At 74.0% G+C, this 115,343-nt stretch carries 102 protein-coding genes and 2 pseudogenes (2 of these 104 cut by a window edge); 62 read left to right on the forward strand and 42 right to left on the reverse strand.

All coding sequences use genetic code 11. The features are described from left to right. Positions 1-226 carry the end of an FAD-binding protein gene (locus HC251_RS09570; protein WP_219945069.1) on the forward strand. 1,133 nt of this gene lie to the left of the window's left edge, so 226 of the gene's 1,359 nt are visible here — the last part of the coding sequence; its start codon lies beyond the left edge, outside the window; the stop codon is at positions 224-226. 16 nt (positions 227-242) lie between these two features. On the opposite strand, the gene HC251_RS09575 is transcribed toward HC251_RS09570, so the two are convergent. Together HC251_RS09575 and HC251_RS09580 are read right to left on the reverse strand one after the other, a co-directional pair. Then, positions 243-659 carry a PGPGW domain-containing protein gene (locus HC251_RS09575; protein WP_219945070.1) on the reverse strand — a complete coding sequence of 139 codons (417 nt, stop codon included), beginning with the start codon at positions 657-659 and terminating at the stop codon, positions 243-245. A gap of 7 nt (positions 660-666) precedes the next feature. After that, a complete protein-coding gene (locus HC251_RS09580; RefSeq protein WP_219945071.1) occupies positions 667-1,338 on the reverse strand; it encodes an alpha-ketoglutarate-dependent dioxygenase AlkB in 672 nt (223 codons plus the stop codon). A gap of 74 nt (positions 1,339-1,412) precedes the next feature. Between HC251_RS09580 and proS the strand changes: the two genes are divergently transcribed. Both proS and HC251_RS09590 read left to right on the forward strand, forming a co-directional pair. Further along, complete coding sequence (proS, locus tag HC251_RS09585; RefSeq protein ID WP_219945072.1) at positions 1,413-2,825, forward strand: proline--tRNA ligase; 1,413 nt, start codon at positions 1,413-1,415, stop codon at positions 2,823-2,825. 128 nt (positions 2,826-2,953) lie between these two features. Continuing rightward, positions 2,954-6,256: a DUF4214 domain-containing protein gene (locus tag HC251_RS09590; RefSeq protein WP_219945073.1), complete on the forward strand. Its 3,303-nt coding sequence runs from the start codon at positions 2,954-2,956 to the stop codon at positions 6,254-6,256. 105 nt (positions 6,257-6,361) lie between these two features. Here the strand turns inward: HC251_RS09590 and HC251_RS09595 are convergent, their stop codons facing one another. Continuing rightward, positions 6,362-7,321 carry an SDR family NAD(P)-dependent oxidoreductase gene (locus HC251_RS09595; protein WP_219945074.1) on the reverse strand — a complete coding sequence of 320 codons (960 nt, stop codon included), beginning with the start codon at positions 7,319-7,321 and terminating at the stop codon, positions 6,362-6,364. A gap of 185 nt (positions 7,322-7,506) precedes the next feature. Between HC251_RS09595 and rimP the strand changes: the two genes are divergently transcribed. The 5 genes and pseudogenes from rimP (at position 7,507) to infB (ending at position 12,670) form a co-directional block, all read left to right on the forward strand. Further along, positions 7,507-8,019 carry a ribosome maturation factor RimP gene (gene rimP / locus HC251_RS09600; protein WP_219945075.1) on the forward strand — a complete coding sequence of 171 codons (513 nt, stop codon included), beginning with the start codon at positions 7,507-7,509 and terminating at the stop codon, positions 8,017-8,019. Beyond that, entirely contained in the window at positions 8,016-9,410 is a 1,395-nt protein-coding gene (gene nusA / locus HC251_RS09605) for a transcription termination factor NusA (RefSeq protein ID WP_219945076.1), read from the forward strand. Before rimP ends, nusA begins: the two co-directional genes overlap by 4 nt. A gap of 23 nt (positions 9,411-9,433) precedes the next feature. Beyond that, on the forward strand, positions 9,434-9,655 hold the full coding sequence (locus HC251_RS09610) for a YlxR family protein (RefSeq protein WP_255566717.1): 222 nt from the start codon (positions 9,434-9,436) through the stop codon (positions 9,653-9,655). Positions 9,656-9,822: 167 nt separating this feature from the next. Beyond that, a pseudogene (locus HC251_RS25555) lies at positions 9,823-9,897 on the forward strand (translation initiation factor IF-2 N-terminal domain-containing protein); the annotation flags it as partial. Positions 9,898-10,837: 940 nt separating this feature from the next. Then, positions 10,838-12,670, forward strand: coding sequence for a translation initiation factor IF-2 (gene infB, locus HC251_RS09620; protein ID WP_255566657.1), 1,833 nt, complete (start codon positions 10,838-10,840; stop codon positions 12,668-12,670). A gap of 156 nt (positions 12,671-12,826) precedes the next feature. On the opposite strand, the gene HC251_RS09625 is transcribed toward infB, so the two are convergent. Next, positions 12,827-14,179 (reverse strand): HNH endonuclease signature motif containing protein, encoded by a 1,353-nt coding sequence (locus tag HC251_RS09625; RefSeq protein ID WP_219945078.1) that lies wholly within the window; start codon positions 14,177-14,179, stop codon positions 12,827-12,829. 111 nt (positions 14,180-14,290) lie between these two features. Between HC251_RS09625 and HC251_RS09630 the strand changes: the two genes are divergently transcribed. The 4 genes from HC251_RS09630 (at position 14,291) to HC251_RS09645 (ending at position 16,715) form a co-directional block, all read left to right on the forward strand. Beyond that, a complete protein-coding gene (locus tag HC251_RS09630; protein WP_219945079.1) occupies positions 14,291-14,584 on the forward strand; it encodes a DUF503 domain-containing protein in 294 nt (97 codons plus the stop codon). Next, positions 14,584-14,973, forward strand: coding sequence for a 30S ribosome-binding factor RbfA (gene rbfA / locus HC251_RS09635; RefSeq protein ID WP_219945080.1), 390 nt, complete (start codon positions 14,584-14,586; stop codon positions 14,971-14,973). The genes HC251_RS09630 and rbfA overlap by 1 nt, the downstream gene beginning before the upstream one ends. Positions 14,974-15,125: 152 nt before the next feature. Then, the gene (truB, locus tag HC251_RS09640) at positions 15,126-15,980 is read left to right on the forward strand and encodes a tRNA pseudouridine(55) synthase TruB (RefSeq protein WP_219945081.1); all 855 of its coding nucleotides are present in this window, start codon (positions 15,126-15,128) and stop codon (positions 15,978-15,980) included. Positions 15,981-16,037: 57 nt separating this feature from the next. Next, complete coding sequence (locus HC251_RS09645; RefSeq protein WP_219945082.1) at positions 16,038-16,715, forward strand: pyridoxamine 5'-phosphate oxidase family protein; 678 nt, start codon at positions 16,038-16,040, stop codon at positions 16,713-16,715. Between the two features lie 12 nt (positions 16,716-16,727). Here the strand turns inward: HC251_RS09645 and HC251_RS09650 are convergent, their stop codons facing one another. Continuing rightward, positions 16,728-17,600 (reverse strand): LysR family transcriptional regulator, encoded by an 873-nt coding sequence (locus tag HC251_RS09650; protein ID WP_219945083.1) that lies wholly within the window; start codon positions 17,598-17,600, stop codon positions 16,728-16,730. Positions 17,601-17,670: 70 nt separating this feature from the next. Between HC251_RS09650 and HC251_RS09655 the strand changes: the two genes are divergently transcribed. The 14 genes from HC251_RS09655 (at position 17,671) to HC251_RS09720 (ending at position 31,287) form a co-directional block, all read left to right on the forward strand. Continuing rightward, on the forward strand, positions 17,671-18,564 hold the full coding sequence (locus HC251_RS09655; protein WP_219945084.1) for a sulfite exporter TauE/SafE family protein: 894 nt from the start codon (positions 17,671-17,673) through the stop codon (positions 18,562-18,564). Between the two features lie 246 nt (positions 18,565-18,810). Next, a complete protein-coding gene (gene recA / locus HC251_RS09660; protein WP_219945085.1) occupies positions 18,811-19,884 on the forward strand; it encodes a recombinase RecA in 1,074 nt (357 codons plus the stop codon). A gap of 305 nt (positions 19,885-20,189) precedes the next feature. After that, on the forward strand, positions 20,190-20,510 hold the full coding sequence (locus HC251_RS09665) for a stage V sporulation protein S (RefSeq protein WP_219945659.1): 321 nt from the start codon (positions 20,190-20,192) through the stop codon (positions 20,508-20,510). A gap of 59 nt (positions 20,511-20,569) precedes the next feature. Then, a complete protein-coding gene (gene miaB, locus HC251_RS09670; RefSeq protein ID WP_219945086.1) occupies positions 20,570-22,003 on the forward strand; it encodes a tRNA (N6-isopentenyl adenosine(37)-C2)-methylthiotransferase MiaB in 1,434 nt (477 codons plus the stop codon). Further along, entirely contained in the window at positions 22,000-22,953 is a 954-nt protein-coding gene (miaA, locus tag HC251_RS09675) for a tRNA (adenosine(37)-N6)-dimethylallyltransferase MiaA (protein WP_255566658.1), read from the forward strand. Before miaB ends, miaA begins: the two co-directional genes overlap by 4 nt. 64 nt (positions 22,954-23,017) lie before the next feature. After that, complete coding sequence (locus HC251_RS09680; protein WP_219945087.1) at positions 23,018-23,584, forward strand: GNAT family N-acetyltransferase; 567 nt, start codon at positions 23,018-23,020, stop codon at positions 23,582-23,584. 65 nt (positions 23,585-23,649) lie between these two features. After that, a complete protein-coding gene (gene dapF, locus HC251_RS09685) occupies positions 23,650-24,498 on the forward strand; it encodes a diaminopimelate epimerase (RefSeq protein WP_219945088.1) in 849 nt (282 codons plus the stop codon). Beyond that, the gene (hflX, locus tag HC251_RS09690; RefSeq protein ID WP_219945089.1) at positions 24,495-25,880 is read left to right on the forward strand and encodes a GTPase HflX; all 1,386 of its coding nucleotides are present in this window, start codon (positions 24,495-24,497) and stop codon (positions 25,878-25,880) included. Before dapF ends, hflX begins: the two co-directional genes overlap by 4 nt. Positions 25,881-25,892: 12 nt before the next feature. Next, entirely contained in the window at positions 25,893-26,831 is a 939-nt protein-coding gene (locus tag HC251_RS09695) for a prephenate dehydratase domain-containing protein (protein ID WP_219945090.1), read from the forward strand. A gap of 8 nt (positions 26,832-26,839) precedes the next feature. Further along, complete coding sequence (pheA, locus tag HC251_RS09700; protein WP_219945091.1) at positions 26,840-27,685, forward strand: prephenate dehydratase; 846 nt, start codon at positions 26,840-26,842, stop codon at positions 27,683-27,685. After that, the gene (locus HC251_RS09705) at positions 27,670-28,707 is read left to right on the forward strand and encodes a prephenate dehydrogenase/arogenate dehydrogenase family protein (protein WP_219945092.1); all 1,038 of its coding nucleotides are present in this window, start codon (positions 27,670-27,672) and stop codon (positions 28,705-28,707) included. The genes pheA and HC251_RS09705 overlap by 16 nt, the downstream gene beginning before the upstream one ends. After that, positions 28,704-29,831 (forward strand): aminotransferase class I/II-fold pyridoxal phosphate-dependent enzyme, encoded by a 1,128-nt coding sequence (locus tag HC251_RS09710; protein WP_219945093.1) that lies wholly within the window; start codon positions 28,704-28,706, stop codon positions 29,829-29,831. The genes HC251_RS09705 and HC251_RS09710 overlap by 4 nt, the downstream gene beginning before the upstream one ends. Before the next feature lie 112 nt (positions 29,832-29,943). Then, positions 29,944-30,615 carry a PPC domain-containing protein gene (locus HC251_RS09715; protein WP_219945094.1) on the forward strand — a complete coding sequence of 224 codons (672 nt, stop codon included), beginning with the start codon at positions 29,944-29,946 and terminating at the stop codon, positions 30,613-30,615. Further along, positions 30,616-31,287, forward strand: coding sequence for a hypothetical protein (locus HC251_RS09720; protein ID WP_219945095.1), 672 nt, complete (start codon positions 30,616-30,618; stop codon positions 31,285-31,287). A gap of 7 nt (positions 31,288-31,294) precedes the next feature. Here HC251_RS09720 and HC251_RS09725 read toward each other — a convergent pair whose 3' ends face one another. Beyond that, the gene (locus tag HC251_RS09725; RefSeq protein ID WP_370651291.1) at positions 31,295-32,362 is read right to left on the reverse strand and encodes a DapH/DapD/GlmU-related protein; all 1,068 of its coding nucleotides are present in this window, start codon (positions 32,360-32,362) and stop codon (positions 31,295-31,297) included. Positions 32,363-32,405: 43 nt separating this feature from the next. Here HC251_RS09725 and dapE point away from each other — a divergent pair, with 43 nt between their 5' ends. Next, on the forward strand, positions 32,406-33,464 hold the full coding sequence (gene dapE / locus HC251_RS09730) for a succinyl-diaminopimelate desuccinylase (RefSeq protein WP_219945096.1): 1,059 nt from the start codon (positions 32,406-32,408) through the stop codon (positions 33,462-33,464). A 58-nt stretch (positions 33,465-33,522) separates the two neighbouring features. Here dapE and HC251_RS09735 read toward each other — a convergent pair whose 3' ends face one another. Both HC251_RS09735 and lexA read right to left on the reverse strand, forming a co-directional pair. Then, positions 33,523-34,572, reverse strand: a complete 1,050-nt coding sequence (locus HC251_RS09735) for a S8 family serine peptidase (protein ID WP_219945097.1) — start codon at positions 34,570-34,572, stop codon at positions 33,523-33,525. A 33-nt stretch (positions 34,573-34,605) separates the two neighbouring features. Continuing rightward, positions 34,606-35,241 carry a transcriptional repressor LexA gene (gene lexA / locus HC251_RS09740; protein WP_219945098.1) on the reverse strand — a complete coding sequence of 212 codons (636 nt, stop codon included), beginning with the start codon at positions 35,239-35,241 and terminating at the stop codon, positions 34,606-34,608. A 299-nt stretch (positions 35,242-35,540) separates the two neighbouring features. Here lexA and HC251_RS09745 point away from each other — a divergent pair, with 299 nt between their 5' ends. Next, positions 35,541-35,954, forward strand: a complete 414-nt coding sequence (locus tag HC251_RS09745) for a hypothetical protein (RefSeq protein WP_219945099.1) — start codon at positions 35,541-35,543, stop codon at positions 35,952-35,954. A 59-nt stretch (positions 35,955-36,013) separates the two neighbouring features. Continuing rightward, a complete protein-coding gene (gene nrdR, locus HC251_RS09750; protein WP_219945100.1) occupies positions 36,014-36,475 on the forward strand; it encodes a transcriptional regulator NrdR in 462 nt (153 codons plus the stop codon). Between the two features lie 6 nt (positions 36,476-36,481). Here the strand turns inward: nrdR and HC251_RS09755 are convergent, their stop codons facing one another. Then, complete coding sequence (locus HC251_RS09755; RefSeq protein WP_219945101.1) at positions 36,482-37,246, reverse strand: dihydrofolate reductase family protein; 765 nt, start codon at positions 37,244-37,246, stop codon at positions 36,482-36,484. Positions 37,247-37,321: 75 nt separating this feature from the next. On the opposite strand from HC251_RS09755, the gene HC251_RS09760 reads away from it, so the two are divergent. Beyond that, on the forward strand, positions 37,322-39,637 hold the full coding sequence (locus tag HC251_RS09760) for a molybdopterin-dependent oxidoreductase (RefSeq protein ID WP_219945102.1): 2,316 nt from the start codon (positions 37,322-37,324) through the stop codon (positions 39,635-39,637). Between the two features lie 234 nt (positions 39,638-39,871). On the opposite strand, the gene HC251_RS09765 is transcribed toward HC251_RS09760, so the two are convergent. Next, entirely contained in the window at positions 39,872-40,381 is a 510-nt protein-coding gene (locus HC251_RS09765) for a MarR family winged helix-turn-helix transcriptional regulator (RefSeq protein ID WP_219945103.1), read from the reverse strand. 150 nt (positions 40,382-40,531) lie between these two features. Between HC251_RS09765 and HC251_RS09770 the strand changes: the two genes are divergently transcribed. The 4 genes from HC251_RS09770 (at position 40,532) to HC251_RS09785 (ending at position 47,043) form a co-directional block, all read left to right on the forward strand. Then, positions 40,532-41,119: a YceI family protein gene (locus HC251_RS09770; protein WP_219945104.1), complete on the forward strand. Its 588-nt coding sequence runs from the start codon at positions 40,532-40,534 to the stop codon at positions 41,117-41,119. A 534-nt stretch (positions 41,120-41,653) separates the two neighbouring features. Beyond that, positions 41,654-44,551, forward strand: a complete 2,898-nt coding sequence (locus HC251_RS09775) for a vitamin B12-dependent ribonucleotide reductase (protein ID WP_219945105.1) — start codon at positions 41,654-41,656, stop codon at positions 44,549-44,551. Positions 44,552-44,841: 290 nt separating this feature from the next. After that, complete coding sequence (locus HC251_RS09780) at positions 44,842-45,753, forward strand: hypothetical protein (RefSeq protein WP_219945106.1); 912 nt, start codon at positions 44,842-44,844, stop codon at positions 45,751-45,753. A 315-nt stretch (positions 45,754-46,068) separates the two neighbouring features. After that, positions 46,069-47,043, forward strand: a complete 975-nt coding sequence (locus HC251_RS09785) for a hypothetical protein (protein ID WP_219945107.1) — start codon at positions 46,069-46,071, stop codon at positions 47,041-47,043. 159 nt (positions 47,044-47,202) lie between these two features. On the opposite strand, the gene HC251_RS09790 is transcribed toward HC251_RS09785, so the two are convergent. After that, a complete protein-coding gene (locus tag HC251_RS09790; protein WP_219945108.1) occupies positions 47,203-48,756 on the reverse strand; it encodes a carboxylesterase/lipase family protein in 1,554 nt (517 codons plus the stop codon). Between the two features lie 78 nt (positions 48,757-48,834). On the opposite strand from HC251_RS09790, the gene HC251_RS09795 reads away from it, so the two are divergent. Together HC251_RS09795 and HC251_RS09800 are read left to right on the forward strand one after the other, a co-directional pair. Next, positions 48,835-49,569, forward strand: coding sequence for an IclR family transcriptional regulator (locus HC251_RS09795; RefSeq protein WP_219945109.1), 735 nt, complete (start codon positions 48,835-48,837; stop codon positions 49,567-49,569). A 54-nt stretch (positions 49,570-49,623) separates the two neighbouring features. Further along, the gene (locus HC251_RS09800) at positions 49,624-51,171 is read left to right on the forward strand and encodes a carboxylesterase/lipase family protein (protein ID WP_219945110.1); all 1,548 of its coding nucleotides are present in this window, start codon (positions 49,624-49,626) and stop codon (positions 51,169-51,171) included. A 248-nt stretch (positions 51,172-51,419) separates the two neighbouring features. Here HC251_RS09800 and HC251_RS09805 read toward each other — a convergent pair whose 3' ends face one another. The 5 genes from HC251_RS09805 to HC251_RS09825 all read right to left on the reverse strand — a co-directional run bounded on the left by HC251_RS09805 (position 51,420) and on the right by HC251_RS09825 (position 56,812). Next, entirely contained in the window at positions 51,420-53,102 is a 1,683-nt protein-coding gene (locus HC251_RS09805; protein ID WP_219945111.1) for an ABC transporter substrate-binding protein, read from the reverse strand. 236 nt (positions 53,103-53,338) lie between these two features. After that, complete coding sequence (locus tag HC251_RS09810; RefSeq protein WP_219945112.1) at positions 53,339-53,620, reverse strand: hypothetical protein; 282 nt, start codon at positions 53,618-53,620, stop codon at positions 53,339-53,341. A gap of 487 nt (positions 53,621-54,107) precedes the next feature. Further along, positions 54,108-55,361 (reverse strand): MFS transporter, encoded by a 1,254-nt coding sequence (locus HC251_RS09815; RefSeq protein WP_219945113.1) that lies wholly within the window; start codon positions 55,359-55,361, stop codon positions 54,108-54,110. 140 nt (positions 55,362-55,501) lie between these two features. Next, complete coding sequence (locus tag HC251_RS09820) at positions 55,502-56,356, reverse strand: universal stress protein (protein ID WP_219945114.1); 855 nt, start codon at positions 56,354-56,356, stop codon at positions 55,502-55,504. Between the two features lie 114 nt (positions 56,357-56,470). Then, positions 56,471-56,812 carry a helix-turn-helix transcriptional regulator gene (locus tag HC251_RS09825; protein WP_219945115.1) on the reverse strand — a complete coding sequence of 114 codons (342 nt, stop codon included), beginning with the start codon at positions 56,810-56,812 and terminating at the stop codon, positions 56,471-56,473. An 89-nt stretch (positions 56,813-56,901) separates the two neighbouring features. Between HC251_RS09825 and HC251_RS09830 the strand changes: the two genes are divergently transcribed. The 3 genes and pseudogenes from HC251_RS09830 to HC251_RS09840 form a co-directional block, all read left to right on the forward strand. Beyond that, positions 56,902-57,366, forward strand: a complete 465-nt coding sequence (locus tag HC251_RS09830) for an ArsI/CadI family heavy metal resistance metalloenzyme (protein ID WP_255566661.1) — start codon at positions 56,902-56,904, stop codon at positions 57,364-57,366. Further along, positions 57,360-58,472 carry an ACR3 family arsenite efflux transporter gene (gene arsB, locus HC251_RS09835; RefSeq protein ID WP_370651292.1) on the forward strand — a complete coding sequence of 371 codons (1,113 nt, stop codon included), beginning with the start codon at positions 57,360-57,362 and terminating at the stop codon, positions 58,470-58,472. Before HC251_RS09830 ends, arsB begins: the two co-directional genes overlap by 7 nt. 38 nt (positions 58,473-58,510) lie before the next feature. Continuing rightward, positions 58,511-58,921, forward strand: a pseudogene (locus HC251_RS09840) (arsenate reductase ArsC); the annotation flags it as partial. A 30-nt stretch (positions 58,922-58,951) separates the two neighbouring features. Here HC251_RS09840 and HC251_RS09845 read toward each other — a convergent pair. The 4 genes from HC251_RS09845 to HC251_RS09860 form a co-directional block, all read right to left on the reverse strand. Beyond that, entirely contained in the window at positions 58,952-59,398 is a 447-nt protein-coding gene (locus HC251_RS09845; protein WP_219945119.1) for an SRPBCC domain-containing protein, read from the reverse strand. Between the two features lie 11 nt (positions 59,399-59,409). After that, on the reverse strand, positions 59,410-59,757 hold the full coding sequence (locus HC251_RS09850) for a metalloregulator ArsR/SmtB family transcription factor (RefSeq protein ID WP_219945120.1): 348 nt from the start codon (positions 59,755-59,757) through the stop codon (positions 59,410-59,412). Further along, positions 59,754-60,218: an SRPBCC domain-containing protein gene (locus HC251_RS09855; RefSeq protein WP_219945662.1), complete on the reverse strand. Its 465-nt coding sequence runs from the start codon at positions 60,216-60,218 to the stop codon at positions 59,754-59,756. The genes HC251_RS09850 and HC251_RS09855 overlap by 4 nt, the downstream gene beginning before the upstream one ends. Before the next feature lie 151 nt (positions 60,219-60,369). Further along, positions 60,370-62,661 carry an EAL domain-containing protein gene (locus tag HC251_RS09860; RefSeq protein ID WP_219945121.1) on the reverse strand — a complete coding sequence of 764 codons (2,292 nt, stop codon included), beginning with the start codon at positions 62,659-62,661 and terminating at the stop codon, positions 60,370-60,372. A gap of 107 nt (positions 62,662-62,768) precedes the next feature. Between HC251_RS09860 and HC251_RS09865 the strand changes: the two genes are divergently transcribed. Beyond that, complete coding sequence (locus HC251_RS09865; protein ID WP_219945122.1) at positions 62,769-63,050, forward strand: glutaredoxin domain-containing protein; 282 nt, start codon at positions 62,769-62,771, stop codon at positions 63,048-63,050. A gap of 22 nt (positions 63,051-63,072) precedes the next feature. On the opposite strand, the gene HC251_RS09870 is transcribed toward HC251_RS09865, so the two are convergent. Beyond that, positions 63,073-63,678, reverse strand: coding sequence for a TetR/AcrR family transcriptional regulator (locus tag HC251_RS09870; RefSeq protein WP_219945123.1), 606 nt, complete (start codon positions 63,676-63,678; stop codon positions 63,073-63,075). Between the two features lie 61 nt (positions 63,679-63,739). Here HC251_RS09870 and HC251_RS09875 point away from each other — a divergent pair, with 61 nt between their 5' ends. The 4 genes from HC251_RS09875 to HC251_RS09890 are packed head-to-tail and all read left to right on the forward strand — an operon-like array spanning position 63,740 to position 68,091. Next, positions 63,740-64,885, forward strand: coding sequence for an FtsX-like permease family protein (locus tag HC251_RS09875; RefSeq protein ID WP_370651293.1), 1,146 nt, complete (start codon positions 63,740-63,742; stop codon positions 64,883-64,885). Beyond that, positions 64,882-65,994 carry an ABC transporter permease gene (locus tag HC251_RS09880; RefSeq protein ID WP_219945125.1) on the forward strand — a complete coding sequence of 371 codons (1,113 nt, stop codon included), beginning with the start codon at positions 64,882-64,884 and terminating at the stop codon, positions 65,992-65,994. The genes HC251_RS09875 and HC251_RS09880 overlap by 4 nt, the downstream gene beginning before the upstream one ends. Then, entirely contained in the window at positions 65,991-66,680 is a 690-nt protein-coding gene (locus tag HC251_RS09885) for an ABC transporter ATP-binding protein (protein ID WP_255566664.1), read from the forward strand. The genes HC251_RS09880 and HC251_RS09885 overlap by 4 nt, the downstream gene beginning before the upstream one ends. Before the next feature lie 49 nt (positions 66,681-66,729). After that, positions 66,730-68,091, forward strand: a complete 1,362-nt coding sequence (locus HC251_RS09890; RefSeq protein ID WP_219945126.1) for a B12-binding domain-containing radical SAM protein — start codon at positions 66,730-66,732, stop codon at positions 68,089-68,091. 24 nt (positions 68,092-68,115) lie between these two features. Here the strand turns inward: HC251_RS09890 and HC251_RS09895 are convergent, their stop codons facing one another. Next, positions 68,116-68,883 carry an SDR family NAD(P)-dependent oxidoreductase gene (locus HC251_RS09895; RefSeq protein ID WP_219945127.1) on the reverse strand — a complete coding sequence of 256 codons (768 nt, stop codon included), beginning with the start codon at positions 68,881-68,883 and terminating at the stop codon, positions 68,116-68,118. A gap of 346 nt (positions 68,884-69,229) precedes the next feature. Between HC251_RS09895 and HC251_RS09900 the strand changes: the two genes are divergently transcribed. Beyond that, positions 69,230-70,408: an HNH endonuclease signature motif containing protein gene (locus tag HC251_RS09900; protein ID WP_219945128.1), complete on the forward strand. Its 1,179-nt coding sequence runs from the start codon at positions 69,230-69,232 to the stop codon at positions 70,406-70,408. 113 nt (positions 70,409-70,521) lie between these two features. Here HC251_RS09900 and HC251_RS09905 read toward each other — a convergent pair whose 3' ends face one another. Both HC251_RS09905 and HC251_RS09910 read right to left on the reverse strand, forming a co-directional pair. After that, positions 70,522-71,835 (reverse strand): glycosyltransferase, encoded by a 1,314-nt coding sequence (locus HC251_RS09905; protein WP_219945129.1) that lies wholly within the window; start codon positions 71,833-71,835, stop codon positions 70,522-70,524. After that, a complete protein-coding gene (locus HC251_RS09910; RefSeq protein ID WP_219945130.1) occupies positions 71,832-72,416 on the reverse strand; it encodes a TetR/AcrR family transcriptional regulator in 585 nt (194 codons plus the stop codon). Before HC251_RS09910 ends, HC251_RS09905 begins: the two co-directional genes overlap by 4 nt. 109 nt (positions 72,417-72,525) lie before the next feature. Here HC251_RS09910 and HC251_RS09915 point away from each other — a divergent pair, with 109 nt between their 5' ends. Further along, on the forward strand, positions 72,526-73,506 hold the full coding sequence (locus HC251_RS09915) for a phosphotriesterase (protein ID WP_219945131.1): 981 nt from the start codon (positions 72,526-72,528) through the stop codon (positions 73,504-73,506). Here HC251_RS09915 and HC251_RS09920 read toward each other — a convergent pair. Both HC251_RS09920 and HC251_RS09925 read right to left on the reverse strand, forming a co-directional pair. Next, entirely contained in the window at positions 73,503-74,054 is a 552-nt protein-coding gene (locus HC251_RS09920; RefSeq protein ID WP_219945132.1) for a hypothetical protein, read from the reverse strand. The genes HC251_RS09915 and HC251_RS09920 overlap by 4 nt on opposite strands. A 55-nt stretch (positions 74,055-74,109) precedes the next feature. Beyond that, complete coding sequence (locus HC251_RS09925; RefSeq protein ID WP_219945133.1) at positions 74,110-74,943, reverse strand: DUF1206 domain-containing protein; 834 nt, start codon at positions 74,941-74,943, stop codon at positions 74,110-74,112. Between the two features lie 274 nt (positions 74,944-75,217). Between HC251_RS09925 and HC251_RS09930 the strand changes: the two genes are divergently transcribed. The 5 genes from HC251_RS09930 to HC251_RS09950 all read left to right on the forward strand — a co-directional run bounded on the left by HC251_RS09930 (position 75,218) and on the right by HC251_RS09950 (position 82,569). Continuing rightward, positions 75,218-77,449 (forward strand): ATP-binding protein, encoded by a 2,232-nt coding sequence (locus HC251_RS09930; protein WP_219945134.1) that lies wholly within the window; start codon positions 75,218-75,220, stop codon positions 77,447-77,449. Positions 77,450-77,492: 43 nt separating this feature from the next. Further along, positions 77,493-77,885 carry a response regulator gene (locus HC251_RS09935; protein WP_219945135.1) on the forward strand — a complete coding sequence of 131 codons (393 nt, stop codon included), beginning with the start codon at positions 77,493-77,495 and terminating at the stop codon, positions 77,883-77,885. Between the two features lie 198 nt (positions 77,886-78,083). Continuing rightward, entirely contained in the window at positions 78,084-79,790 is a 1,707-nt protein-coding gene (ilvD, locus tag HC251_RS09940; protein ID WP_219945136.1) for a dihydroxy-acid dehydratase, read from the forward strand. A 72-nt stretch (positions 79,791-79,862) separates the two neighbouring features. Continuing rightward, positions 79,863-81,014, forward strand: a complete 1,152-nt coding sequence (locus HC251_RS09945; RefSeq protein WP_219945137.1) for an ATP-binding protein — start codon at positions 79,863-79,865, stop codon at positions 81,012-81,014. A 322-nt stretch (positions 81,015-81,336) separates the two neighbouring features. Further along, positions 81,337-82,569, forward strand: coding sequence for an IS256 family transposase (locus HC251_RS09950; RefSeq protein WP_219942972.1), 1,233 nt, complete (start codon positions 81,337-81,339; stop codon positions 82,567-82,569). A gap of 317 nt (positions 82,570-82,886) precedes the next feature. On the opposite strand, the gene HC251_RS09955 is transcribed toward HC251_RS09950, so the two are convergent. The 3 genes from HC251_RS09955 to mce all read right to left on the reverse strand — a co-directional run bounded on the left by HC251_RS09955 (position 82,887) and on the right by mce (position 86,186). Beyond that, positions 82,887-83,573 carry a nitroreductase family protein gene (locus HC251_RS09955; RefSeq protein ID WP_219945138.1) on the reverse strand — a complete coding sequence of 229 codons (687 nt, stop codon included), beginning with the start codon at positions 83,571-83,573 and terminating at the stop codon, positions 82,887-82,889. A gap of 14 nt (positions 83,574-83,587) precedes the next feature. Continuing rightward, positions 83,588-85,681, reverse strand: a complete 2,094-nt coding sequence (locus HC251_RS09960; RefSeq protein WP_219945139.1) for a bifunctional diguanylate cyclase/phosphodiesterase — start codon at positions 85,679-85,681, stop codon at positions 83,588-83,590. Between the two features lie 85 nt (positions 85,682-85,766). Continuing rightward, positions 85,767-86,186 carry a methylmalonyl-CoA epimerase gene (gene mce / locus HC251_RS09965; protein ID WP_219945140.1) on the reverse strand — a complete coding sequence of 140 codons (420 nt, stop codon included), beginning with the start codon at positions 86,184-86,186 and terminating at the stop codon, positions 85,767-85,769. 267 nt (positions 86,187-86,453) lie between these two features. On the opposite strand from mce, the gene HC251_RS09970 reads away from it, so the two are divergent. After that, positions 86,454-89,606 carry a DEAD/DEAH box helicase gene (locus HC251_RS09970; protein WP_219945141.1) on the forward strand — a complete coding sequence of 1,051 codons (3,153 nt, stop codon included), beginning with the start codon at positions 86,454-86,456 and terminating at the stop codon, positions 89,604-89,606. After that, positions 89,603-89,881, forward strand: a complete 279-nt coding sequence (locus tag HC251_RS09975; protein ID WP_219945142.1) for a hypothetical protein — start codon at positions 89,603-89,605, stop codon at positions 89,879-89,881. Before HC251_RS09970 ends, HC251_RS09975 begins: the two co-directional genes overlap by 4 nt. Positions 89,882-89,887: 6 nt before the next feature. On the opposite strand, the gene HC251_RS09980 is transcribed toward HC251_RS09975, so the two are convergent. Continuing rightward, the gene (locus HC251_RS09980) at positions 89,888-90,613 is read right to left on the reverse strand and encodes a sulfite exporter TauE/SafE family protein (protein WP_219945143.1); all 726 of its coding nucleotides are present in this window, start codon (positions 90,611-90,613) and stop codon (positions 89,888-89,890) included. 137 nt (positions 90,614-90,750) lie between these two features. On the opposite strand from HC251_RS09980, the gene HC251_RS09985 reads away from it, so the two are divergent. From HC251_RS09985 to HC251_RS09995, 3 genes are all read left to right on the forward strand, one after another. Beyond that, a complete protein-coding gene (locus tag HC251_RS09985; RefSeq protein ID WP_219945144.1) occupies positions 90,751-92,109 on the forward strand; it encodes an alpha/beta hydrolase in 1,359 nt (452 codons plus the stop codon). Positions 92,110-92,308: 199 nt separating this feature from the next. Continuing rightward, positions 92,309-93,115: an enoyl-CoA hydratase/isomerase family protein gene (locus tag HC251_RS09990; RefSeq protein ID WP_219945145.1), complete on the forward strand. Its 807-nt coding sequence runs from the start codon at positions 92,309-92,311 to the stop codon at positions 93,113-93,115. Between the two features lie 115 nt (positions 93,116-93,230). Further along, positions 93,231-95,546, forward strand: a complete 2,316-nt coding sequence (locus HC251_RS09995; RefSeq protein WP_219945146.1) for an arylsulfatase — start codon at positions 93,231-93,233, stop codon at positions 95,544-95,546. A gap of 112 nt (positions 95,547-95,658) precedes the next feature. Here HC251_RS09995 and HC251_RS10000 read toward each other — a convergent pair whose 3' ends face one another. The 4 genes from HC251_RS10000 to HC251_RS10015 all read right to left on the reverse strand — a co-directional run bounded on the left by HC251_RS10000 (position 95,659) and on the right by HC251_RS10015 (position 100,208). After that, complete coding sequence (locus HC251_RS10000; protein ID WP_219945147.1) at positions 95,659-96,978, reverse strand: acyl-CoA dehydrogenase family protein; 1,320 nt, start codon at positions 96,976-96,978, stop codon at positions 95,659-95,661. Positions 96,979-97,055: 77 nt separating this feature from the next. Next, positions 97,056-97,709: an rRNA adenine N(6)-methyltransferase family protein gene (locus tag HC251_RS10005; protein WP_255566665.1), complete on the reverse strand. Its 654-nt coding sequence runs from the start codon at positions 97,707-97,709 to the stop codon at positions 97,056-97,058. Between the two features lie 323 nt (positions 97,710-98,032). Then, complete coding sequence (locus HC251_RS10010; protein WP_219945664.1) at positions 98,033-98,449, reverse strand: nitroreductase family deazaflavin-dependent oxidoreductase; 417 nt, start codon at positions 98,447-98,449, stop codon at positions 98,033-98,035. Between the two features lie 85 nt (positions 98,450-98,534). Then, positions 98,535-100,208, reverse strand: coding sequence for an alkaline phosphatase (locus tag HC251_RS10015; protein WP_219945149.1), 1,674 nt, complete (start codon positions 100,206-100,208; stop codon positions 98,535-98,537). A gap of 146 nt (positions 100,209-100,354) precedes the next feature. Here HC251_RS10015 and HC251_RS10020 point away from each other — a divergent pair, with 146 nt between their 5' ends. Beyond that, complete coding sequence (locus HC251_RS10020; RefSeq protein ID WP_219945150.1) at positions 100,355-101,131, forward strand: DUF1295 domain-containing protein; 777 nt, start codon at positions 100,355-100,357, stop codon at positions 101,129-101,131. A gap of 49 nt (positions 101,132-101,180) precedes the next feature. Then, positions 101,181-101,975: an HAD hydrolase family protein gene (locus HC251_RS10025; protein ID WP_219945151.1), complete on the forward strand. Its 795-nt coding sequence runs from the start codon at positions 101,181-101,183 to the stop codon at positions 101,973-101,975. 50 nt (positions 101,976-102,025) lie between these two features. Here HC251_RS10025 and HC251_RS10030 read toward each other — a convergent pair whose 3' ends face one another. The 4 genes from HC251_RS10030 to HC251_RS10045 form a co-directional block, all read right to left on the reverse strand. Then, the gene (locus HC251_RS10030) at positions 102,026-103,444 is read right to left on the reverse strand and encodes a serine/threonine-protein kinase (RefSeq protein ID WP_219945152.1); all 1,419 of its coding nucleotides are present in this window, start codon (positions 103,442-103,444) and stop codon (positions 102,026-102,028) included. 80 nt (positions 103,445-103,524) lie between these two features. Next, positions 103,525-104,241 (reverse strand): DoxX family protein, encoded by a 717-nt coding sequence (locus tag HC251_RS10035; RefSeq protein ID WP_219945153.1) that lies wholly within the window; start codon positions 104,239-104,241, stop codon positions 103,525-103,527. Between the two features lie 63 nt (positions 104,242-104,304). Continuing rightward, entirely contained in the window at positions 104,305-104,781 is a 477-nt protein-coding gene (gene bfr, locus HC251_RS10040; RefSeq protein ID WP_219945154.1) for a bacterioferritin, read from the reverse strand. A gap of 140 nt (positions 104,782-104,921) precedes the next feature. Next, positions 104,922-105,116 (reverse strand): bacterioferritin-associated ferredoxin, encoded by a 195-nt coding sequence (locus tag HC251_RS10045; protein WP_219945155.1) that lies wholly within the window; start codon positions 105,114-105,116, stop codon positions 104,922-104,924. 164 nt (positions 105,117-105,280) lie between these two features. On the opposite strand from HC251_RS10045, the gene HC251_RS10050 reads away from it, so the two are divergent. Together HC251_RS10050 and HC251_RS10055 are read left to right on the forward strand one after the other, a co-directional pair. Further along, positions 105,281-106,375 (forward strand): S-(hydroxymethyl)mycothiol dehydrogenase, encoded by a 1,095-nt coding sequence (locus HC251_RS10050; RefSeq protein ID WP_219945156.1) that lies wholly within the window; start codon positions 105,281-105,283, stop codon positions 106,373-106,375. Beyond that, positions 106,375-107,022 (forward strand): MBL fold metallo-hydrolase, encoded by a 648-nt coding sequence (locus HC251_RS10055; RefSeq protein ID WP_219945157.1) that lies wholly within the window; start codon positions 106,375-106,377, stop codon positions 107,020-107,022. Before HC251_RS10050 ends, HC251_RS10055 begins: the two co-directional genes overlap by 1 nt. Before the next feature lie 48 nt (positions 107,023-107,070). Here HC251_RS10055 and HC251_RS10060 read toward each other — a convergent pair whose 3' ends face one another. The 4 genes from HC251_RS10060 to HC251_RS10075 all read right to left on the reverse strand — a co-directional run bounded on the left by HC251_RS10060 (position 107,071) and on the right by HC251_RS10075 (position 110,653). Further along, a complete protein-coding gene (locus HC251_RS10060; protein WP_219945158.1) occupies positions 107,071-108,261 on the reverse strand; it encodes a cytochrome P450 in 1,191 nt (396 codons plus the stop codon). Continuing rightward, the gene (locus HC251_RS10065; protein ID WP_219945159.1) at positions 108,258-108,956 is read right to left on the reverse strand and encodes a hypothetical protein; all 699 of its coding nucleotides are present in this window, start codon (positions 108,954-108,956) and stop codon (positions 108,258-108,260) included. The genes HC251_RS10060 and HC251_RS10065 overlap by 4 nt, the downstream gene beginning before the upstream one ends. Before the next feature lie 46 nt (positions 108,957-109,002). Next, positions 109,003-109,779 (reverse strand): glucose 1-dehydrogenase, encoded by a 777-nt coding sequence (locus HC251_RS10070; RefSeq protein ID WP_255566668.1) that lies wholly within the window; start codon positions 109,777-109,779, stop codon positions 109,003-109,005. A 178-nt stretch (positions 109,780-109,957) separates the two neighbouring features. Then, positions 109,958-110,653 (reverse strand): TetR/AcrR family transcriptional regulator, encoded by a 696-nt coding sequence (locus HC251_RS10075; RefSeq protein WP_219945161.1) that lies wholly within the window; start codon positions 110,651-110,653, stop codon positions 109,958-109,960. Between the two features lie 188 nt (positions 110,654-110,841). Here HC251_RS10075 and HC251_RS10080 point away from each other — a divergent pair, with 188 nt between their 5' ends. Both HC251_RS10080 and HC251_RS10085 read left to right on the forward strand, forming a co-directional pair. Beyond that, positions 110,842-113,043, forward strand: coding sequence for an ABC transporter permease (locus tag HC251_RS10080; RefSeq protein ID WP_219945162.1), 2,202 nt, complete (start codon positions 110,842-110,844; stop codon positions 113,041-113,043). Continuing rightward, positions 113,043-115,343: the 5' portion of an MFS transporter gene (locus HC251_RS10085; RefSeq protein WP_219945163.1), read on the forward strand. Its footprint extends 762 nt past the window's final position; only the first 2,301 of its 3,063 coding nucleotides appear in the window; its start codon is at positions 113,043-113,045; its stop codon lies off the right edge, out of view. Before HC251_RS10080 ends, HC251_RS10085 begins: the two co-directional genes overlap by 1 nt.

The raw sequence follows: 115,343 nt of genomic DNA on the forward strand, positions 1-115,343 counted from the left end.
GCTCGACATCCCCGCGGCGGCCCACGGGCTGGGCCCGCTCCTCGACCGGCTCGACGCCCAGGTCGTCGAGGCCGGCGGTCGGATCTACCTGGCCAAGGACTCCCGGGTGCGGCCCGAGCTCATGCCGGTCATGTACCCGCGGCTCGACGAGTGGCGGGCGGTGCGCCGCCGGGTCGACCCCGACGCCGTCCTCCAGAGCGACCTCGGCCGCCGTCTCGGCCTGTGAGCGGGGGTCGGGCCCGCTAGCGCCAGACGACGGCGTAGAGCACCGAGACGGCGACGCCGAGGACCATGAGCACGATCGACACCGGCTTGACCCACGGGTGCTGGTCGGTGATCGAGTCGACGTTGGCCTTCCTCTTGGCGTAGGCGAGGAGCCGCTCGGCCCACGACACCTCGGTGGCGAGGATGCCGAGCCCGGCGATGACCACCACGATGCCGGGCCCGGGCAGGACCAGCATGCCCAGCCCGGCCAGCGTCACCAGCGTGCCGAAGGCGATGATCGCCATGCGCACGATGATGTTGCGCTTGGCCTCCTCGACCGTGCGCTCCCGCCGGCCGGTGTCCCGCTCGGCGTCGACGGCGGCGGCGCGGTACCGCTCGCGCCGCTCCTCCCGCAGGCGGAGTCGTTCCTCGGCGGTCAGCTGATCGTCGGCCACCCCGGCATCATGCCCCGCCGGCGGGCACGACCTGCCCGCGGATGTCGGCCGGGTGGATGCGGCGCCGGAAGGTGGCGCTCATCCGCGGCCCGGCCCGGGCGACCTTGGGGACGCAGTGCTGCCAGGTGTGCTGGCAGGTGCCCCCCATGACGAGCAGGTCGCCGGAGAGGAGGTCGAAGGCGCGGGACGGCCCGCCGCCGGCGGGGCGGAGCAGGAACCGGCGGGGCGAGCCCAGCGACAGCACCACCACGATGGTGGCGGGGCGCTCCCGCTCGAAGCGATCGCCGTGCCAGGCCACCGAGTCCCGGCCGTCGCGGTAGAGGTTGCACCCGATGGCGTCGAAGCCGCGCTGGTAGCGGGCGTCGAGGACGGGGAGGAGGGCGACGAGCGCCGCCGGCGCCGCCTCGAGGCGACGCTCGGGCTGCTCCTCGTCGCCCCACCAGGCCGAGAGGCGGGGCTCGGTGACCAGGTTGCCGTACATCGCCACCTCCCGCTGGCCCCACCGGACGGTGTCGACCAGCTCGGTGAACAGGGCGTCGGCGCCGGCGAGCCAGCCCGGCGCGTGGTCGACCCACGCCCCGTCGCCCAGGTCGATGCGCTCGGCGGTGGCGAAGTCCGCGTCCGGCTCCGGGGCCCCGGTCGCCAGCAGGGAGGGCTGGAACGTCAGCTCCACGGGCATGACCGAGAGCGTACACGTGTTCGCCGTCGGGTCGGTGGGAGGGGGTCGGGCGCGCCTCACCTACCATCGCCGCCATGGCCAAGCCTCCCGTCCTCACGCCCCAGGCCGACGACTTCCCCCGCTGGTACCAGGACGTCGTGGCCAAGGCCGAGCTCGGCGACAACGGCCCCGCCCGGGGCACCCAGGTCATCCGGCCCTACGGCTTCGCCATCTGGGAGCGGATGGTCGCGGCCGTCGACGAGCGCATCAAGCTGACGGGGGCCGAGAACGTCTCGTTCCCGTCGCTGATCCCCCAGAGCTACCTGACCCGCGAGGCCGAGCACGTCGAGGGCTTCGCCCCCGAGCTGGCCGTCGTCACCATGGGTGGCGGCAAGGAGCTGGAGGAGCCGCTCGTGGTGCGGCCCACCTCCGAGACCATCTTCGGCGAGTACATGGCCAAGTGGGTCGACTCCTGGCGCGACCTGCCCCTGCTCCTCAACCAGTGGTGCAACATCGTGCGCTGGGAGCTCCGGCCCCGGTTGTTCCTGCGCTCGAGCGAGTTCCTCTGGCAGGAGGGCCACACCGCCCACGTCGACCAGCGGGATGCCGCGGCCTACGCCTACACGATCCTCCGCGACGTCTACGAGGACTTCATGGTGAAGGAGCTGGCCATCCCGGTCCTGGTCGGCCGCAAGACGCCCGACGAGCGCTTCCCGGGGGCCATCAACACCACGACGTGCGAGGCGATGATGGGCGACGGCAAGGCCCTGCAGATGGGCACCAGCCACGAGCTGGGCCAGAACTTCGCCAAGGTGTTCGACATCGCCTACCAGGACGCCGAGGGCACCCAGCAGCTGGCGTGGACCACGTCGTGGGGCGTCTCGACCCGGATGATGGGCGGGCTGATCATGGCCCACGGCGACGATGCCGGGCTGCGGGTCCCGCCCCGGGTCGCGCCCATCCAGGTCGTCGTGCTGGTCGTGCGCGACGGCGACGGCGTGGCCGAGCGGGCCCAGCTGCTGGCCGAGGCCCTCCGCACCGCAGGGGTCCGCGTCACCGTCGACGCCCGCACCGACGTCGGCTTCGGTCGGCGGGCCACCACCTGGGAGCTCAAGGGCGTCCCCGTCCGCCTCGAGCTGGGCCCTCGCGACCTCGCCGACGAGCAGGCGACCCTCGTCCGCCGCGACCAGCAGGGCAAGGGCACCGTGCCCCTGAGCGGCCTGCCCGAGCGCGTGGTCGCCCTGCTCGACGAGATCCAGGACGCCATGCTCGCCACCGCTCGCCAGGTGCGCGACGACCGCACCGTCGAGGTGGCCACCGTCGACGAGGCGCTGGAGGCGGCCCGCACCGGGTTCGCCCGGATCCCGTGGGGGGCGCTCGACGACGACGGCCTGGCCCGGCTCAAGGCCGACGCCGTCACCGTCCGCTGCCTGCAGAGCCCCGAGGGCGACGTCGCCACCAGCGACGACGACCCCGAGAGCATCGCCACGGTGGCCCGCTCCTACTGACCTGCGGCGTCCATCCGGGGTTCAGACCAGGTTGACGAACTGTTGACGCGGCGGTCGAGCAGCGCGCGGGAGCGTGTGGCAGCCTGACCGCCGTCACACCACCGGTTCCCCCGAAGGCGGCATCCCCCGTGCACCTCTCCCTCCGGCGGCGCGCCCTCGGCGCGCTGGCCCTCCTCCTGGCCGTGGTCGGCTCGTCCGTGGTGGCCCCGTCGCCCGGTGCCGCCGTCGCCACCGACCTGCTGATCTCCGAGTACGTCGAGGGCAGCAGCAACAACAAGGCGATCGAGATCGAGAACAAGACCGGGGCACCGGTCGACCTGGCCGCCGGCGGGTACACGCTGCGCATCTACGCCAACGGCGCCACGGCGCCCGGCACCAGCACGCCCCTCACGGGCACCATCGCGGCCGGCGCCGTCTTCGTCATCGCCCACACCAGTGCCAGCACCGACCTCACGGCGGTGGCCGACGTCACCAGCGGGTCAGCGGTGAACTTCAACGGCGACGACGCCGTGGTGCTCACCAAGGGCGGTGACCCGGGGACGGTGGTCGACTCCATCGGCCAGGTCGGGGTCGACCCCGGCGCGGCGTGGGGGGCCGGTGACACCGTCACTGCGAACGCCACCCTCCGTCGGGCCGCGGCCAACGAGACCGCCGACACCGACACCTCCGACGCCTACGACCCGTCAGTGCAGTTCGCCGGGTTCCCGAGCGACACCTTCGTCGGCGTCGGCCAGCCCGGCGACGAGACCGCCGAGCCGCCCCCGCCCGACATCCGCACCATCGGGGAGATCCAGGGCGACGCCACCGGCCCGACCAGCCGGTCGCCCTTCGCCCCGGCCAGCGGCAACGGCGCCGGCCAGGAGGTCGTCACCAGCGGCGTCGTCACCGAGCGGAGCCTGGCCCGGACCTCCTCGGGCGGCTCCAACCACGGCTTCTGGATCCAGACGCCGGACGCCGAGGTCGACGCCGACCCCGACACCTCCGAGGGGATCTTCGTCTTCACCGGGTCCAGCCCGACGGTCGACGGCTACACACCGACCGTCGGTGACGCCGTCACCATCACGGCCAAGGCCGGCGAGTTCTTCTTCGCCACCCAGCTCACGTCGGTCACCGACGTGGTGCTCGACAGCAGCGGCAACCCGATCCCGGCCGCGGTCGAGGCCGACCCGCCCGAGGACGCGACCGAGGCCGGCGTCTACTGGGAGCGGCTCGAGGGCATGCAGGTCACGGTCCCGGCCGGCGCCAGCGTCACCGGCGGCCGCTCGGTCTTCCCGGGCTCGGCCGACTCCGAGATCTGGATGATCCGCGGCGACGACCCCCTCGTCGCCCGCGAGGACCCCTTCGCCCGGCGGACCTTCCGCGACGCCCACCCCCTCGACGCCCAGCCCGGCCTGTTCGACGACGGCAACGGCCAGCGCCTGCTGATCGGCCCGCAGGGGGTCAAGGCCGCTGCCGCCGACAGCACCGTGCTGCTGCCCCCGGCCCGCACCTTCGCCACCCTGGACGGCGCCGTGACCGGCGCCCTGAGCTACTCGTTCGAGAAGTACCGCATCGAGGTGGCGACCCCGCCGACGTTCACCGACGGCGTCGACCCGTCCACCAACGCCGCCCCGCAGGCGCCCGACCGGGCCACCGAGTACTCCGTCGGCAACATCAACGTCGAGAACCTCTACGACCGGCGCGACGACCCCACCGACGGCTGCGACTTCACCGACAACGCCGGCTGCCCCGGTGTCAGCCCGCCATTCGACTACGTCCCGGCCACCGACCAGGTCTACCTGGACCGCCTGGTGGGCCTGGCGAAGCAGATCGCCTTCGACCTCCACCTGCCCGACGTCGTCACCGTGCAGGAGGCCGAGGACCAGGACATCTGCTCGGCCGAGCCCGGTGGCGCGCTCACGTGCGACGGCGGTGACGGCAAGCCCGACACCGTCCAGGAGCTGGCGTTCATGCTGAACGACCAGGAGAACGGCGGCGCCGTGTACGACGTGGCCTCGGACCGCGACGGGGCCGACGACCGCGGCATCCACAACGCCTTCCTCTTCCGGGTCGACCGGGTCGAGCTGGCCACCCCCGGCGCCGACGATCCCGTGCTCGGCTCGACCCCCGGCGTCGAGTACCGCGACGATCCGCTGCCGTCCAACGCCGAGGTCGAGAACCCGAAGGCCCTCAACGCCGACCTCCCCGAGGACGTCGACACCAGCACCGGCACCGACGGCCCGAACGTGTACACCCGGGCAGCCCAGACCGGTCGCTTCCTCGTCTACCCGGAGACGGCCGGCGAGGGGACGCCCGTCGACCTGTGGGTGATCAACAACCACTTCTCGTCCGGACCCGACCGGCGCGTCGGCCAGCGACGGGAGCAGGCGGCCTACGCCGCCGCCATCTCGGAGGCCATCGCCGCCGAGGTGCCCGAGGCCCGGGTGATGGTCGCCGGCGACCTCAACGTCTTCCCCCGCCCCGACGACCCGATCCTGCCGCCGGAGGGGCCCAGCGACCAGCTCGCGCCCCTCTACGACGCCGGGCTCAACAGCCTGTGGGACGTGCTGGTGCAGGAGGCCCCGGCCGCGGCCTACTCCTACGTCTTCGAGGGCCAGGCCCAGACCCTCGACCAGCAGCTCGTCGACGACGCCCTGCTGGCCGAGCTGGTCGAGCAGCGGGTCGCCCACGTCAACGCCGACTGGGCCGCCGAGCACCAGCCCGTCACCGGCCGGGGGGTCAGCGACCACGACCCGTCCGTCGCCCGCTTCGCCTTCCCGGCCCCGCCGGTGCCGCAGCTCGGCGACGAGGACTTCGTCACCCAGCAGTTCGTCGACTTCGTGGGCCGCCCGCCCACGCCCAGCGAGCTCGAGGTGTTCACCGAGTCCCTCCAGGACGGCTCGCTCACCCGGGCCCGCCTCGCCGACAACCTGCGTCGCATCGCCTACGACCCGCCCCGGGCGCCGGTGATCCGCCTCTACGCCGCCGTGCTCGGGCGGCCGGCGGACCTGGCGGGGGTCGAGTACTGGACGGCGCGGATGCGCGCCGGGCTGACCATCCGGCAGGTGGCCCGCTTCTTCGTCGCCTCGCAGGAGTTCCGCACCACCTACGGGTCGCTGGACGACGCCGAGTTCGTCGAGCTGGTGTACCAGAACGTGCTGGGGCGCGAGCCCGACGCCGAGGGCGAGGCCTACTGGATCGGCCGCCTCGAGCGCGGTCTGACCCGGGCCAACATGATGGTCTCGTTCTCCGAGAGCCAGGAGCACAGGGACCTGTCCCGGCCCATGGTCGACGCCCTCGAGATCGTCTTCGGCCTGCTGGACCGCGACCCCACCCCGGCGGAGCTCGACTCGGCCGAGGCCCGGGTCGGCACCCTCGCCGGCCGCCTCGAGGTCATCGACGAGATCCTCACCTCCGCCGAGTACGCCGAGAGGGTCGGGGCCACGCCGTAGCGGCGAGATCGTCGGCCGGGCCCGGCGCCTGGCAACCTGAGGGTCCGGGCGACCACCCGACCACCGCGGCTGGTGGAGAGGTGGTCGCCCGGACCGCGTCCGGGCTCAGACCCGGGCGGTCTGGCGGTCGACGAGGGCGAGGAGGCGGGCCCGGTCGTCCGGGGCGGTGGCGGTGCCCGGCCAGCGCACGGTGCCCCGGACCCGGCGGTCGTGGTAGAGCGCGCCCGGCACGAGATCGCCCGCCGGCGCCGCCGCCGTCCAGACCAGCGAGTCGGCCCCCTCGGAGGGGGAGCGGAGGATCGGGCCCATCACCCGGTCGAAGCCGGGCAGGGCGTCGGTCACGCCCGGTGTGGCCGCCCACCCGGGGTGGACCGCGACCTGGAGGGGCGCCTCGCCGCGCCGCGTGGCCTCCGCCACCAGGTCGACCTGGGCCCGCTTGGCCTGGGCGTAGGCCCGGACCCCGTCCCAGGGCCGCGCCTCCCAGCCGGTGTCGTCGAGGTCCACGGCCTGGAGGTACATCCCCCCCGAGGTGACCCAGACGGCCCGGCCCAGGCCGTCGGCGAGGTCGGTGGCGAGGCGCCGGGTCAGGAGCCGGGGACCGACCACCATCGACGCCCAGATCGCCTCGAGGCCCTGTGGCGTCTCCCGCCTCTCCGGCGTGATGGCCCCGGCGGCGTGGACGATGACGTCGATGCGCCCGTGGACCTCGACGAGCGACGCGGCCAGGGCGTCGACGGCGTCGGTGTCGCCGACGTCCGCGGCCCGGAACGTCGCCCGCCCACCCGTCGCCTCGATGGCGTCGACGACGTCAGCCCCGCGCCCGGCGTCGCGCCCGACGACGTCGATGGACGCGCCCAGCCCGGCGAGGGCCTCGGCCGTCGCCCGTCCGAGGCCGGAGGTCCCGCCGGTGACGACGGCGACCTGGCCGGCCAGGGCCTCGCCGGGCGGCGGCTGCCACCGCTCCAGCCGGGAGCGGACGGCGATCCCGATCCGGCTGAAGCTGGGGACGACGGTGGCCTCGAGGGCGAGGTCGACGGCGCGGGCGAGGGGAGCGGGTGTCGGCATCGGGTGCGGTTCGACGCCACCCGGCACGGGGATGGGTCCCGGCGCCGGCCCTGCTCCCGGGGGTCGCCGGGCCGTCGGCGGGGTTCCACCGCTATGCTGTCGGGCCTCACCCAGCAGGGTGGGACGCTTGACGAGGCGTGGGCTCCGGCCCACGCCTTTTCTCTGGACGACGAGGAGGTGGAACCGTGACCGTCATCGACACCGTGCAGGCACTCGTCGAGCCCGTCTGCACCGCCGCCGGCCTCGAGCTCTTCGACATCGAGCTCGAGAGCGGGGTCCTGCGGATCACCGTCGACCAGGAGGGCGGTCTGCCCGTCGGCGCCCTCACCACGGTCACCCGCCAGATCTCCCGCCTCCTCGACGAGGACGACCCCATCCCCGGCCGCTACACCCTCGAGGTGTCGAGCCCGGGGCTCGAGCGCAAGCTCCGCACCCCCCTGCACTTCCAGCGCGCCGTGGGCGAGCTGGTCAGCATCCGCAGCAGCAACCGGGCCGAGGGAGGTCCCCGCCGGTTCCAGGGGACCCTCGTGGCGGCCGACGACGACGGCATCACCGTCGAGCCCGACGACGGCGGCGAGCCGGTGGCCCTCCGCCACGACCAGGTCGACAAGGCCCGCACGGTCTTCGTCTGGGACGCGGCCCCGCCGAAGAAGAACGACAAGACACGACCCCCCAGGAAGAAGGCAAAGCAGCCATGAGTCGCGAGCTGGACATGATGGAGGCCCTCCAGGCCCTGGCCGCGGACCGCGGCATCACGCTCGACACCCTGATGGGGGCGTTGGCCGACGCCATGGAGATGGCCTACGCCAAGATGCCGGGGGCCAAGGACTACGCCTGGGTCACGATCGACCCCGACACCTTCGACATCCGGGTCTGGTCCCAGGACCTCGACGAGGACGGCGAGCCCTTCGGCGACGTCGTCGACGTGACCCCGCCCGACTTCGGCCGCATCGCGGCCCAGACGGCCCGCCAGGTGATGAACCAGCGCCTGCGCGAGGTCGACCGGGAGATGAAGTACGAGGAGTACTCCGGCCGCGAGGGCGACATCGTCACCGGCATCATCCAGCAGGGCGACTCCCGGTACACGCTCCTCGAGCTGAACCGCGGCGTCGAGGCCCTGCTGCCCCAGGCCGAGCAGGTCCCCCACGAGCGCCCCCAGGCGAACTCCCGCCTCAAGGCCTACATCGTCGAGGTCCGCAAGACCGCCAAGGGCCCGCAGATCGTCGTCAGCCGCACCCACCCGGGCCTCATCAAGCGCCTCTTCGAGATGGAGGTGCCCGAGATCGCCGAGGGCATCGTCGAGATCAAGGCCTGCGCCCGCGAGCCCGGGCACCGGACCAAGATCGCGGTCTGGTCGAACGACACCAACGTCGACCCCGTCGGTGCCTGCGTCGGCGCCCGTGGCGCCCGCGTCCGGATGGTCGTCAACGAGCTCAACGGCGAGAAGATCGACATCGTCCCCTTCACCGACGTCCCCGAGGACCTGGTGGCCAAGGCCCTGGCCCCGGCCAAGGTGAAGGAGGTCCGCCTCGACTACGACACCGGCACCGCCACCGTCATCGTCCCGGACTTCCAGCTCTCGCTGGCCATCGGCAAGGAGGGGCAGAACGCCCGCCTCGCCGCCCGCCTGTCGGGCTGGCGCGTCGACATCAAGAGCGAGACGCAGCTGGCCGAGGAGGAGGCCTACGCCAACCAGGACTGGGCCGAGGGCGAGTGGGTCACCGACGCCAAGACCGGCGAGCAGGTCTGGCAGCCGGCCGACGGCAGCGAGGCCCTGTCGGCCGAGGCCTGGGCCGAGGCCACCGAGGCGATCGAGGCCGAGGCCGCGGGGGAGGGCGCGACCGAGGAGGTCAGCGTCGACCCCGAGGTCAGCGGGGACGAGTCCGCGGTGAGCGGCGAGGAGGCGGCCGAGGCCGACGTCGAGGAGGCCGTCGAGGTCCCGGACCCGGCCGACGACGCCCCGACGACCCCCGAGGCGGCCATCGCCGAGGGCGTGGTCGAGGACCCGGCCGACGACGACCCCGACGAGGCCCCGGCGCCGGTGGCGGCCGAGGGGCCCGAGGTCGGCGACACGGGGCCCGTCACCTGACGAGCCCCCCGCAGCGCACCTGCATCGGCTGCCGCCGCACCACGGCGGCGGCCGAGCTGGTGCGCGTCGCGCGCACGGCCGACGGCGGGCTCCGCATCGGCCCCGGGCCCGGGCGCGGGGCGTGGTTGTGCCCCGACGCCGCGTGCGTGGCCGCGGCGGCCAAGCGCCGAGCGTTCCCCAAGGCCCTCCGGGGCGCCGTCGCCGACGAGGCGATCGCCGCCCTGCGCGTGGCGATCGCCGGCTGACCCGGCACACTGGAGGACCGTGCCCGACCGCCTGGCGGTCGAGCACCCCCACCACCCCACGTCCTGACGTCCCGCTGTCGATGGCTTCGCCGGCTGCCGGCCGGGTGCGCGAGGATGGAAGACCCGTGCGTCCACGGGACTGAACACCGAAGGGCTGGCAACCGACCTTGCCGAAGAAGATCCGCGTCCACGAGCTCGCCAAGGAGCTAGGCCTCACCAACAAGGAGGCGCTCGACCTCTGCGCGGGTCTGGGCATGGACGTCAAGACCCACTCCTCGGGTGTCGAGGAGGCTCAGGCCGACCGGGCCCGCCGCAAGGCACACCGCGAGGGCATGGTCCGCGAGGTGCAGCCCGACGAGCCCGCCAAGGCGCCGAAGAAGGCGTCGGGCAAGGCCAAGGCGGCCAACGCCGCCGCCGACGCCGCCCCGCCGGCCACCGCGCCCCCCGCCGCCGCCCCGGCTCCCGAGGCCCCCGCCCCGGAGGCGCCCGCCGCCCCTGCGGCCGAGGCTCCGGCGCCGGCCCCCGAGGCGCCCGCCGCCCCGGCCCGGCCCACGCCGCAGGCCCCGCCCCGGCCGCCCGCCGACGCGCCGGCGCCCCCGCCTCCGCCTCGGCCGGCGCCGCCCGACCCCAGCCGCCTGGTGACCTCCAGCGGCTCGGGCCGCCCGCCCCGCCCGGCCCCCGCCCCCGAGGCGCCGGCCGCCCGCCCGCCCCGAGCCGCCCCGCCCGGGTGCGCCCGGCCCCGGCAGCCCGCCGCCCCCCGGCGGCCCCGCCGCCCCCGGCGGTGCCGCCCCGCAGGGTCCCGCGGCGCGCAGCGCCCGCCCCGCGCCCCCGCCCCGCCCGACGCCCGACATGGCGCCGCGCAGCGGCTCGGGCAAGCCCATCCCGCCGCCCCCCGGCCCGCCCCGGGGCATGTCCGGCCGACCCATCCCGCCGCCGCCCGGTCTGGGTGGGCGCGGCCCGGCCCCGACGCGCCCCGGTGGTCCCGGCCGCCCCGGTGGCCCCAGCCGCCCCGGTGGGCCGAGCCGTCCCGGTGCCGGCCCGAGCCGTCCCGGTGGCGCCATGGGCGGTCCCCCGCCCGGTGGTGGCCCCGGCGGCGGTCCCGGCCGCCCCGGCGGTCCCGCCGGTCGTCGTCCCCCGCGTCGCAAGGGGCGCCGCCGTCGCAACCGCGAAGAGCTGCGGCCCATGGACATGCCGGAGTACACGCCGGCCGAGGCGCCCGTCCCCGAGGGCGAGATCGTCATCGAGCGCGGGTCGACCCCGCAGGAGATCGGTCCCAAGCTCAACCGGACGGCCGCCGACGTGGTGCGCTTCCTCATGGCCGAGGGCGAGATGGTCACCGCGACCCAGTCCCTCACCGACGAGATGATCGAGCTGTTCGCGGTCGACGTCGGGGCCGAGGTCCGTCTCGCCGATCCCGGCGAGGAGGAGGAGGTCGAGCTCCAGAAGCGCCTCGGCGTCGAGGACCTCGAGGACGACGACGATGACGAGGACGTCATCGAGCGCCCACCGGTCATCACCGTCATGGGCCACGTCGACCACGGCAAGACCAAGCTCCTCGACCAGATCCGCAACGCCAACGTGGTCGCCGGCGAGGCCGGTGGCATCACCCAGCACATCGGCGCCTACCAGGTCGAGAAGGACGGTCGGCTGATCACCTTCATCGACACTCCCGGTCACGAGGCCTTCTCGGCCATGCGGGCCCGGGGCGCCGATGCGACCGACATCGTCGTCCTGGTCGTGGCGGCCGACGACGGCGTCATGCCCCAGACCCTCGAGGCCCTCGACCACGCCAAGGCGGCCGGCGTCCCCATCGTCGTGGCGATCAACAAGATCGACCGCGAGAGCGCCGACCCCCAGCGGGTGATGAGCCAGCTGGCCGAGCGCGACCTCGTCCCCGAGGCGTGGGGCGGCGACACGATCATGGTCGAGGTCTCGGCCCTCCAGAACCTCGGCATCGACGACCTGCTCGAGCAGCTCGTCGTCGTGGCCGACATCGAGGAGCTGACCGCCAACCCCGGCGGCCGGGCCAAGGGCGTCGTGCTCGAGTCCCACCTCGACGTGGGCCGTGGCCCCGTCGCCTCGCTCCTGGTCGAGCGGGGCACGCTGAAGGTCGGTGACCCGCTGGTCGCCGGCGCGGCGTGGGGCCGGGTGCGGGCGATCATCGACGACAAGGGCAAGCAGCTCAAGGAGGCGGGCCCCTCCACGCCCGTCGAGGTGCTGGGCCTGTCCGACGTGGCCGTCGCCGGCGACGACTTCGTGGTCGCCCCCGACGACAAGACCGCCCGCCAGGTCGCCGACCAGCGCGAGCACTACCAGCGGGTCGCCTCCATCTCGGGTTCGGCCGCCGTCGCCTCCGGCGGCATGAAGCTGGAGGACATCTTCAGCCAGATCCAGGCCGGCGAGGCGGCGACGCTCAACGTCATCGTCAAGGCCGACGTGAACGGCTCGCTCGAGGCGGTCACCGAGAGCCTGAAGAAGCTCGAGCGCGACGAGGTGAAGCTGGCCTTCGCCCGCCGCGGCGTCGGGGGCGTCACCAAGGACGACATCCAGCTGGCCGTGGCCACCAACGCCACGATCATCGGGTTCAACGTCCGCCCCGACCGCCTCGCCCGCGAGCTCGCCGCCCAGGAGGGCGTCGAGATCCGGACCTACGAGATCATCTACAAGCTCATCGAGGACATCGAGAGCGCAATGGTCGGCATGCTGGCTCCGGAGTTCGAGGAGGTCGTCACCGGCGAGGCCGAGGTCCGGGAGATCTTCCGGGTCCCCCGCATCGGCGCCATCGCGGGCTGCTACGTCACCAACGGCACCATCACCCGTGGGTCCAAGGTCCGCTTCCTCCGCGAGGGCACCATCATCTGGAAGGGCGCCATCAACTCGCTCAAGCGGTTCAAGGACGACGTGCGTGAGGTCCAGGCCGGCTACGAGTGCGGCATCGGCCTCACCGACTTCCAGGACCTCAAGCAGGGCGACATCATCGAGACCTACGAGGATCGCGAGATCCCCAGGTCCTAGACGTGCCTCGCTGGCGCCCTCCCCGCTCCTCCGAGCCGGGTGGGCGCCAGCGGCGCGTCCGGGCTGGGGCGCGCCGGTGACCCGCCGGGTGGGGCGGGTCACCGGGGGTCGGGGGTGTGGTGCCGTGGTGGGCTGCCCGCGTCAGGCGGCGGGTTCTCAGGTCCCGGTGCGGGCGTGGCCTGACCCGCCGGGCGGGTGGCCGGGGGCCCGGGTGGGGACGAAGGAGACGCAGTCCTTGTGGAGCCGTTCGCCGGTGGGTCCGTCGTAGGGGGGCACCTGGGGCATGTCGGCCGACCGGGGCACGTTGGGTCTGCCCGCTCGGTCGAGGACGAGGCCGTGGCGGTTGGTGAACACCAACCCGTCGGGGTCATCGGCGTTGCCGACGATGCCGAGCTCGCCTTGGTGGTGCAGGCGGTGGTGGTGGGCGCACAGGCAGCACAGGTTCCAGGTCACGGTCTCGCCGTCGTCTTCCCAGTGGACGATGTGGTGGACCTGCAACCAGAGGGTCTGGTCGCAGCCCGGGACCCGGCACCGGTACCCGTCGCGCTTCTCGACCAGGCGCCGGATCCGCCGCGGTGGGGTGCGGTGGTGACGGCTCGTGGCCACCGGGACCGAGCCCTCGGTCCAGACGATCTCGATGTCGCAGTCGCACAACAGGTACCGGCGCAACCACGACGGCAAGGTCGGCCCGGCGTGCATCTCGGCCCGCCAGGTGTCCCCACAGCCCTCCGCGGGTCGCTCGAGGTGCAGATGCACCGCCGTGCGGGCGGCGGTCTCAGCACCGGTGGCGTCGGTGGCGTTCACCACGTTGGCCATCCCGACGAGCGCATCGGCCCACCCCACCCGCCCGACCCCCAGCTCGGCATCGGTCCCCGTGGTCGGGCGCCCCTCAGCCTCTGCCGTGTCTTGGGCGGCTTGGCGGGCGGCCCGGTGGAGACGGTCCCGGGTGGTGGCCAGGGCCTCCTCGACGACCTTGCCCTCCTCCGCTCCCAGGCGGATCCTCGCCCACCACTGACCATCCTCATCCGAGCCGAAGGCCACCTCCCGATGGGTGACCTTGGCCGGGCGGTCCATGGCATCGAGGTCGAAGCAGTACTCACGGGTCGCGGTCACGATCTGCGGGACCGTGGCGTTGACCGCCAGCTCGCACACCGAGGCCTCGAACTCCGCCGGGGTGTAGCGGGCCACCGTCGCCGCCTGATCGAGCGACAACCGGCCCTCGGCCAGGAGGCCCAAGGTGATCGGCAGCTCCGGGGACCGGATGGCCAGACGCAGGACCTGCCGGGCCGTGTGCCGCGACAGGCCCGCCTTCCACATCAACCACTGCACCGGAGAGTGGATCCCCCACCCCTGCCAGAACCCCTCCCGGAGCGCCTCCGCCGCCAGCGCCACCAGACCCCCGTCGCTGGCGTTGCGCACCCCCGCCGCCGAGGCCACCCGCGCCTCGAACCCCTCGACGACCGCCCTCGGCTTCTCCCTCTCCACCATCTCGATCGTCAACATCGCCATACCCCTCATCATGAACAGGGGGTGTGACAGTGAAGCCGGGTCGGGCCGGGCGGGCCCGGCCGGATCTCGATCGCGTGGGTGGTGGAGGGTCGGCGGGCGTAGGGTGCACGGATGGTGGTCGGGTCGTTGCGCGTCGAGCTGCACCTGCCGGCGAGCGGGTCGCTCAAGGCCAAGCGGTCCGAGCTGCGCCCGATCCTCGACGGGGCCCGGCACCGGTTCCGGATCAGCGCCGCCGAGGTCGATCACCAGGACACCTGGCAGCGCAGCGCCCTGGGGTTCGCCGCCGTGAGCGGCAGCGCCGCCCAGGTCGAGCAGCTCCTGGACGAGGTCGAACGGTTCGTGTGGTCCCGGCCGGGCGTCGACGTCGTCGACACCCACCGGGCTTGGATGCAGGAGGACGAGTAGTGGCGAAGAGGTCGAACCCCAAGCGGCAGTACCCCCGCATGGTCCGGGTCAACGAGCTCCTCCGGGAGGTGGTCGCCGAGGCGCTGCAGGACATCGACGACGACCGCCTGGTCGACGTGGCCATCACCAACGTGCGGTGCGACGCCGACCTGGCCAACGCCGTCGTGCACTACGACGTGCTGGCCGGGGCCGACGCCGACGACGAGGTGATCGAGGCCTTCGCCGAGCTCCGGCCCCGCCTGCAGGCGATCATCAACCGCGAGACCCGGATGAAGGGCACGCCCAAGCTGACCTTCGCACCGGACCCGGTGGTCCGCTCGGCGGCCCGGATCGACGACGTGCTGCGCGGCCTCCAGGGCAGCGAGCCCGCCACCGATCCCACCCCCTAGGTGGCCTCCCGACCCCACGGATCGGACGGCGGCAGACGGCGAGCCGGGCCGGACGGCATCGCCCGGCGAGCCGCGCCGGACAGACGGACGGACCGGTGACGCCCCCCGGATCGGACGGCGGCAGACGGCGAGCCGGGCCGGACGGCATCGCCGTGGTCGACAAGCCGGCGGGCTGGACGAGCCACGACGTGGTCGCCAAGAGCCGGGGCCTGCTCGGCACCCGCAAGGTCGGCCACTCGGGCACCCTGGACCCCGACGCCACGGGTGTCCTGGTGCTCGGGGTGGGCAAGGCCACCCGGCTCCTGCGCTACCTGACCGCGCTGGGCAAGACCTACGAGGCGGAGATCGTCCTCGGCGTCGAGACCACGACCCTCGACGCCGCCGGCGAGGTCACCGCGACCCACGACATGGCGGGGGTCGCGATCGAGGACGCCCGGCGGGTGGTGGCCGAGCAGCTGACGGGGCCGATCCTGCAGGTCCCGCCGATGGTGTCGGCCCTCAAGGTCGACGGCCGCCGGCTCCACGAGCTGGCGCGGGAGGGGATCGAGGTCGAGCGCGACGCCCGGCCGGTGACGATCCACCGCTTCGAGGTCGAGGCCACCGACGAGGCGGGGGTCCTGCGGGCGGTCGTCGACTGCTCGTCGGGGACCTACGTCCGGTCCCTGGCCGCCGACCTCGGGCGGGCCCTGGGCGGGGGCGCGCACCTGCGGGCCCTGCGGCGCACCGCCGTCGGGGGCTTCACCCTCGCCGACGCCGTGGCCCTGGAGGCGCTGGGACCCGACCACCTGCTCCCGGTCGCCCGGGCCGTCGGCCACCTGCCCACCCTGCGGGTGGGCGGGGACCTGGCGATCGCCGTGGGCCACGGCAAGGTGCTCGACCGCGCCGACCTGGGTGCCGAGGGCGAGGGGCCGTGGGCGGTGGTCGACGACGACGGCACCCTCCGAGCCGTCTACCAGGCGCACAAGGGGGAGACGGCCAAGCCCGAGATGGTCATCCCCACCGCGTAGCCCGGGGTGGCGCGGAACTCGGGCGCGCCCGGCGGACGGGCCTGCCACCATCACGCCGTGCCCTCGACCCTGCCGCCGCCGCCCGACCCTCCGGCCCCGCCGCCCTCCCCGGAGGCCACGGTGCGCCGCGCCCCCGGCCGGGCCCGGTACGACGCCCCGGCCGTCCACGCCGTGCTCGACGCCGGCTTCGTGGCCCACGTGGGCATCGCCGACGGCGACGACCCCACCGTCATCCCCATGGTCTACGCCCGCGACGGCGACCGGCTCCTGCTCCACGGATCGGTGGCGTCCCGCCTGATGCGCCACGGCGCCGTCGGGTTCCCGGTGTGCGTGGCCGTCACCCACGTCGACGGCCTCGTCCTGGCCCGCTCGGCGTTCCACCACTCGGTGAACTACCGGAGCGTGGTCGTCCGCGGCGTCGCCACCAAGGTGACCGATCCGGAGGCCGTCGCCGCCGGCTTCGCCCGGCTGGTCGACCACGTCGCCCCCGGCCGCTCGGAGGTCGTGCGGGCCCCGGACCGGGCCGAGGCGCGCCAGACGATGCTGCTCGAGGTCCCCCTCGACGACGCCTCGGTGAAGGTGCGCACCGGCCCACCGATCGACGACGAGCGCGACCTCGAGCTCCCCGTCTGGGCCGGCGTCGTGCCCCTCCCGGTGGTCCCGGCCGAGCCCGTCCCGGCCGAGGACCTCCACCCGGGGGCCGGCGCCCCGCCGGCGCACGTCACCCACCCGTAGGCCGGGCGACGATCACCCCGCCGTCGGGGCCAGGTCGAGGAAGGCGCGGGCGGCGGGGGAGAGGGCGCCGCGGCGGTGGACGAACCCGACCTCCCGCCGCAGGGGCGGGTCGAGGCGGGCGACGACGGCGCCGCCGGCCGCGGCCTGCCGGGCCTGCGGCTCGGCCAGGAGGGCGGAACCGGCGCCGGCCACGACCAGCGGGGCCAGCGCCTCGCGGTGGGCGGTCTCGACCACCACGTGCGGCTCGACGCCCGCCGCCTCGCAGGCGTCGTCGAGCAGGGCGCGGGTCGAGGTCCCGACCGGCGTGCTCACCAGGTCGAGGTCGCCCAGGCGGTGCCGGGCGACCCGCCGGGTCTGCGCCAGGCGGGTGCCGGGCGGGGCCACGAGCACCACCTCGTGGCTGGCGACGGGGTGGACGTCGAGACCGACGTCGACCCGCCCGACCTCGGCCAGGCCGAGCTCGGCGTCGCCCCGTCGGACCTGCTCGATCACCGCCACCCGCAGGTCCGGGGCGCTGATCCGCACGGTGATCGACGGGTGGGCGAGGCGGAAGCGCCCCACCAGGTCGGCCAGCGGGTCGACGGCGAGGGTCGGCAGGGCCACGAGGTCGAGCCGCCCGGCCTCGAGCCCGGCCACGTCGGCGGCGGCCTGGCGGGCGGCGGACGCGGCGCGGAGCACCTGGCGGGCGGGCCCGAGGAACGCCTCCCCGGCGGCGGTGAGGACGACCTGACGGCCCCGGACGAACAGGGTGAGGCCCAGCTCCCGCTCGAGGGCGGCGACCGACTGGGACAGCGCCGGCTGGGTGATGCCGACCGCGTCGGCGGCGGCGGTGAAGCCCCCCTCGTCGACGACGGCGGCCACGTGCTCGAGCTGGCGGATCTCCATAGGGAGATCCTATGTAGAGCATCAGCCGAAGCACTTTGATCGATGGTCGTGGTGGCGCCACGCTCGCCCCGTGACCGCATCGACCGTCCTCGCCGTGCTGGCCGTCGGCGCCGCCACCGGGTTCCTCGGCGGGCTGTTCGGCAAGGGTGGCTCGGCCCTCGCCACCCCGGTCCTGGCCGCCCTGGGCATCCCCGCCATCGTGGCCGTGGCCAGCCCGCTGCCGGCGACCATCCCGGGCACGCTCCTCGCCGCCCGCCAGTACGCGCGCGCCGGGCACGTCGACCGGCGGGTCCTGGCCTGGTCGGCCGCCGTCGGCCTCCCCGCCACCCTCGCCGGGGCGGCGATGACCCGATGGATCGCCGCCGAGTCCCTCGTCGTCGCCACCGACCTCCTGGTGGCGGGTCTGGGCATGAGCATCCTGGTCGGCGCCGGGCGCGGCGCGGCCCGCCGGGCCGGGTCCGGTCCGTCGGCGGCCGAGCTCGCCGGCCCGCCGTCCGCCCTCGGCTCGGAGACGACGACGGCGGCCGCGCCCGGGGCGGTCGATGGCCTGGCCGGGGCGGCGGGCGGCGTCGCCCTCCTCGCCCCCGTCGCCGACGATCCGCCCGCGGGCGGGGTGGGGGCGATCGTCGGCGTCGCCGTCGTGGTCGGCGTGGTGGCCGGCCTGCTCGCCAACAGCGGGGGCTTCCTGCTGGCCCCGCTCCTGCTCGTGGTCCTGCGCCTGCCGGTCCGCCCGGCGCTGGGCACGTCGCTGGCCGTCTCCGCGGCCCTGGCCCTCCCCGGCACCGTGGCCCACGCCGCCCTCGGCCACGTCGACTGGGGGCTGGTCGGGGTCTTCGGCGCCGCCTCGGTGCCCCTGGCGGCGGTGGGGGCCCGCACCGCGCTGCGGATCGACCCCCACCGCCTCGAGGTCGTCTTCGGCGCCGTCCTGGTGCTGGCGGCCACGGTCCTGCTGGCCTGGGCCTGAGCGGCGCGGAGGGGCCGGGGGGCGAGGGTCCTTGCCACGAACGGCTGTTCGAAACTACGCTCCTGTCGTTCCCGATCCACCTGCGCCCCTCGCATGCTCGCCGGCGACCGGCCCTACTGTCACACCCCCTCCGTAAGGTCCTCGGCATCGCTCGCTGCGGCGCTCCGCAGCCTCGTGACCGCCGGGCCTCGCACCCCCACCCACCCCCCGAGGGTGCGTGGCCACCCCTCGGAAAGGACCCCGAACATGCCTCCCTCCACCCCCGATCGCCACAAGGCCCTCGACCTCGCCCTCGGCAGCATCGAGAAGTCGTTCGGCAAGGGCTCCGTCATGAAGATGGGCGAGAAGGGCTCGATGGCCATCGAGTCCGTGCCCACCGGGGCCATGGCCCTCGACATCGCCCTCGGCATCGGCGGCCTCCCCCGGGGCCGGGTCATCGAGATCTACGGCCCGGAGTCGTCGGGCAAGTCGACCCTGGCCATGCACGTGGTGGCCGAGGCCCAGCGCAACGGCGGCATCTGCGCCTACATCGACGCCGAGCACGCCATGGACCCCATCTACGCCGCCGCCATCGGGGTCGACATCGACGAGATGCTCATCTCCCAGCCCGACACGGGGGAGCAGGCGCTGGAGATCTGCGACATGCTCGTCCGCTCGGGGGCGCTCGACGTGGTGGTGATCGACTCGGTGGCGGCGCTGACGCCCCGGGCCGAGATCGAGGGCGAGATGGGCGACAGCCACGTGGGCCTCCAGGCCCGCCTCATGTCGCAGGCCCTGCGCAAGCTCACCGGCAGCCTCAGCAAGACCCAGACGATCTGCATCTTCATCAACCAGCTGCGCGAGAAGATCGGCGTGATGTTCGGCTCGCCCGAGACCACCCCCGGCGGCCGGGCGCTGAAGTTCTACTCGTCGGTCCGCCTCGACATCCGCCGCATCGAGTCCATCAAGGACGGGGTCGAGGTGGTCGGCAACCGCACCCGGGTCAAGGTCGTGAAGAACAAGGTCTCGCCGCCGTTCAAGCAGGCCGAGTTCGACATCATGTACGGCAAGGGCATCAGCCGGGAGGGCTCGGTGCTCGACATCGGGGTGGACCTCGGCATCATCAAGAAGTCGGGCGCCTGGTACACCTACGAGGGCGAGCAGCTGGGCCAGGGGCGCGAGAACGCCAAGGGCTTCCTGATCGACAACGCCGAGATCATGGTCGAGGTGTCCGAGCGCATCCGGCGGGAGATGGGCATCGGCCTCGACGACGACGACATCGCCGGCGACGCCATGTCCGAGCTCGACGACGAGCCCATCAGCCTCGACGTCGACGACTGATCGGCTGACCCCACCACCCGACCCCCGGGTCGGCGCCCAGACCCCGTCCGCGCCGGTGCTCGTCGCACCCCGAGCGCTGGCGTCCCCTCGGTCGGGTGGGCGGCGCACCTGCCCCACATGTCCGCCGCCCACCCACCGACCCCCGTCGGGGCCCGCCCGGAGCACCCTCCCGGGCGGGCTCCGCCGCGCCACCGGCGCCGTGGCCGGGCTCGTCCATGCGGGTGATCCCTGGTCAGGTGGCGCTTGCGGGAAGAGGAACGGTGCCATGTGCGTCGAAATGCGCTCACGTGCCCGCCGCAGCCGAGGTGGAGGTCCTCAAGGTCTCCACCAAGTCGAACCCCAACTCCGTCGCCGGAGCCATCGCCGGCGCCATCCGCAGCTCCGGCGCGGTGGTGATGCAGGTGGTGGGCGCCGGTGCGCTCAACCAGGCCACCAAGGCCTCCGTGATCGCCCGGGGGATCCTGTCGGCCGGTGGGCTCGACATCGTCATGACCCCCTCCTTCGCCGACATCGAGATCGACGGCGAGCAGCGCACCGCCCTGCGCCTCCGCCTCGAGGACCGGGAGCGACGCTCGATCAGCGTCGACGACCCCGGCCGCCCCCGCCGCCCCGACGACCCCTGGTAGGGCCCGACCGCCGCACCGGCCTCGGGGCGCGACGAGCCGGCCCGTAGAGTTGCCGGGCCATGTCCGATCCGTCCGATCCGCCCCGCCGCTACCTGGTCCGCACCTTCGGGTGCCAGATGAACGAGCACGACTCCGAGCGGATCGCCGGCCAGCTCGAGGCCGACGGGTACGCGCCGGCGACCGACGAGGACGACGCCGACGTCATCGTCCTCAACACGTGCTGCATCCGCGAGAACGCCGACAACAAGCTGTACGGCACCCTCGGCCACCTGAAGTCCCGCAAGGACGCCCGTCCCGACCTCCAGATCGTGGTCGGCGGGTGCCTGGCCCAGAAGGACAAGGACCAGGTGCGGGCCCGGGCCCCCTACGTCGACGTCGTGCTCGGCACCCACAACGTCCACCGGGCGGCGACGCTGGTCGAGCAGGCCCGCACCGGCGGCCCGATCACCGAGATCCTCGAGGCCGCCGTCGCCGACGACGCCACCATGTTCCCGACGGCGCTGCCCGTGCGCCGCGACCACGGGCACCGGGCGTGGGTCACGATCCAGGTCGGGTGCGACAACAGCTGCGCCTTCTGCATCGTGCCCGCCGTGCGGGGCCCCGAGATGAGCCGGCCCTTCGACGCCCTGGTGGACGAGGTCCGGCGGCTGGCCGACGAGGGCGTCACCGAGATCACGCTGCTCGGCCAGAACGTGAACTCCTACGGCCGCGACATCACCCTGGCCGCCCGGCGCGACGACGCCACCACCCGGGTGCGCCCGCTGTTCGCCGACCTGCTCCGCGCCGCCGGGGGGGTCGAGGGCATCCGGCGGGTGCGCTTCACCAGCCCGCACCCCAAGGACCTCCGCCCCGAGACGATCGCGGCCATGGCCGAGGTCCCCGAGGTCATGCCCCACCTGCACCTGCCGCTGCAGTCGGGGAGCGACCGGGTCCTCGCCGCCATGCATCGGGGGTACACCGCCGAGCGCTACCTCGAGCGCCTGGCCGCGGCCCGGGCCGCGGTCGACGACCTGGCCGTCACCACCGACATCATCGTCGGCTTCCCGGGGGAGTCCGAGGACGACTTCGTCCGCACCCTGGAGGTGGCGGCCGAGGCCGACTACGACTCGGCCTACACCTTCATCTACTCGCCCCGGCCCGGCACCGAGGCGGCCACCCTGGCGGACCGGGAGGTCCCGGCCGAGGTCGTGGCCGAGCGCTTCGAGCGGCTCCGGGTCGTCGTCGAGCGCACCGCGGTGACCCGCCACCGCGGCCGCATCGGGCGTGTCGAGGAGGTCGCCGTCGAGGGGCCGTCGCGCAAGGACCCGTCGGTGCTGACCGGCCGCACCGGCCAGAACAAGCTCGTCCACTTCCCGTCGCCGACCCCGTTGCGGGTCGGGACCTACGCCACCGTCCGGGTCACCGAGGCGGCGGCCCACCACCTGCGAGGCGAGCTGGTCGGCCTGGTGGCCGCGGCCACCCACCGCACCCGCATCCCCGTCGCCTCGGGGTGAGCGCCGCCCGCCCGTCGATCCCGGGGCCGGCGGTGGCGATCGTCGGCACGACGGCATCGGGCAAGTCGGCGCTGGCGCTGCAGGTGGCCCGGGCCCTGCCCGACGTCGAGCTGGTGAGCATCGACTCGATGCAGGTCTACCGGGGCATGGACATCGGCACCGCCTCGCCCACGCCGGCCGAGCGGGCCGAGGTGCCGCACCACCTCGTCGACGTCGCCGACCCGTGGGAGGACTGGTCGCTGGCCCGGTTCCAGGCCGCCGCCCGCGACGCCCTGGCCGACGTCGCGGCGCGGGGTCGGCGGGCGGTGCTGGTCGGCGGCACCGGGCTCTACCTGCGGGCCGTCATCGACGGGCTGGAGATCCCCGGCCAGCACCCCGAGGCGCGGGCCGCGGTCGAGGCCGAGCCCGACACCCGGGCCCTGCACCGCCGGCTGGCGGAGCTGGACCCGCTGGCCGCCTCCCGGATGGAGCCCGACAACCGGCGCCGGGTCGTGCGGGCCCTGGAGGTCACGCTGGGCAGCGGCCGCCCTTTCTCGTCCTACGGGCCCGGCCTGGAGACCCACCCCGAGACGGTCCCCCAGGTGGGGATCCGCCTCCCGCCGGCGGTGGTGGCGGCGCGGATCGAGGCCCGCTACCACGCCCAGCTGGAGGCCGGGTTCCTCGACGAGGTCGACGCCCTCCTCGCCCTGCCGCACCCCCTGAGCCGCACCGCGGCCCAGGCCCTCGGCTACCGGGAGCTGATCGCCCACCGGCGCGGGGAGATGACCCTGGAGGGGGCCCTCGACGAGGCCGTCCGGCGCACACGGCGGTTCGCCCGCCGCCAGCGGTCCTGGTTCCGGCGCGACCCCCGCATCACCTGGTTCGACGCCGCCGAGGACCCCGACGAGGTGGCCGAGGACCTGGTGGCCCACGTCCTCGTCGCCCTCGGCGCCGGTCCGCCGGAGCGGTGAGCGGTCCCCGCCGGGACGGGGAACCCGATCGTCGGTCGGGGGTGGGGACCGCCAGACTGGGCCGGTGACGGCGACGGACCCGACGACGACGCTGACGGTGGTCGAGCAGGCGTGGGGCGCCGAGCCCGGCGCCGCCCTGATCTCGGCCCTGATGGACGAGCTCGACGTGCGCTACGAGGACCCGGGCCGCGAGGGCGACCCCCCGCCCGAGGCCATGCACGTCCCCGATGCCCGCCGGGCGCCGCCGGCCGCGCCCCCCGACAGCCCGGCCTGGGAGGTCGAGGCCGACGACGTCACCCGGCCCCGCGGCACCTTCGTCGTGGCCCACCTCGACGGCGTCGCGGTGGCGTGCGGGGCGATCCGCCCCCTGCCGGGCGGCGATCCGGCGATCGCCGAGGTGAAGCGCATGTACACCGCCCCCGAGGCTCGGGGGCGGGGGACGGCCCGGGTCGTCCTCCGCCGGCTGGTCGCGGTGGCGGTCGAGCTGGGGTACCGGCAGGTCGTCCTGGAGACGGGGACCCGTCAGCCCGAGGCCATGGCCCTCTACCGCAGCGAGGGGTGGGTCCCGCTGGCGCCCTACGGCCAGTACTGCGGCGAGCACCTGTCGCGCTGCTTCGTCCTCGACCTCTGAGCTGCTCGGGGCCCGGGAGGCAAAGGCGGAGGGAAGCGGGTCCCGGGCTGCGAGACTGGGGGTCCATGACGTTCCGCCTCTCCAAGCACCACGGCCTCGGGAACGACTTCCTCGTGCTGCTGGGCCCGGCGGCGGTGCTCGCCCCGATCGGTCCCGACCACGCCGTCCGCTGGTGCCACCGCCACACGGGCGTCGGCGCCGACGGGCTGCTGCTCGGCGTCACCGACCCCCCGGTCGCCGACGACGGCCCGGTCGACCTGGCCATGACCCTCTTCAACGCCGACGGCAGCCGGGCCGAGATGAGCGGCAACGGCATCCGCTGCCTGGCCCACGCCGAGGCGGTGCGGCGCGGCGTCACGACGATCGACCTCCGCATCGCCACCGACGGCGGCCTCCGCACCGTGGCCGTCACCCCGGGGCCCGACCCGGCCACCGTCGCCGCCGCCGTCGACATGGGCCCGGCCCGGCCCGGGCCGAGCCCCGACCGCGAGCCCGACGCCGGTGCCGTCACCGAGCCCATCGCCTTCGCCAGCAAGCCGCTCCGCACCGCCACCGTCGACCTCGGCAACCCCCACCTCGTCCTCCTGGTCGACGACCCCGCCCAGGTCGACGTGCACCGGGCCGGGCCGCACTGGGAGGCGGGCTACGACGCCGGCATCAACGTCCACGCCATCGCCCCCACGCCCGGCGCCACCGACGACCTCACCATGGCCATCTGGGAGCGCGGGGCCGGCGCGACCCTGGCGTGCGGCACCGGGGCGACCGCCGCCGCCCACGCCGCCCACGGCTGGGGCCTGGTCGGCGACCGGGTGCGGGTCCGCATGCCTGGCGGCGACGTCGAGGTCGAGGTGGGGGAGCGGCTGATGCTGCACGGCCCCTCGGTGCGCATCGCCACCGTGGAGGTCGACGCGTGAGCGGTGACGACGTCCGCCCCGACGAGGTCGACGGCAGCGAGCCCGAGAGCCACCGCGGCGCCTTCGGCGACTACGGCGGCACCACCGGTGCCTTCATCGAACGCACCTTCCGGGAGAAGATCCTCCTCGTCGGCGTCACCCTTCCGCCGCACCTCGACGACGACACCGAGGCCAGCCTCGACGAGCTCGAGCTGCTGGTCGACACCGCCGGCGCCGACGTCGTCGGCCGGGTCGTGCAGCGCCGGACCCGCCCCGAGCCCGCCACCTACATCGGCAAGGGCAAGGTCGACGAGCTCAAGCAGCTGGCCGAGGCGGTCGACTGCGACACCGTCGTGTTCGACGACGAGCTGAGCCCGGCCCAGCAGAACAACCTCGAGAAGGCCCTGGGGCGCACGGCCATCGACCGCACCGCGGTGATCCTCGACATCTTCGCCCAGAACGCCTCCAGCCAGGAGGGCAAGGCCCAGGTCGAGCTGGCCATGCACCGCTACCGGCTGCCCCGCCTGCGGGGCAAGGGCGGGTCCCTCTCCCAGCAGGCCGGTGGCGCCGGCGGTGGCCTCGGGGCCCGCCGCGGCCCGGGCGAGACCCAGCTGGAGGTCGACCGTCGCCGTGTCCTGCGCCGGGTCCACAAGCTCGAGGCCGACCTGCGCGACATCTCCCAGCACCGCGAGACCCAGCGCAAGGCCCGCAGCCGCAGCCGGGTGACCCACGTGGCCCTGGTCGGCTACACCAACGCCGGCAAGTCGACCCTGCTCAACCAGCTCACCGACGCCGAGGTCCACGTCGAGGACCGGCTCTTCGCGACCCTCGACGCCACCACCCGGCGGCTCGAGCTGCCCGGCGGCGAGGGCGTGCTCGCCACCGACACCGTCGGCTTCGTCCGCAAGCTGCCCCACCAGCTCGTCGAGGCGTTCCGCTCGACGCTCGAGGTGGCGGCCGAGGCCGACCTGCTCGTGCACGTCGTCGACTCGGCCGCCGCCGACCCCGAGGGCCAGATGGCGGCCGTGCGCGAGGTGCTGGACAAGATCGGTGCCGGCGAGGTCCCGGAGCTGATCTGCTTCAACAAGCGCGACACCACGCCGGAGTGGAAGCGCCTGGTCGACCGCCACCCCGGGTCGGTCGCCGTGTCGGGTCGCACCGGGGAGGGCGTCGAGGACCTCCTCCTCGCCATCTCCGACCGGCTGCGGTCGCTCACCTCGTCGTGCGAGCTGCTGGTGCCCTTCGCCCGCGGCGACGTCCTGGCCGAGATCCACCGCGAGGGCGAGGTCCTCTCGGAGGAGGCCACCGACGACGGGATGCTGCTGCGGGCCCGGCTCGACGACGCCGGCCGCTCGAAGCTGAGCGCCTACCTCGTGGGCGGTCCCGCCAGCACCCCCCGGTAAGGTCGGCCGGCCATGGATGCCGCCGTCCTCCTCCACCTCACCTCGCACCGTCCGCTGTCGTTGCGGGCCATCGACGCTCTGACCACCGTCGTGCCCGACGAGGTCCTGGCCATGGCCACCGTGGCCGAGGTGCTCGAGACCGTCGAGCACACCCCCGGCTGCGCCGGCCTGCTGCCGGTGGAGGACAGCTACGGCGGCGAGGACACCGCCGTCCTCGACCGGCTGATCTTCGGCACCTCGCAGGTGTTCGTCAGCGAGGAGGTCGTGGTGGGCGAGACGGTCGACGCGTTCCGCGTGCGCACCGACGACGCCGCCGAGGGGCGCATCGTCGTGTCCGAGCCCCGCGCCATCGAGCACTGCCATCGCTTCATCCAGGAGAACGGCCTGGTCACCCGGTTCGTGGGCTCGACCCACGAGGCCTGCCGCATCGTGGCCGAGAGCGGCGACCCCGCCCTGGTGGCCCTGGCGCCCCGGGAGGTGGCCGACGCCTACGGCCTGGTGCCGGTGGCGGCGTCGGTCGACGACGTGCCCGAGGCCCGCACCCGGTTCTTCCTCGTCAGCCGCTCGGTCGCCGCCCCGACCGGCCACGACAAGACGACGCTCGTGCTCACCCAGCCCACCGACCGCTCCGGCAACCTCCAGCGCTTCCTCGCGGCCTTCACCGACCACGGCGTGAACCTGGTCAGCCTGCACAGCCGGCCCCTCGCCTCCAGCGCCGAGTTCTGCTTCATCGTCACCGCCGAGGCCCACATCCACGAGCCCCGCATGGGCGCGGCCATCGCCGACCTGTGGGCGGCCGGGGCCCAGATCAAGGTGGTGGGCTCCTACCCGCACTGGACCGGTGACCAGGTGGTCGCCCCGTTCTCCGAGCCCCCCGCCTCGGTCGGTCGCCAGTCGAGCCCCTCGGAGCGGGCCGCGGTGCTGGGCGACAGCACCCCCAGCCCCAGCTGACGGTCGCCGTGAGCCCGCGCCCGGTCGTCGAGTTCCTCGGTCCCGAGGGCACCTTCGCCCACGCCGCCACCGACCTGCTCCGCACGGCCCCGGCCACCGCCGAGCTGGTGCCCCGCCCCACCGTGCAGGAGATCGTCCACGACGTCGAGGCCGGCCGCTGCCTGATGGGCCTCGTCCCCATCGAGAACTCGGTGGAGGGCGGGGTCACCGGCACGATCGACGTGATCGTCTTCGAGACCGACCAGGTCCTCATCCGGGAGGAGGTCGCCGTCCCGGTGACGTTCACGGCGTTCCGGCGGGGCGGCGACGACACCCCGCCCACCACCGTGCTCAGCCACCCCGTCGGCCTGGCCCAGACCACCCGGTGGTGGGGGAGCCGCGGCCTGGAGGCCCGACCCACCTCGTCGACCAGCGAGGCCTGCCGCCTGGTCGCCACCTCGACCGAGCCCGGCCAGGTGGCGGTCGCCTCGGCCAAGGCCGGCGCCCTGGCCGGGTTGGAGGTGGTCGCCGACGGCGTCGAGGACCACCCCGGCGCCCAGACCCGGTTCGCCCTGGTGGCCCGGTCCGAGGCCGACCCCACGGGCGACGACCGCACCACCATCGTGGTCACGCCGCCGGAGTCCGAGGTGCCGCGCGTCCTGCTGCGCATCCTCGAGCCCATCTCCCACCGGGACATCAACCTGTCGAACATCGTGAGCCGCCCGCTGCGCCGGGGCCTCGGGGTCTACTGCTTCGTCCTGACCCTCGACCGCCACGCGTCGGACCCGGCCGTGGCCGAGGCCCTCGCCGACCTGCGCCGGCTGGGGTGCACGGTGAAGGGCCTGGGCTCGTACCCGGCATGGAGGTCACCGTGACCATCGAGGTCCCGAGCGTCGGGATCGTCGGCCTCGGCCTCATCGGCGGGTCGCTGGCCCGGGCCCTCCGCGACGCCGGTGGGCGAGTGGTGGCCACCACCCGGTCGACCGAGGCGCAGGAGGGGGCGCGCACCCTCGGCGTCGAGGTGGTCGACGACGTGGCCGCCCTCGTCTCGAGCGGCGTCGAGGTGGTCGTCGCCGCGACCGCCCTCGCCCACCTGCCGACGACGATCCTCGAGATCGGCGCGGCCACGGCCGGTCGCGGGCCCGCCGCCCCGACCGTCACCGACGTGGGCTCGGTGAAGGCGCCCATCGCCGCCGTGGGCGCCGACCTGCCGGACCCGTCGATCCTGGTGCCCGGGCACCCCATGGCCGGGACCGAGCGCTCGGGCTGGGAGGCCGGCTCCGGCACCTTGTTCGAGGGTCGGACCTGGGCCCTGGCCCTCGACCCGCCGGTGGACCTGGGGCGCTGGGCCGACGTGGCCCGCGTCGCCCTCGCCGTGGGCGCCACGATCGTCCCCGTGTCCGCCGCCGAGCACGACCGCACCGTGGCCCTCGTGAGCCACCTCCCGTACGCCCTGGCCGCCGTGGGCGCCGGCCTGGTCGACGACCACGCCGAGCCCGCCCTGGCCCGGGCCCTGGCCGCCGGGTCGTTCCGGGACCTGACGCGGGTCGCCGGCGGCCACCCGACCCTGGGCGCGGAGATGGCGTCGGGCAACGCCGACGCCCTCGCCCCGGTCCTCCGCACCGTGGGAAGGCGCCTGGTCGCCCTGGCCGAGGCCCTCGACGCCGGCGACGACGAGGTGGTGGCGGCGCTCTTCGCCGCCGGCCGCCGGGCGCGCGAGCACCACGACGCCACCGCCCGCGACCGGCGCACGACGGGCACGGCCACGCTCGACCGCGAGGGCCTGCTGGGGCTGGGGCGGATCGGCGGCCGGATCTCCGAGATCCGCCGGGTCGGGCCCGACGGCGTCGACGCCACCTTCAGCACCCCGGCCCGGGTCGCCGGGGCGGCGCCGTGAGCGAGGGCCGCGGGTTCGCCCCGCCGCCGTTGGTGTGGGAGACGCTGGGCGAGATCCAGGCCACCGCCGCCTCGTTCCCCGGTGGGGCCATCGACCTCACCATCGGCACCCCGATCGACGACCCGCCGGCCTTCGTCGCCGAGATCCTGGCCCGGTCCACCGCCAGCCGCGGCTACCCGCCGTCGATCGGCTCGGTCGCCCTCCGCACGGCGGCGGCGGGGTGGATCGGCCGGCGCTTCGGCGTCGAGGTCACCCCCGACCAGGTCGGGGCGACCATCGGGTCCAAGGAGCTCGTCGCCGGGCTGCCGCACTGGCTGCGGCTCCGCCACGACGACGCCCGCCGCGACACCGTCCTCCACCCCGCGGTGGCCTACCCGACCTACGCCATGGGGGCCCGGCTCGCCGGCTGCCGGGCGGTGGCCGTGCCCCCCACTGCCACGGGTGCCCTCGACCTCGACGCCATCGACCCCGCCGACGCGGCGCGAGCGCTGTGCCTGTGGTCCAACAGCCCGGGCAACCCCACCGGTGCGCTGGACGACCTCGAGGCGGCCGCCGCGTGGGGGCGGGCGCGGGGCGTCCCCGTCCTCTCCGACGAGTGCTACGCCGAGCTCACCTGGGACGGTCCGCCGCGGACGATCCTGGAGAGCGGCAGCGAGGGCGTCCTCGCCGTGCACTCCCTCTCGAAGCGGTCGAACCTGGCCGGTCTGCGGGTGGGCTTCTACGCCGGCGATCCCGACCTCGTCGCCTACCTGGGCCAGCTGCGCAAGCACGCCGGGTTCATGGTGCCCGGTCCCGTGCAGGAGGTGGCCGCCGCCGCCCTCGACGACGACGACCACGCCGCCGCCCAGCGGGCGACCTACCGCCGTCGGCTCGACGCGGTCGTCGCCGCCCTCGCCACCGCCGGCCTCCCGACCCCGTCGCCGGGCGGGGCGTTCTACCTGTGGGTGCCGGCCCCCGACGGCGACGGGGCCGGCCTGGCGCGCCGCCTGGCCCAGGATGCAGGGGTCCTGGCCACCCCCGGGGCGACCTACGGGTCCCGCGGCGCGGGCTTCGTCCGTCTCGCCCTCGTCGTCACCGACGACCGCGTGGCCGAGCTGTGCCGCCGCCTGGTGGCGACGGGCTGACCCACCGGGGCCGGGTCCCCCGCCCCCGGCGGCCCCGCCGACCAGGTCCGGCGGTGCATGATGGGCCGACCCCGGGGCGATGCGTCGTCCCCCCACGTCGCACGGAGGACCCATGAGCGCCACCCTCGAGAAGCCGAAGCCCGGGTTGGCGCTGGCGCTCCTCCTCCCCCTGGCGATCTGGATCGCCTTCTCGGTGGTCGCCGTCGTCCTCTTCGTCATGGGGTTCCAACGGGCCGAGGACGTGGCCGACGACCTCGCTCGCGTCCCGGCGGGGCAGGCGACGGAGGTCGACCTCAGCTCCGCCGGCGACTACCGGATCTGGCTCGATCGGCCGGGCGCCGGCGACGAGTTCGGGCTCAGCGCCACGGCCACCATCGTCGGCCCCGACGGCGAGTCGGTCCCGGCCCGCGACTACGTCGGCAGCGTCGAGTACAACGACCTCTCCGCCGTCCTCACCTTCGAGGCGCCCCAGGAGGGGACCTACACCTTCACCGTCACCGAGACGGGCTTCTCGGAGTCGACCAGCGACACCCAGTTCGCCATCGGCAAGGGGAACCCGTTCGCCGAGGTCGGCAAGGGAGCCGCCCTCATGGTGATCGTGGGCAGCATCGGCTTCGTCATCGCCCTCATCGTCATGATCGTCCTCCTGGTGAGGCGGGGCCGGTCCAAGCGGCGCATCACCCAGGCCGCCTTCGCGTCCGGCGCCTACGGGCCACCGGGCGGGTACCCCCAGCCCGGCGGGTACCCCCAGCAGGGGGGCTACCCGCCTCCCGGCTCCTGGTAGGTGATCGCCCCCGGCCCCCCGGTGGTCCGGCCCCGGGGATGGTGGTACCTCGTCCCGGTCGCCCTCGCCCTCCTCGCCGTCGTCGGGGGGATCGTCGCCGTCCAGCGGGGCTTCCGCGACGCCGAGCAGACGGCGCGCGACGCCAGCGCCGCCGCCCCCGGCACCGACCAGCCCCTGACCATCCCGGAGCCGGCCTCCTACACCGTGGCCTACTTCGGCCCGATCATCGTCCGCAGCACCCAGGACCAGGCCCGGCTGGCCGAGGACCTGCAGCTGCGCATCGTCCCCGCCGATGGCGGTGCTCCGCTCGAGCTCCGTCCCTACGACGGGCTCAACGATCTGACCGAGGACGGTGAGCAGTACGTGCCCCTGCTGACGGTGCGCTTCGACACCGCCGGGGAGTACGTGCTGCGGTCGTCGGCGACGTCGGGGATCGATCCCGAGCGGGCCGGGGTGGTGGTGTCCGAGAGCCCCTACCGGAAGCTGCGCAGCGGGGCCGAGCGCGGGGTGGTCCTGCTCGTCGTGGGCATCTTCCTGGCGGTCCTCGTCGCCGTCATCCTGGGGCGCACCCGGGGGCGGTCGCGGGCCGCGATCCGCGCCAGCGCGCCCCCGCCGGCGCCGTGGCCTCCTCCCGGGCCGTGGGGCCCGGCGGGGTGGCCGCCGGCGCGCTGATCAGCGATCAGTTGGCGTGGAGGTCGGCGTTGAGCGCTCCCCACCGGCCCTTGCGGTCCCGGACCTCCACCACGCCGGTCTCGGAGTTGCGGATGAACATGATGCCGGGCCGGCCCGACAGCTCCCGGGCCTTGACCACGTCGCCGTTCGGGAGGGTGACGCGGGTCCCGGCGGTGACGTAGAGGCCGGCCTCGACCACGCTGCCGTCGCCGAGGGAGATCCCGATGCCGGCGTTGGCGCCCAGCAGAGCCCCCTCGCCGATCGAGTTCACCTCGGTGCCGCCGCCCGACAGGGTGCCCTGGATCGACGCCCCGCCCCCGACGTCGGAGTCGGCCCCGACGACGACCCCGGCGGAGATGCGCCCCTCGATCATCGTGGGACCGAGGGTCCCGGCGTTGTAGTTCACGAAGCCCTCGTGCATCACCACCGTCCCGTCGGCCAGGTGGGCGCCGAGGCGCACCCGGCTGGTGTCGGCGATGCGCACCCCCGAGGGCACGACGTAGTCGGTCATCCGGGGGAACTTGTCGACGCCCCAGACCTCGATGCGCTCCCCCCGGGCCCGGAGGGCGACGCGGTCGGCCTCGAAGTCGTCCGGGTCGGCGGGGCCGTGGTCGGTCCACGTCACCGTGTTGAGGAGGCGGAAGATGCCATCGAGGGCCAGCTGGTGGGGACGGGCCCGCCGCGACGAGAGGAGGTGGAGGCGCAGGTAGACGTCGTGGGCGTCGGTCGGGGCGGCGGTGAGGTCGGGGACCACGGTGACCACGGCGACGCGACGCGTCGGGAGCCCCCCACCCGGCGCGTCGAGGGCGTCGGCCAGACCCAGGACGAGGGCCTTGACGTCGGGCTTGCGCAGCTTGGCCGCCCCCCGGCGCAGGGCGTCGGCGTCGACGACCGTGGTGCCCGTCGCGCCCGTCGCCCCCGCGGCGGCGAGCACCGACGGCGTCGGGTCGGCCTCGCGGTCCACCGAGAGGACCGGGTACCAGGTGTCGAGCACCTTGGTGCCGTCGCCCTTGGTGGACAAGGTGGCGAGGCCGATGCCACGGGCCGTGCGGGGAGCCTTCGAGGGGGTCACGATCCGGAGGATAGAGGTGACCGCGGAGGGCTCCTAGCCTGCGGGGGTGACCGACCTCCTGGCCCTCACCGCCGAGCTGGTGGACGTCCCGTCGGAGAGCTTCGCCGAGGGCGCGCTCGTGGGGTGGCTCGAGACCGAGCTGCGATCGGTCGACGGCCTGGAGGTGACCCGGGTCGGCGACAACCTGGTGGCGCGGACCACGCTGGGCCGAGACCAGCGGGTGGTGTTGGCCGGCCACACCGACACGGTGCCCGAGGCCGAGGGCAACGGGGTGGCCCGCATCGAGGGGGACACGCTGTGGGGCCTGGGTGCGGCCGACATGAAGAGCGGGCTGGCCGTCATGCTCGACCTGGCCCGGACGGTGCCCGAGCCGGCGGTCGACGTCACCTACGTCTTCTACGCCCGCGAAGAGGTGGCGGCCGAGCACAGCGGCCTGGCCGAGCTGGTCCGCGAGCGACCCGACCTGCTGGCCGGCGACCTCGCCATCCTGGGTGAGGGCACCCGTGCCGGCGTCGAGGCCGGCTGCCAGGGCACCCTCCGCGTCGAGGTCCGCCTCGCCGGTGTCCGCTCCCACTCCGCCCGGCCCTGGATGGGCCGCAACGCCATCCACCGGCTCGGCCCGCTCCTCGACGCCGTGGCCGCCGTGCCCGAGCGGCGACCGGTGCTCGCCGGCTGCGAGTTCCGGGAGGCGCTCCAGGCGGTCAAGGTCGAGGGGGGAGTGGCCGGCAACGTGGTGCCGGACCTGGCCGTGCTGACGCTCAACCACCGCTTCGCCCCTGATCGCAGCATCGAGGAGGCGGTCGCCCACGTCCGCTCCGTCGTCGATCCGTTCCTCGAGGACGGTGACGGCTTCGAGGTCGTCGACGCCGCCCCGGCTGCGGCCCCCGCCGTGGAGCACCCCCTCCTGGCGCGCATCATCGCCGACCACGGTCTCGAGGTGCGGTCCAAGCTGGGCTGGACCGACGTCGCCCGCTTCGCCGCCCTCGGCGTGCCGGCGGTCAACATCGGACCCGGCGACCCGACGCTCGCCCACACGGTGGACGAGCGGGTCGAGCGGGCGCCGCTCGAGGCCTGCCACGCCGCGCTGGCCGCCCTGATCGGCTGACCTCCCGGACGACCCGACGCGTCGCCTCGGAGCTGATCGGTCGCGCCGCGGGGCCCGGTCAGCTGGGGGCGAGGGCGGCGGGGATGTCGAGCAGGCCGGAGCCGAAGCGGTCGTCGACGCCGTCGACGCCGAGGTCGACGGCCGTGGCGAGGAGCCGCTCGACCGCCTCGGGGCCGGACAGCCCGGTGGCCAGCAGGAGGGCCACGGCGCCGCTGACGTGGGGGGCCGCCATCGACGTGCCGACCAGGCAGCCGGTGGCGTCGGCCGAGCCGCCGGGGACGGGGAGGTCCGAGCGCACGGCGCGGTCGCCGTCGCACCCATCTCCCGTCGCGGCCCGCTCGGCCCCGCCGGGGGCGGCGAGGGCGGCCGCAGCCCCGCCCACCCCGCGGGCGTAGGGGGCGCCGTCGCCCTCGTGGTCGACGGCGGTGACGACCACCGCCCGGTCCGGGGCGGGGTCGGACCCGGCCGCACCGCTCGGGCCGGCGGCCACGACCACCACACCCGCGGCAGTGGCGTCGTCGACGGCGGCGTCCAGCACGCCGGTGGTGTCGGCCACGGCGCCGATCGACAGGTTGACCACGTCGGCGCCACGGCCCACCGCCCAGCGGATCCCGGCGGCGACGTCCTCGGCCCGGCCCGTCGCCCCGCACGGGCGGCGACCGCACCGGACGGGGACGAGGGCGCGCACGCTGAGCAGGTCGGCGTCGGGCGCCACGCCCGCGACCCCGCGCCCGTTGGCTGCGGTGGCCACGGCGATGCCGGCCACGTGGGTGCCGTGGCCGTCGGCGTCGGTGTCACCCCCGGGGCCGCACCGGCCCGGGTCCCCGTCGGCTCCGACGCAGTCGGCCGCACCGACCAGCCGGTCGCGCAGGTCGGGGTGGCGGGAGTCGACCCCGCTGTCGATGACGGCCACCACCACGCCCTCCCCGGTGGTCGTGGCCCACGCCTCGGGCGCCCCGACCAGGGCCAGGTTCCACTGCTCGTCGGGCTGGCGCGCCGGGTCGGGCCCGGCGTCGTCGCCGCCCAGGGCCCCGGTCACCGCCAGGGCGGCGAGGGCCACGAACGCCCCGGCCACGCCGGCCACGACCAGCCCCCGTCCCCGACCCATCGGGCCAGTGTGGCCCGTCGCCGGCGACGGCGGTCAGACGCGGCGCATGACGGTGACGACCTTGCCGAAGACGGCGACGTCCTCGGGGTCGAACACCATGTCCTCGTAGCGCTCGTTGGCCGGGCGCAGGACGATCTTGGACCCCTTGCGGAGGAAGGTCTTGACCGTCGCCTCCTCGCCGGGGATGCCGGCCACGACGATGTCGCCGCGCTCGGCGTCGGGCTGGGAGCGGGCGACCACGTAGTCGCCGTCGAGGATGCCGGCGTCGATCATCGACTCGCCCCGGACCCGCAGCATGAACAGGTCGCCGTCGCCGGTGAGCTCCTCGGGGACCGGCATCGACTCGGTGATGTTCTCGGCCGCCAGCACGTCGGTGCCGGCGGCGACGTCGCCGACGATGGGGACGTGGCGGACGTGGCCCCGCTCGACGACGCCGCCCGACATGGCGTCGTAGCGGACCTCGATGGCGCGGGGCTTGCTGGGGTCGCGGCGCAGGTAGCCCCGCTTCTGGAGCGTGTTGAGGTGGTTGTGCACCGTGGAGGGGGAGGTGAGGCCCACGGCCTGGCCGATCTCGCGCACCGACGGCGGGTAGCCGCGGTCCCGCATGGCGGTCTCGATGCAGTCGAGGATCTGGCGCTGCCGGGTGGTGAGGGGCGGGGTCGTGGCCATGGGATCTCCTGCGGATCGGGCGGGCGGGTCGTCTGCGGGTGCTTCCGGTACCCGTTCCCCGAGGCGAACGGATGTGCGCACGGTAGCACGACGGAGGCCCCGCGGGCGGACACCTGTTCCGCGGACAGGCGTTCGCCTCGGGGGTTGACGCGGAACGCCTGTTCGGGGCATCGTGCCGGGGAACGGGCGTTCCCGCCCGGCCCGCCCGGCTTCACTGTCACACGTCCTCCGACCCCACCCACCGCCCTGACGGCGACGCCTCCGGCTTCACTGTCACACCCCCTGAGGATGATCACCCCATGGCCGCAGTCCTCGCTCCCACCCCGTCGCCCCGCCCCACCCCCGGGGGCCGGGCCCCGGGCCGCCCGCAGCTCCGCCTCATCCCCGGCGGACGGTCACCCCAGGCCCTGGCGGCCACCTACCGCCGGCGCCGCGTCGTGGCCCTGCTGGTCCTCGTCACGGTCGTGGTGCTCGTGGTCGAGCTGGCCCGGGCCCTGAGCGGGCTCGCCGCCGCCTGGTCCGCCCCGCAGCCGGCGCCCATCGACGGGCCGACGGTGGTGGTGGAGGCCGATGCCGGCGACACGCTGTGGACGCTGGCCCGCCAGGTCCACCCCACCGGCGACGTCCGCCCGGTGGTCGAGGCCATGGTGGCCGACCGGGGCACGGCCGACCTCGAGGTGGGCGAGCCCGTCGCCGTCCCGGTCGACGGCTGAGCGATCCCCGGCGGCCGGGCCGAAGGGGGCGGCTGGGCCCGCATCGGTATCCTCGCGACGTGCGCTGCCCGGACTGCTCTGCCGTCGACGACAAGGTCGTCGACTCGCGCGCATCCGACGACGGCACCGCCATCCGCCGCCGCCGGGAGTGCCTGACCTGCGGCCACCGCTTCACGACCTTCGAGCGGGTCGACGAGGCCCCGCTGGTGGTGGTGAAGACCACCGGCCAGCGCCAGCCCTTCGACCGGGACAAGGTCGTCGCCGGGGTCCTGGCCGCGGCCAAGAACCGGCCCGTGACCCCCGAGCAGGTCGACGCCCTCGCCACCGGGGTCGAGGACAGCCTGCGCCGGCGGGGCGGGGAGGTCGAGTCGACCCGCATCGGCGTCGCCGTGCTCGAGCGGCTGCGCGACCTCGACGAGGTCGCCTACCTGCGCTTCGCCAGCGTCTACAAGGACTTCACCGGCGTCGACGACTTCGCCGACGAGGTGCGCCTGCTCCTCAAGGAGACCCGCCCGGTCTGACGGCGCTCAGGCCTCGGAGCGGTCGCGCAGGAGGCGCCAGAACAGGGCGCCGTCGTGCTCGAGCAGGTGGGCCGGGCACCAGGCCCGCGCCGCGCCGGGGCCGGCGCCCACGACGATGCGGGGGGCCAGCCCGCCCACCACCATCGGGTCGAGGGTGAGGCACAGCTCGTCGACCAGGTCGGCGGCGACCATCGTCCCGTTCAGCGTCGGACCGCCCTCGAGCACGACCACCCGGTGGCCCCGACGGTGGAGCTCGGCGAGCAGCGCGCTTGGGTCGACACCGCCTCCGGGTCCGGCGGCGGCCTCGACCAGCTCGGCCCGTGACGCCAGGACGGCCCGCCGGTCGGCCGGGGCGGCGGGCGGGTGGATCAGGAGGGGACGGTCCGCCGCCGGGCCCGGGGCGAGCAGGGGGAGGTCGGGGTCCAGGGAGAGCCGTCCCGACACCACGGCCAGCTGGGGCTGGGACGCCTGACCGCGGCCGTGGCGCCGGGCCACGACGTCGTCGGGGAGCCGGACCGGGCCGTAGCGCTCGGCGGCGACCGTGCCCGCGCCGACCACGACGGCGTCGGCGACGGCCCGCACGGCGGCGAACACCTCGCTGTCGCCGGGGCCACCGATGGCGCCCGACCGGCCCTCGACGGCGGCGGCCCCGTCGGCGGTCGAGGCCATGAGGGCGACGACCCACGGCCGCCCGTCGTGGGCGGGTCGGTCCACCGCGTAGGCGGCGGCGACGTCGACCTCGTCCCGGGGCTCGGGGAGCAGCTGGCGCATCGGCGGCGACGCTACGCCGGTCGATGACCTCCGAGGTCGTGGGCGGGGAGGGACGGGGGCTGGCACGATGGCGGGATGGCAGTCGTCGATCCCGTCCGACCCGACCTGGAGAGCGAGGCCGCCGTCGCCGGCGGCCCGGCCACCCGCACCGCGTTCCGCACCTGCCCGCTGTGCGAGGCGGGCTGCGGGTTGGAGATCACCGTCGTCCGCGACGACGACGGGGCCGAGCGGGTCACCCGCATCCGGGGCGACCGCGACGATGTGTTCAGCCACGGGTTCATCTGCCCGAAGGGGTCCACCCTCCGCCAGCTGCACGACGACCCCGACCGCCTGCGGGGGCCGGTGGTCAAGCGCGACGGCGAGTTCGTCGAGGTGGGGTGGGACGAGGCCTTCGCCGAGGTGGAGCGGGTCCTGGGCGGGGCGATCGAGGCCCACGGGCGCACGGCCGTCGGCGCCTACGTGGGCAACCCCAACGCCCACAACCTCGGCGCCCTGCTGTTCCTGAAGCCCGTCCTCCGCGCCCTCGGGTCGCCCAACGTGTTCTCGGCCAGCACCGTCGACCAGCGGCCCAAGGAGATCTCGTCGGGGCTGATGTTCGGTGCTCCGCTCACCGTCCCGGTGCCCGACATCGACCGCACCGACCACCTCCTGCTCCTCGGGGCCAACCCCCTCGAGTCCAACGGCAGCCTGGCGACCGCGCCCGACTGGCCCGGGCGGCTCGAGGCGATCCGGGCCCGGGGCGGGCGGGTCGTGGTCGTCGACCCGCGGCGGACGAAGACCGCAGCGATGGCCGACGAGTGGGTCGCCATCCGGCCCGGCACCGACGCCCTGCTGCTGGCGGCCATGGCGGCGACGCTGGTGGAGGAGGGGCTGGTCGACGTGGGCCCCCTGGCCGACCACCTGGCGGGGCTGGAGGAGGCCTGCGCCGCCCTCGCCCCGTTCACCGCCGAGGCGGTGGCGGCCAGCACCGGCGTCGCGGCCGACGAGATCCGTCGCCTGGCCCGCGACCTGGCCGCCGCGCCGAGCGCCGCGGTGTACGGCCGCATGGGCACGACCACCGCCGAGTTCGGCACGGTGGCGTCCTGGCTGGTCGACGTGCTCAACACGCTGACGGGCAACCTCGACCGCCCCGGCGGCGCCATGTTCACCCGACCCGCCGCCGGCTCCCCGACCACCCGCGGTGCGCCAGGCGTCGGGCGCGGCCTGCGGCTCGGGTCCCGCCACAGCCGGGTCCGGGGGCTGGCCGAGTCGCTGGGCGAGCTGCCCGTCTCGTGCCTGGCCGAGGAGATCGACACCCCCGGCGAGGGCCAGATCCGGGCCCTGGTCACCATCGCCGGCAACCCGGTGTGCTCCACGCCCAACAGCGAGCGCCTCGACGCCGCCCTCGACGGCCTCGACGCCATGGTCAGCGTCGACATCTACATCAACGAGACCACGCGCCACGCCGATGTCATCCTCCCCGTGCCCAGCGCCCTGGAGAAGCCGCACTACGACCTGGCCCTCCTGCAGCTGGCCATCCGCAACGTGGCCAACTGGAGCGAGCCGATCCTCCGGCGCGACGAGGGCACGCCCGACGAGTGGGAGGTGCTCTCCCGCCTGGCCCTGGTGCTCCAGGGGATGGCGGCGACCGCCGACCCGGCGGTGGTGGAGGGCCTGGTGCTCGACGCCCTGCTCGCCGGCGCCGTCGGCGACGAGCACGGCCCCGTCCACGGCCGCGACCCGGCCGAGCTGAAGGCCGCCCTGGGCGACGAGCCCGGGCCGGCCCGCATCCTCGACCTCATGCTCCGGGTCGGTCCCTACGGCGACGCCTTCGGCGACCGTCCCGACGGGCTCACCCTCGAGCGGCTCCGGGAGGCGCCCCACGGCATCGACCTCGGCCCGCTGGCGCCCCGCCTGCCCGAGGTCCTGCGGACCCCGAGCGGCAAGGTCGAGCTGGCGCCCGACGTCGTCCTCGCCGACCTGCCCCGCCTGGCCGAGGCCCTGGCCCGCCCCGTCGACGAGACCGACCTCCGGCTGGTCGGCCGGCGCGACGTCCGGTCCAACAACTCGTGGATGCACAACGTCGAGGTGCTGGTGAAGGGCAAGGCCCGCTGCACCCTGCACGTCCACCCCGACGATGCCGACCGGCTCGGCCTGGTCGACGGGGCCGAGGCCACCGTCACCAGCCGGGTGGGCGCGGTGACCGCCCCGGTCCAGGTCACCGATGCCATCCGGCCCGGGGTCGTCAGCCTCCCGCACGGCTGGGGCCACGACCGTCCCGGGGTCCAGATGGGCGTCGCCGGCCGCCACGCCGGGGTCAACAGCAACGTGCTGACCGACGACGCCGTGGTCGACGCCGTGTCGGGCAACGCCGTCCTCAACGGCATCCCCGTCGAGGTCGCCCCGGCCTAGGGGCGAGTCACCGAGCGCGAGGCATACCACCCTCTGGCCCGACCACCCAGGTCCCTCCGCGACCAGCGCCGGCCCGGCGCAGCCGCTGGGGGCGCGGGGGTCTCCCCCGCAGAGGCGAGCGTGGCGGCGAGGGACGAGCCGTCCGTCGCCGGGAGGACCTTCAGCGCCGAGCGCAGCGAGGCACCGTCAGCTCGAAGGAACGGAGAGAGCGCCAGCGAACGAGTGACTGAGATCTCACGCCCCGGCCTCGGCGCCGGGGCGGACCACGGCCCGGACGGCGCGGAGGGCGGAGGTCAGCTCCTCGAGCTGGGTGGGGGAGAGGGCGCTGGTGTACCAGCGGTCGATCAGCTCGACGTGGCCCGGCATGATCGACAGCAGGAGCTCGAGCCCGGCGGGGGTCAGCACCGCGAACGAGCCGCGCCCGTCGCTCGGGCAGGCCTGACGGGTCAGCAGCTGTCGGCCCTCGAGGCGGTCGACGAGCCGGGTGAGCCCGCTGGAGGAGAGGTTCGACTGTGTGGCCAGGTCGCTCATGCGGAGGCGGGTGTCGTCGCTCCGGCTGAGGCGGAGGAGGACCTCGAACTCCGAGAGGGACACGCCGGCCGAGGCGATCTGGGCGGCGAGGCGGCTCTCGAGCCCGGTGGCCACCTCGAACAGCAGACCGGCGGCGGTGAGCCGGGGGTCGTCGAGGGCGGCTGCCCGGGGATCGGTCGTGGCGGCGGGGGAGGGGGTGGCGAGGTCGGCCATGGCGGCGGGCTCCTGGCGGCGGCAGTCGGGCCCTGCGGGCCCCGTGCGGGGGTCGAGGGGGGGACGACCACCATGGTAGTTGCGTGCGCAACAAAAGCGGCGTATAGTTGCGGCTGCAACCAAATCCGCCCGATCCCCCGAGGAGCTCCCATGAGCGACATCAGCACCACCGCCATCCCCACCCGCGACTTCCACGGCCTGCAGATCCCCGAGGCCGGCACCTACGCCGTCGACACCAGCCACTCCGAGCTCACCTTCTCGGTGCGGCACATGATGGTGTCGAAGGTCCGGGGTCGCTTCGGCGATGTCGAGGGCACCGTCACCATCGCCGAGGACCCGCTGCAGAGCTCGGTCGAGGTCACCATCGCCGCCGCCTCGGTCGACACCGGCACCCCCGACCGCGACGCCCACCTCACCAGCCCCGACTTCTTCGACGTCGAGGCCTACCCCCACATCACGTTCCGCTCGACCGGCATCTCCGACGTCAAGGGCGACACCTTCACGCTGGCCGGTGACCTCACCGTCAAGGACGTGACCCGACCGGTGAGCTTCACCGTCACCTACAACGGTGCCGGCAAGAACCCGTGGGGCCAGGTCGTCGCCGGCTTCGAGGGTCGGATCGAGATCGACCGCGAGGACTTCGGCCTGACCTGGAACCAGGCCCTCGAGACCGGCGGCGTGCTCGTCGGCAAGGTGGCCACCATCGACATCGCCGTGGAGATCGGCGCCGCCGGCTGATCGTCCGGCGACCGCTCTGACCGACCGCCACCGCCTCTCGGCGGTCGGCTGCCCGAGGGGGCCGGGGCTGCGGCCCCGGCCCCCTCGTCGCGCCCGGTCGTCCCCAGGCCTGTGGATGGATCGGGGGACATCCACCGCGAGATCCCCCGGAATCCACAGCCTGTTCCCCTTCCGTTCCACAAGCAGTCGTCCGTAGGGTGCTGCTCTGTCGACGGGGCCGCGGCGCCTCTCGGAATAGTGAGGGTGTGGGTGTCCCCGGAGGTCCGGGGGCAGCGACCATGGGGGTGCGGGCGAGCCTCGCGTGCGGGAGATTTCGCGAGCGCCCCCTGACCTGGGACTACGCGCCGCGGCCTCCGTTGACAGCCCTGTAACTACACTGATGTAATGATCAGCCACGCCACATCTTGTGGTCCGGGCCCCCGGTCGGGGGTTCGAGGCACAAGAGGTTGTGGCCAGATGCGGGAGGCATGGCGGCCGCCCGGCTCGACCTCCCTGGCGGACGCCCCCGCCGAACCCTGACCCAGGAGACCCTCCATGGCCATCGCCCCCGAGCAGACCGGCATCGGCATCCGTCGCCACTTCACCCGCGCCGGGGTGCACCCCTACGACGAGGTCACCTGGGAGGAGCGCGACTCGCGCATCACCAACTGGGCCGACGGCACCGTCGCCTTCGAGCAGCTGGGCGTGGAGTTCCCGACCTCCTGGTCGATGAACGCGACCAACATCGTCGCCCAGAAGTACTTCCGGGGCACCCTGGGCACGCCCGAGCGCGAGCGCTCGCTCAAGCAGGTCATCGACCGGGTGGCCGACACCATCACGACGTGGGGCATCGAGGGCGGCTACTTCGCCGACGACGACGAGGCCGAGGCCTACCGAGCCGAGCTCAAGCACCTCCTCGTCACCCAGAAGGCGGCGTTCAACTCGCCGGTCTGGTTCAACATCGGGGTCAAGGGCGTGCCCCAGCAGGCCAGCGCCTGCTTCATCCTCTCGGTCGACGACGCCATGGACTCGATCCTGAACTGGTACCGGGAGGAGGGCGTGATCTTCAAGGGCGGGTCGGGCTCGGGGATCAACCTGTCCCGCATCCGCTCCTCCAAGGAGCACCTCAAGGGCGGCGGCACCGCCTCGGGGCCGGTCAGCTTCATGCGGGGCGCCGACGCCTCGGCCGGCACCATCAAGAGCGGGGGCAAGACCCGGCGCGCCGCCAAGATGGTCATCCTCGACGTGTCGCACCCCGACATCGAGGAGTTCATCTGGTGCAAGCAGCACGAGGAGCTCAAGATGCGGGTCCTCGAGGAGGCCGGCTTCGAGATGGGCCTCGACGGACGGGACCGGCCCTCGATCCAGTACCAGAACGCCAACAACTCGGTCCGGGTCACCGACGAGTTCATGCAGGCCGTCGTCGACGACGCCGACTGGGACCTCACCGCCGTCACCACCGGCGAGGTCATCAAGACCGTCCGGGCCCGTGACCTGATGCGCCAGATCTCCCAGGCCGCCTGGGAGTGCGCCGACCCGGGCATGCAGTTCGACACCACCATCAACCGCTGGCACACCGCGGCCAACACCGGCCGCATCAACGGGTCCAACCCGTGCAGCGAGTACATGCACATCGACGATTCGGCCTGCAACCTGGCCTCGATCAACCTGCTCAAGTTCCTGGGCGACGACGGCACCTTCGACGTCGACGGGTTCAAGCAGGCCTGCGCGGTGATGTTCACCGGCCAGGAGATCCTCGTGGGCCGGGCCGACTACCCGACGGAGTCGATCGGCGAGAACAGCCGCAAGTTCCGCCAGCTGGGCCTGGGCTACGCCAACCTCGGTGCCCTCCTGATGGCCACCGGCGCCGCCTACGACTCCGAGGCGGGCCGGGCCTGGGCCGCCGCGATCACCGCCCTGATGACCGGCCACGCCTACGAGATCTCGGCCCGCACCGCCGCCCGCATGGGCCCCTTCGCCGGCTACGCCGAGAACTCCGAGCACATGCTCAAGGTGCTCGACATGCACCGCACCGCCGCCGCCTCGATCGACGAGGAGCTGGTGCCGTCGGAGATCCTCGGCGCCGCCCAGCAGAGCTGGGACGAGGCCTGCGAGCTGGCCGCCCAGTTCGGCGTGCGCAACTCCCAGGCCTCGGTTCTGGCCCCCACCGGCACCATCGGGCTGATGATGGACTGCGACACCACCGGCATCGAGCCCGACCTGGGCCTGGCCAAGACCAAGACCCTCCACGGCGGCGGCACCATGTCGATCGTCAACCAGACGGTGCCCCGCGCCCTGCGGAACCTGGGCTACTCGCCCGACGAGATCGACGCCATCGTCGCCCACATCGACACCGAGAAGACGATCCTGGGCGCCCCCGCCCTCAAGGCCGAGCACCTCCCGGTGTTCGCCTGCTCGATGGGCGACAACCCGATCCACTACCTCGGGCACGTCTCGATGATGGCTGCGGTCCAGCCCTTCATCTCCGGCGCCATCTCCAAGACCGTGAACATGCCCACCGAGGTGTCGGTCGAGGAGGTCGAGCAGCTCCACATCGACGCCTGGAAGATGGGCGTGAAGGCCATCGCCATCTACCGCGACGGCTGCAAGGTGGCCCAGCCGCTCAACATGACCAAGAAGGACGTCGTCGCCGAGATCGTCGCCGAGGGCGACGGCGAGTCGCCCACGGTGGTCGAGCGGGTCGTGGAGAAGGTCGTCACCGTCAAGGAGCCGGTGCGCAAGAAGCTGCCCCGGACCCGCACGTCGAAGACCTTCGAGTTCCGGGTCGCCGACTGCAAGGGCTTCGTCAGCGTCGGCGAGTACGAGGACGGCCGCCCCGGCGAGATCTTCGTCCGCATCTCCAAGCAGGGCTCGACCCTCGCCGGCATCATGGACGCCTTCGCCGTGTCCATCAGCTACGGCCTCCAGTACGGCGTGCCGCTGCGGGCCTACGTCGAGACCTTCACCAACACCCGGTTCGAGCCGGCGGGCATGACCGACGACCCCGACATCCGGATCGCCTCGTCGCTGCTCGACTACATGTTCCGGCGGCTGGCGGTGGACTACCTCTCCTTCGAGGAGCGGGCCGAGCTCGGCATCCTCACCGTGTCGGAGCGGACCCAGCCCACGCTGCCCGGTGTCATGGAGACGGTCACCGAGACCAGCCAGGGATCCGACATCCCGGCCGACCCCAAGTCGGTGCCGTCGGCCTCGGCCCTGGCCCAGGAGCTGGAGGACGCCACCGACCAGACCAGCGCCGGCAGCCAGCCCAGCCTGCTCGAGCGGGCCGGTGTCCTCGACGCCGAGTCCACCCCGGCGGCCGAGGTGCCCCAGGCCCGTCCCGAGCCCCGCCAGTCGGACGCCCCCTACTGCATGCAGTGCGGTGTCCAGATGATCCGGGCCGGCTCCTGCCACGCCTGCCCCAGCTGCGGGAGCACCAGCGGCTGCAGCTGATGAGAAATCGCGTCAGATGTCCCTGGATTTCGCGTGAGATGTCCGCCGATCTCGCGTGACATGTCCGGGGATTTCGCGCCCGGGACATCGACGCTCATCCATCTGGCGGGGCCCGGCGCGACTGCGCCGGGCCCCGTCCCGTTGCGCCCAGGTCCGGCGGCGACACGGTGGAGGCCATGCCAAACCCGGACACTGATGGGCCCGCCCCCGAGGGGCACGGGAGCACGCTGATCGACGGCGTGGCCCCGGGCGCCGGGGACGATGGGGTGCGGCGCTGGCACGATGGGTTGGTGACTTCGAAGGTCCGCATCGCTGTCTTGGCTGCCGTCGTGGTCGTCGCTGCGGCGGTCGTCAGCATCGCTGTCGTCGCCAGCAACGGCGAGCAGAGCCGTGACACGTCCGGGCGGCCGGGCTCATCCCTCGGCGACGGCTTCACGGTGGTCGAGGGGACGACGCTCATCGGGGACCCGATCCCCATCGGGACCTCAGTCGCGCAGAGCGGCACAGAGGTCATCGACGAGGGGTGGACGGCGAGCTTGGTCATCGACGGCGGCGACCCGATGGAGATCCTCGACACCTACCTGCGTCAGGCGGAGGCGACCGGGCTGGTCGGCGAGACCGGGCCCGGGTGTGCTCTGGACCAGGACGTGACGATCTGCTCGATGTTCGCCCGGGCTCCGGAGCCCGACCAGCCGCACAGCTTCACGGCTCGAGTCGTCCGGGGCTTGCGGGAGGACGTGCTGTCGAACCACGTGGTCCTGCGCTTCGCAACCACGTACCTCTACTGGCAGTACATCCCGACTCCCGCTGGCGGCCGAGTGTCCGAGGTCCCTGCGGCCCCTTCCGAGCGGCCGCTCGCCGAGGTCGGCGACGGGCTCGGGACGGCCGGCGAGCTTCAGCACGAGATCGTCGTGCAGGAGGGCAGCCGGTTGGCCGGCCCTCCGCACCTCAACCTGGACGATGGCACCGGAGGGGTCGAGGTGGTCCTCGAGGTGACCGGCGATCCTCGGCAGGTCCTGGACCTCTACCTCGGCCACCTGGGCGAGCGCGCCGGGCACTCCGACCCCGCCGTGCAGGAGATCGGCGCCGCTGTCGTCACGACGGCCTTCGCAGGCGGCGGTGGCGGCGACGGCTTCGAGCTCACCCTGGTGGAACGGGAGGGGCGGCCGACGTGGCTCGCCATCTCCGCCTCGCACGACTGACGACGAAGAGGCCGACGATGCCTGGTGTGTGACCCACGACACCACGATGTCCGTGCCGCGATTCCCACGGACATTTCTCGCGATTTCACAGCAGCTGAGAAATCGCGTCAGATGTCCCTGGATCTCGCGTGAGATGTCCGCCGATCTCGCGTGACATGTCCCGGGATCTCGCGTCCGGGACATCGACGCTCATCCATCTGAGGGGCCCGGCGCATCAGCGCCGGGCCCCGGCCCGTTGCGCCCGGGTCCGGCGGCGACACCATGCGGACCATGGCAACCCCGGACGACCAGATGCCGTCCTGGCACGATGGGTTGGTGACGTCAAAGGCCGGCATCGCTGTCCTGGCGGCCGTCGTGGTCGTCGCGGCGGCCGTCGTCAGCGTGGTTGTCGTCGCCGGAGACGGCGGTGGGCAGCGCGACACCACGTCCGCGCCGCCGCCGACCACCGAGGCATCGGGACCGGTCGTGATCGAGTCCGCAGCCGGGCCGCCGGGGACCTCCCTCGGCGACGGCTTCACGCTGGTCGAGGGCACGACCCTCATCGGGGATCCGATCCCCATCGGGGTGGAAGTGGTGCAGAGCGGCACGCCGATCGTCGACGAGGGGTGGACGGCGAGCTCGGTCGTCGACGGCGGGGACCCGTTGGCGATCCTCGACGCCTACCTGCGACAGGCGGAGGCGACGGGGCTGGTCCGGGAGTCCGGGCCGGGATGCGTCCTGGACCAAGAGGTCACGATCTGCTCGGTGTTCGCCCGAACGCCGGAGCCCGCATCGCCGCGCAGCTTCACGGCTCAGGTCGTCCGGGGCATGCGGGACGATGTGCTCTCCGACCACGTGGTCCTGCGCTTCTCGACCACCGACCTCCACTGGCAGTACGGCCTGATGGCGGCCGGTGGTGACGGGCCGAGTGTCTCGGCGGCCCCGACGACGTGGCCACCGTTGCCGGTGCCTGGGGAGGGGATGGGGACTGCGGGGGAGCTGGGCTACGACCTCCCGGTCCAGGAGGGCAGCCGGTTGGCCGGGCCTCCGCACCTCGACCTCGAAGACGCCACCGGGGGGATCGTGGCCCTCCTCGAGGTCACCGCTGAGCCTCGGACGGTCCTCGACGCCTACCTCGATCGCCTGGCCGACGTCAACGCGGACGTCTCCGACCCCGAGATGCGGGAGATCGGCGATGCTGCCGTGACCACCGCCTTCGCCGGCTGGGCCGGGGGCGATGCGTTCGCCCTCACCCTGGTCGAGCGGGAGGGCCGGCCGACGTGGCTCGCCATCTCCGCCTCGCACGACTGACGACCGGCATCAGACCAGCACCGCGGTGTGACCCGCGACACCACGATGTCCGTGCCGCAATTCCCACGGACATTTCTCGCGATTGCACAGCAGCTGATGTGAACGATCACGGGATGTCCTCGGGGTTCGGGCCCCGAGGATGTCCCGGGCGGTCGAAGATCACGCCGGGGCGGACCCTCGACGCCGTGATCGGGCCTGCTGCGACTCGTACCGCTCGATGACGGCCCTCTCGTCGGGGAACGGGTCGTCGATCACCACGGGCGGGACGTCGAGGTGCAGGACGCTCCTCCGTTCGAGGTCGTAGGGCCGCCACTCCGGGATCGTCTCGTTGCCCGGGTCGCCGGTGCGGGCGAAGGCCAGCCACGTGTGGCTCATCACCTCGGCCATGGCCCGGGTCTGGTCCGACGGCGGTCCGACGATGTGCGGCGCGTGCTCGACGTTGGCGAACACGAAGGGCAGGTCGAGGTTGTGCGGCGAGACCAGGCGGCCGCCGTCGACCGGTGTCCGCCACATCACGCGGTACGACCACACCGGCGCGCCCCCGGCCTGCCGGGCCTTCGCCTCGGTCTGCAGCTGGGCGTCGCGCCAGTAGGTGCGGGCCGTGGCGATGGTGAAGAACACCTCGGGCGCCGAGGCATCGGGGCGGGACCGGCGGACGATGGCCGTAAGCCGGTCGACGTCATCGGCGTCGACGTAGGGGGCCAGGCGCGCGGGGAGGTCGGCTTCGTCGATGGCGAACGTCGTGGGGTCGAGCATCCCGAGCTGCAGCGAGAGCTCGGTCCGGCACGTCCCGATCATCATCGGGACGGCCGACGCCGTGGGCGGTGCGTCGGGCGCCCACGGGTCACGGTCGAACACGACGTCGTCGACGACCGGGCCGAAGCGCCCCCGCACGGAGCGGGCGGCGCGCAGGACGTCGCGCCAGGGCAGCTCCTGGAGCCGTCGCCACTGCCGGGGGGGAAGGTCGAGCTGGGCGAGCAGCTGCTCGGCCCGCTCGTGGGCTCGCGCCCGGCTCGTCAGCCGCAGCTGCGACCCGCTCTGCACGATGCCGCGGTGGAACAGCCCGGCGGCGGCGGGCGCGGCGGCGGCCAGGCTCACCTTCCGGCCGCCGCCGGACTGGCCGAAGATGGTGACGTTCCCGGGGTCGCCGCCGAAGCACTCGATGTTCTCCCGCACCCAGCGGAGGGCGGCGACGACGTCGAGGAAGCCGGCGTTGCCCGAACCGGCCACGTCGGGATCGTCGACCAGGTCCGCCAGGTGGAGGTGGCCGAGCACGCCGAGGCGGTGGTTGATGGTGACGACCACGACGTCGCCGGCCCGGCAGAGGTTGACGCCGTCGTAGAGCAGCACCGAGCCGGTGCCGGCCTCGAACCCGCCACCGTGCAGCCACACCATGACCGGTCGGCGGGCGGCATCGGGTGAGGGCGTCCAGACGTTGAGCACCAGGCAGTCCTCGCCGCGGGTGGGCCGGTTGCCCTCGAAGCCGCCATCGGCCAGGAAGGTCCGGGCCTGGGCCGCGGTCGCTCCGTACAGGCGGGCGTCGCGCACACCGGTCCACGGCGCAGGCGGCCGGGGCGGAAGGAAGCGGTTGGCTCCGTCGGTCGGGGCGCCGTAGGGCAGGCCCCGGAAGATGCTGACGCCGGAGGCGACCACCCCCTGCACGTCGCCGTCGACCGTGGTGACCACCGCCGACCTGGTCGACTCGTCCCTCAACCGATCCTCCATCCGTGCCTGGCGTGTCCGCTCCGTTCCGTCAGACAGAACGGTGTTCCGTCTGACAGACTACCGGTCGTGGAGACCGCGGTCGCCAAAGCCTTCGCGGTCCTCGAGGCGCTCAGCCGGGCCAGGGGGCCGGTGCGCCTGTCGGCGCTGGCCGCCGACCTCGGCCTGCAGAAGAGCACCGCGCACCGGGTGCTCGGCGAGCTCGTCGCTCTGGGGTACGTGACCCAGGACGAGGCGTCCGGCCTCTACCGGCCGACGCTACGCACCTGGGAGCTGGGAACCGCGGTGGTCGCCGACCTCCCCGTCAAGCAGGTCGCCGCCGGCGCCCTGCAGCAGCTCCACGCCCGGACGGGCGAGACCGTCAGCCTCGTGGTCCGCGACGGCGACGACGCCCTCTACCTCGACAAGCTCGTCTCGCCCCGGCCCCTGCGGTTCACCACGCGGGTCGGGAGCCGCCTCCCCCTGCCGTTCACCGCCGGCGGCACGGCGCTCCTGGCGGCGTCCCCCGACGGCGAGGCCGTCGTGGAGCGGATGGCCGCTCGCGACGACCTCGGCCACCGCCTCGACGTCGACCGTCTGCTCGCCGAGCTCGGGACGACCCGGGAGCGCGGCTACGCGATCGCGACCGGCCACCCCGGTCTCGTCGGCATCGCGGCCGCGGTGCTCGACCGAGACGACGAGCCGGTCGCTGCGCTGTCGGTCTCGGCCCCGTCGGACCGCCTGTCCGAGGCGGACCGGCCGGCGGTGGTCGAGGCCGTGCTGACCACGACCGCCCAGCTGGCCGAGGCCATCGGCCGGTTGTGAACGCACCGACCTGAGGGCCGAGGGCCCACCGACCCCGACCGAGAGGACCACCCGATGGACACCATCAACGAGCTCCGGAGAGACCCCGTGACCGTCGACGTCGTCACCACGGCGGGGACCGTGCGGGGCGTCACCCGCGGCGGCCACCTCGCCTTCGCCGGCATCCCGTACGCCGTCCCCCCGACCGGGCCGCGTCGCTTCCTGCCCCCGCAGCCGGTCGAGCCGTGGACGGGCGTCCGCGACGCCCTCGTCCCCGGACCGGTCGCGCCGCAGGACCCGCTCGTTCCGTTCCCGTTCCGGGCCGCCGGCGCCGAGAGCGAGGACTGCCTGACGCTCAACATCGCCACGCCCGGGCTCGACGACGAGCGCCGCCCGGTCCTGTTCTGGATCCACGGCGGCGGGCTGAGCCACGGCGCCGGGTCCCAGCCCGTCTACGCCGGCGGTCCGCTGGCCGAGCGGGGCGACATCGTCGTGGTCACCATCAACTACCGCCTCGGCGCGCTCGGGTACCTGTACCTGGGCGGCCACGGCGGCGACGAGTGGGGCGCAGCCACCCACGCCGGCCAGCTCGACCAGATCGAGGCCCTGCGTTGGGTCCACGACAACATCGCCGCCTTCGGCGGTGACCCCGACAACGTGACGATCTTCGGGCAGTCGGCCGGGGGAGTGGCGGTCCACACCCTGCTGGCCATGCCGGCGGCCCGTGGCCTCCTCGCCAAGGCGATCGTCCAGAGCGGCACCGCCATCGGCCTCGGCGGCCCGGACGCCGCGTCCGCGGTCACCGCCGCGTACCTCGGACGGCTGGGCGTCCCCGACGGCGACCGCGAGGCGTTGCTCGCCGTCGAGGTTGATGCCCTCCTGCGCGCCCAGGGCAGCCGGGGGGCGCTGCGGCCGGTCGTCGACGGCGACTCGCTCCCCCAGGCTCCGATGCCGGCGGTGCGTGACGGCGTCGCCCGTGACGTCCCCCTCATGGTCGGCACCGCCCGCGACGAGCACAAGCTGTACGTGGCCCCGGACCGGCCGACGCTCGACGACGCCACGTTGGAGCAGAGGGTCCGGGCCACGATCCCCCGCCGGGCCGCCGACCGGGCGGCCGAGGTGATCGAGGTCTACCGCACCTCCCGGGCCGAGCGCGGACTCCCTCACGACGGCAACGACGTCCTCGACGCGGTCATCACCGCCTCCCGCTTCCGCACTCCGGCCCTCCAGCTGGCCGAGGCCCAGCAGGCCCACCAGCCGGACACGTACGTGTACCAGGTGGACTGGGAGTCGCCGGCCCGCGGTGGCATCCTCGGGGCCTGCCACGGCATCGAGATCCCCTTCGTCTTCGGGACCCTCGGCCGCAACGGCGACGATCGCATGACCGGCTCGGGCCCGCAGGCCGAGGCGCTGGCTGCCCAGATGATGGACGCGTGGGTCGCCTTCGCCCGCACGGGCCGCCCCTGCCACCCCGGCATCGGCGACTGGCCGGCCTACGACCTGAGCTCCCGCTCGACGATGACGTTCGGCGCCGAGAGTGGCGTCGTCCACGCCCCCTTCGAGGCGGAGCGCCAGCTGTGGGCGTCGATGATCGCCGGACCCTCCGCCCGCCCATCGGTCTGACCCGGACCGGCGCACGTCCCTTCGACCCACCAGCACTCGACGAGGGACGAACGACCAGACGCACCGGTGGCGTGAGCGAGGTCACGCCGTCAGCGTTGGATGGACCTCGGATGGGCGTTCACAGCTGAGCCATCGCGTCGGATGTCACCGGGGCCTCGCGTGAGGTGCCCGCCGAGCTCGCGGCCATGCCCGGATTGTCGCGCCGCGAGCCCGCGACCCGGCTCGACGGTGATGGCCGGGACGAGGCCCTAGGCGTCGTCGCGCCAGAGGCCGAGGGTCGCGTGGCCGGTGGCCAGGCCGAGGGACGGGCGGGAACCGTCGGGGAGGTCCGGGGCGGTCTCGGGGCTGTAGCCGTGGACGTTCGGGGAGGAGGCCACCATCCAGGTCGTGTAGGTGAGCCAGATGCTGTAGGCCTGCTCGCCGAGCCGCCGGTTGAGGTCCTGGTAGATCCGATCCTGGGCCGCCGGGTCGGGCTCGGCCCGGCCTTCGTCGAGGAGCCGGTCGATCTCGGGATCGGCGATCCGGCTGAAGTTCACGGGCGACCCGCTCCTCAGCCACACGTACATCCCGTCGGGGTCGCCGCCCGGGTAGTTGCGGAACGCCATCAGGTCGTAGTCGCCGCTGATGGCGTTGTCGATCAGCGCGTCCTGCTGGACGACCTCGATGTCGATCTCGAAGCCGACCTCGGCCAGCGACTGCTGGATGAAGACGGCCAGCTCCTGGGTGCCGGCGGCCGGTGTCGCCTGGTACACGACCGGCCGCAGCGGGCTGACGTCGCTCTCGTACTCGGCGATCAGGCGGCGGGCCCCGTCGAGGTCGACCTCCAGCGGGAAGCCGGTGTCGTCCAGGTATCCAGGCGACTCGGGCGGATAGGGGCCGGTGGCGTCCTCGAAGCTGTCGTCGCCGTCCTGGAAGGTGTCCCGGAGCTGGTCCCGGTCGATGGCCAGGGCGATGGCCCGCCGCACCCGCACGTCGTCGAACGGCGGCTCGGACGTGTTGAGCTGGAGGAACCCGACCTCGGCGTTCGCCGCGCTGTCGGTGCTGGCCAGGGTGCCGTCCTCGGTGAGGTCCCGGATCTCGAGGATGTCCTCGGGCCCGGAGAAGTGGGCGGCGTCGAGATCGCCGGCCAGCAAGCCGTTCAGCCGCTGCTCGGCCTCCAGGACCGGCGTGAACACGATCTCGTCGAGGTACGGGTACGGCTCACCGTCGGGTGCGTCCTGCCAGTAGTCGGGGTTGCGCACCGCCCGGAACTCCCGGCCCTCCACCCAGTCCGTCGGGTCCTCCAGCACGAACGGCCCGGTACCGATCAGCCGGCGGTTGCAGCCCTCTGTGTCGTCCAGCTGGGCCTGGGCCATGATCCCGAAGCGGCCGCTGCCGTAGAGGTAGGCGTCGAAGGCGACCCAGGGAGTCTTCATGGTGACGACCACGTCGCGCGTCCCGGACACCTCGACGCTGTCGACGTTCTGCAGCACGAAGATGCCCAGCAGGGCGGAGCGGGCGTGCTCGCCCGGCGCCCCGCGGATGGCGTCGAGGTTGTTCTTGACCACCTCGGCCGTCAGGGGCGTGCCGTCGTGGAAGGTCACCCCGTCGCGGACCGTGATCGTCCACGTCGTGTAGGTCTCGTCGTGCTCGACCGCCTCGGCCAGGTAGGGGACGTAGGTGCCGTCCTCGGCCGGGACGGTGAGGGTGTCGTAGATCGAGCGGGCGACCATGATCCCCGAGATGGCGAGCTGCGACTCGGGCAGGCACCACCCGCCGCCGGTCTCGGCCTCCAGCGCGTAGGTCACCGAGCCGCCGCGCACCGGGTCGCCGGCCTCGTCGACCTCGGTGCTCCCGCCGCCGCCGTCGTCCCCCTTGCCGCTGCACCCAACGGTGAGCATCACCACCGCCAGGGCGGCGGTGACCAGCTGACGGGACAGGGACCTGCGCACGGTGCTCTCCTTCGCCCGAGCGGCCGGGCCCGGGCTGAGGAACAGTTTCGCCGATGCCGGTGCCTGACCTGCTTCGCTGCCTCCCAGGACGACGTGAGGATGGTGGACCCGATGCCGGGGAGGTCGTCGTCGTCGACCTCCTTCCAGCCCAGGCCGCGGTCGACGGCGAGGGCGCGAGCCTGGGGCTCGACCGCTTCGTGGCTGGGGACCGCGACGCCGGAGCCTCGGTCTCGTCCTCAGGAGAGCGCCAGGCGGGCCGCCAGGGCGTCCCGGTCGGCGGGCCGGAGCACCGAACCGGCCAGGCTCCACACGCCCTGGAAGACCTCGGCCGGGGCGCCGGCCCTCATGCCGCCGAGCATCTCGGCCCGGTCGTCCAGGTTCATCGCCGGCAGCATCACTGCGAGCGAACGGGCCATCTCGTCGGGCTGGATCGAGCCGACGATCGCCTGGTGGATGGCGATCGTCGCCTCGAACCCGATGGCGTCGAACAGCGCCGGCATGAGCTCGCGCTCCTCCATGTCCTGGTGGACCAGGTAGCGGCGAGGAGGTCGGTGCGTCGATCGCCGCCGAGACTGGGAGGCCGAGGCCGACCAGATCTGCCTCAACGCCGACGACGCCATCTCCGACCTGGGCGACCCGCCGGCCGACGCGGCCGACGGCGCCGACCTGGCCGCCGCCGCCCTGCCCGTCTACGAGGCCACCCACGAGGCGCTGGCGGACCTCGGCGAGCCCGACGAGGGCGCGGGGGAGGTCGACGCGTTCCTCGACCTGCTGCAGGAGAACATCGACATCACCGAGGCGTACGTCGGCCACGCCCAGCAGGGCGACGGACCCGCCACCGCCGACGCCCTGGCCGAGGCCGTCTTGATCGCCGAGGAGGCCGAGGAGCTCGTCCCCGAGTCCGAGACCTCCTCGCCCGAGTGCCGGCCCGGTGACGGGGGGACCCTTCCTGACCCGGTTGCTCGACCTGCTCGAGGTCTGAGCGGGCACGGTCGCGGCCCCTGCTCAGCGGAGACGGGACGGGGCGAGGGCGCGCCAGACGAGGGCGGCGGCGACGAGCTGGACGACGCCGCCGAGGGCCAGGGCCCCGCGGACGCTTGTGGCGGTGGCGAGGGCGCCGGCGGCGAGGGCCCCGACGATGATGATCCCACGGGTGAAGATCCGGGCGGTCACGTTGATCCGCCCGAGGAGGTGGTTCGGCGTGAGCCGCTGCTGCATGCTCCGGGCGATCGGTCGCTGCGCCCCGGCGGGGAGGCCGTTGAGGAGCCACAGCACGACGACGAGGAGGGCGGAGCGGCTGATGGCGGCGGCGGCGAGCGTGGCCCCCTGGGCGGCGACGGCCCCGGCCAGCGTGGCGCGGACGCCGACGGCCCGGGCGACGCGGCCACCGGCGAGCGATCCGACCACGGCGCCCAGCGCGCCGGCCGCGAGCACGGCCCCGAACGTGAGGGCCGAGGCGTCGAGCTCGATGGTGACGAGCACGACCAGCAGGCTGAGGCCGGCGGATGCCCCGAGGTAGGAGACGACCTGGGCGGCGGTGAGGGGGCCGAGGACGAGATGGCGCCGCAGCCAGGTGAAGCCCTCGAGGGCCTCGTCCCGACGGGTGCGCCGCCCATCGGGGCGGGGATCGGGACGGGACGGGCGGGGCCGCTCGGTCGGGAGGCGACGGAAGGGGAGGACAGATCCCAGGTAGCTGGCGCCGTCGATCACGAAGGGGAGCCAGGGGGCGAGGCCGAACGCAACGGCGCCGATCGGACCGCCGGCGAAGTCGTTGGTGACGATCTCGGCGCTGGCGATGCGACCGTTGGCCCGGTCGAGGTCCTCGTCCTCGACGACCGTCGGCACCAGGGCGACGATGGCGGGATCGACCATGATCTCGCCGACGGTGACGACGAACGCCACGACGCAGAGCTGCCAGATCGCCACCAGGTCCAGCCCGACCGAGGCGGCGAGGGCGACCATCACGAGGGCCCGCCAGGTCTGGGTGACGAGGATGGTCTGCCGTCGGTCGCGCCGGTCGACGATGACACCCCCGAGGGGGGCGAAGGTCGCCCACGGCAGGTACTGGGCGGCGGTGACGGCGCTGATGAGCAGCGGCGACGAGGTCAGCGACGCGGCGAGCAGCGGCAGCGCGGCCAGCCGGATGCCGTCGCCGGTGTTGGTGATCAGCGAGCCCCGGAGGAGAGCGTCGAACCCCGGTCCCAGGGGTCGGTCCCGGGCGCCGGCGGCGGGCCGCGAGGGGGTCGGGGGGAGGCTCACGGAAGCGCCTGCGTCGTGATCGGCTCCACGGCCACCCCCAGCACCGGGTGACGACGTCACCGCAGCCCATGTGAAGGGCATCACGAGGGGACTGCGCCGTCAAGGGGCTGATCCGGGCTCCCGTTGTCGCCGAAGGGCCGTCAGGCCGGGGGGACGACCACCACGGCGACGTCGGCGTGGGACGCCACGCTGGTCGCGACCGACCCCAGCCCGGCCAGCCCCGAGCCGCCCCGCGCCCCGACCACGATCGCCGAGGCCCGGAGCGTCGTCGCGACCTGGGTGAGGACGTCGCGGGCGTCGCCGCTGGTCACGCCGATGGTGACGTCGGGCCGCTCGCCGAGGGCCTCGGCGACGGTGCGGTCCACCACCTCGTGCCCGAAGGCCTCGTGACCGTGGAACTCGAGGCCCTCCACGGCGTACTCGGGGCCGAAGGGGTACTCCATCACGTGGACGGCGTGGATGGGGCCGTCGGTCCGGTCGGCCGCCCAGCGCAGGGCAGCGACCGACCCGGCCGAGCCGTCGACGCCGACGACGATCGGACCCGAGGAGCCGACCGGCGCCCCGAGCGGGACCACCGCCACCGGGCAGGTGGCGTCGCGGGCCACCCGGGCGCTCACCGAGCCCAGCAGCACCCGGCGGACGGGGCCGAGGCCGCGAGTCCCCACCACCACGAGGTCGGCGTCGTGCTCGGCGACCTCGGTCAGCAGCGTCGACACCGGCGGGCCGTGGCGCAGGACGGTGGTGATCGGGCCGGGACCACCCTCGGCCCGCTTGACGGCGGCGTCGAGGGTGTCGCGGGAGGCGTCCTTCACGATCTCGACCGGTGAGGTCATGGGGCCGAGGGGGACGGTCGAGATCATGTAGGCGGGTACCTCCCACGTCATCACGGCCCGCACCTCGGCACCGGTCGGCGCCGCGAACGCCCGGGCCCAGGACAGGGCGTGGTCCGCGGCCGGGCTGCCGTCGATGCCGACGACGATGGTGGACTCGGTCATGGCGTGCACCTCCGGTGGTGTGCCCTCAGCCTGTCCGAGGGGTCGCCGGAGGAGTAGGGCCGAAGGGCCCGCGACCCGAGCCGGGCCGGGCTCGGGAGACGCAGACGCCCGCCCTCAGGCGTCGAGGACCTGGCGGACGAAGGCCTCCTGCGCCGGCACGACGCTCCAGTAGACCCAGCGCCCCCGCTTGTCGCCGACGATGAGGCCGGCCTCGGAGAGGATCTTGGTGTGGTGGCTGACCGTCGGCTGGCTCTTGCCCAGCGGGTCGGTCATGTCGCACGAGCACAGCTCGCCGGCGGCGGCGATCAGGCTCAGGAGCTTGAGGCGCACCGGGTCGGCCACGGCCGCGTAGGTGTGGGCGAGCACGGCCGCCCGGGCGTCGCTGAGGGGGACCTCGACACCCGTCGAGCAGCACGTCGCGGTGGTGTCCTCGAGGGTCGGGCTGGGTGTGCTCATGGAGATCCGTCCTCACGCATTGACAATCATCGATGGAAGGGTACAGTGCCCATCGCATCGACAACCGTGAATGTACCAGGAGGACCACCGTGTCTCGTGTCCAGCTCGCCCTCAACGTCTCGAACATCGACGAGGCTGTCGCCTTCTACTCCAAGCTGTTCGCCACCGAGCCGGCCAAGCGCAAGCCCGGCTACGCCAACTTCGCCATCGTCGAGCCGCCCCTGAAGCTCGTGCTGATCGAGGGCGCCGGCGGCGGCACGCTGAACCACCTCGGCGTCGAGGTCGAGAGCGGCGAGGAGGTGCGGGCCGCCGAAGCCCGCCTGGCCGACGACGGCCTGGCCACCACGGGCGTCGACGACACGACCTGTTGCTACGCCCTCAAGACCGAGACCTGGGTCAACGACCCCGACGGCGCCCCGTGGGAGGTCTACGTCAAGACCGGCGACGCCGAGCAGATGAGCTCCACCGTCCACGGCCGCGACGAGCCGGCGCAGTGCTGCGCGCCGGCGGCGATGAGCGAGGCCGTCGCCCTGGGCTCGGCCCCGTCCTGCTGAGGGTGCCCTCCACGGCCACCACCACCGCCGACCCGACCGAGGAGGCGGTCCTCGAGCGCCTGTCGCTCCTGGACCGCTTCCTCCCGGTCTGGATCCTCGCGGCCATGGCCGTCGGCTTGGCCCTAGGCCGTCTCGTGCCCGGCCTCGACGACGCCCTCGACGCCGTGAAGGTCGACTCCGTGTCGCTCCCGATCGCCGTCGGGCTGCTGCTGATGATGTACCCGGTGCTGGCCAAGGTCCGGTACTCCCGCCTGGGCGCCGTCACCGGAGACCGGCGCATGCTCGGGGCCAGCCTGGTCCTGAACTGGGTGATCGGTCCGGCGCTGATGTTCGCCCTGGCCTGGATCTTCCTCCCGGACCTGCCGGAGTACCGGACCGGGCTCATCATCGTTGGCCTGGCTCGGTGCATCGCCATGGTGCTCATCTGGAACGACCTGGCGTGCGGGGACCGCGAGGCGGCCGTGTTCCTGGTGGCCATCAACTCGGTGTTCCAGATCGCCGCCTACTCGGTCCTGGGGTGGTTCTACCTGGAGCTCCTCCCCGGGTGGCTCGGGCTGGGCGACGGCGAGCGCCTCGACGTCGGCATCTGGGACATCACCCGCGCCGTGCTCATCTTCCTCGGGATCCCGCTCCTGGCCGGCTACCTCAGCCGAGCCGTGGGCGAGCGGACGAAGGGGCGGGACTGGTACGAGGAGCGGTTCCTCCCGACGATCGGTCCCGTCGCCCTCCACGGCCTGCTGTTCACGATCGTCGTGCTCTTCGCCCTGCAGGGCGACGCCATCACGTCCGAGCCGCTGGACGTGGCCCGCATCGCGGTGCCGCTGCTCGTCTACTTCGGCCTCATGTGGGGCGGCGCCTTCGCCCTCGGGCTGCGCCTGGGCCTGACCTACGACCGCAACGCGACCGTCGCCTTCACCGCGGCCGGCAACAACTTCGAGCTGGCCATCGCCGTGGCCATCAGCGTCTTCGGCGTCACCTCCGGCCAGGCCCTCGCCGGCGTCGTGGGGCCGCTCATCGAGGTGCCGGTCCTCATCGGGCTCGTCTACGTCGCCCTGTGGGCCCGGCGCCGCTTCTACCCGAACCGTCCCCTCGCCCCGTCGGCATGACCCAGGAGCCGCCCGTGTGCCCGTCCCACCCTCCCGCCGACGAGCGTCCCACCGTCCTGTTCCTCTGCGTCCACAACGCCGGCCGCTCCCAGATGGCCCTCGGGTGGTTCACCCACCTCGCCGGCGACCGGGCCGTGGCCTGGTCCGGTGGCTCGGAGCCCGCCGCGCAGGTCAACCCGTCGGCGGTGGCCGCCATGGCCGAGGTCGGCATCGACATCTCCCGGGAGCACCCGACGCGCTGGACCGAGGAGATCGTCCGGGCCGCCGACGTGGTCGTCACCATGGGCTGCGGCGACGCCTGCCCGCTGGTCCCCGGCACGCGCTACGAGGACTGGGACCTCGAGGACCCCGCCGGCCGGGACGTCGCCGCCGTCCGGCCCATCAGGGACGACATCCGCGGCCGCGTCGAGGCCCTCCTCGCGTCGCTCGACGTCCCCGTCGGCGCCTGAGCCTCGGCACCGACGGGGACCGCGGCGGCGTCAGTCCCAGCTGTCGATCTTGACGTCGTTCGGCGCCGGGGCGCCGGCGCCCGTCTCGACCAGGGCCTTGAGGCTCAGCAGGTAGCTCGCCCACTTGGTGCTGCAGTGGTGCATGAACTCGACCGGCTCGCGCCAGTCGCGGTGGGCGAACAGGACCTTGGTGTGGTCGCCGTCCTGCTCGAGGTCGAAGGTGACGGTCGTGTCGATCCACTCTTCGGGGCCGTCGGCCACCCGCCACCGGACCCGCTTGGCGGGGACGGCCTCGAGCACCTCCATGTCGAAGCCGCCCTTGTCGCCGAACCGGAAGCGGACGACACCGCCCTGGTCCCCGTCGCCGTCGGTCTCGTTCGTCCACCAGGACGAGAGCCCGTCGATGGTCGTGAGCGCCTCGTACACGCTCTGCGGGGAGTCGGTCCTGACCCCCACCTTGTGCAAGATGTCCACCATCTCTGTCTCCTTCAGCTGTTGCTCTGTCGTGTTCGTCGTTCGATCGCCTCGGCGATCTCCTTGATCCGCCGCAGCCGGCCGTCCCAGGACGCCTCGACCGCCGCGAGCTGGGCGACGGCCCGACCCAGCTGGACGGGATCGACGCGGTAGCGCCGCTCCCGTCCCACCGTGGTGCCCTGGACCAGCCCGACGCGGTCGAGCACCCCGAGGTGCTTGGCCACGGCCTGACGGGTCACCGGGAGGTGGTCGCTCAGGGTCGTCGCGGTGGACTCGCCCTCGATGAGGAGCAGGTCCACCAGCCGCCGCCGCATGGGGTCGCCGATCGCCGACCAGAGGTCGTCGTCGACGGCCACGCTCATGACGTCGCCACCAGCCGGGCGACGTAGGTGCCGAGCCGGGGGATGAAGTGGTCCCACCCCGAGACGTGGTCGCGGTACTGCTCCTCGAGCTCGGCCGCGGCCCAGTCCTTCTCGGCGAAGCCGGTCTCGGTCATGCGGACGAGGGTCCCGCCGTCGGCCGGGACCAGCTCGAAGGTCACCAGCAGGGAGTTGCCCGGCGCCGCCGCCTCGTCGTCGGGGTAGACCCAGCGGAACGAGAACAGGCGGGACGGCACGGCATCGACCACCGTGACCTGCGGGATCTGGGCGTCAGGGGAGGAGCGGTCGCCGAAGACGAGCTCGCCCACGGCGCCGGGCGTGGGCTCGATGACGGCGTCGTCGGGCCACCACTCCCGGAGGTGCTCCGGGCTGGTCACCACCTCGAAGACCACCTCGGGCGAGGCCTCGACGTGGATCTCCCGCTCGATCGTCTGGTTCTGGATGTCGGTCATGGTCTCGGCCCTTCCGCAACGTTTGGTTGCGGATGAGAGTGCCCGATCCGAGCCAATGATGCAACCACTGGTTGCAGATTTCTCCGGCCCGGTCCCGGGGGGGGCCAGGCGCGCCCGCCGCCCCGCCCGTGCGGGTGGGGGACTACCAGCGCGGATCTCGGGCGAGGAGGGCGGCGAAGCCGTCGATCGGGAGCGGGCGCGAGAACAGGTAGCCCTGGGCCAGGTGGCAGCCGCACCGGCGGACGTGGGCCAGCTGCGTCTCGGTCTCGACCCCCTCGGCCGAGATCTGGAGGTCGAGCGCTCCGGCCAGGGCGGCGACGGCGTCGACGATGCGGTCGAGGCGGGCGCCGGGCCGGTCGATGGCGGCGACGAAGCTGCGATCGATCTTGACCTCGCCGACCGGCATGCGCCCGAGCCGGGTGAGCGACGAGTGGCCGGTGCCGAAGTCGTCGATGGCCAGCCCCACGCCCAGGGCGCTGATCCGCTGCAGGAGGTCGAGGGACCCGTCGATCCCGGGGCTGAGCGCCGTCTCGGTGATCTCCAGGAGCAGGTCCTCGGGGCGCCAGCCGTGGCGGCGGCAGGTGCTGTCGACGACGCGGTCGAAGTCGCCCCGCCGCAGCTGGTGCAGCGACAGGTTCACGCCGAGCTGGAAGCGGTCGACCCCGAGGGCCGCGACCAGGCCGCCGACGTCGGCCACGGCTCGGTCGAGCACCCACCGGCCGACCTCGTCGATGGTGCCGGTCTCCTCGGCCACGCCGATGAAGACGTCGGGCCCGAGCAACCCGTGCTCGGGGTGCGCCCAGCGGACCAGCGCCTCGGCCCCGACGATGCGCCCGGCGGCCAGGTCGACCACGGGCTGGTAGTGCACCACCAGCTCCTCGCGCTCGACGGCGCGCCGGAGGTCGTTCTCGATCTGGAGGCGCACCACGGCGGCGGCACGCATGTCGGAGTCGAACAGCACCATCCGGTCGCGCCCCCGGTCCTTGGCCCGGTACATCGCCGCGTCGGCGTCGCGGAGCCAGCTGTCGCCGGTGTGGTGGTCGGCGGCGACGGCCAGGCCGATGCTGACCGTGAGGTGCACCTCCTGGCCCGACGGGACCACGAACGGCTCGGCCATGGCGGTGGCGATGTCGGCGGCGACGCACTCGGGGTCGTGGGCGTGGACGGGATCGTCGAGGAGCACCACGAACTCGTCCCCGCCGAAGCGGGCCACGGTGTTGCCCGGGTCGATCGTCGCCCGCAGGCGATCGGCCACGGCCACCAGGACCTGGTCGCCCACACCGTGGCCCAGGCTGTCGTTGACGACCTTGAACCGGTCGAGGTCGCAGAACAGCACGGCCAGGTCCGAGGTCCGGTCGCCGGCCCGCTCGAGGGCGTGGTCGAGCCGGTCGAGCAGGAGGACCCGGTTGGGCAGGCCGGTGAGCCCGTCGTGCAGGGCCTGGTGGGACAGCCGGGACTCGGTGGCCACCCGCTCGACGGCGATGGCGACGAGGCTGCACGCCAGCTCGCCGACGCGCTGCTCGTGGGCGTCGGGCGTGTGGGGCGTGTCGTAGACGGTCGACAGGGTGCCGATGACCTCCCCGGTCCCGGTGGCCACGATGGGCTGCGACCACCCCGCCCGCAGGCCGACACGGCGGGCCACGGCGCGCAGCTCGGGCATCTCGTCGCCGAGGTCGAGGTCGGGCAGGTAGGTCGCGGCGCCGGTGGCGAAGGCGGCGTCGCAGAGGCTGCGGGGTGGGTCGTGGGGCGGGTCGCGCATGAAGTCGTTGAGCTCGGTGGGGGCGCGGCCGGCGCGCATCTCCAACCGGTCGTCGTCGAGGAGGTAGATCGACGACGACCGTCCGCCGACGCCGTTCTCCTCGACCAGGGCGACGCAGCGGTCGAACACGTCCGAGAGCGGCGCGCCCCGGGCGATGAGCTCGAGCACGGCGGCCTGGCTCGACGCCAACCGCTGGGCCCGCCGGAGGTCGGTGATGTCGCTGGTCGTGAGGACGATGCCCCGCACCTCGGGATCGTCGAGGAGGTTCACGCCGGTCGCGGCGACGTCGACCCAGCGCCCGTCGGCGGCCCGCACCCGCGCCTCGGCGCTGACCTCGACGCCGGGGGAGGCGAGCGACCGGTCGAAGGCGGCCAAGGCCCGGTCCCGGTCGTCGGGGTGGACGAGGGTGCGGATGTCCATGGTCCGCCACTCGTCGGCGGAGTAGCCGAGGAACCGGGCCTCGGTCCCGGTGGTGAAGCTGAGCGTGCCGTCGCGGTCGAGCACGGAGATGGCGTCGCTCACGCTCCCGAGCAGCGTCCGCAGCCACCGCTCCGACCGGGCCGTGGCGGCGTGGGCGCGGCGGAGCTCGTCGAGCGCGTCGGTCCCGCGGGCGACGCGGTCGTCGTCGCCGTCGTCGCCGTGGGCGTCGCCCAGCTGTGGCCCCACCTGTCGCACCGATCGGGAGGCTAGGGCCCAGGAGCGGGCGCCCGCTGGAGGGGCCCGGCCCGGACCGGTCCGCTCGGCGGGGTGGAGGTGGGCCCGCGACCCGCCAGGCTGGGACGATGTCCGACGCCACGACCGAGCCCGACGCGCCGAGGGTGCGGGTCTACTGGCGGCGAGGGTGCTGGTTCTGCTCCTCGCTGCGGCGCCAGCTCGCCGACGCCGGGTTGGAGACCGAGGAGCACGACATCTGGGCCGACGAGGAGGCCGCCGCCTTCGTGCGGGCCCACGCCCGGGGCAGCGAGACGGTCCCCACCGTCGACGTGGCCGGCGAGGTGCGGGTCAACCCCAGCCCGTCCGAGGTCCTCGCCCTGGCCCGGGCGGCCGGCATCGCCACGGCCTGACGGTCCGCCCGCGCCCGAGGGGTCAGGCGGCCCCGAGGGCGTGCAGCAGGAAGTCCGTGACCCGCCGGGCCGCATCGTCGGGGTCGTGGTGCCCGCGGCCGATCGGCAGCCGCTCGGACCCCATCACCGCGAAGGCCATGGGCACGACCTCGTCGGGGTCGACGGCGCGCAGCTCGCCCGCCGCCATGCCGTCGACGATGACCTCGGCCAGCAGGCCGTGCAGGGGCCGGAACCGGGCCATCAGCGCCTCGTGGCTCGCCGGCGGCAGGGTCGCGCCGTCGAGCATGCCGCTCTCGCTGCCCGCGCCCGGCTCGTGGAGGAACTGGTGCATCTGGCGGCGGACCAGGAGGGCGAGGCGGTGGGCGGCGTCGGGCTCGGCGGCCAGCTCGGCCCGGAGGTCGGCCGCGAAGTCCGCCACCGAGCGGTCCACGTACGCCATGAGCAGCGCTTCCTTGCCGGCGACGTAGTTGTAGATGGTGTTCCGGGCCATCCCCGCCCGCTCGGCCACCCCGGCCAGGGTCACCGCCGCGTACCCATCTTCGGCCATCAGCTCCCCGAACGCATCGAGGAGCCGGGTCTGCATGAGCGTCCGGTGCTCGGCCACGGTGTCGGCGCGGATCCGGGGCATGGCGAGAGTGAACCACAGGCGCCGAGCGTCGAGGTTGTTTATCCGACGCTGCGTCGTGAAGATGAGGCCCGTGTTCCTCGCCCTCCGAGAGCTGCGTCGGGCCAAGGCCCGCTTCGGCCTCCTCGTCGCCGCCGTCGGGCTCCTCGTCTTCTTGATCCTCACCCAGCAGGCGCTCCAGGACGGGTTGCTGACCTCGTTCGTTGGAGCGATCCGGTCCCAGTCGGCGCCCGTCCTCGTCTACAGCGTCGACGGTCAGAGGACCCTCCAGGGCAGCGTCATCCCGCCGGACCTCGAGCGGACGATCACCGAGGTCGACGGCGTCGGCGCGTCGGGGCGGATCGGCCAGGGCACCTTCACCGCGACCGTCGACGGCGGCGACGAGGAGGTCGACGCCGCCGTGATCGGGGCCGACGACCCCGACCTCGGCGGTCCCGAGGACCTGTCGGCGGGGCGCCGGCCGGAGGCGCCGGGGGAGGCCGTGGGCAGCGCCGCGGACTACGCCCTCGGCGACGTGGTGCGCATCGTGCCCGCCGGGAGCGGCGGCGCCGGGTCCGACGCCCCCGAGCTGACGGTGGTGGGGTTGGTCGAGGACGCCCAGATCCAGGTGTCGCCCACCCTCTTCGTGGCGTGGGACGACTACGAGGAGGTCGTCCTGGCGGCCAACCCCGATGCCCGGGAGGTGCTCCCCAGCGTCATCGGCGTGGCCCCCGAGGACGGCGTCTCCGAGGCCGAGCTGGTCGAGCGGATCAACGACGCCAGCGCCGACGCCGACGCCCTGACCCGGCAGGAGGCGGCCGACGAGGCACCGGGGGTGTCGCAGGTCCGCCAGTCGTTCCAGGTCCTGTTCCTGCTGTACGGGCTGGTCGTGCCCCTGGTGATGGGTCTGTTCTTCCTCATCATCACCTTCCAGAAGGCGGCCTCGCTGACCCTCCTGCGGGCGATCGGCGCCCGCTCGGGCACGCTCGTCCGCTCGCTGCTCGTGCAGGTGCTGATCGTCATCGTCGGCGGCCTGGCCCTGGGCACGGCCCTCTACGCCCCGCTCAGCCAGCTGCGCGTCGGCTCCATCGCCCTGCGCTTCGACGTGGGGGCCGTCGTCTTCTGGTCGGTGCTCCTGCTCGTCCTCGGCCTCCTGAGCGCCGTCGTCGCCGCCCGCCGGGTGCTCGCCATCGACCCCATCGAGGCCACCACCGGGGGAGGGGCCCGATGAGGATCGCCCTGCGCGAGATGCGCCGCCGACCGGGTCGCTTCGCCGTGGCCACGGTGATCCTGACCCTGATCTCGATGCTCCTGATGTTCCTGGGCGGGCTGCTCGACGGGCTGGTGGCCAACAGCACCGGCGCCCTGCGCGCCCAGCAGGCCGACGCCATCGTCTACTCGGCCACCTCCCAGGACTCGCTCGTCCGCAGCCGCATCGAGCCCGACGTCCGGTCCCAGGTGGAGGAGGTCGTGGGCGCCGAGTCCGTCGGCGGGTTCGGCAGCGTGCAGCTCGGCGGGCGCCTCGACGGCCGGGGGCCGCGCGACCTCGTCCCCATCGTGCTGTTCGGCTACGAGCTCGCGCCCCGCGGCCTGCCCGACGAGCCGCCGGGGCCCGGCGAGGTCTACGCCGACGAGGCCCTGCGCAGCGAGGACATCGAGGAGGGCACGACGATCCGGCTGGGACCGGCCCGCTCGGAGGTCACCGTCGTCGGGTTCCTCGAGGACAGCCGGTACTCCGGGCAGGGGACGCTCTGGGGGTCGCTCGAGACCTGGCGCGAGGTCGTCGCCGCCAACCGCCCGGCCGAGGCCACCGGCGACGGCGTGGTCCAGGCCCTCGTGGTGCGGGAGGGCGCCGCAGGCGGAGATCTGGCCGCCGCGGTCGACGCCGCCACCGACGGCGCCACCAGCACCCTCAGCATCGACGCCGCCATCGACGCCCTGCCCGGCGTGTCCCAGCAGACCAGCACGTTCAACCAGATCATCGGGGTGACGGTGCTCATCGCCATCGTGGTCGTGGCCCTGTTCTTCGCCCTCCTCACCGTCGAGCGGGTCGGGCTCTACGGCATCTTGAAGGCCATCGGCGCGTCGTCGCGGACGCTGTTCCTCGGCGTCCTCACCCAGGCCGTGGTCGTGGCCCTGCTGGCGTCCGCCGTCGGCATCGTCGCCGCCCTGGCCCTCGACGCCCTCGTCCCGCCCGGGTCCATCCCGTTCGTCGCCAGCCCGGCCCGCCTCGGGTCCAGCGCCGCCATCGTCGTGGCCGCCGCCGCCGCCGGCTGCGCCTTCTCCCTGCGACGCGTGCTCCGCGTCGACCCCGCTGCTGCCATCGGAGGTTCCCAGTGACCGAGTCCGCCCTCCAGATGCGGGGCGTCCGCAAGACCTACGAGGTCGGCGGCGAGGAGGTCGCCGCCCTCGACGGCGTCGACCTCGAGGTCGCCGCCGACGAGATCATCGCCCTCGTGGGGCCGTCGGGGTCGGGCAAGACGACCCTCTGCTCCATCGCCGGCGCCCTCCTGACGCCCACCGACGGGTCCGTCGTGGTCGCCGGCGAGGAGATCTCCGACTTCTCCGGCAAGCAGCTGACCGAGTTCCGGCGCACGTCCGTCGGCTTCGTCTTCCAGACGGTCAACCTGGTGCCGTTCCTGACCGCCCGGGAGAACCTCCTGGTCGTGGACGAGCTGGGCGCCCGCTCCGGGTCGCCCGCCCGCGATCGGGCCGACCAGCTGCTCGACGAGCTCGGGCTGGCCGACCGGGGGAGCAGCCTGCCGGCGCAGCTGTCGGGCGGGCAGCGCCAGCGCGTCGCCATCGGCCGGGCCCTGATGAACGAGCCCGACCTCGTGCTCTTCGACGAGCCCACCTCGGCCCTCGACTCGGCGCTGGGCCAGCAGGTGGTCGAGCTCATCCGGGACGAGATGAAGGCCCGCGGCACCGCCGCCATCATCGTCACCCACGACGACCGCATCACCCACTTCGCGGACCGCACCGTCCACATGGAGGACGGTCGGATCGAGGACGAGACGACGCACTGAGGCGTCGTCGCCACGGGGGTCCCGCCGGTGGCCCCGTACCATCTCGACCGTGGACGTCGGGGTCGAGCTGCAGCCGGGGCGGGGCGCCGCCGCCCTCGACTGGCCCGACGGCCGGGTGGCGCTGCTCTACGTCGGCGACGAGGAGCTCCCCGGTGACCCGTTGCCGGTGATGAACCCGCCCCTCGGGGTCCAGCAGCTGGCGACCCTGCTCCGCCGGCGGGGCGTCACCGCCGAGGTGTTCGACGACCGCCTCGTCGCCGACGTCGTGGGCGAGGTCGCCGCCTTCGCTCCCGACCTGGTCGGGCTCAGCTTCCTGTCGACGGCCAGCGCCGAGGCGGCGCGGCTGGGCGGTCGACTCCGGGCCGCCGGGCTGCGGACCGTGGCCGGCGGGGTGCACGCCACCGTGCGCGTCGACGACCTGGTGGCCGCCGGCACCTACGACTGCGTCGTCACCGGCGACGGGGAGGCCGCACTGCTCGACCTGTGCGGCCGGCTCGCCCGGGGCGAGGACCTCCCGCCGCGCCTCGACGGGCGGCCCTGGGGGGACCTCGACGCCCTGGCCCCGATCGACCGCTTCGACGTCTACGCCCCCGTGTACGGCGCCCCCGACCGCATCCCGACCGTCTCGCTCCAGATCGGTCGGGGCTGCCCCATGAACTGCCAGTTCTGCGAGCTGGCCCGCGACGCCGGCACCTACGCCCTCCCCAACGCCTACGGGCGCCGCGATCCCCGGTCGGTGGTGGCCGAGCTGGCGACGTACCTCGACCGGTGGGACGCGACCTACGTGGTGCTGCTCGACTCGATCGCCACCCTCCACCAGGAGGCGCTGACCGCCGTGATCCGCCACCTCGAGGCGCGGGGCGGCGTGTCGCTCCAGCTCAACGCCCACGTCAACAAGTTCGGCGCCGGCATCGCCGCCGAGGTGGCCCGGCTGGAGGACGTCAGCGTCTGGTTCGGCTTCGAGTCGGGGTCGGACCGCATGCTGCGCCGGCTCAAGAAGGGCCACACCGCCGAGGCGGCCTGGGACGCAGCGCGCCGCGCCCTCGACGCCGGCGCCCGCCTCGGCGTCAACCTGCTGATCGGGCTCCCCGGCGAGACCGACGAGGACCGGGCCGCGACCGAGCGGTTCGTCCAGCGGATCCTCGACCACGACGTCGACGGGCGGGCGATCCTCAACCCCAACATCTTCAACCCGCTCCCGGGGACCCCGCTCTACGACGACTGCCTGGCCGACGGGCTGATGGTCCGGCCCGGCGACGACCGGGTGTGGAGCGCCGACGCCATCGAGGCCGCCGGCGGCGGTCCGGTCCGGGGGATCGACTACGCCCGCGTCGTGCGCCAGTACCGCACCCTCCAGCAGATGACCGAGCGCCGGGCCCGCGACCACGTGGGCTGGGCCGGGATCGCCTGAGGCCCCGCCGGCACGGCCGGCCGGTCAGCCCTGCTGCTCGGTGGGCCGGACCAGCACCTCGTTGACGGCGACGTGGCGCGGGCGGGTCACGACGAAGGTGATGGCGTCGGCGATGTCGGCCGGCTCGAGCTGCTGCACCCCGGCGAACCGCTCGTGGAAGGCGGCCTGGACCTCGTCGCGCTGGTGGCTCACCAGCTCGGTCGCCACCGCGCCCGGCGCGACCAGCGACACCCGCACGTGGCGCTGGGTCACCTCCTGGCGGAGGCTCTCGCTGAAGGCGCCGACCCCGTGCTTGGTGAGGTTGTAGACCCCCGACCCGTTGCGGGCGACCCGCCCGGCGACGGAGCTGACGTTGACCAGGTCGGCCACCCGCCGGGGCTCGCGCCGGGCGGTGGCGAGGAGGTGGGGGAGGGCGGCGTGGGCGACGTAGAGCAGGCCCTTGACGTTGAGGTCGACCATCCGCTCCCACTCCGCGAGCGGGGCGCCCTCCACCGGCCCGTTCAGCATGACGCCGGCGTTGTTGACCACCGTGTCGAGGCGTCCGTGCTCGGCGACCACCGCCTCGACGGCTGCGGCGACGGCCGGCTGGTCGGTGACGTCGAGCTCCTGGGCCACGGCGGTCCCGCCGCCGGCCCCGATGGCCTCGACGAGGGCGGCCAGCCGGTCGGCCCGGCGGGCCGCGACGACCACCCTCGCCCCCTCGGCGGCCAGGGCGGTGGCCGTGGCCTCGCCGATCCCGCTGCTGGCGCCGGTCACCAGCGCCACCGTCCCATCGAGTCGCTCTCCTGCCATGCCCCTGACGCTATGTGTCTCGCCCATGCCCACGGCCACGGAAGGTGCCAGGCACCATCCGTGGCCTCGCCGCCGGCGGCGGGCTGGGCGTCTCGCGGGCCATCCGGCGGTTGTCGCCACCCGTCGGTCGTACCGATGGCTGGGTACGGCGGTGGGGTGCGAGGCGGTGGAGTGGCGTCGGCTCGGGTGGGGCGCTGTGCGGCGTTCTGCGACCCGGATCGCCGTTTCGGGCACTGGTGACCACAACCGATCTGCGGGGCTCACAGTGGCACACAGAAGCCGAGAAACCGTTAGATTTCTTGGGTTTCCGGGGTTCGATTCCCGTCTGTCGGGTATCATGGGTGTCATGTTCGAGGCGCTCGCCACCACCATCATCGACCTGGACATCCCCGTCGATGGCGACGCCCTCGACGAGGCGCTGTTCCTGGGGGATCGCCTCGAGGCCAAGCTCGTCGAGGCCATCTGCCGCTTCGATGACACCAACGAGTGGGACACCGCCGAGGGCTGCGCCTCGATGACCGCCTGGCTGCGGGTCCGAGGGCGGATGACCAACAGCGACGCCCAACGGATGGCCACCACCGCCCGCCGCCTCCGCCACCTCCCGGTGCTGCGCGCCGCCTGGCTCTCTGGCGAGGTGTCCGGGGGTCACGTCGCCGCGGTGGTCGCCAACCTCAACGACCGCACCGCCCCGCTGTTCCAAGCCGGCGAGGACGACCTCGTCCCCATGCTCGCCGGCCTCGACGTGACCGGGGCGGTGGTGGCCATGAAGTCCTGGGCCGCCCACGCCAAGGAGACCCTCGACGACCAACCCTCCGGTGAGCCCGACCCCGACCGCTCCGCCCACCTCTCACCCACCCTGTCCGGGGGGCGGTTGGACGCGAACCTCGAACCCGAGGCGTACCACGCCGCCCAAGCCGCCCTCCGGCTGGCCATGGGCCGCCACGGCGAGGACGACGAGCGGACCCCGGCCCAACGGCGCCACGACGCCCTGGCCGAGATCTTCACCCACTTCCTCGACCACCAGTCCGACCACAAGGGCGGACGCCACCGCCCGCACCTCAACATCACCATCGGCCTCGAGGAGCTCACCTCAGAACGCGGGCAGGGGTGCTTCGACGACGGCACACCCATCACCGCCCACGCCGCCCGCCGGCTGGCCTGCGACGCGAACATCCACCGGGTCATCACCAAGGCTGACGGCACCGTCCTCGACTACGGACGCTCCACCCGGACGATCCCGGCCCCATTGTTCCAAGCGCTGTGCATCCGCGACCGCGGGTGCCGGTTCCCCGGCTGCGACCGGCCCGCCCATCGCACCGACGGTCACCACGTCGCTGAGTGGATCGCCCACCGAGGACCCACGAACCTGCGGAACCTGGTGCTGTTGTGCCGGTACCACCACGGCGTCGTCCACCGCCCGGGCTGGACCATCGAGCTCCGACCCGACGCCACCGTCATCATCACCACCCCCGACAGGCGGAAGCGACGATCCCAGCCCGTCGACCGACGGGCCCTCGCCGCCTGACACACGACACCCCCAGGTGAGCCCGCCCCCGGCGGGCTCACCACCGCGCCGCACGGCGGGTCGAGCCACGGACGGTGCCAGGCACCTTCCGTGGGCGCGGCCCACCGATGACGTCAGCGGCGGACCGGGACCGACTCGAGCTCGACGACGAGGGCGCCCGACGCCGCGTCCCTCCGGATGCTCGCTCCCAGCCGCTCGCTGGCGATGCGGAACGACGGGTCGTCGAGGAGGCGGCGGACGGCTCGGGCGACCTTCGCCGGTGAGGCCTTGCGCTCGAGCTTCAGGCCCGCGCCTCGGGTGGTGACCCGGACGGCGTTGTCGGACTGGTCGCGACCGTGGGGGAGGACCAGCATCGGGACGCCGGCGGCCAGGGCCCGGACGACGGTGCCGTGGCCGCCGTGGGTGACGACAGCGGCGGCGTGCTCCAGCACGACCGAGTGGGGAGCGGCGGCGACGACGGTGACGTTCGCCGGGGCGACGAGGGTCCCGGGGTCGAGGGCGGGGCCGGTGGTGACGAGCACGCGGACGGGCATGCGGGCGAGCCCGTCGACGATGCGCTGCAACGTGGGCACCTGGTCCTGGAAGGTCGTGGACAGGGCCACCAGCACGAGCGGGTCGTCGCCGGGCGGCGGGGACCACGCCCCCTCGGCCCAGGTCGGGTCGTCGAGGACGGGCCCCACGTAGCGCACCTGATCGGGCAGCCGGGCCGGGAAGTCGAAGGCGGCCGAGGTCAGCACCAGGTGGCGGCGGGCCGGATCGGCTTGGGCGAACAGCCGGTCGAGGGGGTCGAGGCCCCGCTCCTGGCGCAGCGCGTTCAGGCCGGGCAGGCCCTTGCGCCAGGCCCGGTCGAGCATCGAGTGGAGGATGAGGTCGCGCAGCTCGCCGACGCGACCCCGGGCCGGGCGGAGGCCGGCTCCGAACGGGGGCATGCCGGGGGCGGGGAGGGCGTAGGCGTTGGGGATCAGGATGTCGAAGGGCACGCCGGCCGCCTCGGCCGCGACCATGGCGCCGAAGGCGAACATCGAGCACACCACCAGGTCGGGCCGGACCTCGGCCAGGGCGTCGTCGGTGTCGGCGGCGAAGGCGGGCGCCGGCCCCACGAGCTGGCGTTCGAGGATCCGCTCGAACAGCTGGTTCGGGTTCTTGCACTCCCAGTCCTGCCAGGGGTCGTCGTCGCGGTGGCGGCTGGCCCGGTTGGTGGCCCGGACCCAGGGTCGGTACCGGGCGCCGGTGGCCTCGACGTCGCGGCGCATGGAGTCCTCGCCGAGGACGGTCACGGCGTGGCCCCGCTCGACGAGACGGCGGACGGCGCCGAGCTCGGGCGGGACGGTGCCACCCCCGTCGACGAGGGCGAAGAGGTACGTGCGGGGGCGGTCGTCCACGGGGGCGGGTGCTCCCGGGGGTGGGGTGGTGGGTGCGGTGGTCACGGGGTGCCTCCTGGGAGGATGCCCTCGACGAGGGCGATCATGGTCTTCTCGGCCTCGCCCCGGCTCAGGCGGAGGTCCCGCCGCAGGAGCTTCCACGTGTAGACGTCCGTCGCCGCGTGGAGGGCGTTGATGGCTCGACGGCGCGCCGTGCGGCCCTCGGGCAGGGCATCGCCGAACACCTCGACGAGCCACCTCTGGTGCCCGGCCCGGGCCTGCTCCATCAGCGCCGCCAGCTCGTCGAGGGGTTCGATGGCCCAGCGGGCGTTGGCGTCGCCGATGCGCTCGTACTCACCGACGAGGGCGTGGACGGCGCCGACGACGTCGCCGGGGGCCGCCGCCCGGGCGGCCATCGTCTGCTGGCTCATGTGGTCGGCGACGCCGGCCACGACCCCCGCCTTGGACTCGAAGTGGTTGAGGACCGTCTGGTGGGACACCCCGGCGGTCTCGGCGATCTGGGTCAGGGTGACGTCGCCGTAGGCGTGCTCGAGGAACAGGGCCATCGCCGCCTCGATGATGCGGAGCCGGGTCGTCTCGGCCCGGGCCGATCGGTTGGTCATGGAGTACGCACGGGTCGGGTTCATTTGAGCGACACTCAAACATGACGTGGAGCGACGGTCAACCGAATGTTGCCGGTGGCCCCTCCCCGGGCGGGCGAGCGCGTCCGGGCCCGAGGTGGCAACGTACGTTTCCATGACGCAGATCGAGACCGCCCTCGGGCCCGTCGACCCCGCCGACCTGGGCCGGACCTACATGCACGAGCACGTCTTCGTGCTCACCGCCGACGTCCAGCAGAACTACCCGGACGAGTGGGGGAGCGAGGACGAGCGGGTCGCCGACGCCGTGGCCCGCCTCCAGGCCCTCGCCGCCCAGGGGGTGCGGACGATCGTCGACCCGACGGTGGTGGGCCTGGGCCGCTACATCCCCCGCATCAAGCGCATCGCCGAGCAGGTGCCCGAGCTCAACATCGTCGTCGCCACCGGTTGCTACACCTACGGCGACGTCCCGTTCTACTTCCACCACCGGGGCCCGGCGCTGGGCGAGGCCCTCGGCATGGACGTCCCCGAGCCCATGGTCGACATGTTCAGCGGGGACATCACCGACGGCATCGCCGGCACGGGCGTGAAGGCCGCCTTCCTCAAGTGCGCCATCGACGAGAAGGGCCTCACCTCCGGCGTCGAGCGGATCATGCGGGCCGTGGCCCAGACCTCGCTGGCCACCGGGGCGCCGATCACCGTGCACACCCACCCGGCCAGCCAGACGGGGCTCGTCGTCCAGCGGGTGGTGTGCGAGGAGGAGGGCGTCGACCCGAGCAAGGTGGTCCTGGGCCACAGCGGCGACAGCCAGGACGCCGACCACCTGAGCGCCCTGGCCGAGGCCGGCTTCCTGCTGGGGATGGACCGCTTCGGGATCCACCTCGGCACCACGTTCGAGCAGCGCTGCGACATCGTCGTCGAGCTGTGCCGTCGGGGGTTCGCCGAGCGGATGGTCCTCAGCCACGACGCCGCCTGCTACATCGACTGGATCGATCCGAACGTGCAGGCGTTCATGCCCGAGTGGCACTACCTCCACATCCACGACGACGTCCTGCCCTACCTGCGCGAGCACGGCGTCACCGACGCCCAGATCGACACGATGCTGGTGGACAACCCCCGCCGCTACTTCGAGGGCTAGCGGCTGGGCTCGCCGTCCAGGCCGTCGAGGAGCTCCCTGACCGCCCGCGCCGACCCGAGCTCGTGGAGGACCACGTGCGAGCCGTGCTGGGCGATGATCTCGCGCTCGCGGTCGGGTTCCGAGCGGTTCTCCCGGGCGACGCGGAGGGCGAGCCTCCACTCGTCGCGCAGCCGCAGCCAGGGCGTGTACTCGCACCCCGGGGGCAGCTCGTCGGGCATCCGGAAGCCACGTCGCAGTGCTCGGGCCGAGCACCGCCACCACGGCAGGTCGAGGAGCACCACGGTGTCGGCGCGGGCGAGCCGGAGGTCGAGCGTCTCGCGGTAGTTGCCGTCGGCGATCCACGCGTCGCCCGCGAGCACGCCCCGTTGCGTGTCCCGCCACTCGGCCTCCGACGGGGCGACCCACCCCGGCTTCCAGAAGTGGAGGTCGAGGTGGACGACCGGCAGGCCGGTCCGGGCCGCGAGGGCGAGGGCGAACGTGCTCTTCCCGGACCCGGCGAGCCCGGTCACGATGACGCGGCGACCGAGCGTCGGCCGGGCGGGACCCATCGCGCCCAGCGTGGCAGACGGGCCCGGTGCCGGACGGCCGAGATCGGCTGCGGTGCTAGACGTCCGAGCGGCGCGTCCGGGCCTCGACGAAGCACCACACCCCGAAGGCGACCAGGCCGAGGGCGATGACGATCAGCAGCGCCCGACCCGGGCCACCGCCGGCGAGCTCGCGCAGGGCGGCGTCGATGCCCTTCGACTCCTCGGGGTCGTGGCGGACGGCGGCCTGGAGCACGAACCCTCCGACGACGGCGAAGACCAGGCCCCGGCCGACGTGGCCGGCGACCCCGAGCAGCTCGAGGCCGTGCCGCGGCGCGGACGGGCCCAGCCGGCCCAGGTCGACCCGCTCGAGGAAGTCGCGGCGGATCGCCTTGACGACGTGGTAGATGCCGAGCCCGAGGAGGACCAGGCCGACGACCCCGACCAGGATCTGGCCGGCGGGGGCGTCCATGAGCCGGGCCGTCAGCTCCCGCTCCTGGCCCGAGCCGCCGCCGGAGCCCTCGCCCTGGGTGAGCACGCGCAGGCCGCTGGCGGCCAGGGCCACGGCGACGACGCCCCGCACCCCGTCGCGGACCCGGTCGAGCGGCTCGCTCGCCCCGGGCTTGGAGCCGTTGCGGCCGCTCACGACCGCCACCGCGCAGCTCAGCCCCCACGCCAGCAGACCGGCGACGGTGAGCCCGACGAGGACCGAGCCCAGCGGCTTCTCGACCAGCTCGGAGAAGGCGCCGGTGGTGCTGGCCTGCTCGCCGTCGGTCGAGCCCAGGAAGGCGAGCCGGACGGCGATGAGGCCGAAGATGGTGTAGACGACACCCCGTGCCACCAGGCCCGCCCGGGCGAGCGCCTCGGTCCAGTCCGGGTGGCCGACGTCGGCGGTGGGGGCGTGGGTGTCCATCGGGTGCGGCTCCGGGTGGGTGACGGCGGGGGCGGGGGGCCGAGCCCGCCCTCCCCGGCGGCGCCGCCCGCAACCCCGCCGGAGGACCGAAGACCCCGGGTCGGGTGGAGCCCTCCCGGGGGACGGGTGGCGCGGTGGGTCGTTCGGACCAATCCGACCACGCTGGGTGGGATCCTGGGCGGAAAGGGTTGTGGCGGACCCCGTCGTGCCGATCAGGTCCCGGTGGCCGTGGGGCCGCCCGAGCCCTGGAGGGGCGGTGCGAGAGAGGCGAGACATGGGGGACCCGTTCGAGCGGACAGCGACGGCCACCCTGGGGGGACCGAGCGCCGGCAGCGCCGACGGGGACGCCACGGTGGCCCGGCGCGGCGGCGTGACCCCGCTCAAGGCCCTGCTGTACACCGCGATCCTGGCGACCGCGGTGGGTGGTGCCCTGGTGGGGGCCGGCCAGCCGCTGGCGATCGCCGAGATCGCCCTCGTGGTCCTGGCCGCCCTCGCCGCCACGGCGTGGTCCCTCGCCGCCCGCCACCAGGTCGGCCGGACCCGCGCCGCCCTCGTCGTCCTCGCCGTCGGATCAGGTCTGTGGAGCGTCGGGCGCCTGGCCGGTGCCGTCCAGGGGGCGGCCCGGGGTCGCGTCGAGCCGTCGTTGACGCTCGACGACGTGGGGGTGCTGGCCGCCGCCATCGCCCTGCTCCTCGCCGTCCTCCTCCTCGTCCAGGGCCCGACCCGGCGGCTCACCCAGCTCCGCGCTCTGATCGAGGGGCTCATGGTCGGCGGCTGCTCGCTCTTCGTCGCCTGGGACCCGGTCTTCGCCGGGACCTACGAGGTGGCCGACGGGGCCACCGCCGTGGCCCGGACGGTGCTGGTCCTGCAGCCGCTCGTCCAGCTGGCCATCGTCGCCGTCCTCGTCTCGGCCTCGACCCGAGTCCCCCCCGAGCGCTGGGACTGGTGGGTCCCGGTCGCCAGCGGCATCGGCCTGATCGTCGCCGCCGACGTCGCCACCGCCCACGGCGACGCCCTCGTCGGCGGGCACGGCGCCGCCCTCGGCCTCGTGGGCCACCTGGGGGGCTTCGGCGTGGTGCTCGTCGCCGCCGTGACCTCGACCGCCCCGCCGCCGTCGACGCCCCGCCCCCTGCGCAGCCGGCCCGTCCTGACGTGGCTGCCGAGCGTGGCCGCCCTCGGCATCCTGGCGACCCTCCTCGTCGCCGACGGGGTCGACCCCACCCGCCAGCTGATCGCCCTGCTCGTGCTCGGCCTCAGCGTCGCCCTCCACCTCGTCGTCATCCTCGAGAGCGACGAGCTCAGCGGGGACCTGTCCCAGGCCCACGACGCCGCCATCCAGGCCTCGATCAGCAAGAGCCGCTTCCTCGCCACCGTCAGCCACGAGATCCGGACCCCGATGAACGCGGTGATCGGGCTCACCGGGCTGCTGCTCGACTCCGAGCTCGACGAGGAGCAGCGCGAGCTGGCCGTCGGCGTGGCCATCTCCGGCGAGGGCCTGCTCGACCTGATCAACGACCTCCTCGACTTCTCCAAGATCGAGGCCCAGAAGCTCGACCTGGAGGAGATCGACCTCGACCTCGAGGACCTGATCGGCGAGGTCGCCATGATCGTCGCCGACGGCGGCCACCGGAAGGGCCTCGAGGTCATCGCCTACTGCGAGCCCGGCCTCGACCCCCGGCGCAAGGGCGACCCCCTCCGCCTGCGCCAGATCCTCCTCAACCTGGCCTCCAACGCGGTGAAGTTCACCGACGAGGGCCACGTCGTGATCCGGGCCGTGCCCGCTGGGGCCGACCCCGACGTCATCGCCTTCGAGGTCGTGGACACCGGCGTCGGCATCCCCGAGGACTCGCGCACCCGGCTGTTCGAGCCCTTCTCGCAGGCCGACGAGACGACGACCCGGAACTACGGCGGCACCGGCCTCGGCCTCGCCATCGTCAAGAACCTGATCGACCTCCAGGGCGGCACCGTGGTCGTCGAGAGCGAGGAGGGGGTCGGAACCTGCTTCCGCGTCACCCTGCCGCTGCCGCGGAGCGAGCAGCCCCGCGTCGAGGCCGGGCTCGACGCCCTGGTCGGGCTGCGCGCCCTCGTCGTCGACGGCAACGCCGTGACCCGCACCGTCCTGGCCCACACCCTCCACACCTGGGGCTTCGTCGTCGACCAGGCCGCCACCGCCGAGGACGCCCTGGAGCTCTACGCCCGCACCCGGGGCAGCTATGCCCTGGCCATCCTCGAGTTCCAGCTCGAGGGCATGGACGGGGTGAAGCTGGGCGAGGTCCTGCGGGCCCAGGACCCGACGGCGTCGACCGTCATGCTCCTCCTCAGCTCGGACCCCAACGTCTCCCGCCGCGCCGCCCACGACGCCGGCATCCGGTCGGTGCTGGTCAAGCCGGTCCGCAACACGTACCTCCTCCGGCGCATCGTCGACACGATCGTCACCGACCCCACCCCCACCCCCGACCCCGCCCCGCCCCCGGCCGCCCCGGCGTCCCCCGTCCTCACCTCATGACCACCTGCTCCCCGGCCCCGGCCGGCCCCGAAAGGAACCCCTGATGCCCGTCATCTTGCTCGTCGACGACAACAAGCTGAACCAGCTCGTCGCCAAGGGCACCCTCAAGCGCCTCAACTACGCGGTCGAGATCGTCGACTCCGGTGCCGACGCCGTCCGGGCGTGTGCGTCCCGCGGCTTCGACGCCGTCCTCATGGACATCATGATGCCCGGCATGGACGGCTTCGAGGCCACGGCCCGCATCCGGGCCGTGGACGCCACCCGCGGCGACGGCCGCCACACGCCGATCATCGGGCTCAGCGCCCGGGCGATGGAGGGCGACCGGGAGCAAGCGCTCGCCGCCGGCCTCGACGACTACCTCACCAAGCCGGTCCGCGAGGACCAGCTGCGCGCCACCCTGGAGCGCTGGATCCGTCCCGTCCCCGTCCTCGACTGAGGCCGGGCGGGCGGGCCCGGCGGCGGCCGCCGACGAGGCCGCGCCCGGTCCATCGACCATCACGACGCACGCGGACGGGTCCGGAGCAGGGGCCCGTCCGCCGGCGCGTCGGGCCCCGGCGGCGGCGCCGCCGCCGTCCACCCGCGCCTGGCGGTTCGCGTACCGGCCGCGGCCACCCCGGCCGGTAGGTTCGCCGTCATGGCAGAGGCATCCGAGACCGCCGTCGACGTCAAGCCCCGGAGCCGCGACGTCACCGACGGTCCCCAGAAGGCCCCGGCCCGGGCCATGCTCCGGGCCGTCGGGATGGGCGACGACGACTGGAGCAAGCCCCAGGTCGGCGTGGCCTCGTCGTGGAACGAGATCACCCCGTGCAACATCTCGCTCCGGCGGCTGGCCGAGCACGTGAAGGCGGGGGTGCACGAGGCCGGCGGGTTCCCGCTGGAGTTCGGCACCATCACCGTCAGCGACGGCATCAGCATGGGCCACGAGGGGATGCGGGGCTCGCTGGTGAGCCGGGAGGTCATCTGCGACTCGGTCGAGACGGTGGTCTTCGCCGAGCGCCTCGACGGCTTCGTCGGGCTGGCCGGCTGCGACAAGTCGATGCCGGCGATGCTGATGGCTGCGGCCCGCCTCGACCTGGCCAGCGTGCTGGTCTACAACGGCTCGACCATGCCGGGGCACCACGCCGGCCGGGCCCTCGACATCACCAGCGTGTTCGAGGCCGTCGGGGCCCACGCTCGGGGCACCATCGACGACGCCGAGCTGTCGGCCATCGAGCGCAACGCCTGCCCCGGCGAGGGTGCGTGCGGCGGCATGTTCACGGCCAACACCATGAGCTCGATCGGCGAGGCCATCGGGATGTCGCTGCCGGGCTCGGCGTCGCCCCCGGCCATCGACGCCCGGCGCGAGGGCGACGCCCACCGGGCCGGGCAGGCCGTGGTCGAGATGCTGCGCCACGGCATCACCCCTCGGACGATCATGACCAAGCCGGCCTTCGAGAACGCCATCGCCGTCACCTCGGCCCTCGGCGGCTCCACCAACGCCGTCCTCCACCTCCTCGCCATCGCCAACGAGGCGGGCGTGGCCCTCGAGCTCGACGACTTCAACCGCATCGCCGCCCGCGTCCCGCACCTGGCCGACATGACGCCCGGGGGGAAGTTCCACATGGCCGACCTCGACGCCGTGGGCGGTGTCCCGGTCGTGATGCAGATGCTGCTCGCCGAGGGCCTGCTGCACGGCGACGTCGTCACCGTCACCGGGCGGACCGTGGCCGAGAACCTGGCCGCCATCGACCCGCCCGCCCCCGACGGGGTCGTCGTCCACCCCATGGGCGCGCCGATCCACGCCGAGGGTGGCATCAACGTCCTCACCGGCACCCTGGCCCCGGCCGGGTCGGTGGTGAAGGTGGCCGGGCTGACCGAGGACCAGATGCGGTTCGAGGGCCCGGCGCGCGTCTTCGACGGCGAGGACGGCGCCATGGCCGCCATTCTCTCGGGGTCGATCGAGCCCGGCACGGTCCTGGTGATCCGCTACGAGGGCCCCAAGGGCGGCCCCGGGATGCGGGAGATGCTGGCCATCACCGGGGCGCTCAAGGGCGCCGGCCGCGGCTCCGACTGCGCCCTCATCACCGACGGTCGGTTCTCCGGCGGCACGTGGGGGTTCTGCATCGGGCACGTGGCCCCGGAGGCCACCGACGGCGGGCCCATCGCCTTCGTCGCCGACGGGGACACCGTCCTCATCGACGTGCGGGCCAAGCGCCTCGACCTGCAGGTCGACGAGGCCGAGCTGGATCGTCGCCGGGCCGGGTGGGCGCCGCCGGCGTCGCGGTACCCGACCGGGGTCCTGGGCAAGTACGCCCGCCTCGTGCAGGGCGCCGAGACCGGCGCCATCACCAACCCGCTCTGAGGTCCCCGAGCGAGCGGAGGCCCGGTCCTCCGGATCTGCCCCCGGTTTAACAAGTCCTGTTAAACTCCAGGCATGTCCGGAGAAGCGTACGACCCGGTCAGCAACCCGTACGCCCCGGGGGCGGGGACGCCGCCACCGGCCCTGGTCGGCCGGGACGCGGTCATCGACGCGTCCCGCACCAGCCTCCGCCGCCTCCGGGCCGGTCGCTCCACCCAGCACGTCCTCCTGACGGGGCTGCGGGGCGTGGGCAAGACGGTCCTGCTGCGCACCCTCGCCGCCGTCGCCGAGGGCGAGGGCTTCCGGGTCATCCGCCAGGAGGCCGTCGGCGGCGACGACACCGTGATCTCCCTGCTCCGCCAGGCCCGGCGGATCATGGAGGACCTGGGCCCGGGCGATCGGGTCGGGCGGGCCCTCCGGTCGATCGAGTCGGTCGCCCTCACCGTCGCCGGCACCGGGTTCGAGCTGGGGCGGGCCGGTCCGAGCCCCGACCGCGAGGCGCTGGCCGACGTCGTCGTCGACCTGGGTGCGGCGGCCGCCGAGCACGACCTCGGGATCGTCCTCGCCATCGACGAGGCCCAGGGCCTCGCCCCCGGCGACCTGCGGCGGATCCTGGCGGGCGTCCACCGCGCGGGCCAGGACGGGCTCCCCGTCTGGTGCGTCCTCGCCGGGCTGCCGAACCTCGTCGGCGTGGTGGCCAAGGCGGCCACCTACGCCGAGCGCCTCTTCACCGTGGAGGCGCTGGGCCCGCTGACGCCGGACCAGGTCGTGGCGGCGGTGGTGGAGCCGGCCGACGACATGGGCGTCGGGTGGGCCGTCGACGCCACCTCCGCCATCGCCGACCTGTCCGACGGCTACCCGTTCTTCGTCCAGGTGTGGGCGTACCACACGTGGAACGCGGCCCGGGACGAACCCATCTCCCGGGCCGACGTCGACCGGGCCGGGCCCGCCGCCCGCCTGGCCCTCGACACGTCGTTCTTCGCCGCCCGGATCGCCCGGGTCCCGGACTCGGAGGTGGCCTACGTCCGCCTCCTCGCCTCGCTGGGCCCCGGCCCCCACCGCTCGGGCGAGGTCGCCGCCGCCGGGGGCCGGGCCACCTCGGAGCTGTCCGCCATCCGGGACCGGCTGATCAAGGAGGGCCTCGTCTACGCCCCCCGGTACGGCTGGGTGGAGTTCGCCCTGCCCCGCTTCGACGAGTACGTCCGCCGCACCCTGCCGCCCCCCTGACCACGCATGGTGCCAGGCACCATCCGTGGCGGACCACGACCTGCCTGGCACCGTGTGGGTCTCAGGCCACGAGGGTGAGGGCCAGGGAGAGGGCGGCGTGTCGGTGGTCTGTTCGGCGGTCGTGGTGTGGCCGCCGGCACCGTTCTGACACCGCTGCCGGACACCGATGTCGCCTGGCGCGAACAGAACGACCGTCGAGGCGGCCATCGCCGTGATCGTGTCCCCTGGGGTGGTGTAGGTCGGCGGGGTCCACCACTTGGGTGGGCCACCGGCGAGATCCTCGACGTGTCCTAGCCGGGATACGAACAAGGAGACACCGCCGGTGGCCCTCTCAGAGTCTGACCTGTCCGAGCTGCTCGACGCGTTGCGCGCCGGGGAGCTGACCGACACCATCCGCACGAGCCTGGAGTGGATCCTCCAGCAGTTGATCGAGGCCGAAGCGACCGCCGTGATAGGCGCCGCGCCCCATGAACGCACCGACGCCCGGACCGCGCAGCGCAACGGGCACCGCCCCCGGTTGTTGGCGACCCCGGCCGGTGACGTCGAGCTCAAGATCCCCAAGCTGCGGACTGGGTCGTTCTTCCCGTCGCTGCTCGAGCGGCGCCGCCGCATCGACCGGGCCCTGTTCGCAGTGGTCATGGAGGCCTGGGTCCACGGCGTCTCGACGCGCAAGGTCGACGACCTCGTCGCCGCCCTCGGTGTCAGCTCGGGGATCTCCAAGTCAGAGGTGTCGCGGATCTGCGCCGAGCTCGACCGGGACCTCGAGGCGTTCCGCACCCGCTCGCTGGGCCATGTCGAGTTCCCGTACGTGTTCGCCGATGCCACCTACGTCAAGGGTCGCATCAACGGCCGCGTCGTGTCCCGAGCCGTGGTGGTCGCCACCGGCGTGACCGCCAACGGCGACCGGGAGGTCCTTGGCGTCGAGGTCGGCGACAGTGAGTCCGGGGCCTTCTGGACCGCGTTCTTCAAGGGCCTCCGCGCCCGGGGCCTGGCCGGGGTGCAGCTGGTGATCTCCGATCACCACCTCGGCCTCAAGGCCGCGATCGAGTCGACCTTCGTGGGCTCGGCGTGGCAGCGCTGCCGGGTCCACTTCATGCGCAACGTCCTCGCTCGCGTGCCGAAGGCGTCGGTCGAGATGGTCGCCGCCGCCATCCGGACCGTGTTCGCCCAACCCGACGCCGCCCACGTCCGCGCCCAGCTCGACGAAGTCCAGGCCATGCTTGCCGCCCAGTTCCCCGACGTTGCGGCCCTCCTCGGCGACGCCGCCGAGGACCTGTTGGCCTTCACCGCCTTCCCCCAGGCGCACTGGCGCAAGATCTGGTCGACGAACCCGCTCGAGCGGCTCAACGGCGAGATCAAGCGTCGCACCAACGTCGTCGGGATCTTCCCCAACGACGCATCGGTCGCCCGGCTCATCACCGCCGTGGTCGTCGAGACCCACGACGAATGGGCCGTCGCCGAACGCCGCTACCTCTCAGAAGCCTCCATGGCCAAGCTCTACGCCACCGCCGACACGACCGATCCCGAGGAGCCGCCCCTGGCCATCACCGCCTGAGCCACACTGATAGCCAGCGTCGAGGACCAGACCGACGCCGACCTACACCACCTCGCGGGACGCCAACATCGCCGTTCTGACACCGCTGCCGGACACCGATGTCGCCTGGCGCGAACAGAACCGAGGATGGCGACGGAGGTCGTTCCGACGAGCGTGACCGCACCCTGCCGCCCCCCTGACCACGCATGGTGCCAGGCACCATCCGTGGCGGACCACCTGGAGCTCGTGCTCCGGTTCGCCGTGGCCGACGGGCGCATCGTGGCCTTCGACGTCGTCGCCGACCCCGCCCGGCTCGCGGCCGTGGCCATCGCCGTCCCCTAGCCCCCCTCACCAGGGTTGGTCGGGGGGAGGAGCGGCGGGCCGTCGATGCGGTCGATGGTGGTGAACTCCTCCACGGCCCGGCGGCGGAGCCGGGTCGGCTGGTGGACCGGGGTGCCCAGGCCGAGGAGGGCGACGAGGGCGTGGCCCCGCGGCAGGTGCAGCAGGGCGCCCACCTCGGGCTCGTTGGCGGCCAGGAAGGTCGTGAGGACGCCGCCGAGGCCCTGGTTGCGGGCGGCCAGCAGGATGTTGTGCACGAAGGGGTAGATCGACGCCCCACCGACCACCGACGGCCGGTCGAGGTCCCGGTCGGTCACGGCCAGCGTCCGCAGGTCGGCCGACACGACGAGGACCTCGGGGACCGACTCGATGTGCTCGAACATGGCGTGGGGCGGGAGGTCGTCGGGGACCTCGACGTCGGGCGGGGCGGGGTCCACCACGCTGAAGGCCCGGTAGCCGGCCGCCTGCTCGGCCAGGTACCGGCGCCAGACGGCGGCGCTCAGGTCGGCGATCCGCCGGCGGGTCGCCGGGTCGCGCACCACGGTGACGTGCCAGCCCTGCTGGTTGCCGCCGCTGGGGGCGAAGCGGGCGTCGTCGAGGATCCGGTGCAGGACCGCCGGTGGCACGGGATCGTCCGTGAACGCCCGCACCGCCGCCGTCGTCCGCATCACGTCGCTCAGCTCCACCGCCCCATCATGGGTCAGGGGCGGCCCAGGCGGGGGAGGACCTCGGGGCCGGGGATCGGCTTGCTGAAGAAGTACCCCTGGGCCCGGCGACAGCCCATCTCGATGGCGGCCCGTCGCTGGGCGTCGGTCTCGATGCCCTCGGCCAGGGTGTCGACCCCGATGGCCTCGGCCACGGCCACGACGGCCTGGACGATGCTGCGGAGGATCGCCCCCTCCCGGGGGGTGGCGCCGTCCCGGAGCAGCTGGCCGTCGAACTTGATCTCGTCGACCGGGAACGTGGCCAGCCGGGTCAGCGACGAGTAGCCCGAGCCGAAGTCGTCGATGGCGATGCGCACCCCGATCTCCCGGAGCGCGTCGAGCTGGCGCACCGCCTCGCGGTAGCTCCGGGCGATGCTGGTCTCGGTCAGCTCCAGCACCAGCGACCCGGCGACGATCCCGGTGGCGTCGATGGTGGCCGCCACGTCCGACACGAGGGTGCCGGTGGTGAAGTGCTCGGCGCTGATGTTGACCCCGACGGCGAGGTCGAGCCCGACCTGGCGCCACTCCTGGGCCTGACGAGCGGCTTCGTGGAGGGCCCAGCGGCTCATGTCCACGATGAGGCCGGTCTCCTCGGCGGCGGGGATGAACGTGGCCGGGGCGAGCAGGCCCCGTCGCGGGTGACGCCAGCGCATGAGGGCCTCGACGCCGTGGACCACGCCGGTCTGAAGGTCGGTGATGGGCTGGTAGTGCAGCTCCAGCTCGTCGTCCCGCACCGCCCGGCCCAGGCCCTCGACGACCTCGAGGCGGTCGTGGGCCTGCACCCGGAGGTCGGAGGTGAACTCGTGGCTCCGGTCGCGCCCCGACGCCTTGGCCGCGTACATCGCGGTGTCGGCGTCGCGCAGCACGTCCTCGGGGCGCTCGTGGTCGGCGCCGGCCCGGGCGATCCCCACGCTGACCGACAGCGGCAGTCGGAGCCCGGCGACGTCGAAGGGGCCCCGCAGCGCCTGGTGCACGGCGTCGGCGCGGGCGCAGGCGTCGTCAGCGTCGACGACGAGGACGAACTCGTCGCCACCGAGGCGGGCCAGCAGCTCGTCGTCGATGACGACGGCCCGGAGCTTGGCCGCCACGTCCTGGATGAGCCGGTCGCCGACGTCGTGGCCGAGGGAGTCGTTGACCGTCTTGAACCCGTCGAGGTCGAGGAACAGCACGGCGAGGGGGCGGGCCACCCGGTCGCGCAGCCGGGCCTGGAGCTCCTCGATCAGGCGCGTGCGGTTGGGCAGCCCGGTCAGGTCGTCGCGCCGGGCTCGGGCGGCCTCCATGTCAGCGGCGTGGATGCGGTCGGTCACATCGACGTGGATGACCACGATGTGGTCGGAGCCCTCGACCCGGGTGGCCTGGATCTGGGTCCATCGTGTCGCGCCGTGCTTGGTGTACGAGAGGTCGTGGGACACCGACCCCCGGGTGCCGGCGACCAGGGCGCGCAGGTCGGCCAGGAGCTGCGACCGGCCTCCGTCGCGCCCCGACGCGATCGTCCCCTCGAGGGAGGTGAAGTAGTTGGGCTGGGGGCCGGCCACGGCCACCCCCGAGCGGTCCGCCAGGGCGATGGCGTCCCACGCCAGGTTCGTGCGACGCACCGTGCCGTCGGCGGCGAGGAGCACGGTCGGCAGGGGGAGGGCGTCGAGCACCGACGCCGTCGTGCGGGCCACGTCCTCACGGGCCGCGTCCATGCGGCGGCGCTCCTCGACGTCGCGGCAGAACACCACCAGGCCACCGACGTAGGGGAAGAGGCGGACCTCGTACCAGGTGTCCGACGGCGAGTAGTACGTCTCGAAGGTGACCTCCTCGCCGCTGCGGGTCGCCTCGTCGTACCGGGCTTCGACCTCGCTCTGGTGGAGGGCCGGGAAGGCGGTCCAGATGTCGGTGCCGATCAGCCCCGAGCGGGGCCGCCGCAGGAGGAGCTCGGCGGCGTCGTTCACGAAGGTGAACCGCCGGTCGTGGTCGACGGCCATCACCGCGTCGCTCGTGACGGACACGGCCAGCTGGGCCAGCCGGGCCACGTTGACCTGCCCGGTGGCACCGCCCCCGGGGCGCGTCCGAGCCGGCACCGGAGCGGCGTTCCCACGGGACATGCGGTGCCCATCGGCCGCCGGTCCCGGATCGGGAGGGCGTGGGCCTCGCCCGTCCGGGTGGCCGGCGCCTGGTGGCGGACGCCTCCTAGTGGGCGTCGGCGCCCGGTTCGACCAGCTCGACCAGGACGCCTCCGGCGTCGCGGGGGTGGATGAAGTTCACCCGGGAGCCGGCCGTGCCCGTCTTGGGCGTCTCGTACAGCAGGGTGACGCCGCGGTCGCGGAGCGTGGCGCAGACGTCGTCGATGTCCTCCACGCGGTAGGCCATCTGCTGGATGCCCGGGCCCGAGCGGTCGAGGAACTTGCCGATGGGGGAGTCCGGTCGCAGCGGCGCCAGGAGCTGGATGCACGAGCCCGAGTCGCCGATGGCGAGCATGGCCTCGCGGACGCCCTGCTCCTCGTTGACCTCCTCGTGCACCGAGTGGAGGTCGAACGTCGAGGCGTAGAAGGCCAGGGCCTCGTCGAGGTCGGGCACGGCGATGCCGACGTGGTCCAGGTGGGTGAACATGGCCCCGAGTCTGCCCGACCCGCCGGGTCGCCGCGGAGCCGACGCGACAGTGGCCGACGTCACATCGGACGGGCGTCACCCGTAGGGCCGGCGGTGGGGTAGGGTGCAGGGGTCCGGTGTCCCGCCTGCGGGCGGTGGAGACGGCCAGGTGGTCCCCGATCAGCGTCGCTGGTGCGGGTCGGCCCTCTCCGACACACGGAATCGATGCTCCCCGGGCCGTGTCGGCCCGGGCCCGGCGCTGGGAACGCCGCCACCTGCATGGAAGACGTGACACGAGCCTTCGAGGCGGCCGTCTGGGCCGCCGTCGAGGGCAGAGCAAGCGACGAGCAGCGAGCGCTGCTGGAGGCCGACCCGGCCGAGCACCTGCGCGTCGTCGAACGGCTCATCGACGACACCGACGACCGCCTCGATGCGGCGCGCCAGCTCCGGGGGTCCGAGCGGGCCCTCGTCGTGGCCGACTTCGAGTCCGACCTGGCCCTGCTCGAGTCGACCCACGACCTCATGACCCGGGCCGCGGTGTCCGCTGCGGCCGGGCTCGTGGCCGACCCCGCCGGCGAGGTGCGGCTCCAGGCGTCCTGGTCGGCGGGCGACATCGTCCTGTGGGCCGGTGGCCCTGGCGTGGCCCCGGCCGACAACGACGACCTGGCCGACCGCATCGAGGCGACCGGTGCCCCGGCGATGGGCTGGTCGGTCCACCCCGGCGTCCGCCTCCCCGGCGGGGTGCACGCCGAGGCCCTGTCGATCCCGGTCCACGAGTCGCTGGGCTGGCTCGTCGCCGTCGGCGGCGGCCAGGGCGGCGACGGGCTCGGCGCCAGCGTCACCTGGCTCGGCCGCGTCGCCATCGAGGCCGTGCGCCTCGTGGCCCAGGGCCGCATCGTGCCCAGCCTCCGCAGCGAGGGCCGCTCGGACTCCGACGCCCTCGAGCTCAACGTCCGCTGGGTGCCGGCGGTCGTCGACGAGGGCGAGCTGGCCCGCCTGGCCGACGCCATGCCCGGCCCGGTGATCGCCCTGGGGAACGCCGAGCCCCGGACCCTGACCCGCAACGTGCTGGCCGCCGTCGTCGACGCCGTGGCCAGCGATGCCGCCGGGCGGCTCGACCTCCCGGCGCCGCCGCCGGTCGTCCGCAACGCCCTGTCGGTCGCCGAGGCCGTCATCACCCGGCTCGACGGGTCGACCTTCACCGCCCCCGTCGCCGCCGGCGCCGAGGTGTCCAAGCGCCTCCAGCGCTGGACCAAGGCCGTGGTCAACCCCAACCGGCCCACCCTCGTGGTCGAGCTGGCCCCGCCCGACAAGGGCGACGCCTGGTTCCTCCGGGTCCTCGGCACCGGCGCCGAGGGCACCCTGCTCGACATCGAGGTCGCCCTCGTCGACGGCAAGGACACCAAGGCCCTGGGTGACGAGCTGGCCCGGCTCGAGCGGCTCTACGACGTCCTGCTCCGGCCCGGCGGCCGGCGGCGGGGCCAGGTGTACCTGAGCCAGGACGAGGCCTGGGAGCTGATGACGATCACCGGATCCACCCTCGAGGCCGCCGGCTTCGAGGTCCGGGTCCCCCCGCTGTCGCGCCGCAAGCCCTCGGCCGGGCTGCGCATGTTCACCGAGCCCACCGGCGACACCGTCGTCGGGGCCCACCAGCTCAGCAACGTGCGGTGGACCGCCCTGTTCGACGACGTCGAGCTGACCGCCGCCGAGGTCGCCCGGCTCGCCGCCGAGGCCCGGCCGCTCGTCCGATCCCGAGGCCGCTGGGTCGAGCTCGACCGGGCCGACCTCAAGGAGGCCGCCGCCGCCCTGGCCGAGCGGGCCGACCTGACCCAGATGACCGGGGCCGAGATCCTCCGGCACTCGGTCGGGCTCGAGGGCACGCCACTGGCCGGCGGGCTCACCGTCGAGGGCAGCAGCTGGGCCTCCGACCTCCTGGCCAAGGCCTCGGGCGCCGTCATCGACCCGGTCACCCGCCCGCCCGGCTTCGAGGGCGAGCTGCGCAGCTACCAGGCCGAGGCCCTCGGCTGGCTCGGGTTCCTCGACGCCACCGAATTGGGGGGCTGCCTGGCCCTCGACATGGGGCTGGGCAAGACGCCCACCGTCCTCGCCCACCTGGGCCGCAGCCGGGGCGACGGCAAGGCGCTGGTCATCGCCCCGCCCGCCGTGGTCGGCAACTGGGCCGCCGAGGCCGCCCGCTTCAGCCCCGAGCTGAACGTCGTCGTCCACCACGGGGCCGGCCGGGCCGCCGCCGACGAGCTCGACGACGCCTTCGGCCCGGCCGACGTCGTCATCACGACCTACGGCACCGCCGTGCGCGACATCGAGGCCCTGGCCGCCCGGGAGTGGCGCCGGGTCGTCCTCGACGAGGCCCAGGCCATCAAGAACCACACCAACGAGACGGCCCAGCAGCTGCGACGGCTGCCGGCCCGCACCCGGATCGCCCTCACCGGCACGCCGATCGAGAACGGCCTGGGCGACCTGTGGGCGATCCTCGACTTCACCAACCCCGGCCTGGTCGGCGGGCGGGCCGCCTTCATCGCCCAGCTGTCGGGCGAGGGCGAGGCCGCCCTCCGGGCGCTCAACGGCATCCTCGTGTTCCGCCGGACCAAGTCCGAGCCCGAGGTGGCGGCCGAGCTGCCGGACCGCATCGACGAGCTCGACCACTGCGCCATGACCCCCGAGCAGATCGGCCTCTACCAGGCGGTGCTCGACGGACTGGTGGCCGACACGGCCGACCCGCCGCCGGGGGAGGAGCCCAAGCAGGGGGCGATCCTGGCCGCCATCACCGCCCTCAAGCAGATCTGCAACCACCCGGTGAACTACCAGGACGACGGCGGCCCGCTGGCCGGCCGCTCGGGCAAGCTGGCCCGCCTGGAGGAGATCGTCGACGCCGTGTTCGCCGCGGGGGAGAAGCTGCTGATCTTCACCCACTTCGCCTCGTGGGGCGTCCGCCTGGCCGAGCACCTCACCTCGGTGACCGGGCAGCCCGTCGACTGCTACCACGGCGGCCTGGCCCGGGGCGCCCGCGACCGCATGATCGCCGACTTCCAGACCCGCGAGGGCCCCGGCGCCCTCGTCTTGTCACTCAAGGCCGGCGGCACCGGCCTGAACCTCACCGCCGCCAGCCACGTCGTCCTCTACGACCGGTGGTGGAACCCCGCGGTCGAGGACCAGGCCCGCGACCGCGCCTGGCGCATCGGCCAGACCCGCACCGTCATCTCGCACCGACTGGTGTGCCCCGGCACCGTCGACGAGCGCGTCGAGGAGGTCGTGGCCGGCAAGCGCCACATCGCCGACCTGGTCCTGCCCAAGTCCAGCTCGCTGGCGGACCTCGACGCCGACCAGCTGCGCGTCGCCCTCGGCCTGCGGCCCGACTCGCTGCTCACCGAGGACGAGGCCGCCGACGAGACCGGCCGCACCGTCGAGGAGGTCACGTCGTGAGCCAGTCGAAGCAGAGCCGGCGGCGTCGGGGCAAGAAGCCCAAGGCGGTCGACCTCTGGAAGCCGGTCCCGCCGCTCGACCCGCCGGCGCCGATCACCCGGGCCGAGGACGCCACCGCCGTGCTCGCCTCGCTGGGCGACCCTCCCCTCAAGGGCCAGGGCGACCTGGCCAAGCGCCACCTGTACCTGGTGGTCGAGTCGGCCGCGAACCTGGCGATGGGGCTGGCCACCCTGGCTGGCGCGGTGGACACCGACGACGACGCGTCGTCGTCCTAGCCCCGCTCACACGGCCGAGGCCAGGGCCACGCCTGCGGCCAGCACCAGCAGGGCGAGGACCAGCGGGCGGAACTGCTCGGTCCGCACCCGGTGGGCCAGCCCCTCGCAGGCCCGGTTGCCCACCAGCGCGGCGGGGACGGCGACCACCGCCGCCGGCCAGCGCTCCAGCCCGACCACCCCGGTGCCGAGGAGCAGCGGGAGGGTGGCCAGGTCGCAGACCACGAAGAAGGTGACGGTCGTGGCCCGGAACCGGTGCTGCTCCATCCGTGCCGCCTGGAGGACGAGCACCACCGGCGGGCCGCTGATCCCGATCGCCGTGCCCATGACGCCCGAGACGAACCCGGCAGCCAGCTCGGTCCGCGGCCGCTCCTCTCGCATCCGCCACCCCACGGCGAGGATCGCCACCATGGCCAGGACGGCGAGGGCCACGGCGATGCGCAGCGGGGCGTCGGGCACGTGACCGAGGGCCAGCACGCCGAGGGGGAGCCCCAGCGCGGCCCCGGCCACCAACCGGCGCAGCACGGGCCGGGCCGCCAGGTGCCGGAGCCGCCAGGCCATCGAGGTGCCGCCGGCGAGCGACGCGATCGCCGCCAGGGCCACCGCGTCCTGCGGGCCGACCAGCACCGACAGCAGGGGCATGGCCATGAGGGCAAACCCGAAGCCCACCAGCTGCTGGGCGCCGGCGGCCAGGCCCACCGCCCCCGCCACGCCGACCAGCACCCACACGCCCACGCCTGGACCGTAGGCCCCGCCCCCCGGTCGTCGGCCACGCCGGCGGCGGGCCCGGTCCCGGCTCGCAGGCCCGCCGTCACGGGCGCGCCCACGGCTCCGGCTCCTCGGACACGTGTCCAGCGCGGCATCATGGGGCCATGGCACGATCCTCCCGCCGCTCCCGTCCGTCGGCGAAGCGGGCGCGGGCCCGAGGAGCCGGTCGCGAGATGCTCGTCGCCTCGGTGGTCGGCGCCGTCAACACCGCCAACGCCCGGGAGCCGCTGACCCGCAAGGGCCGGGGGGCGGTGGCGTGCTTCTTCCCCGGCTGGCTGACGTCCGAGATGCCTCTCCACGCCATCGGGTGGCAGGCCCTCGCCACCGCCGGCTTCGCCGCGAGGGGCGCCCTCCGCTCGCCCAGCGGGCTGGTCGGCCTGGGGCTGTCGCTCGGGTCGTGGGCGACCCTCGCCCGGCTGTGGTCCGAGGCCGGCGACGCCCCCCACGTGTTCGAGCGGGCGCTGCGCGACGGGCTGGGCGACGGCCTGGACGAGGCCACCGACCCGATGGCGGCCGTCGCCGACCCGGCGGTGGTCCGCCGCCGCCTCCTCCGCGGCCCGCTGGCCAACCACGGCAAGGCCTGGATCCGCTACCGGGGCCTCTCCTACGGCGAGTTCGGCAAGCGCAACCACCTCGACATCTGGGCCCGCGACGACCTGCCCCGGGACGGGCGGGCGCCGGTGCTGCTCCAGGTGCACGGCGGTGCCTGGGTCATCGGCAACAAGGACCAGCAGGCGACGCCGCTCATGGCCCACATGGCCGAGCGGGGCTGGATCTGCGTGGCGATCAACTACCGGCTCAGCCCCCGCAGCACCTGGCCCGACCACATCGTCGACGTGAAGCGGGCCATCGCGTGGGTCAAGGCCAACATCGCCGACCACGGCGGCGACCCCGACTTCGTCGCCATCACCGGCGGCTCGGCCGGCGGCCACCTGTCGTCGCTGGCGGCCCTCAGCGCCAACGAGCCGTCGTGGCAGCCGGGGTTCGAGGAGGTCGACACCTCCGTCGTCGCCGCCGTGCCGTTCTACGGCGTCTACGACTGGACGAACCGCGACGGCACCGGCCTCGAGGGGATGGACGACTTCATCGCCGACAACGTGATGAAGACCACCCTCGACGACGATCGGGAGACCTGGGACAAGGCGTCGACCATGAGCTGGGTCGGACCCCACGCCCCGCCGTTCATGGTCGTGCACGGCACCAACGACACCCTCGTGCCGGTGCAGCAGGCCCGGTCGTTCGTCTCCATGCTCAAGGCCGAGTCCGAGCAGCCGGTCGTCTACGCCGAGCTGCCCGGCGCCCAGCACGCCTTCGAGGTCTTCGACTCGCGCCGCACCCTCGCCGCCGTCGGCGCCGTCCACCGCTTCCTGGCCTCCATCCGGGCCCGGGAGGACCACGACGCCCGCAGCGGCGAGCCCGACGTCCCCGCCGCCACCCAGGACGCGGTGACCCCCGAGGGCTGAGCCCCCGTGCCCGGCCCCCGTTCTGAGCCAGGGATCGGCCACCGATGGCCCGCTCCTGGCTCAGTTCCCGGCGACGACGCGCCCGCCCCGTTCTGAGCCAGGGTTCGGTCGTTCGTGGCCCGATCCTGGCCCAGAACGAGTGGACCACGCCGGCGCGACGCCGGCCCGGGTCTCGAGCGACCTCTGGCAGGATCGGCCGATGGCCTTCGTCCGCACCGACCGACACGACGACGGGGTCGCCGTCGTCACCCTCGACCGCCCCGACCGGCTCAACGCCCTGTCGGCGACGCTGATCTCCGACCTGCGCGGCGCGCTCGCCGACCTCCGGCACGACCGGGACGTGCGGGCGATCGTGCTGGCGGGGGAGGGGCGGGGCTTCTGCGCCGGGACCGACCTCTCGGGCGAGCGCGACCCGGCCCCCGACGCCGAGGGTCGCGGCCCGGTGGGGCAGGTGTGGCGCAGCCAGCAGCACGTCGCCGGGCTCATGGTCGACATCTACGAGCACCCCAAGACCATCGTGTCCGCCGTCCACGGGCCCGCCGTCGGTGGCGGGCTGGCCATCGCCCTGGCGTCGGACCTGCGGGTCGCCACCGCGTCGGCCCGGTTCGGGGCGGTGTTCATCAACATCGGGCTCTCGTCGTGCGACGTGGGCGTGAGCTACCTGCTCCCGCGCATCGTCGGCGTGACCCGAGCCTCGGAGCTGATGCTCACCGGGCGGCACTTCTCCGGCGAGGAGGCCGACGGCTTCGGGATGCTGAACGCGGTGGCGCCCGAGGGCCAGCACCTCGACGTGGCCCTCGACCTCGCCCGCCAGGTGGCGGCCCAGCACGAGTACGGCCTCGAGCTCACCAAGGCGGGGCTCCACGCCGCCCTCGACGCCCCGTCGCTCCGCCACGCCGTCGAGATGGAGAACCGCACCCAGGCCCTCGGCTCGTTCAGCGGCAACATGGCCGAGGCGGTGCGGGCGTTCGGCGAGAAGCGCCCGCCCCAGTGGGGCCCGATGTAGAGCGCACGGAAGGTGCCTGGCACCAACCGTGGCGGACACGGAAGGTGCCTGGCACCTTCCGTGTCCCGCCTTCTCATCTCCTGACGACCCGTCAGGTCTGGCACCATCTCGTCCCGTGAGCGACGAGACGACCGGACCACCAGGCACCTACCCCGGCTTCGGCGGGCGGGTGGGGCGCACCTTCGCCGGGTCGGAGCCGTGGTGGCCGGAGCGGCCCGACGCGACGGGCAAGCCCAACGTGCTCATCGTCCTGGTCGACGACCTGGGCTACTCCGACCTGGGCTGCTACGGCTCCGAGATCGCGACCCCCCACATCGATCGCCTGGCGGCCGACGGCCTGCGGTTCACCGACTACCACTCGACGCCCATGTGCTCGCCCACCCGGGCCTCGCTCCTGACCGGTCTCAACCCCCACGCCGCCGGGGTGGGCACCGTCGCCCACAGCGACCCCGGCTTCCCGGGCTACGCCATGGAGATCGCCGCCGACGTGGCCACCGCGGCCGAGATCTACCGCGACGCCGGCTACTTCACCGCCATGGTCGGCAAGTGGCACCTGACCAAGGACTCCGACCAGCACGAGGGCGGGTCCCGGCACTCGTGGCCGTGCCAGCGGGGCTTCGACCGCTACTACGGCTTCCTCGACGGGTTCACCGACCTGCACCACCCGCACCGCCTCGTCGAGGACAACCACACCGTCGAGGTGGACCAGTACCCCGAGGGCTACTACTTCACCGACGACATGACCGACCGGGCCCTCGCCATGGTGAAGGCGGCCAAGGCGTCGGACCCCACCAAGCCCTTCTTCCTCTACGTGGCCCACGGTGCCGTCCACGCCCCGCTCCACGCCAAGGCCGACGACATCGCCCGCCACCGGGGCCGCTACGACGGGGGCTGGGACCGGCTGCGGCAGGAGCGCTTCGAGCGCATGAAGGGGCTCGGGATCCTCCCGGAGGACACGGTCCTCCCGCCCCGCAACAGCGAGCCGGGCAACGACGTGGCCCCGTGGGACGACCTGAGCGAGGGTCAGCAGCGGCTGGCGGCGCGCTACATGGAGATCTACGCCGCCATGGTCTCCAACGTCGACGAGAACCTGGGCCGGATGGTGGCCGAGCTCGACGCCATGGGCGAGCTCGAGAACACGATCGTCATCTTCACCTCGGACAACGGCGCGTCACGGGAGGGGGAGGTCGACGGGACCGGCTCGTACTACGTGCACCTGATGGCGGAGGCCGACATCGAGGTCGACCTGGCTCGCATCGACGAGATGGGCGGGCCGACGACCACCCCGCACTACCCCCGGGGCTGGGCCATGGCCGGCAACACCCCGTTCCGGCTCTACAAGATCAACGCCCACGCCGGCGGCCACCAGGTCCCCTTCGTCGTCCACGGCCCGGTCGGCGGCGGGGGCGGCGAGCTGCGGCGCCCCTACCAGTACGTCACCGACGTCCTGCCGACGCTCCTGGAGCTGTGCGGCCTGGAGCACCCGTCGGCGCACGACGGCACCCGCGCCGGGATGCCGGTGCGGCCCATGCACGGCGTCAGCTTCGCCCCCCTCCTGGCCGACCCCTCGGCCGAGACCACCCACCCGGAGCAGTACGTCGAGATGATCGGCCACCGCGGGTACCGCCGGGGCGACTGGGAGGCCGTCACCCTCCACCACCCGCTGACCCCGTTCGACGAGGGGGAGTGGGAGCTCTACGACATGGCCGCCGACCCGACCCAGACCCGGGACCTGGCCGCCGAGATGCCCGATCGCCTGGCCGAGCTGGTCGCCCTGTGGGAGGAGGCGGCGTGGGCCAACCACGTCTACCCCCTCGACGAGGGCAGCCAGGTGAAGTACCTGATCCGCCCGCCGCACCAGGCCGCCTTCGAGCAGCCGGTGACCCTCCTGCCGGGCACGCCGACGCTCGAGCGCTGGCGGTCCCTCCAGCTGATCTTCCTGCGCGGCTGTCGGATCACCATCCGGGTGGAGGTCGGGCTCGACGACCTCGGCACGCTCGTCGCCCACGGCGACCAGGGCGGCGGCTACACGGTGTGGATCGACGGCGCCGGCCTCCACGCCGCCCACAACGACGGACGGGGCCGGGTGCGGACGATCACCGCCGCACGCCCCGAGCCCGGGGCCCACGAGGTGGTGCTCGACCTGGTGGCGCCCGGCGGTGCGGTGTGGGACCCGGTCCTGTCGGTCGACGGGGTCGAGGTCGGTCGCGACGCCGGCTGGCCGTGCCTCTACGGGATGGCCCCGTTCGCGGGCATCGACGTCGGCATCGACCGGCGCTCGCCGGTGATCTGGAGCAAGTACCAGGAGCGGGGCTGCGACCCCTGGACCGGCACCCTCACCTCGGTCACCTACGCCCCGGGCGCGCTCCCGCCCGACGCCCCCCAGAACCTGCTCCCCATGCTCCGGGAGATGGGCCTCAAGTACGAGTGAGCGTCGGCGACGCCGACGCCGTGAGGGCGGTGGGCGGGGTCGGAGGACGTGAGTGGCGCGTTCCTGCGTCACCGGCAGGAGGTCTTCTCCTGTGGGTGACGCAGGAACGGGGTCAGCCGTTCTTGGGGAGCTCGGAGTAGGGGGTGTCGCGGGCCGGGCCCGGCTCCTTGGGGAGGCCGAGGACGCGCTCGCCGATGATGTTGCGCTGGATCTGGTCGGTGCCGCCGTAGATGGGCGGCCCCTGGGCGAACAGCGCCATCTCGGTGAGCATCGCCGTGAAGGCGGGCAGGTCCGCGTCCTTCATGGCGTCGCGGTGCTCGCCGTCGTAGCTGTGGATCGTGCCGGCGGCGCCGAGCGTCGCCAGCCCGAGGTCCCGGCTGAGGCGGAGGATGTCGCTCATGGCCAGCTTCATCATGTTGCCGAAGCCGGGGATGTCGCGGCCGGCGGCCTTCTCGGCCTTGAGCCGCTGACCGCCGATGCGGGCGATCTCGTTGAGGCTGTGGAGCTTCATGAGCTGCTGGCGGACGATGGGGTCGTCGATCTGGCCGCTGGCCTTGGCCGTCTCCAGGATCAGGCCGTAGGCGCCGGCCATGCCGCCCGGGCCGCCGCCCCCGCCCCGACGGCGGGTGCCCACGAAGTCGCCGGCGCGCCGGTCGAGGTCGCCGGCCACGGTGCCGGGCGTGGCGGCCGAGGCGGCGGCGTGACCGCTGCCGGCGCCGAGACCGGCCCGCTCGAAGGCGAGCGTGGTGTTGGCCACGATCCAGCCCTGGCCGTAGTCGCCGATGACGGAGTCGGCGGGGGTGCGGGCGTCGGTGAGGAAGACCTCGTTGAACAGGGCCCGGCCCGTCATCTCCCGCAGCGGCACGACCTCGATGCCGGGCTGGTGCATGTCGATGCCGAAGTAGGTGATGCCCTTGTGCTTGGGCGCATCGGGGTCGGTGCGGGCGATGAGCATGCCCATGTCGGCCACGTGCCCGGCGGAGGTCCAGACCTTCTGGCCGTTGACGATCCACTCCTCGCCGTCGCGGATCGCCTTGGAGTTGAGGCCGGCGAGGTCCGAACCGGCCCCGGGCTCGGAGAACAGCTGGCACCAGCCCTTCTGGCCGGTGACGATGTCGCGCAGCCAGACCTTCTTCTGCTCGTCGGAGCCGTGGGTGACGATGGTGGGCCCGGCGAGCAGCAGGCCGAGACCGCCGGGGGCGCCGAGGGCGCCGAAGTCGGCGATGGCCCGGGCGACCCGACCGGCGTCGGCGGGGGAGAGGCCGCGCCCGTAGTGGGCCTCGGGCCAGGCCGGGGCCGACCAGCCCTCGGTTCCCAGCTTCTCCCACCACTCGGCGACGGTGAGGTCCGGGTCCCACTCGGACTCGAGGAAGGACTGCAGCTCCTCGAGGTACGGCTCGGTCGCGGCGGTGCGGTCGGCGGTGTCGGTCATCTCGGCTCCTGGCGCGCGGGCGGGGACGCGAGCGTGCCACCGACTTGACCGACGGGTCAAGGTGGCGGTGCCCCCTGTCACCGGACGGCCCGGGGTCGGATCACGAGGTGGGCGGCGTCGACCCGCGGGGGCGGCGAGAAGGCGACCGCGGGGACCCGGCGGGCGACGTCGATGCGGAAGCGACGCGCCCCGCGAGCCGCCGTCCGACCGGACCCGGACTCGGCGGCCAGCCGGCGGGCGAAGCCCCACTCCACGAGCAGGTCGGCACCGGCGAGGGCTCGCCCTCGGTGGTGCTCGGCGAGCAGCCGTCGGAGCAGGTCGGTGCTGGCGGCGAACGGGATGTTGGCCACCACGTGGAACGGCCGGTGGGGCAGCGGGACGGTGCGGAGGTCGCCCTCGACCACCCGGACGGACGGGTCGTCGGCGGTGCGGCGCTCCAGGCGGCGGGCCAGGCGGGGGTCCCGCTCGACGGCGATGACCCGGGCCCCCGTGCGGGCCAGGGCGAGGGTCAGGGCCCCGGGGCCGGCGCCGAGGTCGAGCACCAGGTCGCCGGGACCCACGCCCGACGAGCGCACCAGGGCGTGCACCACGCCGAGGTCGCGCACGACGTGGAAGCCGTGGTGGTTGCGGGGCGGATCAGACGGAGGGCGCGACCGCCCCCCACGGCCCGGCGGGCGGGCAGGGGGCGAGGACGGATGGGACGGGCGGGGTGGGCGGCGACGGCCGGGCACGACGGGCTCCGAGGCTCCGGGCGCGCCGGGCCCCCGACAGGGCTCGGCGCGCGGGCGGGCCGGCGGACGAGGCGCCGCCGGCTGCGGCGGACGGCGGTGCTCGGGTGTCCTGCCCCGGCGCGGGAGGCCGGGGGTGCGGGCCTCAGGGCGAGGCGCTCAGCAGGTCAGGAGGCGAGGACCGCAGCGGTCAGCCGCAGCCGGATCAGAACCATGGGTCCCATGCGCGGGAACCGTAGGACCGCCGGCCCACCCCGGCGAACGCGTTTCGCGAACCTTGTCCGGAACCCTGCCGAGGAGGGGGACTTCCGGACAAGGGTCGTGGGTCAGTCGGTCGGCGGATCGAGGATGACGACGGGGATCTGGCGGTCGGTGCGGGCCTGGTAGTCGTCGTAGTCGGCGTACATGGCCACCAGCCGGGGCCAGAGGGCGGCCCGCTCGGACTCGTCGGCGACCCGGGCGTCCATCTCCCGGACCCGGCGACCGGTCTCGACGGTGACCCGGGGGTGGGCGACGAGGTTGTGGTACCAGGCCGGGTGGGTGGGCATCCCGCCCTGGGACGCCACGATCACCAGCCGCTCCCCGTCGGCGAGGTGGATCAGGGGGACGGTGCGGGGCTGGCCCGAGAGCCGACCGGTGGTGGTCAGCAGCAGGACCGGGGCCTTCGACCGGGGGAAGCGCCCCCACACCCGGCCGCCGCTGCGCCGGTAGATCCAGACGTGCGCCGGCCCGACCAGCTTCATGGCCCGGCGGGCGACGCGGATCTCCCGCTCGTCGTAGGGCTTCGGTGGCGGCTTCGGCTTCGTCCCCGGGCTCACCCCTCCGGTTCTAGCGCCGTCGGGCGCGGGCCGCAGCCACCCCTCGCCAGGCCGAGCGGAGCACGGGGCGGAGGGCCAGGCCCAACCCGGCCACCATCCCGATCCGCACCAGCTTGCCCAGCACCGACCGCCCCGGCTCCGGGGCGCGCCCGCCGGCGGGCGGGCCCTCGGCCGGGAGGCCGGGGATCTCGAGGGGGTCGTCGACGGGGCCGGGCTGGTCGTCCTCGGCGCCGTCGACCCGGACCCAGCGGGCCCCCGCCGACGGCCCGATCGCCCAGGCCGACATCCGTCGGGCCGTCGCCGTGCGGTCGTACGGGTCGACGGCCCACATCTCCCCGATCAGGCGCTCGCGGTCGAGCTCGACGACCACGAACCCGTACTCGTCGAGGTCGACCCATCGCACGTGCTGCATCCCGTTGGCCACCTTCTCGGCCAGGGCGGCGGCGGCCTTCCCCAGGTTGCCGCCCATGGTCGTCGAGGAGATGGCCGACCCGGTGAGCTCGCCCGCCACCGGGCGCAGGTCCGAGGTGAAGGGTCCGTCGAACACCCACGACGAGTGGATGTCGGCCGACAGCACCACCGTCCCGCCCCCTCGCCGGTCGAGCATCTCGACCAGCTTGTCCCGCTCCGCCCGGTAGCCGTCCCACTGGTCGGTGCAGAGGGCGACGCCGTCGCGCAGCGTGTAGCCGTCGGGGAGGGGGCCGTCGAGGTCGAGGTGGTCCGGCATCGGGATCTCCATGATGCTGATCGGGACCTGGCTGCCCAGCAGGCACCACGGCCGGGTCCGGTCGGTGACCCGCTCCTCGACCCACTCCCACTGCGGCGCCGACAGGATCTTCCGGTTCGGATCGTCGAGGTCCTCGCCCTCGTCGGGCTGCTTGTCCCGCCCGCCCAGCCGGGTGTCGAGGACGACCAGCTCGGCCAGGTCGCCCAGCGCCACCGAGCGCCACATCCGGCGGTCGTCGGACGGGTCGGGGTAGCGGATGGGCACCCACTCCTGGCGGGCCCGGTTGGCGACGGCGAGGCGCTCGTGGAAGTCACCGTGCTCCTCGGGGTCGTGGGCCTTGGCCCCGTCGTCCCAGGTGTTGTCGGCCACGTCGTGGTCGTCCCACACCGCGACCATCGGGTGGCGCTCGTGGAGGAGCTGGAGGTCGGTGTCGCGCCGGGCCTGGCGGTAGCGCAGGCGGTAGTCGTCCAGGGTGACGAGGTACCGGGGCGGGTCGACGGGGATGTCGCCCTTCTCGCCGTCGTCCTCGTAGATGTAGTCGCCGGCGTGGTACACGAGGGCGAGGTCGTCGACCGCGGCCAGGGCCCGGCAGACCGTGAGGGGCGCCCGGTTGAGGTTGGCACACGAGATCATGGCCAGCCGGATCGACCCGACCGCGGCGTCGGGGGCCGGGAGGGTCCGGGTCCGCCCCACGCGCGACCGCACCCCCTGGGCGGTGAAGGCGTAGAAGTACGTGGTCGCCGGGTCCAACCCGTCGACGTCGACCGTGACGGTCCCGCCGGCCTCCGGGTCGACCGCAGCGGTGCCGGAGGTGACCACGTCGGCCAGCCCCTCGTCGGTGGCGACGACCCAGTCGACCGACGGGGCGACGTCGGTCTGGGTCCAGAGCAGCACCCCGTCGGCCGTGGGGTCGAAGCTGGCGACGGAGTGGGGGAAGGTGGCGGCGGCGTCGGGCATGGGGCGCACCCTGCCCACCGGCGCCCCGAGCGAACTTCGTGACCCGGTGCCGTCGCGGAGACCCCGGGAGACGGGACCGGGCGCCCGGGGGCCGGTGCCCCTAGCGTGCGCGTCGTGCCCCCTCCTCGCCGCCCGGCCCTGCGCTGATGGGCGCCGTGGTGGCGGCGGCCGCCGGCGGGGTCGTCGCCCTGATGCTGGTGACGTGGACCATCAGCGTGGTGCGACGCGACGCCAGCCTCGTCGACATCGTCTGGGGCCTCGGCTTCGTGGTCGTCGCCACGGCGTCGTTCCTGGTGGGTGACGGCTCCTCGGCCCGGCGGACGCTGCTCCTCGTGCTGGTCGGGATCTGGGGCCTGCGGCTCGCCGGCTACCTCGCCTGGCGGAACCTGGGCCACGGCGAGGACCGGCGGTACCAGAAGATGCGCCGGCACTACGGCGAGTGGTTCTGGCTGATCAGCCTGGTCACCGTCTTCGCCCTCCAGGGCGTGCTGATGCTCGTCGTGTCGCTGCCGGTGTGGCTGTCGGCGACCGCCGAGCGCCCCGACGGCCTCGGGCCGTTGGCCGTCCTGGGCGTCCTGCTGTGGCTCGTCGGGTTCGTGTTCGAGGCGGGCGGTGACCTCCAGCTGGCCCGGTTCAAGGCCGACCCGGCCAACGAGGGCAAGGTCATGGACCGCGGGTTCTGGCGCTACACCCGTCACCCCAACTACTTCGGCGACTTCTGCATCTGGTGGGGCATCTGGCTGGTCGCGGCCGAGACGGGGCCGGGCCGGTGGGGCGTCCTCGGACCCATCGTCATGACGGTGTTCCTCCTGCGGGTCTCGGGCGTCGCCATGCTCGAGCGCGACATCGGGACGCGCCGGCCGAAGTACGCCGACTACATCGAGCGCACCAGCGCCTTCTTCCCCCGACCGCCCAAGGGCTGACCGCACCCGGGAGTTGGTGGGGGGGCGCGAGGGCGGCCAGCATCGGCCGGTGCTGCCGCTGGTCTTCATCGACGTCGACGGGACCCTGGTCGGGACGGCGGGGGCGCCCACCGACGACGTGTGGGCGGCGACCGCCGCCGCCGTCGGGCGCGGCCAGCACCTGGCCCTGGCCACGGCCCGGCCCGCCTTCGGCCCGACGTGGGAGTGGGCCCGGCGGGTCGACCCCGACGGCTGGCACCTGTTCCAGAACGGGACCAGCCGGGTGCACACCGGCACCGGCGAGGTCGACCACACCCTCCTGCCCGGCGACGCCGTGGCCGAGCTGATCGCCGTCGCCGCCGCCCGGGACTGGGTCGTGGAGCTCTACTCCGACCGCGAGCTCGCCGTCGACAGCGACGCCCCGCTCGCCGTCGCCCACGCCGACCTGCTCGGCGTCCCGCACCGGCGTCGGCCCGTCGAGGCCCTCGACGGCGGCGTGGTGCGGGCCCAGATCGTGGTCCCCGTCTCCGAGGCGGCCGCGGCCCGGGCCGTGGCCCCGGCGGGCACCGTCGCCCACTCGGCCACCTCGCCGGCCATGCCCGGCGCCGCCTTCGTGTCCATCACCCGCCAGGGGTCCACCAAGGCGTCGGCCGTGGCCCTCATGGCCGAATCCCTCGGCCACCCGCTCGACCGGGTGGCCATGGTGGGCGACGGCAACAACGACGCCGAGGCCCTGGCCACCGTCGGCCACGGCATCGCCATGGGCAACGCCGAGCCCGAGGCCCGCGCCGCGGCTCGGCACCACGTGGGCGACGTGGACCACGGCGGCCTGGTCGAGGCGCTGGCCCTCACCGCCACCCTCTGAGCCCACCGGTCCGCCAGGGTCGGGCCGCCGAGCCGGATCAGCCCCGAGGCTCAGGGGCGGGGGGCCGGACCGAGACCGGCCTCGGCCCCGAAGGCGCCCTCGCCCAGGTCGCCACCGCCGGGGACCGACTCGCCCGGCACCGTCTCGTCCGGCTTCGGCGCATCGGTGGCGCCCGGGGAGCCGTCGCCCTCTCCGGCCGCCGGCTCGGTGGTGCCCGGTTCGTCGTCGGGCGGGGGCGCCTGGCCCGGGAGCGGGCCGTCGCCGGGGAGCAGCCCGTCGGCGCCGGTCGTCGGCGGGGCGGTGGTGGTCGGAGCGTCGGTGGCCGGGGCCTGGTCGGCGGCGTCGGCCCCGGTCGTCTGGGACGGGACCTCGGAGCCGTCGTCGCTGTCGTCGCCCAGCATGATCAGGCCGAACAGCAGTCCCAGCAGGAACAGCAGGACCAGCACGCCGACGACGATGGCGGCGATGGCCAGGGTGCGGGTGGGCGATCGCGGCTCGGGGCCGGTCCCGGCGGCGACGGCCGGTGGGGCGACGGCCGGGACGGGGCCGCTCGTGGACGGGTCGGGCAGAGGTGCGACCTCGCCACTGACGCTCGGCGGTGGGGCCGGCACGTCCTCGACGGGGGGGAGGGCGGCCACGACCGGGGCCTTGCCCTCGATGGCGTCGAGCATGTCCTTGGCGGTCGCGAACCGCTGGCGGGGGTCGAACGACAGCGAGCGGTCGATGGCGGCGGCGAGGGCGGGGGAGATGTCGGGGCGCACGGTCAGCAGCGGGGGCACCACCGTGCTCTGGACCGCGTGGGCCACCTCGATGGGGTCGTTGCCGTCGAACGGGCGCCGCCCGGTGAGGGCCTCGCGGAGCACGACGCCGGCGGCCCAGAGGTCGGTGGAGCTGGTGGCCGGGCGGCCGTCGAGCTGCTCGGGGGCGAGGTAGGCAGGAGTCCCCACCGCCACGCCGACGAGGGTCAGGTGGGCGGTCGAGGCCAGGTCCTTGGCCACGCCGAAGTCGCCGACCTTCCAGCGCCCGCCGGCGGAGCGGATCAGGTTGCCGGGCTTGATGTCCCGGTGGATCAGGTTCTCGGCGTGGGCCGCGCCCAGCCCGGCCAGCATGTCGGCCGCGACCCGCATGACCTCCTCCTCCGACAGCGGACCCTCGTAGATCCGACGGTCGAGCGAGGGGCCGGGCAGCCGCTCCATGACGATGAACAGGGAGCCCTGGTCGTCGTCGATGTCGAACACGCGCACGACGTTGGGATGCTCGAGGGCGGCGGCGGCCCGGGCCTCGACCTCGAAGCGCTGGCGGAAGGCGGGCTCGTCGGAGAGCTGGGGCAGGAGGAGCTTGACGGCCACGTCGCGCTGGAGACGGCGGTCCCACCCCAGCCAGACCTCTCCCATCCCACCGACGCCGACCTGGTCACGAAGCTCGTACCGATCGAGGAGGACGCGCGGCATCGTGCCGGGTTCGGCCACCTCGCGAACCTATCTGCCCTGGTCGGGAGGGGTTCGGACCCGACGGAGGAAGGGGGTGGCCCCCCACCCGGTGGGCACGGTCACCCCGGGAGGGCGCCGGCGACCTTGGCCCGGGCCAGGGCCGCCTCGCGGCGGGCGGATCGGGTGGCGTGGCGGGTCCGCCAGGCGATGCCGGGGCGGCCCTCGGTGTCGATGGCGGCCAGGGCGAGCCCGCCGAGCAGGGACACGTTCTTCATGAAGCCCATCTGCTGGGCGGCCCGCTCCTCCTCGTCGTCGATCTCCCAGAACCGGTGGCCGGCGAGGGTGGTGGGGACGAGGGTGGCGGCGAGGGCGGCGGCCGACAGGCGGGGCAGCTTGCCGATGGCCAGGAGGATCCCGGCGCCGACCATCACCCCGCCGTTGACCTTGGTCAGCAGCTCCGGATCGTCGGGCAGGCCGACCCGGGGCGGGGCCGACCGGGGCTGGGACCCGGCGAGCAGGGCGTCGTCGGCCGTCGGGGTGAGGGGCCGGGCCGCGTCGGCGGCCTGGTCGGCCAGGTCGACCACCGGCTGGGCGCGGTCGGGGAGGGCGTCGGCGGCCTGCTCGGCCAGGTCGACCACCTTCTCGGCGGCGGTCCCGATGGCCGGGCCGGCGGCCTCGGCGGCTCGGTCGGCCACCGGCTGGGCCGCCTCGACGACCTTCGACGTGACCGGCTCGGCCACCGGGGCGAGGGACCCGGCGTTGCGGAGCATGTCGACGCCACCGGAGACGAACACCGAGGCGAGCAGGGGGCGGGCGAGGGTGCGGACCGGGTTCATGCCCGGCGCCCTACCCACCCGATCAGGTGAGCACCCAGGTCGCCTCGGCGGCGAGACCGGCCCTCAGTCGTCGGAGTGGATCTGCTGGGCGAGGTAGCGCTCGAGGCCGATCGTCTCGATCAGGGAGAGCTGGGCCTCGATCCAGTCGAGGTGCTCCTCCTCGCTGGTGAGGTGCTCCTCGAAGAGGTGGCGGGTGCCGTTGTCGCCCTTCTCGACGCACAGGGCGATGCCCCGGTTGTAGCGCTCGACGGCGGCCTGCTCGACGGCCATGTCCGAGGCCAGCTGCTCGGGGACGGTCTCGCCGACCCGCACGGGGTTCAGCCGCTGCATGTTGGGGACGCCCTCGAGGAACAGGATCCGCTCGATGATGCGGTCGGCGTCCTTCATCTCGTCGATGGACTCCTCGCGCGCGTGCTCGGCGAGCCGCTTGAGGCCCCAGTTGTCGAGCATCCGGTGGTGGACCCAGTACTGGTTCACGGCGGTGAGCTCGGCGGTGAGGACCTCGTTGAGGATCTCGATGATGGCGGGGTCACCCTGCACTGGTCTTCTCCTCGATGGGGGCGTCGGGACCATCATGGCCGACCGAACAGGTGTGTGGGGACCCTGTCAGGGGGGACCGGGGTGCGCCCCACCGGGGCGCGGAAGGCGGCCCTACCGGGCCCGACGGGACGGGACCGGGGTCAGGCGACGGCGGCGTGCGACGCCGGCAGGGCGACCGGGGTGCCCTCGAGGATCTCCTCGATGACCGGCCGGCACCCGCCGCAGACGCCGCCGGCCCCGCAGGCGGTGACGATGTCGCGCACCGAGGTCGCCCCGCAGAGGGCGGCAGCCTCGATCTGGCGGTCGTTGACCGCCCGGCAGTGGCACACGAGCACGGGCGCATGATCGCCCCCCACGGAAGGTGTGTCAAGCACCCCTTACGGATGAGGGAACGGGGCGCCTCACCCCGGTCGTCGGGGTCGGCGGTACGGCGTCGCGCATCGGTGAGGTGTTCATGGGTACGGTGCGGCGGTCATCCACGACGAGGAGAGGGACCCGAATGGCGCACGAGGTGCGAGGAGTTGTGGCCACGGCCAAGGGCGAGCCGGTCCGGGTCGAGACCATCTCGGTCCCGGACCCCGGACCCGGTGAGGCGCTCGTCCGCGTCCAGGCCTGCGGCGTCTGCCACACCGACCTGCACTACCGGGAGGGCGGCATCAACGACGACTTCCCGTTCCTCCTCGGGCACGAGGCGGCCGGCATCGTCGAGGCGGTCGGCGACGACGTCACCGACATCGGCCCCGGCGACTTCGTCGTCCTCAACTGGCGGGCCGTGTGCGGCGAGTGCCGGGCCTGCAAGCGGGGCCGCCCCCACCTGTGCTTCGCCACCCACAACGCCACCCAGAAGATGACCCTCGACGGGGTCGAGCTCAGCCCCGCCCTCGGCATCGGCGCCTTCGCCGAGAAGACGCTCATCGCCGCCGGCCAGGCCACCAAGGTCGACCCCGCCGCCCGGCCCGAGGCCGTCGGGCTCCTCGGCTGCGGGGTGATGGCCGGCCTCGGCGCATCGATCAACACCGGCGAGGTCGGCCCGGGCGACACCGTCGCCGTGTTCGGCTGCGGGGGCGTCGGCGACGCCGCCATCGCCGGGGCCCGCATCGCCGGCGCCCGCACCGTCATCGCCGTCGACCTCGACGCCCGGAAGCTCGAGATCGCCATGGGCTTCGGCGCCACCCACACGGTCGACGCCTCGAGCACCGACCCGGTCGAGGCCATCCGCGAGCTCACCGGCGGCTTCGGCGCCGACGTGGTGGTCGAGGCCGTCGGCAACCCCAAGGTCTTCGAGCAGGCGTTCCACGCCCGGGACCTCGCCGGCACCGTGGTCCAGGTCGGCGTGCCCAACCCGGAGATGCGGATCGACATCCCGATGATCGACTTCTTCGGCCGGGGCGGCGCCCTCAAGCCCTCGTGGTACGGCGACTGCCTGCCGAGCCGCGACTTCCCCCTCTACACGGACCTCTACCTCCAGGGTCGGCTCGACCTCGACGCCTTCGTGAGCGAGACCATCCCGCTCGACGGGGTGGAGGAGGCGTTCCACAAGATGGAGCGCGGCGAGGTCCTCCGGTCGGTCGTGGTCATCGAGGGGAGCGCCTGATGCCCGCCCCCACCGGACCCGCGCCCCGTGTCGACAAGGTGGTCACGGCGGGCACCTTCTCCATCGACGGCGAGGACTTCGACGTCGAGAACAACATCTGGATCGTCGGCGACGACGAGGAGTGCATCGTCGTCGATGCCGCCCACGACCACGAGCCCATCGTCGCCGGCGTCGACGGGCGCCGGGTGGTGGCCGTCGTGTGCACGCACGGCCACAACGACCACATCAACGCCGCGCCCGCGCTGGCCGAGGCGGTGGGGGCTCCGATCTGGATGCACCCGGCCGACACCATGCTGTGGGAGCAGGTGCACCCCGACCGTCCGGTGGACGCCGCCCTCACCGACGGCCAGGTGATCAAGGTCGGGGGCCGCAAGCTCAAGGTGATCCACACCCCCGGGCACAGCCCGGGGGGCTGCTCCCTCCTCGACGCCGAGGCCGGCATCCTCTTCTCCGGCGACACGCTCTTCAACGGCGGGCCGGGAGCGACGGGCCGGTCGTTCTCCAGCTTCACCACCATCATCGACTCGATCCAGGACCGGCTCCTGCCCCTCCCGGACGAGACCGTGGTGCACACGGGGCACGGCGACGACACCACCATCGGCGTCGAGGCCCCCGACCTCGACGCCTGGATCGCCCGCGGCCACTGAAGCCCTGTCGCAGGCGCGGTCGGTGTGGGTCTGACCCACTCCGACCGGTCAGCGGGGGGTGAAGGCCATCTCGAGGTGCTGGACGGCGGTGACGAAGATGTTGTCCTCGAGTCGGGGGCCGCTGACGACGCGGAGGTCGGTGATGCGCTGGCTCAGCCGCTCGAACAGGATCCGCAGCTCGACCCGGGCCAGGTTGGCGCCCAGGCAGAAGTGGGTGCCCCGACCGAAGGCCAGGTGCGGGTTCGGGTCGCGGGTGATGTCGAAGCGGTCGGGGTCGGCGAACACGGCCTCGTCCCGGTTGGCGCTGGGGTAGAGGATCGCCACCCGGTCGCCGGCCTTCACCGGCTGGTCACCGATGCGGTCGTCGCGGGTGACGGTGCGGAAGAAGTTGTTGAGCGGCGTCACCCAGCGGATCAGCTCCTCCACCGCACCGGGCACGAGCGAGGGGTCGGCAGCCATCGCCTCCCACTGGTCGGGGTGCTCGGCGAAGGCGACGAGGCCCCGGCTGATGACGGTCCGGGTGGTCTCGGCCCCGCCGGAGATCACCAGGCCGGCCTCGTTGACCAGCTTGCTGTCGGTCATGGGGCAGCCCCGCTCGGCGCCGCGCACCCAGTCGGTCACGAGGTCGTCGGCCGGTGCGGCCCGGCGGGCGGTGGCCGTCTCCATCAGCACGGGCACGAACTCCATGATCGCCATCACGAAGTCGTCGGCGACGGCCTGGTCGGTGTCGACCTCGTCGTAGCGCATCAGCCGCTCGGACCAGGTCTTGATGTCGGGCCACCGCTCCTCGGCGAAGCCCAGCAGGTGGGCCGTGAGCCGGGCCGGCACCGGGGCGGCCAGCTCGCCGACGACCTCCATGGACCCCCCGGCGAGGGCGCCCTCGAGGACGTCGTCCACGAGGGTCGTCAGGTAGCCCTCCATGGCGGCGACCGCCCGGGGCGTGAAGCGGCGGTTCACGAGGCGTCGCTGCTCGAGGTGCCCGGGATCGTCCTGGGCGATCATGTTGTCCTCGTCGGGCTCGTGGTGGCTGCGGTAGCCCGAGGCCGAGGAGAACACGTCGTCGCGGCGCTCGACGTCCATGACGTCGGCGTGGCGGGTGACGCCCCACAGGCCGTTGGCCTCGTCGCGGTGGACGGGGTCGTGCGCCCGCAGCCACCGGAAGGCGGCGTGCATGGCGTCGAGGTCGCCGTAGAAGGCAGGCGCCAGGAGGTCGATGGCGGGGGCGGTGGTGTCGGTCATGCGCCCCCCTCGGCACCGGCCGGCTCGAGGGGCACCGTCGAGGTGGTCGTCGTCGACGTCGTCGAGGTCGTGGTCGTCGTCGATGTGGTGGTGGTCGGCGCCGTGGTCGTGGTCGTCGGCGCCGTCGTGGTCGTCGCCTCGGTGGTGGTCGTGGCCTCGGTCGTGGTCGTCGGCGCGGTGGTGGTCGTGGCCTCGGTCGTGGTCGTCGGCGCGGTGGTGATCGAGGTGGTGGTCGTCGACGGGGCGTCGTCCTCCCCGCTCACCACGGCGAACACGATGGCGGCGGCGACGAGGGCGGCCAGGACGATGACGATGGCGGCGATCAGCATCCCCCGGCCGCGGCGCGCCGCAGGCGGCTCGGCGTCGGGCGGGAGGTAGCCCCCGCCCGGGGCCCCGCCGGCGCCGTAGCCGGCGGCTCCGGCGTAGCCCGCCGCTCCTGCGGCGCCGGCCGCGGGGAGGACCTGGGTGGCGTCGAGCGTCTGCTCCGGGGGCAGCTCGCCCGTCCGGTCGGCGGCGCCCGGCGTCGCCGCCGGGTCGCCGTCGGCCGCGTCGGGCCGCCAGGCCTGGGTCGCGTCGGTCCCGGCGGGGTCGGTCTCGCCCGTCGCCCAGGCCCGGGTGGCGTCCTCGGGCGTCGGCTCGAGGCCGGGGTCCGACGACCCGTCGGGCCGCCAGTCGGAGGTGGGATCGTCGGGCATGCGGGCTCCTGGCTTCGGTCGACGGCGCGGGGAGGGCGGTGGGCGCCTACCGGCAGGTGGCGATGCCGCCGTCGACGGGGATCACGGTGCCGGTGATGTACGAGCTGGCGCGCGAGCTGAGGAAGATCGCGGTGCCGGCCATGTCGTCGGGCTGGCCGATGCGGCGCATCGGCGCCGACGCCGCGATCTGGTCCCCGGCGGCGGCGAGGGTGGCCGCCATCATCTTCGACTCGAACGGGCCCGGGGCGATGGCGTTCACGGTGATGCGGGGGGCCAGCTTGGCCGCCAGGTGGCGGGTGAGCTGGTGCACGGCGGCCTTGCTGGCCGAGTACGAGTAGGTCTCGAGGACCGGGACGTGGATGCCGTCGATCGAGCCGATGTTGATGACCCGCGACGGGTCGCCCTCGGAGCTGGCCGCCTCGAGCAGGGGGAGGGCGAACTTGGTCGTGTGGAACACGCCCTTGACGTTGAGGTCGAGGGTCCGGTCCCATGCGGCGTCGTCGAACTCGGCGAGCGGGGCGCCCCACGTGGCGCCGGCGTTGTTCACCAGGATGTCGAGGGTGTCGGTCCCGGTGGCGACCTCGTCGATCAGGCGGCGGCACTCGTCCTCGGTCGAGAGGTCGGCGGGGACGGCCCGGCACTCGCCTATCTCGGAGAGCTCGGCCGCCACCTCCTCGCACACCGAGGCCTTGCGGCTGGAGATGACGACGGACGCCCCCGCCTCGACGAAGCCCCGGGCGATCATGAGCCCGATGCCGCGGCTGCCGCCGGTGACGAGGGCGGTCTTGCCCTCGATGCTGAACAGGTCGGTGGAGGAAGGCACGGCCGACGACCGTAACCCAGCGCCCGCGCCCGGCCGACGCCGCCTGCCGCGCCCGTCGGCCGGGACCCGGCGGTGCACGGGCGACATCTCCGTTCCTCCGACAGGTGGCCCGGGTCGTGCTGGCTGGGTGTCGCAGGGGTGCGGTTCGTCGCCGGTCGGCGGACGTGCGTCGGGGTGCTCAGGCCTCGGTGGGGGGGCGCCAGGACAGCCACTCGACGAGGCGGGGCGACCCGGCGGCGTAGATGGCGAGGAGGTCGATGACCTCCTCGAGGTCCGGGTACCGGCCCTCGATGTGGCCCTCGCCCAGGGTCGTGACCATGGCGTCCATGCAGTCGGCGACCATCTCGTAGCGCCGGCGCAGCCCGGGGTCGTGCTGGCCGGCCAGGTCCATGAGGTCGTCGGCCAGCTCGGCCCGGTTGGCGGCGGCCATGGCCCGGGCGTGGGCGCCCAGCGCCGTCGACGGGGGCTCGTGGCGGGCCTGGCGCCCGAGCCGGAAGATCTCCGGGTAGGACCGGATGAGCTCGAGCGGCGCCCGGATGGTGTCGCGCAGGTGGACCCGGTCGCGGTGCTCGCCGAACTGGGCCCGCGCCGCCCGGGTGGTCCGGCGGCTGGCGATGGCGCTGCGCTCGCCGAGGGCCTGGAGGAGCTCGTCGCGGCTGGCGAAGTGGGTGTAGTAGCTCGACTGGGCGATGCCGACCCGGCGGCAGACGTTGACCGTGGTCAGGGCGGCCACGCCCTCGGTGGCCACGATCTCGATGGCGGCCCGGATCAGCCGCTCGCGGGTGCCGTCGGCGCCGGGGTCCTCGTCTGGCTCCGGGCCGGGGCCCCGGGCGGCGATCGGGTCGGCGATCGGGTCGGCGCTGTGGTCAGCCATCTCGTCACCCATGTGGCGGTCTCCCGCGGGTCCCCCGGACATGCCCCTTGCACGCCGTCGATCCGATACTACTATCGGAGACCGTCGTCACACGTGCCCTGCGCCACAGGCACCCGACGACGGACCCGACCCAGGACCGACGACCAGGGGGCCGCCGTGCCGCGACCGCAGACCATGGGCCACCACGCGTGACCGCAGCCACGACGCCGACGGTCGCCGACGGCGACCGTCGGGCCAGCACCCCCGCCGACCGGCTGCGGGCCCTCGCCCCGACGGTCGCCCCGCCGCTCGCCATCATCGCCCTGCAGCTGATCGTCTTCCCGGTGCCGTCGGGGATCTTCGTGCGGGGCATCGTGATCGGCGGCCTCACCGCCCTCGTGTCGCTGGGCATGGCCCTCATCCACCGGTCGAACCGGATCCTGAACTTCGCCCAGGCCGACCTGGGCGGCGTCCCCGCCGTCCTCGTCTTGATGCTCATGACGGCGTGGGGCTGGAGCTACTGGCTCGCCGTTCCCACCGGCCTGGTGGCGGCCCTGCTCGTGGGCGGCATCGTCGAGGCGGTCATCATCCGGCGGTTCCGCCACGCCCCCCGGCTCATCCTCACCGTGGCCACGCTGGGGCTGTCGCAGATCCTCGCCGCCTGCGCCCTCCTCATGCCCCAGCTGTGGACCGACGAACGGGTCCTGGCCCCGCGCATCGAGGCCCCGTTCGCCGTCAGCTTCACCGTCGGGGGCGTGGTCTTCAACGCCAACGACGTGATCGCCATGGTGGTCGTGCCGATCTGCATCGCCCTGCTGGCCTGGTTCCTCCAGCGGACCCAGCTGGGCGTCGCGGTGCGCGCCACGGCCACGAGCTCGCAGCGGGCCTCGCTCCTCGGCATCCCCGTCCACCGGGTCCAGACGCTGGTGTGGGCCGTCGCCGGCCTCCTCGCCTTCGTGGCCACCTTCCTCCGCGCCGGGATCCTCGGCCTGCCCGTCGGGTCCGCCCTCAGCTTCGGCATCCTCCTGCGGGCCCTGGCCGCCCTCCTGATCGGGCGGATGACCAACCTCACCCTGATCGCCAGCAGCGCCGTGGCCCTCGGCGTCCTCGAGCTGGGCGTGCAGTGGAACGCCTCCAGCCCGCTGCTCATCGACCCCATCCTCGCCGCCGTCATCGGCATCGCCCTCGTGGTGCAGCGGCGCAAGAGCGGCCGGGTCGGCGACGAGGACGCCTCGGGGTGGCAGGCGGCCGACGAGGTCCGACCCGTGCCCGCCGTCCTGCGCCGCGAGACCGAGGTGCGGCTCGTCCGGTGGGTCGGCGGCACGGTCCTCCTCGCCGCCGCCCTCGTCCTGCCGCACCTCCTGTCCACCGACCGCTCGCTCAAGGCGTCGGCCGTGATCATCTACGGCATCCTCGCCCTGTCCCTGGTGGTGCTGAGCGGGTGGGCCGGGCAGGTGTCGCTCGGCCAGGTCGCCTTCTTCGCCATCGGGGCCGTGGTCGGGGCCAAGGCCACGATCGACCACGACGCCGACCTGCTGGTGAGCCTCATGCTGGCCGCCCTGGCCGGGGGGGTGGCAGCCCTGCTCGTCGGGCTCCCCGCCCTGCGGCGCGGTGGCCTGCACCTGGCCGTGACGACCTTCGCCTTCGCCCTGGCGACCACCTCGTACCTGCTCAACGACCGCTTCTTCGACTGGGTGCCGTCGGACCGGGTCTCGCGCAACCCGCTGCTGGGGCGGCTCGACTGGGACTCGCCGACCGGCGTCTACTACGTGACCCTCGCCGGCTTCGTCCTGGTGGTGCTGGCCCTGCGGGGCGTCCGCCGGTCGCGGGCGGGACGGGTCCTGCTCGCCATCCGGGAGAACGAGAGGGCGGCCGAGGCCTACGGCGTCAGCCCCACCCGGGCCAAGCTGACCGCCTTCGCCCTGTCGGGGGCCATCGCCGCCTTCGCCGGCGGGCTGTTCGTCCACCACCAGCAGTCCTTCGGCAGCGGCCCCTACGACCCGGGCCAGAACTTCGCCGTGTTCACCATGGCCGTCATCGGCGGCATCGGGTCCATCCCCGGGGCGGTGCTCGGCGCCGTCTACCTGCGGGGCACGCAGTGGTTCCTCCCCAACGAGTGGCAGGTGGTCGCCACCGGCGCCGGCGTGCTGCTGGTGCTGCTCGTGCTGCCCACCGGGCTGGGCGGGCTGCTGTTCCAGCTGCGCGACGGCTGGCTGCGCTCGGTCGTGCGCCGCCGGGGGCTGCACGTGCCCAGCCTGGTGGGCGACGACCGGATCGAGGTGTCGGCCCCGCCGCCACCCATCGCCGGCCCGGTGGAGCCCGACGACGAGGTCAGCCTGGCCAAGCCGGGCGACGACGACCACGAACCGCCCGCCCCGGCGACGGAGATCCCGGCCGAGGTGAAGGCCTGATGGCGGCCACGACGACCGACCCGGCCGCCGGCGTGCCCGAGCGGGGCGGCGGCCTGCGGGGCTGGGCCGCCCGGATCACCGGGGGCGGGCCCGTGCTGCCGCTCGTGGTGCTCTTCGGGCTCAACGCCGTCGACGAGCTCGACCGCACCGCGTTCGGGATCCTGCTGCCCGAGATCCGCGACGAGTTCGGGCTCGGCACCCAGGGGATCCTCACCCTCATCGCCGTCGTCACCCTGCTGGCGCTGGTCCTGCAGGTCCCCATCGCGGCCGCCGCCGACCGCTACCCGCGGGTCCCCCTCGCCGCCGCCGGCGGTGCCCTCTGGGGCGTGTTCTCGCTCCTCACCGGCCTGGCGACCGGGGTGGTGTTCCTGTTCGTCGTGCGGATCTTCTCCGGCATCGGCCGGGCCACCGTCGACCCCACGCACAACTCGCTCCTCGCCGACTACTACGCCCCCGAGGCCCGGGCCCGGGTGTTCTCGACCCACCGGGCCGCCAACGCCGTCGGAGCCTGCATCGGGCCGCTCAGCGCCGGCCTGCTCGCCTCCGCCTTCGGGTGGCGGGCGCCGTTCCTCGTCTTCGTCGTCCCGACCGCCATCTTCGTCGGCCTGGCCCTCTGGCTGAAGGAGCCCGTGCGCGGCGGCCACGAGCGGCGGGCCATGGGCGCCACCGAGGAGGTCATCGCCACCGAGGAGGTCTCGCCGTCGTTCGGCGAGGGCTGGCGGATGGTCTGGAAGATCGAGACCCTGCGGCGCATCTGGTACAGCCTCCCGTTCCTCGGCGCCTCGCTGATCGGGTTCGTCTCGCTGGCATCGCTCATGTACGAGGAGCAGTTCGACCTCGACGAGAAGGCCCGCGGCTTCGTGGCCGCCGGCGTCGAGCCGGCCCAGCTGCTGGGGGTGATCCTCGGTGCCCGCGTCGCCACCCGGCTGATGGCGAAGGACACCAGCCTGGTGATGCGGTTCCTCTCGCTGGTGGCCTTCGTGGTGTCCGGTGCCCTCCTGGCCTTCGCCCTGGCCCCCAGCCTCGCCGTGGCGATCATCGCCAACCTCGTCATCGCCGGCAGCCTGGCCGTGCTCGGCCCGGGCATCCTCGCCTCGCTCTCGCTGGCCATCCCGCCCCGGGCCCGATCGATCGGGTTCTCCGTCGGCGCCCTCTGGGTCGTCCCCGGGCTGCTGTTCCTGCCGATCCTGGGCGCCGTCGCCGACCGGTGGGGCATCCGGTGGGGGATGGTCCTCATGGTGCCGATCTTCTTGGTCGGCGGGCTCATCATCGCCACGGCCGGCGCCAGCGTGAACCGTGACATCGCCCAGGTGTGGAAGGCGTCGGCGGCCCGCGCCGAGGCCGCCCACGAGCGGGCCGCGGGCCGGTCGAAGCTGCTGCTCGTGCGGGACCTCGAGGTCGGCTACGGCGACGTGCAGGTCCTGTTCGGCGTCGACGTCGAGATCGGCGAGGGGGAGATCGTCGCCCTGCTGGGGACCAACGGCGCCGGCAAGTCCACGCTGCTGAAGGCCATCTCCGGCATCGTCGAGGCCGACGGAGGCGCCGTCATCTTCGACGGCCGGGACATCACCCACGCCCCGCCCCACGAGATCGCCTCCCTCGGGGTGGCCCAGATGCCCGGGGGCGCCGGCGTCTTCGGCGACCTGACCGTCCGCGAGAACCTCCAGATGGGGTCGTGGGGCCACCGGTCCGACCGCGCCGCGACCAAGGCCGGCGTCGACGAGGTCCTCGGCTTCTTCCCGGTCCTGGGCCAGCGGCTCGACGATCCGGCCTCGGACCTGTCCGGCGGCCAGCAGCAGATGCTGGCGCTGGGGATGGCGTTCCTGTCCCAGCCCCGCCTGCTCATGATCGACGAGCTGTCGCTGGGCCTGGCACCGGTCATCGTCGAGCAGCTGCTGCCCATCGTCGAGGGCATCGCCGCCTCGGGCACGACGGTCGTGATCGTCGAGCAGTCGGTGAACGTCGCCCTCACCGTCGCCGAGACCGCCTTCTTCATGGAGAAGGGCCAGATCCGGTTCCACGGGCCCACCGCCGAGCTCCTCGAGCGACCCGACGTGCTGCGCTCGGTGTTCCTCGAGGGCGCCGGCGCGGCCACGCAGGCCCGCGACGGCGACGGGACGGCGCCGCGACCGGCGGGGGCGGCGGTCGCCATCGAGAAGATCGCCGAGCGCACCGAGGAGGAGGTCACCCACGTGGCCGCCGCCGGCGTCGAGGGCCACTCCGCCGACGAGCACGTCGCGGCCACCGCGGGGGCGGCCGAGGTCGCCCTGGCCACCCACGACCTGTCGGTCCGCTTCGGT

Origin of the sequence: Iamia sp. SCSIO 61187 (assembly GCF_019443745.1) — a bacterium.
In the GTDB taxonomy this organism is placed as follows: domain Bacteria; phylum Actinomycetota; class Acidimicrobiia; order Acidimicrobiales; family Iamiaceae; genus Iamia.

Coding starts and splice junctions, on each gene's coding strand:
- HC251_RS09895 (WP_219945127.1), bottom strand. CDS start 68,883: ATGGCAGGAGAGCGACTCGATGGGACGGTGGCGCTGGTGACCGGCGCC.
- HC251_RS10000 (WP_219945147.1), bottom strand. CDS start 96,978: ATGACCGACACCGCCGACCGCACCGCCGCGACCGAGCCGTACCTCGAG.
- HC251_RS09800 (WP_219945110.1), top strand. CDS start 49,624: ATGGACACCATCAACGAGCTCCGGAGAGACCCCGTGACCGTCGACGTC.
- HC251_RS10020 (WP_219945150.1), top strand. CDS start 100,355: ATGGGCGCCGTGGTGGCGGCGGCCGCCGGCGGGGTCGTCGCCCTGATG.
- lexA (WP_219945098.1), bottom strand. CDS start 35,241: ATGGCCACGACCCCGCCCCTCACCACCCGGCAGCGCCAGATCCTCGAC.
- HC251_RS09755 (WP_219945101.1), bottom strand. CDS start 37,246: ATGCGCCAGCTGCTCCCCGAGCCCCGGGACGAGGTCGACGTCGCCGCC.
- HC251_RS09880 (WP_219945125.1), top strand. CDS start 64,882: ATGAGGATCGCCCTGCGCGAGATGCGCCGCCGACCGGGTCGCTTCGCC.
- HC251_RS10055 (WP_219945157.1), top strand. CDS start 106,375: ATGCCCGCCCCCACCGGACCCGCGCCCCGTGTCGACAAGGTGGTCACG.
- HC251_RS10065 (WP_219945159.1), bottom strand. CDS start 108,956: ATGCCCGACGATCCCACCTCCGACTGGCGGCCCGACGGGTCGTCGGAC.
- mce (WP_219945140.1), bottom strand. CDS start 86,186: ATGTTCACCCACCTGGACCACGTCGGCATCGCCGTGCCCGACCTCGAC.
- HC251_RS10015 (WP_219945149.1), bottom strand. CDS start 100,208: ATGCCCGACGCCGCCGCCACCTTCCCCCACTCCGTCGCCAGCTTCGAC.
- HC251_RS09850 (WP_219945120.1), bottom strand. CDS start 59,757: ATGAGCGTGGCCGTCGACGACGACCTCTGGTCGGCGATCGGCGACCCC.
- ilvD (WP_219945136.1), top strand. CDS start 78,084: ATGGCAGAGGCATCCGAGACCGCCGTCGACGTCAAGCCCCGGAGCCGC.
- recA (WP_219945085.1), top strand. CDS start 18,811: ATGCCTCCCTCCACCCCCGATCGCCACAAGGCCCTCGACCTCGCCCTC.
- HC251_RS09775 (WP_219945105.1), top strand. CDS start 41,654: ATGGCCATCGCCCCCGAGCAGACCGGCATCGGCATCCGTCGCCACTTC.
- HC251_RS09735 (WP_219945097.1), bottom strand. CDS start 34,572: ATGGGTCGGGGACGGGGGCTGGTCGTGGCCGGCGTGGCCGGGGCGTTC.
- HC251_RS09650 (WP_219945083.1), bottom strand. CDS start 17,600: ATGGAGATCCGCCAGCTCGAGCACGTGGCCGCCGTCGTCGACGAGGGG.
- HC251_RS09925 (WP_219945133.1), bottom strand. CDS start 74,943: ATGGACACCCACGCCCCCACCGCCGACGTCGGCCACCCGGACTGGACC.
- HC251_RS09705 (WP_219945092.1), top strand. CDS start 27,670: ATGGAGGTCACCGTGACCATCGAGGTCCCGAGCGTCGGGATCGTCGGC.
- infB (WP_255566657.1), top strand. CDS start 10,838: ATGGACATGCCGGAGTACACGCCGGCCGAGGCGCCCGTCCCCGAGGGC.
- HC251_RS09875 (WP_370651293.1), top strand. CDS start 63,740: ATGAGGCCCGTGTTCCTCGCCCTCCGAGAGCTGCGTCGGGCCAAGGCC.
- HC251_RS09825 (WP_219945115.1), bottom strand. CDS start 56,812: ATGAGCACACCCAGCCCGACCCTCGAGGACACCACCGCGACGTGCTGC.
- HC251_RS09630 (WP_219945079.1), top strand. CDS start 14,291: ATGGTGGTCGGGTCGTTGCGCGTCGAGCTGCACCTGCCGGCGAGCGGG.
- miaB (WP_219945086.1), top strand. CDS start 20,570: ATGTCCGATCCGTCCGATCCGCCCCGCCGCTACCTGGTCCGCACCTTC.
- HC251_RS09945 (WP_219945137.1), top strand. CDS start 79,863: ATGTCCGGAGAAGCGTACGACCCGGTCAGCAACCCGTACGCCCCGGGG.
- HC251_RS09765 (WP_219945103.1), bottom strand. CDS start 40,381: ATGGCCGACCTCGCCACCCCCTCCCCCGCCGCCACGACCGATCCCCGG.
- dapF (WP_219945088.1), top strand. CDS start 23,650: ATGACGTTCCGCCTCTCCAAGCACCACGGCCTCGGGAACGACTTCCTC.
- HC251_RS09990 (WP_219945145.1), top strand. CDS start 92,309: ATGGCCTTCGTCCGCACCGACCGACACGACGACGGGGTCGCCGTCGTC.
- HC251_RS09820 (WP_219945114.1), bottom strand. CDS start 56,356: ATGACCGAGTCCACCATCGTCGTCGGCATCGACGGCAGCCCGGCCGCG.
- proS (WP_219945072.1), top strand. CDS start 1,413: ATGGCCAAGCCTCCCGTCCTCACGCCCCAGGCCGACGACTTCCCCCGC.
- HC251_RS09770 (WP_219945104.1), top strand. CDS start 40,532: ATGAGCGACATCAGCACCACCGCCATCCCCACCCGCGACTTCCACGGC.
- HC251_RS09695 (WP_219945090.1), top strand. CDS start 25,893: ATGGATGCCGCCGTCCTCCTCCACCTCACCTCGCACCGTCCGCTGTCG.
- HC251_RS09870 (WP_219945123.1), bottom strand. CDS start 63,678: ATGCCCCGGATCCGCGCCGACACCGTGGCCGAGCACCGGACGCTCATG.
- HC251_RS09910 (WP_219945130.1), bottom strand. CDS start 72,416: ATGAACCCGACCCGTGCGTACTCCATGACCAACCGATCGGCCCGGGCC.
- HC251_RS09715 (WP_219945094.1), top strand. CDS start 29,944: ATGAGCGCCACCCTCGAGAAGCCGAAGCCCGGGTTGGCGCTGGCGCTC.
- HC251_RS09580 (WP_219945071.1), bottom strand. CDS start 1,338: ATGCCCGTGGAGCTGACGTTCCAGCCCTCCCTGCTGGCGACCGGGGCC.
- HC251_RS09845 (WP_219945119.1), bottom strand. CDS start 59,398: ATGGTGGACATCTTGCACAAGGTGGGGGTCAGGACCGACTCCCCGCAG.
- HC251_RS09625 (WP_219945078.1), bottom strand. CDS start 14,179: ATGGCGATGTTGACGATCGAGATGGTGGAGAGGGAGAAGCCGAGGGCG.
- HC251_RS10060 (WP_219945158.1), bottom strand. CDS start 108,261: ATGACCGACACCACCGCCCCCGCCATCGACCTCCTGGCGCCTGCCTTC.
- HC251_RS09865 (WP_219945122.1), top strand. CDS start 62,769: ATGTCCGACGCCACGACCGAGCCCGACGCGCCGAGGGTGCGGGTCTAC.
- HC251_RS09920 (WP_219945132.1), bottom strand. CDS start 74,054: ATGGGTCCCGCCCGGCCGACGCTCGGTCGCCGCGTCATCGTGACCGGG.
- HC251_RS09930 (WP_219945134.1), top strand. CDS start 75,218: ATGGGGGACCCGTTCGAGCGGACAGCGACGGCCACCCTGGGGGGACCG.
- HC251_RS09745 (WP_219945099.1), top strand. CDS start 35,541: ATGGCCGCAGTCCTCGCTCCCACCCCGTCGCCCCGCCCCACCCCCGGG.
- HC251_RS09960 (WP_219945139.1), bottom strand. CDS start 85,681: ATGTCCCGTGGGAACGCCGCTCCGGTGCCGGCTCGGACGCGCCCCGGG.
- HC251_RS10075 (WP_219945161.1), bottom strand. CDS start 110,653: ATGGCTGACCACAGCGCCGACCCGATCGCCGACCCGATCGCCGCCCGG.
- HC251_RS10035 (WP_219945153.1), bottom strand. CDS start 104,241: ATGAACCCGGTCCGCACCCTCGCCCGCCCCCTGCTCGCCTCGGTGTTC.
- HC251_RS10050 (WP_219945156.1), top strand. CDS start 105,281: ATGGCGCACGAGGTGCGAGGAGTTGTGGCCACGGCCAAGGGCGAGCCG.
- HC251_RS09915 (WP_219945131.1), top strand. CDS start 72,526: ATGACGCAGATCGAGACCGCCCTCGGGCCCGTCGACCCCGCCGACCTG.
- HC251_RS09900 (WP_219945128.1), top strand. CDS start 69,230: ATGTTCGAGGCGCTCGCCACCACCATCATCGACCTGGACATCCCCGTC.
- nusA (WP_219945076.1), top strand. CDS start 8,016: ATGAGTCGCGAGCTGGACATGATGGAGGCCCTCCAGGCCCTGGCCGCG.
- HC251_RS09595 (WP_219945074.1), bottom strand. CDS start 7,321: ATGCCGACACCCGCTCCCCTCGCCCGCGCCGTCGACCTCGCCCTCGAG.
- HC251_RS09985 (WP_219945144.1), top strand. CDS start 90,751: ATGGCACGATCCTCCCGCCGCTCCCGTCCGTCGGCGAAGCGGGCGCGG.
- HC251_RS09760 (WP_219945102.1), top strand. CDS start 37,322: ATGGCAGTCGTCGATCCCGTCCGACCCGACCTGGAGAGCGAGGCCGCC.
- HC251_RS09810 (WP_219945112.1), bottom strand. CDS start 53,620: ATGGAGGAGCGCGAGCTCATGCCGGCGCTGTTCGACGCCATCGGGTTC.
- HC251_RS10010 (WP_219945664.1), bottom strand. CDS start 98,449: ATGAAGCTGGTCGGGCCGGCGCACGTCTGGATCTACCGGCGCAGCGGC.
- HC251_RS09935 (WP_219945135.1), top strand. CDS start 77,493: ATGCCCGTCATCTTGCTCGTCGACGACAACAAGCTGAACCAGCTCGTC.